The organism is Bacillus sp. XT-2, assembly GCF_025696525.1.
In the GTDB taxonomy this organism is placed as follows: Bacteria; Bacillota; Bacilli; order Bacillales; family Bacillaceae; genus Bacillus; species Bacillus halotolerans.
On sequence record NZ_JAHVOC010000011.1, the window covers coordinates 1 to 89192 of the forward strand.

At 44.3% G+C, this 89192-nt stretch carries 88 protein-coding genes, 1 rRNA gene and 3 pseudogenes; 69 read left to right on the forward strand and 23 right to left on the reverse strand.

What is annotated here, in order from left to right; all coding sequences use genetic code 11:
* On the forward strand, positions 1-138 hold a 138-nt coding region (locus tag KXD37_RS21865), incomplete at its 5' end, for an IS3 family transposase (protein ID WP_142396760.1).
* A 59-nt stretch (positions 139-197) separates the two neighbouring features.
* Here KXD37_RS21865 and KXD37_RS21870 read toward each other — a convergent pair.
* Complete coding sequence (locus tag KXD37_RS21870; protein WP_254518114.1) at positions 198-1061, reverse strand: NAD(P)-dependent oxidoreductase; 864 nt, start codon at positions 1059-1061, stop codon at positions 198-200.
* 99 nt (positions 1062-1160) lie between these two features.
* On the reverse strand, positions 1161-2120 hold the full coding sequence (corA, locus tag KXD37_RS21875; protein ID WP_059291643.1) for a magnesium/cobalt transporter CorA: 960 nt from the start codon (positions 2118-2120) through the stop codon (positions 1161-1163).
* 118 nt (positions 2121-2238) lie between these two features.
* Between corA and KXD37_RS21880 the strand changes: the two genes are divergently transcribed.
* Positions 2239-3102, forward strand: coding sequence for a DNA-3-methyladenine glycosylase family protein (locus tag KXD37_RS21880; protein WP_106021626.1), 864 nt, complete (start codon positions 2239-2241; stop codon positions 3100-3102).
* 113 nt (positions 3103-3215) lie between these two features.
* Entirely contained in the window at positions 3216-4616 is a 1401-nt protein-coding gene (gene rlmD / locus KXD37_RS21885; RefSeq protein ID WP_106022409.1) for a 23S rRNA (uracil(1939)-C(5))-methyltransferase RlmD, read from the forward strand.
* 914 nt (positions 4617-5530) lie between these two features.
* Here the strand turns inward: rlmD and KXD37_RS21890 are convergent.
* Positions 5531-6928 carry a S8 family serine peptidase gene (locus KXD37_RS21890; protein ID WP_106022408.1) on the reverse strand — a complete coding sequence of 466 codons (1398 nt, stop codon included), beginning with the start codon at positions 6926-6928 and terminating at the stop codon, positions 5531-5533.
* 421 nt (positions 6929-7349) lie between these two features.
* Between KXD37_RS21890 and KXD37_RS21895 the strand changes: the two genes are divergently transcribed.
* The 23 genes and pseudogenes from KXD37_RS21895 to KXD37_RS22000 all read left to right on the forward strand — a co-directional run bounded on the left by KXD37_RS21895 (position 7350) and on the right by KXD37_RS22000 (position 28766).
* Positions 7350-9119, forward strand: coding sequence for an ABC transporter ATP-binding protein (locus KXD37_RS21895; RefSeq protein ID WP_223255281.1), 1770 nt, complete (start codon positions 7350-7352; stop codon positions 9117-9119).
* Between the two features lie 29 nt (positions 9120-9148).
* Complete coding sequence (lanKC, locus tag KXD37_RS21900; protein ID WP_106022407.1) at positions 9149-11746, forward strand: class III lanthionine synthetase LanKC; 2598 nt, start codon at positions 9149-9151, stop codon at positions 11744-11746.
* 89 nt (positions 11747-11835) lie between these two features.
* Complete coding sequence (locus tag KXD37_RS21905) at positions 11836-11955, forward strand: class III lanthipeptide (RefSeq protein WP_188323619.1); 120 nt, start codon at positions 11836-11838, stop codon at positions 11953-11955.
* A gap of 46 nt (positions 11956-12001) precedes the next feature.
* Positions 12002-12130 (forward strand): class III lanthipeptide, encoded by a 129-nt coding sequence (locus KXD37_RS21910; protein WP_188323620.1) that lies wholly within the window; start codon positions 12002-12004, stop codon positions 12128-12130.
* A 27-nt stretch (positions 12131-12157) separates the two neighbouring features.
* A complete protein-coding gene (locus tag KXD37_RS21915) occupies positions 12158-12277 on the forward strand; it encodes a class III lanthipeptide (protein WP_187265387.1) in 120 nt (39 codons plus the stop codon).
* A 20-nt stretch (positions 12278-12297) separates the two neighbouring features.
* The gene (locus tag KXD37_RS21920) at positions 12298-12429 is read left to right on the forward strand and encodes a class III lanthipeptide (protein WP_188323623.1); all 132 of its coding nucleotides are present in this window, start codon (positions 12298-12300) and stop codon (positions 12427-12429) included.
* Between the two features lie 139 nt (positions 12430-12568).
* Positions 12569-12700 carry a class III lanthipeptide gene (locus KXD37_RS21925; RefSeq protein ID WP_188323623.1) on the forward strand — a complete coding sequence of 44 codons (132 nt, stop codon included), beginning with the start codon at positions 12569-12571 and terminating at the stop codon, positions 12698-12700.
* Between the two features lie 139 nt (positions 12701-12839).
* Positions 12840-12971 carry a class III lanthipeptide gene (locus KXD37_RS21930; RefSeq protein ID WP_188323623.1) on the forward strand — a complete coding sequence of 44 codons (132 nt, stop codon included), beginning with the start codon at positions 12840-12842 and terminating at the stop codon, positions 12969-12971.
* A gap of 253 nt (positions 12972-13224) precedes the next feature.
* The gene (locus KXD37_RS24190) at positions 13225-13368 is read left to right on the forward strand and encodes a class III lanthipeptide (protein WP_181185673.1); all 144 of its coding nucleotides are present in this window, start codon (positions 13225-13227) and stop codon (positions 13366-13368) included.
* Positions 13369-13430: 62 nt separating this feature from the next.
* Positions 13431-13715, forward strand: coding sequence for a YfzA family protein (locus KXD37_RS21935; protein WP_021481197.1), 285 nt, complete (start codon positions 13431-13433; stop codon positions 13713-13715).
* A 752-nt stretch (positions 13716-14467) separates the two neighbouring features.
* Complete coding sequence (locus tag KXD37_RS21940) at positions 14468-15451, forward strand: tRNA dihydrouridine synthase (RefSeq protein ID WP_263463735.1); 984 nt, start codon at positions 14468-14470, stop codon at positions 15449-15451.
* 238 nt (positions 15452-15689) lie between these two features.
* The gene (locus KXD37_RS21945; RefSeq protein ID WP_101860289.1) at positions 15690-16874 is read left to right on the forward strand and encodes a M20 family metallopeptidase; all 1185 of its coding nucleotides are present in this window, start codon (positions 15690-15692) and stop codon (positions 16872-16874) included.
* 21 nt (positions 16875-16895) lie between these two features.
* A complete protein-coding gene (locus KXD37_RS21950; RefSeq protein ID WP_174754409.1) occupies positions 16896-18431 on the forward strand; it encodes an AbgT family transporter in 1536 nt (511 codons plus the stop codon).
* A 23-nt stretch (positions 18432-18454) separates the two neighbouring features.
* Positions 18455-19711, forward strand: a complete 1257-nt coding sequence (locus KXD37_RS21955) for an amidohydrolase (RefSeq protein WP_263463736.1) — start codon at positions 18455-18457, stop codon at positions 19709-19711.
* Positions 19712-19819: 108 nt separating this feature from the next.
* On the forward strand, positions 19820-20575 hold the full coding sequence (locus KXD37_RS21960) for a hypothetical protein (protein WP_127695668.1): 756 nt from the start codon (positions 19820-19822) through the stop codon (positions 20573-20575).
* Positions 20572-21024, forward strand: coding sequence for a DUF6884 domain-containing protein (locus KXD37_RS21965; RefSeq protein ID WP_106021618.1), 453 nt, complete (start codon positions 20572-20574; stop codon positions 21022-21024). Before KXD37_RS21960 ends, KXD37_RS21965 begins: the two co-directional genes overlap by 4 nt.
* 29 nt (positions 21025-21053) lie before the next feature.
* Positions 21054-21743: pseudogene (locus KXD37_RS21970) on the forward strand (hypothetical protein).
* Positions 21744-21977: 234 nt separating this feature from the next.
* Positions 21978-22979 (forward strand): acetoin:2,6-dichlorophenolindophenol oxidoreductase subunit alpha, encoded by a 1002-nt coding sequence (acoA, locus tag KXD37_RS21975; protein ID WP_106021617.1) that lies wholly within the window; start codon positions 21978-21980, stop codon positions 22977-22979.
* Position 22980: 1 nt separating this feature from the next.
* Positions 22981-24009, forward strand: a complete 1029-nt coding sequence (gene acoB, locus KXD37_RS21980) for an acetoin:2,6-dichlorophenolindophenol oxidoreductase subunit beta (RefSeq protein WP_095714613.1) — start codon at positions 22981-22983, stop codon at positions 24007-24009.
* 14 nt (positions 24010-24023) lie between these two features.
* Positions 24024-25220, forward strand: a complete 1197-nt coding sequence (locus KXD37_RS21985; RefSeq protein WP_106021615.1) for a dihydrolipoamide acetyltransferase family protein — start codon at positions 24024-24026, stop codon at positions 25218-25220.
* Positions 25221-25238: 18 nt separating this feature from the next.
* Positions 25239-26615 (forward strand): dihydrolipoyl dehydrogenase, encoded by a 1377-nt coding sequence (gene lpdA, locus KXD37_RS21990; protein WP_127695666.1) that lies wholly within the window; start codon positions 25239-25241, stop codon positions 26613-26615.
* Between the two features lie 101 nt (positions 26616-26716).
* Positions 26717-28534, forward strand: coding sequence for a sigma-54-dependent Fis family transcriptional regulator (locus KXD37_RS21995; protein WP_263463737.1), 1818 nt, complete (start codon positions 26717-26719; stop codon positions 28532-28534).
* Positions 28535-28586: 52 nt separating this feature from the next.
* Positions 28587-28766 (forward strand): small acid-soluble spore protein H, encoded by a 180-nt coding sequence (locus tag KXD37_RS22000; protein ID WP_106021612.1) that lies wholly within the window; start codon positions 28587-28589, stop codon positions 28764-28766.
* A 35-nt stretch (positions 28767-28801) separates the two neighbouring features.
* Here KXD37_RS22000 and KXD37_RS22005 read toward each other — a convergent pair whose 3' ends face one another.
* From KXD37_RS22005 to KXD37_RS22030, 6 genes and pseudogenes are all read right to left on the reverse strand, one after another.
* Positions 28802-29131, reverse strand: coding sequence for a YnfA family protein (locus tag KXD37_RS22005; RefSeq protein WP_081638253.1), 330 nt, complete (start codon positions 29129-29131; stop codon positions 28802-28804).
* A gap of 50 nt (positions 29132-29181) precedes the next feature.
* A pseudogene (locus KXD37_RS22010) lies at positions 29182-29701 on the reverse strand (YfjD family protein).
* A gap of 43 nt (positions 29702-29744) precedes the next feature.
* Positions 29745-30299 carry a YfjD family protein gene (locus KXD37_RS22015; RefSeq protein WP_106021611.1) on the reverse strand — a complete coding sequence of 185 codons (555 nt, stop codon included), beginning with the start codon at positions 30297-30299 and terminating at the stop codon, positions 29745-29747.
* 16 nt (positions 30300-30315) lie between these two features.
* On the reverse strand, positions 30316-31101 hold the full coding sequence (locus tag KXD37_RS22020; RefSeq protein ID WP_106021610.1) for a hypothetical protein: 786 nt from the start codon (positions 31099-31101) through the stop codon (positions 30316-30318).
* Positions 31102-31112: 11 nt separating this feature from the next.
* Entirely contained in the window at positions 31113-32315 is a 1203-nt protein-coding gene (locus KXD37_RS22025; RefSeq protein WP_101863596.1) for a hypothetical protein, read from the reverse strand.
* Between the two features lie 5 nt (positions 32316-32320).
* A complete protein-coding gene (locus tag KXD37_RS22030) occupies positions 32321-32635 on the reverse strand; it encodes a WXG100 family type VII secretion target (protein WP_024120614.1) in 315 nt (104 codons plus the stop codon).
* A 334-nt stretch (positions 32636-32969) separates the two neighbouring features.
* On the opposite strand from KXD37_RS22030, the gene glvA reads away from it, so the two are divergent.
* The 16 genes from glvA to KXD37_RS22110 all read left to right on the forward strand — a co-directional run bounded on the left by glvA (position 32970) and on the right by KXD37_RS22110 (position 52082).
* Complete coding sequence (glvA, locus tag KXD37_RS22035) at positions 32970-34319, forward strand: maltose-6'-phosphate glucosidase (RefSeq protein ID WP_106021609.1); 1350 nt, start codon at positions 32970-32972, stop codon at positions 34317-34319.
* A gap of 65 nt (positions 34320-34384) precedes the next feature.
* Complete coding sequence (locus KXD37_RS22040) at positions 34385-35149, forward strand: MurR/RpiR family transcriptional regulator (protein WP_024120616.1); 765 nt, start codon at positions 34385-34387, stop codon at positions 35147-35149.
* Positions 35150-35163: 14 nt separating this feature from the next.
* Positions 35164-36750, forward strand: a complete 1587-nt coding sequence (gene malP / locus KXD37_RS22045) for a PTS maltose transporter subunit IIBC (RefSeq protein WP_024120617.1) — start codon at positions 35164-35166, stop codon at positions 36748-36750.
* 104 nt (positions 36751-36854) lie between these two features.
* On the forward strand, positions 36855-38576 hold the full coding sequence (locus KXD37_RS22050; RefSeq protein ID WP_106021608.1) for an ABC transporter ATP-binding protein: 1722 nt from the start codon (positions 36855-36857) through the stop codon (positions 38574-38576).
* On the forward strand, positions 38570-40384 hold the full coding sequence (locus KXD37_RS22055) for an ABC transporter ATP-binding protein (RefSeq protein ID WP_106021607.1): 1815 nt from the start codon (positions 38570-38572) through the stop codon (positions 40382-40384). The genes KXD37_RS22050 and KXD37_RS22055 overlap by 7 nt, the downstream gene beginning before the upstream one ends.
* Before the next feature lie 162 nt (positions 40385-40546).
* The gene (gene catD, locus KXD37_RS22060) at positions 40547-40951 is read left to right on the forward strand and encodes a DoxX family oxidoreductase CatD (RefSeq protein WP_024120620.1); all 405 of its coding nucleotides are present in this window, start codon (positions 40547-40549) and stop codon (positions 40949-40951) included.
* A 17-nt stretch (positions 40952-40968) separates the two neighbouring features.
* Positions 40969-41826 carry a VOC family protein gene (locus tag KXD37_RS22065; RefSeq protein ID WP_106021606.1) on the forward strand — a complete coding sequence of 286 codons (858 nt, stop codon included), beginning with the start codon at positions 40969-40971 and terminating at the stop codon, positions 41824-41826.
* A gap of 93 nt (positions 41827-41919) precedes the next feature.
* Positions 41920-42864, forward strand: a complete 945-nt coding sequence (locus KXD37_RS22070) for an AraC family transcriptional regulator (protein ID WP_127695664.1) — start codon at positions 41920-41922, stop codon at positions 42862-42864.
* A 173-nt stretch (positions 42865-43037) separates the two neighbouring features.
* Positions 43038-44486: a sugar porter family MFS transporter gene (locus KXD37_RS22075; RefSeq protein WP_254518122.1), complete on the forward strand. Its 1449-nt coding sequence runs from the start codon at positions 43038-43040 to the stop codon at positions 44484-44486.
* Between the two features lie 27 nt (positions 44487-44513).
* Positions 44514-45455, forward strand: a complete 942-nt coding sequence (locus KXD37_RS22080) for a sugar phosphate isomerase/epimerase family protein (protein ID WP_106022395.1) — start codon at positions 44514-44516, stop codon at positions 45453-45455.
* Positions 45456-45464: 9 nt separating this feature from the next.
* The gene (locus KXD37_RS22085) at positions 45465-46646 is read left to right on the forward strand and encodes a Gfo/Idh/MocA family protein (protein ID WP_106021602.1); all 1182 of its coding nucleotides are present in this window, start codon (positions 45465-45467) and stop codon (positions 46644-46646) included.
* Between the two features lie 122 nt (positions 46647-46768).
* Positions 46769-47971 (forward strand): sensor histidine kinase, encoded by a 1203-nt coding sequence (locus KXD37_RS22090; RefSeq protein WP_038954171.1) that lies wholly within the window; start codon positions 46769-46771, stop codon positions 47969-47971.
* Positions 47968-48630, forward strand: coding sequence for a two-component system response regulator LnrK (gene lnrK / locus KXD37_RS22095; RefSeq protein ID WP_263463738.1), 663 nt, complete (start codon positions 47968-47970; stop codon positions 48628-48630). Before KXD37_RS22090 ends, lnrK begins: the two co-directional genes overlap by 4 nt.
* A gap of 142 nt (positions 48631-48772) precedes the next feature.
* Positions 48773-49708, forward strand: a complete 936-nt coding sequence (locus tag KXD37_RS22100; RefSeq protein WP_127695660.1) for an ABC transporter ATP-binding protein — start codon at positions 48773-48775, stop codon at positions 49706-49708.
* An 11-nt stretch (positions 49709-49719) separates the two neighbouring features.
* Entirely contained in the window at positions 49720-50910 is a 1191-nt protein-coding gene (locus KXD37_RS22105) for an ABC transporter permease (RefSeq protein WP_151174852.1), read from the forward strand.
* A gap of 14 nt (positions 50911-50924) precedes the next feature.
* On the forward strand, positions 50925-52082 hold the full coding sequence (locus KXD37_RS22110; RefSeq protein WP_263463739.1) for an ABC transporter permease: 1158 nt from the start codon (positions 50925-50927) through the stop codon (positions 52080-52082).
* Positions 52083-52185: 103 nt separating this feature from the next.
* On the opposite strand, the gene KXD37_RS22115 is transcribed toward KXD37_RS22110, so the two are convergent.
* Positions 52186-52749 carry a PadR family transcriptional regulator gene (locus KXD37_RS22115; RefSeq protein WP_095714600.1) on the reverse strand — a complete coding sequence of 188 codons (564 nt, stop codon included), beginning with the start codon at positions 52747-52749 and terminating at the stop codon, positions 52186-52188.
* A 389-nt stretch (positions 52750-53138) separates the two neighbouring features.
* Here KXD37_RS22115 and KXD37_RS22120 point away from each other — a divergent pair, with 389 nt between their 5' ends.
* The 3 genes from KXD37_RS22120 (at position 53139) to bstA (ending at position 56106) form a co-directional block, all read left to right on the forward strand.
* On the forward strand, positions 53139-53771 hold the full coding sequence (locus tag KXD37_RS22120) for an esterase/lipase family protein (RefSeq protein WP_127695654.1): 633 nt from the start codon (positions 53139-53141) through the stop codon (positions 53769-53771).
* A 559-nt stretch (positions 53772-54330) separates the two neighbouring features.
* A complete protein-coding gene (locus tag KXD37_RS22125) occupies positions 54331-55419 on the forward strand; it encodes an acyltransferase family protein (RefSeq protein ID WP_188323627.1) in 1089 nt (362 codons plus the stop codon).
* A gap of 156 nt (positions 55420-55575) precedes the next feature.
* The gene (bstA, locus tag KXD37_RS22130; protein ID WP_188323628.1) at positions 55576-56106 is read left to right on the forward strand and encodes a bacillithiol transferase BstA; all 531 of its coding nucleotides are present in this window, start codon (positions 55576-55578) and stop codon (positions 56104-56106) included.
* On the opposite strand, the gene KXD37_RS22135 is transcribed toward bstA, so the two are convergent.
* Complete coding sequence (locus KXD37_RS22135; protein ID WP_106021594.1) at positions 56103-57659, reverse strand: MFS transporter; 1557 nt, start codon at positions 57657-57659, stop codon at positions 56103-56105. The genes bstA and KXD37_RS22135 overlap by 4 nt on opposite strands.
* A gap of 112 nt (positions 57660-57771) precedes the next feature.
* Complete coding sequence (locus KXD37_RS22140) at positions 57772-58254, reverse strand: MarR family transcriptional regulator (protein WP_106021593.1); 483 nt, start codon at positions 58252-58254, stop codon at positions 57772-57774.
* Positions 58255-58426: 172 nt separating this feature from the next.
* Here KXD37_RS22140 and mprF point away from each other — a divergent pair, with 172 nt between their 5' ends.
* Positions 58427-60997: a bifunctional lysylphosphatidylglycerol flippase/synthetase MprF gene (gene mprF, locus KXD37_RS22145; RefSeq protein ID WP_106021592.1), complete on the forward strand. Its 2571-nt coding sequence runs from the start codon at positions 58427-58429 to the stop codon at positions 60995-60997.
* Positions 60998-61015: 18 nt separating this feature from the next.
* Here the strand turns inward: mprF and KXD37_RS22150 are convergent, their stop codons facing one another.
* Positions 61016-61993 (reverse strand): ABC transporter substrate-binding protein, encoded by a 978-nt coding sequence (locus KXD37_RS22150; protein WP_024120640.1) that lies wholly within the window; start codon positions 61991-61993, stop codon positions 61016-61018.
* A gap of 156 nt (positions 61994-62149) precedes the next feature.
* Between KXD37_RS22150 and KXD37_RS22155 the strand changes: the two genes are divergently transcribed.
* The 4 genes from KXD37_RS22155 (at position 62150) to KXD37_RS22170 (ending at position 65844) form a co-directional block, all read left to right on the forward strand.
* Entirely contained in the window at positions 62150-63151 is a 1002-nt protein-coding gene (locus KXD37_RS22155; protein WP_095714809.1) for a FecCD family ABC transporter permease, read from the forward strand.
* A complete protein-coding gene (locus KXD37_RS22160) occupies positions 63148-64179 on the forward strand; it encodes a FecCD family ABC transporter permease (protein WP_024120642.1) in 1032 nt (343 codons plus the stop codon). Before KXD37_RS22155 ends, KXD37_RS22160 begins: the two co-directional genes overlap by 4 nt.
* 114 nt (positions 64180-64293) lie before the next feature.
* Positions 64294-65172, forward strand: a complete 879-nt coding sequence (locus KXD37_RS22165) for a PhzF family phenazine biosynthesis isomerase (RefSeq protein WP_106021590.1) — start codon at positions 64294-64296, stop codon at positions 65170-65172.
* An 87-nt stretch (positions 65173-65259) separates the two neighbouring features.
* On the forward strand, positions 65260-65844 hold the full coding sequence (locus KXD37_RS22170) for a nitroreductase (RefSeq protein ID WP_263463740.1): 585 nt from the start codon (positions 65260-65262) through the stop codon (positions 65842-65844).
* 38 nt (positions 65845-65882) lie between these two features.
* Here KXD37_RS22170 and KXD37_RS22175 read toward each other — a convergent pair whose 3' ends face one another.
* From KXD37_RS22175 to KXD37_RS22185, 3 genes are all read right to left on the reverse strand, one after another.
* The gene (locus KXD37_RS22175) at positions 65883-66074 is read right to left on the reverse strand and encodes a YfhD family protein (protein WP_106021588.1); all 192 of its coding nucleotides are present in this window, start codon (positions 66072-66074) and stop codon (positions 65883-65885) included.
* Positions 66075-66139: 65 nt separating this feature from the next.
* Positions 66140-66250, reverse strand: coding sequence for a YfhE family protein (locus KXD37_RS22180; protein WP_010333447.1), 111 nt, complete (start codon positions 66248-66250; stop codon positions 66140-66142).
* Between the two features lie 53 nt (positions 66251-66303).
* Positions 66304-67215: a TIGR01777 family oxidoreductase gene (locus KXD37_RS22185; protein WP_106021587.1), complete on the reverse strand. Its 912-nt coding sequence runs from the start codon at positions 67213-67215 to the stop codon at positions 66304-66306.
* Between the two features lie 88 nt (positions 67216-67303).
* Here KXD37_RS22185 and recX point away from each other — a divergent pair, with 88 nt between their 5' ends.
* The 3 genes from recX to KXD37_RS22200 all read left to right on the forward strand — a co-directional run bounded on the left by recX (position 67304) and on the right by KXD37_RS22200 (position 69752).
* Positions 67304-68095: a recombination regulator RecX gene (recX, locus tag KXD37_RS22190; protein WP_106021586.1), complete on the forward strand. Its 792-nt coding sequence runs from the start codon at positions 67304-67306 to the stop codon at positions 68093-68095.
* 6 nt (positions 68096-68101) lie between these two features.
* On the forward strand, positions 68102-68422 hold the full coding sequence (locus KXD37_RS22195) for a YfhH family protein (protein ID WP_106021585.1): 321 nt from the start codon (positions 68102-68104) through the stop codon (positions 68420-68422).
* A 136-nt stretch (positions 68423-68558) separates the two neighbouring features.
* Positions 68559-69752, forward strand: coding sequence for an MFS transporter (locus KXD37_RS22200; RefSeq protein WP_101860265.1), 1194 nt, complete (start codon positions 68559-68561; stop codon positions 69750-69752).
* 32 nt (positions 69753-69784) lie between these two features.
* Here the strand turns inward: KXD37_RS22200 and KXD37_RS22205 are convergent, their stop codons facing one another.
* A complete protein-coding gene (locus KXD37_RS22205) occupies positions 69785-69937 on the reverse strand; it encodes a small, acid-soluble spore protein K (RefSeq protein WP_010333452.1) in 153 nt (50 codons plus the stop codon).
* Between the two features lie 124 nt (positions 69938-70061).
* On the opposite strand from KXD37_RS22205, the gene KXD37_RS22210 reads away from it, so the two are divergent.
* On the forward strand, positions 70062-70331 hold the full coding sequence (locus KXD37_RS22210) for a YfhJ family protein (RefSeq protein WP_024120650.1): 270 nt from the start codon (positions 70062-70064) through the stop codon (positions 70329-70331).
* A 414-nt stretch (positions 70332-70745) separates the two neighbouring features.
* Here KXD37_RS22210 and KXD37_RS22215 read toward each other — a convergent pair whose 3' ends face one another.
* Positions 70746-70958 (reverse strand): helix-turn-helix transcriptional regulator, encoded by a 213-nt coding sequence (locus KXD37_RS22215; RefSeq protein WP_010333455.1) that lies wholly within the window; start codon positions 70956-70958, stop codon positions 70746-70748.
* A gap of 192 nt (positions 70959-71150) precedes the next feature.
* Between KXD37_RS22215 and KXD37_RS22220 the strand changes: the two are divergent.
* From KXD37_RS22220 to KXD37_RS22240, 5 genes and pseudogenes are all read left to right on the forward strand, one after another.
* Positions 71151-71668: pseudogene (locus tag KXD37_RS22220) on the forward strand (SH3 domain-containing protein).
* 85 nt (positions 71669-71753) lie between these two features.
* On the forward strand, positions 71754-72086 hold the full coding sequence (locus KXD37_RS22225) for an SdpI family protein (protein ID WP_127695650.1): 333 nt from the start codon (positions 71754-71756) through the stop codon (positions 72084-72086).
* Positions 72073-72936, forward strand: coding sequence for an alpha/beta fold hydrolase (locus KXD37_RS22230; RefSeq protein ID WP_127695648.1), 864 nt, complete (start codon positions 72073-72075; stop codon positions 72934-72936). The genes KXD37_RS22225 and KXD37_RS22230 overlap by 14 nt, the downstream gene beginning before the upstream one ends.
* Before the next feature lie 231 nt (positions 72937-73167).
* On the forward strand, positions 73168-74157 hold the full coding sequence (locus KXD37_RS22235) for a glycosyltransferase family 2 protein (protein WP_188323634.1): 990 nt from the start codon (positions 73168-73170) through the stop codon (positions 74155-74157).
* A gap of 69 nt (positions 74158-74226) precedes the next feature.
* Complete coding sequence (locus tag KXD37_RS22240) at positions 74227-76812, forward strand: YfhO family protein (RefSeq protein ID WP_263463741.1); 2586 nt, start codon at positions 74227-74229, stop codon at positions 76810-76812.
* Here KXD37_RS22240 and KXD37_RS22245 read toward each other — a convergent pair.
* Complete coding sequence (locus KXD37_RS22245) at positions 76809-77792, reverse strand: metal-dependent hydrolase (protein WP_024120657.1); 984 nt, start codon at positions 77790-77792, stop codon at positions 76809-76811. The genes KXD37_RS22240 and KXD37_RS22245 overlap by 4 nt on opposite strands.
* Before the next feature lie 216 nt (positions 77793-78008).
* On the opposite strand from KXD37_RS22245, the gene mutY reads away from it, so the two are divergent.
* Positions 78009-79109, forward strand: a complete 1101-nt coding sequence (gene mutY, locus KXD37_RS22250; protein WP_101863567.1) for an A/G-specific adenine glycosylase — start codon at positions 78009-78011, stop codon at positions 79107-79109.
* 22 nt (positions 79110-79131) lie between these two features.
* Here mutY and KXD37_RS22255 read toward each other — a convergent pair whose 3' ends face one another.
* Positions 79132-79356 (reverse strand): hypothetical protein, encoded by a 225-nt coding sequence (locus KXD37_RS22255; RefSeq protein WP_024120659.1) that lies wholly within the window; start codon positions 79354-79356, stop codon positions 79132-79134.
* Between the two features lie 82 nt (positions 79357-79438).
* On the opposite strand from KXD37_RS22255, the gene fabL reads away from it, so the two are divergent.
* The 5 genes from fabL to KXD37_RS22280 all read left to right on the forward strand — a co-directional run bounded on the left by fabL (position 79439) and on the right by KXD37_RS22280 (position 83454).
* Positions 79439-80191 (forward strand): enoyl-[acyl-carrier-protein] reductase FabL, encoded by a 753-nt coding sequence (gene fabL / locus KXD37_RS22260; protein ID WP_044163745.1) that lies wholly within the window; start codon positions 79439-79441, stop codon positions 80189-80191.
* 70 nt (positions 80192-80261) lie between these two features.
* A complete protein-coding gene (gene sspE / locus KXD37_RS22265; RefSeq protein WP_024120660.1) occupies positions 80262-80519 on the forward strand; it encodes a gamma type acid-soluble spore protein SspE in 258 nt (85 codons plus the stop codon).
* 173 nt (positions 80520-80692) lie between these two features.
* Positions 80693-80953 carry a YgaB family protein gene (locus KXD37_RS22270; RefSeq protein WP_024120661.1) on the forward strand — a complete coding sequence of 87 codons (261 nt, stop codon included), beginning with the start codon at positions 80693-80695 and terminating at the stop codon, positions 80951-80953.
* Positions 80954-81096: 143 nt separating this feature from the next.
* The gene (locus KXD37_RS22275; RefSeq protein ID WP_003239685.1) at positions 81097-81627 is read left to right on the forward strand and encodes a DUF402 domain-containing protein; all 531 of its coding nucleotides are present in this window, start codon (positions 81097-81099) and stop codon (positions 81625-81627) included.
* Positions 81628-81711: 84 nt separating this feature from the next.
* A complete protein-coding gene (locus tag KXD37_RS22280; protein ID WP_127695642.1) occupies positions 81712-83454 on the forward strand; it encodes an ABC transporter ATP-binding protein in 1743 nt (580 codons plus the stop codon).
* Between the two features lie 74 nt (positions 83455-83528).
* On the opposite strand, the gene KXD37_RS22285 is transcribed toward KXD37_RS22280, so the two are convergent.
* Complete coding sequence (locus KXD37_RS22285; protein WP_101860259.1) at positions 83529-84590, reverse strand: aromatic acid exporter family protein; 1062 nt, start codon at positions 84588-84590, stop codon at positions 83529-83531.
* 219 nt (positions 84591-84809) lie between these two features.
* Entirely contained in the window at positions 84810-86099 is a 1290-nt protein-coding gene (locus KXD37_RS22290) for a glutamate-1-semialdehyde 2,1-aminomutase (RefSeq protein WP_106021581.1), read from the reverse strand.
* A 151-nt stretch (positions 86100-86250) separates the two neighbouring features.
* Between KXD37_RS22290 and bcp the strand changes: the two genes are divergently transcribed.
* Both bcp and perR read left to right on the forward strand, forming a co-directional pair.
* On the forward strand, positions 86251-86724 hold the full coding sequence (gene bcp, locus KXD37_RS22295) for a thioredoxin-dependent thiol peroxidase (RefSeq protein ID WP_024120665.1): 474 nt from the start codon (positions 86251-86253) through the stop codon (positions 86722-86724).
* A gap of 134 nt (positions 86725-86858) precedes the next feature.
* Positions 86859-87296, forward strand: a complete 438-nt coding sequence (perR, locus tag KXD37_RS22300; RefSeq protein ID WP_010333472.1) for a peroxide-responsive transcriptional repressor PerR — start codon at positions 86859-86861, stop codon at positions 87294-87296.
* Between the two features lie 30 nt (positions 87297-87326).
* On the opposite strand, the gene KXD37_RS22305 is transcribed toward perR, so the two are convergent.
* Positions 87327-87680 (reverse strand): YgzB family protein, encoded by a 354-nt coding sequence (locus KXD37_RS22305; RefSeq protein WP_010333473.1) that lies wholly within the window; start codon positions 87678-87680, stop codon positions 87327-87329.
* A gap of 206 nt (positions 87681-87886) precedes the next feature.
* On the opposite strand from KXD37_RS22305, the gene KXD37_RS22310 reads away from it, so the two are divergent.
* Both KXD37_RS22310 and KXD37_RS22315 read left to right on the forward strand, forming a co-directional pair.
* Positions 87887-88771 carry a nucleotidyltransferase-like protein gene (locus tag KXD37_RS22310; RefSeq protein WP_024120667.1) on the forward strand — a complete coding sequence of 295 codons (885 nt, stop codon included), beginning with the start codon at positions 87887-87889 and terminating at the stop codon, positions 88769-88771.
* Positions 88772-89066: 295 nt separating this feature from the next.
* A 16S ribosomal RNA gene (locus KXD37_RS22315) occupies positions 89067-89192 on the forward strand; the annotation flags it as partial.

Here is an 89192-nt window from a genome sequence, read left to right on the forward strand (position 1 = left end):
CTTAACAGCATTAATCGAACCACGACCGCCATCGTAGAACGCACTGTCAAAGAATACATTTATTATTATAACAACATTCGTATTCAAACGAAACTAAACAGCCAATCACCGATAAGCTATCGGCAATCGGCTGTATAAAAGGTGTTTTGATCCCTGTCTCAAAAACAGGGGTCAGTCCCGCAATGGAGAGGCTTTTTCTATTTTTCTATGCATTTTATTAAAGCGGCCCAATCTAGGTTTCCAAGCCCTTTTTCAATACCGCTTTCAAAATGGCCTTTCGCCAGCTCGGCAAGAGGGAGGTTTGCAGAAACCTGCCCCGCGGCGGCGAGCGCCAGATTGGTGTCCTTCAACCCTAATGACATTTTAAAGCCCGCCGGCTCAAATGTTTGCTCGGCCATGATCGTTCCGTAATTTTGATATACAGGGGAGCCGAAAAGCGCGTTGGCGATCTCTAAAAATTGTTTTTGCTCTAATCCGTATTTCTCCATCATCAGGAATGATTCAGATAACGCCTCCAGCATAGATACGAGCAGGAAATTGATGCTGATTTTCGCTGCGTTTGCTGTTTTGCTTTCTTCGCCGACGTCAAACACTTGCTGACTCAAGCTTTCGAGCAGAGGTTTTGCTGTTTTTTTTGCTTCCGCGGGTCCTGCCGCTATAATGCGAAGCGCGGCTTTTGCGGCGGCATCCGGTCTTCCCAGCACAGGAGCCGCAAGGAAGGATTGTCCTTTTTCTGCATGGGCGGCCGCAAGTTTTTCTGAGAACTCCACACTGATCGTGCTCATCGAAATGTGAATGCCATTCTCTGATAACCCTTCAATCAATCCGTCTTTGCCGAACGTCACGTTGCTGACAGAATTGTCATCGGAAAGCATTGTCACGACAATATCAGCGGTCTCGGCCGCCTGGCGCGGCGTTTCTGCCACTTGGGCGCCCTGGGATGCGAATTCTTCCGTCTTTTCTTTCGTCCGATTGTATACTGTCAAACGATGACCTGCTTGTAGCACGTTTCGGGCAATGGGCTGTCCCATATTGCCGAGTCCGATCACAGCGATTTTCAATCTGATCACTCCCTGAACATTTTTTTCATTATATACAAAATGAACAGGATATGCTGGAAATCGGCTTACCAAAATAAAAAGAACAGCTTCACGCTGTCCTCATTTAAAGATGTTGAACCATCCTTTATGTACAAACCATATCAGCATGCCGGCCACAAGAGCGGCCATCAGGCCAAGCACGGCAAAATATCCGTATTTCCAGTGAAGCTCCGGCATGTTGTCGAAGTTCATGCCGTAAACGCCGGCGATAAACGTGAGCGGGATAAAAATCGTAGACACGATGGTCAATGTCATCATAATCGCATTCATCCGGTTCGAATTCAGTGTCACGTAGCTGTCACGCAAATCGGACGTCATGTCGCGGTTAGATTCCACAATTTCTGAAAGCTTTAATAAATGATCATAAATATCGCTGAAGTATGCCTTTGTTTCCCGCTGCTCCTTCACATGGTCAAGACTTAAAATCCGATACAGCAAATCACGCATCGGAATAATGGTCCGCCTGAGATGCAATAGGTCAGTTCTGAGCTCAAACACCTCGCTCATCAGCGTCCCGTACGTTTTGTGGCTGCGGCTGTCTTCAATCTCATTCAGCCGGTCTTCTATTTTGTACACCAGAGGAAAATATTCATCAACAAGCTGATCCATGATCATGTAAGAAATATGCCCCGGCCCTTTTTTAAACATGTCCGGTGAAGCATATAATCGCTCCCGGACTTTGGCGATACCGGGCGTTTCGTGTAAATGAAAGGTGACGACAAATGTTTCGCCTTGAAAGATATCGACTTCCTCGGTCTCAAGTGTTTCCTGATTCAGCGCATGAAGCACGTAAAAGCGATAGCCATCGTAATGGTCAAGCTTCGGGCGCTGCATATGCTGAAAGCAATCTTCAATCGCAAGCGGATGAAAATGAAAAAAATCTCTCAATAACGCGGTTTCCGTTTCCTCCGGGCCGTAAAAATCAACCCAGTACCACGCAATATCCGGCTGTTCAACCCGTTCGATCGGTATATTTTTCAAAAGCTGATGCTGTGTTGTGATAGCGGTAATGTTGATCATAAACAACCCTCCACGTGCCATTATATCATGCGGCCTTTTTCAGAAAAGTATACAGTGTTTTCTACAGGTTTCCAGCCGCGTGGTATACTGAACAAAAAACGGAAAAAGGGCTGATCATATGTGGAAAGAAAAAGTATCGGTCACACCGCCGTACCATTTTGACCGTGTGCTCGACAGGCTGGCGTTAGACCCTCTGAATGCAGTTGATTTGAAAGCGCGGGACATAAGAGTGCCGATCAGAAATAAGGCCGGTGACGTATGTATTGTGAAGGTGCAGGCTTTAGGCCATGCGGACGAGCCCGAGTTTCTCGTCAGCGGGGAAACAGAGCAGGAAGACATGATGAAGGAAATCAAACGGATTTTTCAATGGGAACATGATTTGCAGCATGTCCTTGATCATTTCTCAAAAACGAATCTTTCCGCGATTTTTGAAGAGCATGCAGGCACGCCGCTGGTATTAGACTACAGCGTGTACAACTGTATCATGAAATGCATTGTGCATCAGCAGCTGAATTTATCTTTTGCGTACACCTTGACAGAACGGTTTGTCCAAACCTTCGGCGAGCAGAAGGACGGCGTGTGGTGCTATCCGAAGCCGGAAACGATTGCGGCGCTGGATTATCAAGATCTCCGCGAGCTCCAGTTCAGCATGAGAAAAGCGGAATACGCCATTGATACGTCAAGGATGATTGCAGAAGGCACACTCGATTTGTCAGAGCTGCCCCAACTGACAGATGAAGACATCATGAAGAAACTGATCAAAATCAGAGGCATCGGCCCATGGACAGTACAAAACGTGCTGATGTTTGGGCTCGGACGGCCCAATTTATTCCCGCTGGCCGATATCGGACTGCAAAACGCGATCAAACGCCATTTCAATTTGGACGACAAACCGGCAAAGGATGTTATGCTCGCGATGAGCAAGGAGTGGGAGCCTTATTTGAGCTATGCGTCGTTGTATTTGTGGAGGAGTATAGAATAATTCGTCTGACAATGAAGGAAATCGTGCAAACGTGTTATACTAGAAAGATGTGAAAAAAACATTTCACTTTCTGCCATCTGCAGAAAGCTTCATATAGAAACGGAGAGAACAACGTGAACCAACAAAACAAAAAGGCGCTCGTCGAACTGAAAGTCGGACAGACCTTTCCGCTGACGATTAAACGTCTCGGAATTAACGGGGAAGGCGTCGGCTATTTCAAGAAAAAAGTCGTGTTCGTGCCCGGCGCGCTTCCTGGTGAAGAGGTTGTCGTCCAAGCGACGAAAGTGCAGCCGAAGTTTTCGGAGGGACGGATCAAGAAGATTCGCAAGGCTTCGGAGCATCGGGTGGCACCGCCTTGCCCTGTCTACGAGCAGTGCGGCGGCTGTCAGCTTCAGCATCTTGCATACAGCCAGCAGCTTCGGGAAAAGCGCGACATCGTCATCCAGTCTCTGGAGCGCCATACGAAGTTTAAAGTCGAAAACATGGATATCAGAGAAACGGTCGGCATGGACAATCCATGGAATTACCGCAACAAAAGCCAATTCCAGATCGGACGCTCACAAAGCGGCAGCATCATCGCCGGCTTATACGGCCTTGATTCTCATGATATCGTGCCGATCAAAGACTGTGTCGTCCAGCATCCGGCAACAAATAAAACAACAGGCATCGTCCGCCGCATTTTAGAGGATTTCAATGTGTCTGTTTATAATGAACGGAAAAGAAAAGGCGACGTTCGCACGATAGTGACGAGAGTCGGCTTTGAAACAGGCGAAGTGCAGGTCGTGCTTGTGACAGCAAAAGAAACGCTTCCGCATAAGGAAGAAATCGTCAAAGCGATCCAAAAGCGGCTGCCTGAGGTGAAATCCATTATTCAAAATGTAAACGGAGCGAAAACCTCTGTTATTTTCGGTGAGAAATCAAAACCCCTCGCCGGACATACCGTGATTCAAGAAGTGCTCGGCGACGTATCTTTTGAATTGAGCGCCCGCGCCTTCTTCCAGCTCAATCCGGAGCAAACCGTCAAGCTGTATGACGAAGTGAAGAAAGCGGCGCAGTTGACCGGGAAAGAAAAAGTCGTTGACGCGTATTGCGGCGTCGGCACCATCGGCATGTGGGTGGCGGACGGAGCGAAGGAAGTCCGCGGCATGGATGTCATCAAGGAATCTATTGATGATGCCAAGAAAAACGCCAAAAAACACGGCATGACAAATGCCACGTACGTAACAGGAACAGCCGAGCACTGGCTCCCGAAATGGACGAAAGAAGGTTTCCGCCCGGACGTCGTCATCGTAGATCCGCCAAGAACCGGCTGCGACGGAACATTCTTAGACACGATCAAAAAAGTAAAACCGAAACGCTTTGTATACGTATCCTGCAATCCATCCACGCTTGCGAAAGACTTGCAGGCGCTGTCGAAGGACTATCGCGTGGAATATATTCAGCCTGTCGATATGTTTCCGCAGACGGCTCACGTTGAAGCGGTGGCGAAGCTTGTATTGAAATCGTCTCATTAAGTCCTAATCAGATCTGGATTTCGGTAGAATGAACATTGCCGATTTCCGGGTCTTTTTCATGCGCAAACCTTGACCTGACTGTCTTTTCTGAATTTTATCTTCCTTCATTTCTTGGAGATCTTTATTTTAACTGACGAAAAGAGTTGAAAAAGCGTGTTGAAAAGCGGGTGAAAAACAGCCAATTTTGAACAGAAAAAGTATGAAAATGGGGGTTCGGTAGGAAAAGTCTATTTTAACTCGAACGGTGGAATGCGGGTTGGAAGGGTCTGATTTAGAAATGTATATTATTTTTGTACATAGTAAGAGGGAAGAGATTTGTTTCGTCTGTAATATTTAAAACATAAATTTACAATTGGAGATATAAGAGAAGGGAGTTCATGTCTGTCCTTTTGAGTGGAATTGATGAAAGCAGCATTACTTAACGTATTTTTAAAAAATAATAAAGAAGCTAGAACACAACTAAAAGAGTATATTCTTTGGTCAAATAACAGCTATTTCTTAGTAAATTCTAGCTTTCTACAGTCTTTAATTCGAATGTTATAGAAAAAATGAACTGCCTAAACGTTAACCAAGGTATACAAAGACGACTTACTTTCTAATGATAGGTTCTAAAGGAGAGTGGATTAATTTCCTATTTTTATTATTTGGTTGGCTAATCTTTGAATACCGGCTTAGGTGCTGTTACATGCTGGGTTTAGTGCGGATAAAGAAATCAACAAGCTTGTAGCTAAAGAATTGAATACTCAGGCTGTAATAAAATATGACACAAGCAACTTAGTAATAGTAAGTTGCTTGTGAAATATCTCATAAATACGGTTTATTTCATCTCTAGCTTCATCATCATTATCGTCTAGTAATCTTTTTTTATTTATCAAAGTATTTTTAGTGAAAGTTCGATAACTGCTTAATATCTTCTATCTCTCAATATTAAGCAATGATTCGTAAGCATTTACGATACCGCTACCAACTTCATTCTTATCTAAGTTTTCAACGTGGTCTGTGTTCTGATATAAGTTTTCTTCAACCTTACGAATTGGCATCTCCTCTCCGTATTTTTCGTAGTATTCTGTCTTTAATAGGGCTGCTGTAGCAGTTACTATTGGAGCTGCTACACTTGTCCCTAAAGTAGGTTCATATCCCTCTTGAAAGCCTAGTGACTTACTTAGCGGAGTTTGCGGGATATTTACAGGGGAAGTAGTCCATACCAAGCTATATAGATCAATCTTATTTGTATCCAGAAAACTTGGGTCAAGATCACCACCTGGAGCTGCAATTGAGATGTTTTTTCCATAATTTGAGTAAGAAGCTTTTGTATTTTGCGCTGTGGTGGCAGATACAGTAATTACATCGTTATCACCACCAGGAAGATGTAGGATATTGTCCTTTGGTTTACCTAATTGTTGTGCAAGTTTTTTTGAATTTGAGATATCATATCCATGGTTTCCAGCTGCTGCAACAATTAAAGTATTGTGTTTTCTAGCGAATTTAAAAGCTTTTTCAAAAAGTTTTATAGTCTCTCTATCTTCTTTATCTTTTTTTGATAAGAAAGTAGATAAACTTAAATTAATTACGTCCATATCATCTTCCGTAGCTTTAACAATTGCGCTTATAACCCAACTTGTTTTAGATTTACCGTTTTTATCAAATACTTTATACGGCACTAAACCAAGATTTGGTCCAACTCCTTTTACACCCCCATTAGCAGCAATTATCCCAGCCACAGAAGTTCCATGCCCATAAAAGTCTTGTGTATTATCTTCAACTGGAACAAAAGACTCTCCAGTATCTACAATATTATTTTTGAGGTCTGGATGATTGAAATCTATGCCTGAATCGATTACTCCTACTTTTGTATTATGAGATCCTTTATTTATATGATAACTTCGATAATCATTTGTAACTTGCTTAATATTCCATAACCAACTGTCATAAAGAGTTTCATTATCTTCCGTGAATTGTGATGAAAATGCCACTTTATCAGGAATCTGTTTACTTTTATCAGGAAGAGAAATATCTTTATCCTCAATAATTTCTTTTGCGTCTAATTTTTCTTTAGCAATATCTTTGATTGCTGAAAATTGGCTTGGTTTTATATTATCTATTACCAATAAATCTAGTTCTTTAATATAATTTGTTTCTATATTTGAATACTTTTCCTGAACCTTGTTTATTGTCGATTCACTTACTTTTGAGTCGAGGTTAATTATGATAGATTCATCATAATTTGATTCTTCAGCATGAGAGCTTATAGGCTGTAAACTGGATACAATTACAAATATGAAAACCATCGAAATTCTTCTTAAATTCTTCATTTTTTATACTCCTTTTCCTTAATACAGTTCATTAAATAATAAGATTGTATATAATTTACCCCCTTTCCAAAAATAAGTATATTAAATTCAAGTTTATAAAATATAAGTAAATCAGTCAATACATATTTTTCTAATTATCAGTAATTATCCCGAGAAATTCACCTTTAGTATGATTAAATTAAACTTCTTTTTATTCTTTTATACTACACCTGTGGTTTTGCGGGTCAAAATTACTATGGGTAAATATACATGAGTAGAATAATGCAAAACCAAAGACCTGTTTTTTCATAATTTGTAAAATTATATATTGACTTGCAGTTATTATGTGTGAAATATTGTTTATAGGAATATTAGGAAAGGTATCATGAGTCATTCGATTTAAAAAGTCGAAACATTGGAATAAATGGAAGAGGTGAAAATGATGACCAACCCCAATTTTAACTCGAAAGAGTTTTTCTTCTTACTGAGAAAAACCAGACCGAATATAAGATTATTTATATTGGCAATATTTTTAAGTGGATTAAGCGCAATAGCTTCTACTTTAGTGCCTCATTATTTAAAAAGTCTAATAGACTATTATAATATTCTTGAAAAGATCAATTTGTGGGATCTTTTAGGTCTTCTGGCAATATTTTTAATCAGCGGAGTAATCGGGGCAGTTGGTAGTTATATGTTAAGTGTAGTAGGATATAACGTTGTTGCAAATCTCAGAAATTTATTATGGGAAAAGATAGTAATACTACCTATAGAATTTTACGATAAGAATCGTTCTGCAGATATAGCAAGTAGATTTGTTAATGATACTACGGTGATTTACAACTTAGTAAGTAACTCTTTTTCGCAATTTATTAATGCTATATTAATAGTGCTTTTTTGTGGATTTTGGTTGTTTTACTATGATTGGCAATTGACATTGGTGATTATCGTAGCAATTCCAGTTTATTTGTTGATTTTTATACCTTTAGGAAGAATTTTATCAAAATTATCTAAAATGACACAAAGCTTAACAGGAGAATTAAATGTAAGAGCTGTTGAAACAATATCCTCAATAAGACTGATTAAATCTTCAACTGCAGAAAAATTACAAGTAGAAAGAGGAAAAGAAGATATTGAAGCTTTAAGAAATATAGGCCTAAAGCAAACAAAATGGATGGTTATTTTAAACCCTATCATTAATTTAATGATGATGCTTATCATTATTAGCATAATTGGATTCGGAGGGGTTAAATTAGCCAATGGAAGTTTATCGCCAGGAACCTTTATTGCATTTCTGACACTTATGTTCTATATCATAGGTCCACTTAATAACTTTGGGTTATTCTTTACTCAAATACAAAAGACGATAGGTGCAACAGAAAGAATTTCTCAATTGATATATGAGCAAGGAGAAGATCAGCATAAAGGGAAAGAATTAGCGGAAACCTATAAAGATTTAGTGATTGAAAATTTATCATTTTGCTATGGTAAAGAGGATAAGGCATTTTCCTTGAATAATATTAATTTAATAATAAAAGGGGGAAGTGTAAATGCCTTAGTAGGTCCTAGTGGTAGTGGTAAAACCACAATCATCTCTATTCTGGAAAGATATTATAATCCTAATAGCGGAAATATTTATTTTGGTGAAGAGAATATTGAGTTATTTTCATTAAAATCATGGCGTAGCCAAATAGGATATGTAGCACAGAATCACGATTTAATAAGCGGTACTATTAGAGACAATCTCATCTTTGGTTTAGAAAATCCCCCAGATGAAAAAAAAATAGTAGAAGCATGTAAGAAGGCATATGCATGGCAATTTATAAGTGAATTGCCTAACGAGTTAGAAACTAATATTGGAGAAAAAGGTCTAAACTTATCAGGAGGACAACGACAAAGAATTGCTATTGCGAGAATGTTTCTGAAGGATCCAAATATAATCTTTTTGGATGAAGCAACTGCAAGTCTTGACAGTCATTCTGAACAAATTGTGAACGAAGCAATGAAGAAGCTCATGAAGGATAGAACCGCTATTATAATAGCACATAGGTTATCCACCATTATAAACGCTGACAATATCATTTTTATGGAAAATGGTGAGGTGACAGGTCAAGGGAATCATTGGGAGTTAAAGCGTAGTCATAAATTGTATCGTCAATTCTGTGAGCAGCAGTTTAAAGAAGATAGTACCGATCCATTAGTATTAACCAATTAAAAAGAGCGCTTAAGAGAGGCGAGAACAAAATGGACAAAAAATTAGTTTATTTCCAACACATGAGTGAAAATTCAAAGTACTATATAGAGAAAAGCCCAAATGCAGAGACTGATCCATACGAAGTACATAATATGCCAAATTACTATACTGTTAGTACAGAATATAAATCACCGTGGAAGTTTTATAATAATCCCAATCATACCCTCAAAGAACAAGGCTGGAAAATACACATAAGTGCGACAATGAATAATGCTCAGGATATATTAAAAGTTGTGAGTCAAATTATATTTAAACATCAGATACCATTTAAGCATATTAAAGATAAACAATCTCTTTTTAATATGAATTCAAAGCATGGTAATCGAACTTCATCTGGAAAATTTATCGCTATCTATCCTTCTTCTGATAACATGTTCTTCGGGTTATTAAATGAACTTTATGAAGAATTAAAACACTACGAGAATGGCCCATACATACTAAATGACAAATCATGGAAGGGCAGCAATATATATTACCGATACGGTGCATTTAAGAATATTTACAATGAAAGAGGAGAACTGTGCATTAAAGATGAAAATGGAAATTTAATCCCAGACAATAGGCAGCCATATTATAAAATACCTGAATTCGTAAGTGATTTTGATCAATATTTAGATACCAAGAATAACTTATTAGATACTCAAGATGTAAGTAATTTTAATGATTATGAGTTCCAAGGAGTCCTTAGGTTTAACAATGGTGGCGGTATATATACAGGAATAAGAAAATCAGATGGAAAGAAAGTGGTGATCAAAGAAGGGAGACCTAAAGTAGGATTAGATGGTCAATTAAATGATGCGATTGATAGATTGAATATAGAATACGAAGCATTAAATACACTTACAGAAGTTGAAGGTGTTGTTAATGTGCTCGATTACTTTAAAGCATGGAAACATGTATTTTTAGTTGAAGAATTTGTAGAAGGTGTAACCCTTCAATCATGGTGTGCAATCAATTATCCTTTCAACATTGAGAATGATAAAAATGAATACATTAGTAAGGTGAAAAAAATAATTAATAGCTTGATAGAAACAATTAAACTAGTACATAGTAAAGATGTTGGTATGGGAGATTTGCAACCCCAAAATATAATGATTACCCCCGAATCAAATGTTAAGATTATTGATTTTGAGGCTGCTAGCGCTCTCTCTGAAGAAAATGGAGCGTTGCAAACAATTGGATATACAAATAAGAAAAATAAGAATCATAAGGAGCGAGATTGGTATGCACTAAAGAAAGTTTTAAGATTTTGTATTCTGCCAATAGGTCCAGTTATTGATATAGAAGAAAGCATTAAAAAGAAACATGATATGTGGATAGAGAATGAATTTGGTAAAGATGTTTATCAATATGTTGTAAATACAGAAAATCTATGTGACAGATACTTATCTGACACCAAAGAAAAGATATTCAAGAATAATTATGACAGTGAAATCAAAAAAGAAATGGACATGTCAAAAGTTATAAATGGATTGAGAAACAGCATAGAGAGTAATATGTTGCCCAACAGCTCGCTAATTCATGGCGATGTGCGGCAATTTGTAATGCCATCTGGAAAGTTAAATGTACTAACTGGAGGAACTGGAGCTGCATTGGCATTGTACAGATCTGGAAACGTCAACAAGCAAGTTCGGGATTGGATTGAAAATGTTTTACTGAAAAAATTGCATGTACTTAATGATGATATTGGGTTATTTACAGGACGAGCTGGTATCGCAGCAACATTGTATGAATTGGGGTACATAGAGGAAGCTATGAACTTATTCAATAATCTGTCATATGAAGATATGAAAGATATTTCATTAAGGTCAGGATTATCGGGAATAGGTCTTTCATTAATTAGCTTATACTTGGAGGAAGATAATGATGACTTTTTGGTTACTTCTGAAAAAATTGCTGATCAGATAGAAAATAGGATTATTGAAGATGATAAATTATCAGCAACTGATTTTGCAGCAGTCCCTATAGGTTTGATTGATGGTTGGTCAGGAATATCTTTATTCTATGCGGCATTATATTCAGTTACTAAGAAAGAAAAATATTATGTAAAGTCAAAAGAATACATTGAGTGGGATTTAAAACATTGTAAGGTAGATGAAGAGACGAATACTTTGCAAACGTATGATGATCAAAACCCTCGATTACTACCCTATTTATCAGGAGGATCAATCGGAATAGGGGTTGCTATTTGGTATTTAAATTATGTAGGAAATAATAATTTATTTAGAGAAGAATTAGAGCAAATAATCAATTTAAATAAAGTAAGAATTGCATATAGCGGTGGATTGTTTGATGGGGTCGGTAGTTTCTTGTTAATCCCGTCAATGACTAAGGAAAATAATGAAATCAGTCAGCAGATTGAGCTGGCATTGAAAAAACTAGAATTGTTTCTTATCCGCAAAGATGATCAAGTATTATTCCCTGGAAACTTCAGTTTTCGTTTAGCAGATGATTACTACTCCGGAAGTGCTGGCATAATATTGGGCATAAACTCTATCCAGTTCTCAAATCCGTTATATTGGTTGCCAATAATAAAAATTGATAGTTTCTTAAATAAGACTAAAAAAGAATTGTTGTTAAACAATTAAACTCTAACACTTATAGTTGATGATAATCATTGAAGATTGGAATTAAAGCAGTTAATATACAGAACTTACGAAGGAGGTGAGAAAAGAAAATGAAAGAGGTGTTAGAACTTCAACAATTTAATGAAAAATCTGAAGTAGAGCCTGCGGCATGGACTGTTACTCTAACAACTATTTCTGTTACATTATCTACTATTAGCAATCATTGCTAATTGAAGCATAATCAAAGAAAGAGTACTTGAAAGGAGGTGAAACCAAATGAAAGATGTATTGGAACTTCAACAACTCAGTGAAGGATCTGACGTAGAAGCTTCAAAAGGCAAAGGTGGCTTGCTTACGCTAATCACAACGATAGTTGGCACATCTACTATTAGCAATAACTGTTAAGGGTAATTAAGAGGGGTGGATGAACAAATGAATGAAGTACTAGAGTTACAACAATTGAGTAAAGGTTCTGAAGTAGAAACAGCTGGGTGGACACTTCTGACAACACTCATCGGTACATCTACTATTAGCAATAGTTGTAATAAATGATAAAAAGGAGATGAAACCAAATGAAAGATGTATTGGAACTTCAACAACTCAATGAAGGATCTGACGTAGAAGCTTCAAAAGGCAAAGGTGGCTTGCTTACACTAATCACAACGATAGTAGGCACATCTACTATTAGCAACAACTGTGGATAAAAGGCCACACATAACAAAAAAGATTTTCTACGTACATCAAGTGCTGAAGTAGGAACAATGGGTAGGCACTTCTAACAACACTCATTGACATTTACTATTAGCAAAGTTGTAATAAATGATAAAAAGGAGGTCAAACCAAATGAAAGATGTATTGGAACTTCAACAACTCAATGAAGGATCTGACGTAGAAGCTTCAAAAGGCAAAGGTGGCTTGCTTACACTAATCACAACGATAGTAGGCACATCTACTATTAGCAACAACTGTGGATAAAAGGCCACACATAACAAAAAAGATTTTCTACGTACATCAAGTGCTGAAGTAGGAACAATGGGTAGGCACTTCTAACAACACTCATTGACATTTACTATTAGCAAAGTTGTAATAAATGATAAAAAGGAGGTCAAACCAAATGAAAGATGTATTGGAACTTCAACAACTCAATGAAGGATCTGACGTAGAAGCTTCAAAAGGCAAAGGTGGCTTGCTTACACTAATCACAACGATAGTAGGCACATCTACTATTAGCAACAACTGTGGATAAAAGACCAAACACACTAAAAAAGTATGCTTGGTCGTTATACATTATATGAAAGCCTGAACAGGAAAAGGACCCCAATCCTTTTCCTGTTTCCAAAAAAAGGAACAAATTTAGCTTTCGTATAAATTCTTTTCACTATCCCATACTTCTTTTTTATTGTCAATGGAAAATGAATGAAGGGACTTAGTTCTTCATTTATATGTAGAACTAAAATCAAAAATGCTAAATTTATAAAATGAAGAATGGAGGAATATTAATGAATAATGTTTTAGCATTACAACAATTAAATAATAGTGCCGAGGTGGAACCGCAAGTGGGACCAACCATAACAACTATTACAGTAATACCTACAATGGTTATATCCTTAATAAGTAATTATTGCGACAATCATGCTTCATAATATAATGATTTTAGATTGACACTTGGCTAAAAAGTATTGCAGAGAAGGAAATGGATAACTAAATGGATAAAGTATATAAAAAACGACCGTTATATAAAAGAAGTTGGTTTCAAACATTTTTGGCATTTTTAGTATCTCAGCTTTATTTTAATTTTGTAGAATTAACGGGATGGGGTCCTAAGTATAGAGAAATGAATGGATTCCCAGCAAACATAGTTGAACTAGATTTCTTTCAAACATATCTTTCATTCTATGATAATCCATGGTTTAATATTATTACTGTTTTCTTGGGAGTTTTCACTATTATACAAATAATTACAGGGATAACAAAGGATATTCGAAATTAAAGCAATAACTTCTGATGCCTTATTTAATGATGAAAGAAAATGAACACTTTCTTAATTATCTTATGAGTGAAGACTGCGACACTTAGTCAGCAGTCTATTTTATTGGTTCTGGATCAGGATTACCGAATTATAACCCTATACAAATATATAGTAGGTTGCCACTTGCTGCGTTGGTTATTTTCTAAATCATGAGCAAATCCCAAATGGTTCAGATTAAAGTTCTTGCATTTTTTTAAGTAGGAGTTTATTTTCTCTTCTCATCCTCTTTACTCCATGTGATTCATAAGTGGTAGCAAGCTTAAGTAGAGGTTTTTTCATTCTCTTGAGTACTCAGTTATACCACCCCCAACTCAATTTGCTTAATCAAAGTTTATCTCTTGAATTAGTTTTTCCGCAAATATGATATTGAGATACGGATATGGTGTAGCGTTAAATATCTTATTTTCAATAACAGGACAATTATTTTGCGTTGGTAATATGGAGAACTCATATGATATTCTATTTAGGTTGGAATACTATTTATCCAAAAAGTTCAAAAGTAAGGCCACTAAGAAAGACGAAGGTCGGCGCCAGTGTTAGCCACAATATAAAAAATAGGTATAGATAATCATCCCACGTGAAATGTTCAAAATTTACTATAGATTGATAAGAAATGCTTTCGCATGCGATAGTGTAAAAAAAGCATGGTCAGTTTTTTTATATTGAGATAAAGGTATAGCCGTATCCCCTAATGAAAGGATTTGATTTTTGTTATGACAGATAATTTCTGGCGTGAATTACCACGGCCATTTTTTGTACTGGCACCAATGGAAGATGTGACAGATGTTGTTTTCCGTCATGTAGTAAGTGAAGCAGGCAGGCCGGATGTGTTTTTTACAGAGTTTACAAACTCGGAGAGCTATTGTCACCCGGATGGGAAGGATAGTGTGCGCGGCCGTTTGACCTTCACGGAGGATGAACAGCCAATGGTAGCTCATATATGGGGAGACAAGCCTGAGAACTTTCGCCAAATGAGTATTGGTATGGCGGAACTAGGGTTTAAGGGTCTAGATATCAATATGGGCTGTCCTGTACCTAATGTTGCGGGAAATGGAAAGGGAAGCGGCCTTATTTGTCGTCCAGAGGTTGCAGCAGAACTAATACAAGCAGCAAAAGCAGGCGGATTGCCAGTAAGCGTGAAAACTAGACTTGGTTACACGGATATAGATGAATGGCGCGACTGGCTGACACACGTATTGAAACAGGACATTGCTAATCTTTCCATTCATTTGCGCACAAGAGCGGAAATGAGCAAAGTGGATGCGCATTGGGAACTCATCCCGGAGATTAAGAAACTTCGTGATGAGGTAGCGCCAGATACACTGTTGACGATCAATGGGGATATTCCTGACCGCCAAACTGGATTAAAACTTGCTGAACAATACGGTGTCGATGGAATAATGATAGGGCGCGGTATTTTTACAAATCCATTTGCCTTTGAAAAGGAGCCGAAAGAGCATAGCAGCAAGGAATTGCTTGATCTCTTACGGCTGCATCTGGATCTTCATGATAAATATTCAGCATTAGAAGCGCGTCCATACAAGCCTCTTCCTCGCTTTTTCAAAATTTACCTCCGCGGATTCCGCGGAGCAAGTGAATTAAGAAACCAATGCATGAACACTAAGTCAACAGATGAAGTGCGTGCATTGCTCGATGACTTTGAGAGTAAGTATCTTGATGGGGTGGAGCAACAGTAGATGTTTCCTAATTCAAGGTAAAAGCGAAGCGGGACGCTCTTTTTGCTTTATAAGTTAGTTATTTAGGAAATGTTTATTTTCACTGTGCAAAAAATACAACAGACGAAGAGGAATCTGTCAGATTTCCTCTTCTTTTTTGATTCAATAAGTCAGATTGTCTGACATTCCAATTGAACCAGCTCCATATAATCAATAAAGTAAATGCAAGAGTTTCTAAAACAGAATGGGGGCTGGAAGCATGATGGATGAATACGCCAGTATATATAAGAACGTGATTGAATGGAGGAGACATCTTCATCAATACCCGGAGCTGTCCTTTCAAGAAGAAAAAACAGCTCAATTTGTATATGATACGCTCTCTTCTTTTGAAAATCTTGAGATCAGCCGCCCGACAAGGACAAGTGTCGTTGCCCGGCTGAGCGGTGCGCGGCCGGGCAAGCGAATTGGGCTGCGCGCTGATATGGATGCGCTGCCGATTCAAGAAGAGCATGACAGTCATTTTCGCTCCCGCCATCCAGGTGTAATGCATGCGTGCGGGCATGATGGGCATACCGCCATGCTGCTTGGGGCGGCTGAGATTTTGTCTCAGAAAAAGGATGAGCTTAGCGGCGAAGTCTACTTTATTTTTCAGCATGCCGAGGAGGTTCATCCTGGCGGAGCGCAGGAAATGGTGAAGGCTGGTGTTGCGGACCATCTTGATCTATGCATAGCCATCCATCTGTTTTCTGCCATGCCTTTAGGAAAAATCGGACTGGCATCAGGCCCGGTCACAGCTAACTCTGATCGCTTTGATATCACGATTAAAGGAAAAGGCGGGCATGCCTCTCAGCCTGAACAGTGTATTGACCCGCTTGTGATTGCCTCACAAGTCATTACTCATTTGCAAAGCATTGCCTCAAGACATACAGATCCTGCCGAAAGACTGGTGCTCTCTGTTACCATGTGTCATGCGGGCTCCGCCTACAATGTGATCCCCGATACTGTGACGCTTGGAGGGACGGTAAGGACGTTTCGAAAGGAAGTCCGGGCAAATACGGAAGCGCTCATGGAAACCATTATAAAAGGCGTAACTGAAGCCCATGGCGCGTCGTATGATTTTGATTACCGCCATGGATACAAGTCTGTGGTAAACGATCCGAACGTAACCGAACTGGTCAGACAAGCAGCAGAGAATCTGTGGGGGAAGGATCAGGTATTTCCGTTAGCGCCAATGATGGGCGGAGAGGATTTCTCCGCGTTTTCTGAACGAGTGCCTAGCTGTTATATCGCTTTGGGAGCGGGAACCGGGGAGATGATCTATCCGCATCACCATCCTAAATTCACGTTCGATGAAAAAGCGTTATCAGCAGGTGTTAAATTATTTGTAAATTCAGTCTATTTCATTCTGCATTCCCGTGAATCGATTTCAATGAAGATCAACTAAAACCGATTATAGGAGGGCGCTATGGCTAAACATCTGCCGGAAGTCATGACCGCTGATTCTTTACAAAAAATCGAGCATAAAGGAATATTAAAGTGGATCGAAAAGGCCGGAAACAAATTGCCTGATCCTTTTATGTTATTTATCTACTTATCGATGATCATCATTGCCATGTCTGTTTTGCTGGCAGGAAACGCAGTGACACATCCGGGAGACGGGAAAGAGGTAGCCGTTAAGAGTTTGCTCAGCACCGAGGGCATTCACTGGATGCTGACGGAAGCGGTGAACAACTTTGTTCAATTTCCGCCTCTCGGACTTGTGCTCACGATGGTGCTCGGCATCGGGCTGGCGGAACGCGTCGGTTTGATCGAGGCTGTGCTGCAAAAGATGATGGCGCATGTTCCGAAAGCGATCATCAGCTATTCCGTCGTATTTGTCGGGATTTTAGGGAATCTGGCGTCTGATGCGGCATGGGTCATTATCCCGCCGGTTGGCGCCCTGATCTTCATGGCAGCCGGGCGTCATCCGCTTGCCGGCTTTGCGGCCGCTGCGGCAGGTGTAGGGTCAGGATTCACGGCCAATCTGATGATCGCCGGGACAGACGCGCTTCTTTCCGGCATTACCACACAGGTCGCGCAAACCGTCGATAAAAATGCTCAGGTATCGGCTGTCGATAACTGGTTTTTCATGGCGGCCTCCGTATTTGTTTTAGCCTTTATCGGTGCATGGGTTACTGATAAAATCGTTGAACCCCGGCTTGGCAGCTACCGCGGAGAATACAAGCCTGAAATGGCGGCGTTAACGGGAAAAGAGATCAAAGCACTGAAGGCGGCGGGGGCAGCGGCCCTTTTATATGCTGGAGTCATTGCGTTATTAGTTGTTCCAGAGGGAGCGCTCCTGCGTGATCCTGAAAACGGATCGATTCTTTCCTCGCCTTTTTTGAAAGGCATCATCCCCATCATTCTGCTGTTCTTTATTACTGTATCGGTTGTTTATGGCATCGTGGCCGGGCGCATTAAGAATCAGACAGACGTCCCGAGGCTGATGGGAGATTCCATTAAAGGCATGTCAGGCTTTATTGTGCTCGTCTTTGTTATTTCGCAGTTTATCGCCTTTTTCACGTGGAGCAATATGGGGATTTTTATGGCAGTAAAAGGAGCGGACTTTCTGGAATCCATCCATTTAACAGGTTTTCCTGTATTAATCGGATTTTCGTTGCTGACTTGTGTCGTCAGTCTGTTTATTACGAGCGGCTCTGCTTTATGGGCGCTGCTGGCCCCTGTGTTTATCCCGATGCTGATGCTGCTGGATTTTCATCCCGCGTTTATTCAAATTGCCTATCGGATTGCGGATTCCGCGACAAACACCATTACGCCGATGAATCCGTATTTGCCGATGCTGATGGCTTACTATAAGCGCTACAAATCAGATGCGGGCTTCGGAACTGTGATCTCAACCATGATTCCGTATACGGTTCTGTTCTTCTTGGCGTGGCTTCTCATGATGTTCATTTGGTACGCTTTCGGCTGGCCGATCGGACCGGGCGTTTATGCAAAATAAAAACGGCAAAGGGTGGGAGACATATGGATATGATTCAAATAAGACGAGATTTTCACCGGCATCCCGAACTGGGCTTCACAGAATTTCGCACAGCCGGAAAGGTTGTGGAAACTCTTCAAGCCCTGGGATATCACGTGACATATGGCAAGGACGCAATGGATGGCGAGGCCCGCAGAGGCGTTCCTTCAGAAAAAGAACTGAAGCGCGCTTTTGACCGTGCAATTGAAAATGGAGCCGATCCTGATATCATTGCGCCGATGAAAGGCGGATATACCGCTGTCATCGGAAGACTTGAAGGGAATACGCCGGGACCCGTCGTTGCGCTTCGTTTTGATATGGATGCACTTCCGATTACAGAAAGCGCAGATGCTGACCATGGTCCTCACGCCAAGGGCTTCCGTTCTGCATTTGAAGGAAATATGCACGCATGCGCCCATGACGGACATACCGCGATCGGGCTAGGCGTTGCTGAAGCGCTGGCACATCGAAACTTTGCAGGTACTCTGAAGCTGATTTTCCAGCCCGCTGAGGAGGGTGTCCGCGGAGCGTATGCCGTTACTGAGAAAGGCATGCTGGACGATGTTGATTATCTCCTCTGCCATCATCTGGGGACTAATGTGCCGCTTGGGGAAGTATACGGCGGTGCAGAAGGATTTCTGGCCACTACGAAAATGGCTGCTCATTTCCGGGGCGTCTCCTCACATGCAGGAGCGGCTCCTGAGCATGGCAGAAATGCTTTGCTAGGGGCGGCGACGGCGCTTTTAAATATACATGCCATTCCGCGTTTCAGCTCGGGCGATACCCGGATCAATGTCGGCGTGCTTGAAGGCGGAACAGCGGCCAATATCATCCCGCAGCACGCGAAAATGATCATTGAAACGCGGTCTGATTCAGAAGAGGTCAACCGCGATCTGGAAGAGCGGGTGAGAAAGATCAACGCCCACAGCGCAGCCATGCATGAGCTTGAACATGAGGTCGAAATCATCGGCGGAGCGATTCCGATCAAATGTGACGAGGAAATGGTTTCGACCGTGCTAGAAGCTGCTGGAGAGGTTGGCGGATTTTCCTCACTGCAAGGCATCCAGACCGGCTCAAGAGGAAGTGAAGACGCAAGCTATATGATCAAAAGAGTTCAGGAGCGGGGAGGAAAAGGGACATATATGATCATTGGCACCGACATCGCTGCCCCGCATCATCATGAAAAGTTCGATATCCAGGAAGATATTCTTCCGCGAAGCGTTCAGCTTCTGAAGCAAGCGGCATTGAAGCTGTTGAAGTAGAGGGAGAATCCCCTCTTTTTTTATGTCATTCGAAGCGATTTCCAAATAAAGGAGACGATTTGTTGGATTTATGGTACATTGATAGGTATGAAAAAAGAGGAGAATCAAATGAAGAGAATGCATTTTTGTACAGGTATAGGCCTGCTGCTGATCGTGATTTCAGCCTATCCTATCTTTGTACTATTGAGAGAAAATATAATAGATCACAACGTAACAAATCGTTATGACATTCATTATGCATATCAAGACAAGCAAGGTTATGAACCTGCGATAGATACTCAAAATATCAACATATTTAATCATCATATTAGGATTATTGAGACCAAAACAGGAAAACATGCGCCCCTGACAAGCTGGGATAAAGACGAAAACGTCCCTGCCGGAGAGATTGTTAACATACAGTATCAATTAGACGGCCGAGATCTCTCATCACCTTCTGAAGTATGGCTTTCTAATCGAGAAAGAGGAGGAAGATACTTTTCATGGCTTGAAATATTAACGGTAAAGGATCGAAAGACTGATCAAAATCTGGTTTACATTGTTCAGAGAATAACTGACGATCAAATAAGTCTTGAAAAAAGCAAATGGAAAATAATCAGGATTCATCAGGATGGGACTGTAAAGGAGAAGCTTCTAAGCTATTCTGATAGAAGCAAGGATCCATTGAGTGTAAAACTGCTCAATTTTTCATACGTTGGAGGAAATTCAATGGGGTATCATTCTGATATGTATGAAGTGATTCCCAATGTCATATTTCCTCTTTTGTATCCGTTGATTACGGTCGCTGTTGGTTGTGCGATCATGATCGGGATTTTAATCATTGTGATAGTCCAGAAGATAAAAGGAGTTCGAAAATCAATATGAAACGACTATGCATCATCCCCTGCGGCGCGAAAAAAATCTGGGATGTTCAGCCTGATGCGGGGCCGACGAGGGCGGAAGACGCTTACCTGAGCCCGTTTCATCAGGCGTGCGAGCGGTATGCAAAAGCTTTTTTTGACGAGTGGGTCATTTTGTCGGCGAAGCACGGGTTCCTGCGTCCTGATGACATCGTGCCGGAAAACTACGATGTGGCATTCGGGAGCGGTCATCCAGAGATTATGACAGAGGAGAAGTTAAGCCGTCAATATCGTGAAAAGGGTTTTCTTGAAAAAGAAGAGCTCGTCATGCTCGGCGGGAAAAAATATCGTAAAGTCCTGAGCACGGTCGTCGGAGATCATCAGCATATCAGCTGGCCGCTGGCACCGTACAAAGGCATTGGTTACATGCTTCAGGCACTGAACAGGGCGGTTGAAGAAAAACAAGAACTGTAATACGTACATAACCCGAAAAGGGTGTGAAAATGAAAAGAATGGTGTTTGGCTTCCTTGCCATTGCGGTATGTGGAAGCGGCTTTTATATCTATCATATTTTATTCGGTGATCCATTTTCAAAAAATGCCGCAGAGCAAAAGCTCACATCATATGTGAAACAGACCTATCCTCAAAAAGAAATCAAGATCACGAATGGAGTTTATAACGCGAAAACCTCGGAATATGTGTTTCAAGCAAACACCCAATCTCAAAGCTACTAAATGTGCGCGATAGGGTTTCTCCATCCTAAGGTAACCTGCGATGGGATTGAAGAAGCCTATACCGAGTCTGTTGCAAAACATCTAAATCAAGAAGCATCAAAGGAAATCGAAGCGGATTTGAAAAAAGCCGTTCCGCAACTTATAAAAGCCGAAGCAGATATCAGCGTTGAACACGCTCAGTTTACATTAGATACAAGCTGGAGCAAGCAATTGGCTGAAAGAGCGCCGCTGAGTTTGACGATTCAGTTAGATGCAAGCGGAAAAACAAAAACAGATGCCGTGGCGATGGCGGAAACCGTCAGAAAAACGCTAAATCAAAAAGGGTATACATATTTCAGAGGCACGATAGACTGCATGCAGAAGGATGGGGACGGCGGCTTTGGTTATGTAAAATATTCAATTGATTTTACTCCTGAAATCGCCATTCAGACAAACGATGCAGAGGCATTAGGAAGTTGATAAGATTTCCGAGGAAATAAATATGTCGATCGACGTCAAAAGACCGGGCAGGTGCCCGGTCTATTTTTATTTGGAATAAAACGAGACACATGGTTTCATATCGAGACAGTTTGAGACACCTGTCTCAAACTGTCTCATGGTATCAACATAGAAGACTGATTTTACAGGCATCCAATAGCTGGCACACTTCTTGCATTCATTAATGCGAACCCTAAATAGAAGGAGGCACACACAATGGAACTGTTAAAACGAGAAGGCTTGTCATTAACTGAGGAAAAAGCGCTGTGGATGTACCAAAAGATGCTGGAAATCAGGGGCTTTGAGGACAAAGTGCATGAACTGTTCGCAGAGGGAGTGCTTCCCGGATTCGTCCATTTGTATGCCGGTGAAGAAGCTGTAGCTGTAGGCGTGTGCGCTCACTTAGATGATGGCGACAGCATTACAAGCACACATAGAGGGCATGGCCATTGTATTGCCAAGGGCTGTGACCTGAACGGCATGATGGCGGAAATTTTCGGGAAAGCGACAGGGCTTTGTAAAGGCAAAGGCGGGTCGATGCACATTGCCGATCTCAATAAAGGTATGTTAGGGGCAAATGGAATCGTCGGGGGCGGATTTACGCTCGCATGCGGGTCAGCGCTCACGGCTAAATATAAACAGACCAATAATGTAAGCGTTTGCTTTTTTGGAGACGGAGCAAATAATCAAGGAACCTTCCATGAAGGCCTCAACTTAGCGGCTGTATGGAATCTTCCAGTTGTGTTTATCGCTGAAAACAACGGCTACGGCGAAGCCACGCCATTTGAGTACGCGTCAGCCTGTGATTCAATCGCTGATCGGGCAGCTGCCTATAACATGCCGGGAGTAACCGTGGACGGAAAAGATATTTTAGCAGTTTATCAGGCAGCAGAGGAAGCGATTGAACGAGCAAGAAACGGCGGAGGCCCATCCTTGATTGAATGCATGACTTACCGAAACTACGGCCATTTCGAAGGAGATGCCCAAACCTATAAAACAAAGGATGAAAGAGCTGAGCACCTTGAAGAAAAGGATGCCATACAAGGTTTTAAAAACTATCTGTTAAAAGAGGCGGATGAAAAAAAACTGGCAGATATTGAACAAAGCGTCAAAGAATCGATTGAAAAAGCAGTCTCCTTCAGCGAAGACAGCCCATATCCGAAAGAATCAGAGCTGCTGGCAGATGTATATGTCTCATATGAAAAAGGAGGAATGTAAGATGGCAAGAGTCATAAGCATGTCAGACGCGATCAACGAGGCGATGAAACTTGCGATGAGAAGGGACGAAAATGTGCTGTTGATCGGTGAGGATGTAGCCGGAGGAGCGGCAGTCGATCATTTGCAGGACGATGAAGCATGGGGCGGCGTATTAGGCGTCACAAAAGGGCTCGTTCAGGAATTTGGACGGAGCAGAGTGCTGGATACGCCTATTTCTGAAGCGGGCTATATGGGCGCCGCTATGGCTGCGGCATCAACAGGGCTGAGACCGATTGCGGAGCTGATGTTTAACGATTTCATCGGCACGTGCTTTGACCAGGTCATCAACCAAGGGGCAAAATTCCGCTATATGTTCGGCGGAAAAGCGCAAGTGCCGATTACCGTCCGCACCACATACGGAGCGGGTTTCCGGGCTGCGGCACAGCACTCCCAGACGCTGTACGGCCTTTTCACAAGCATTCCGGGGCTGAAGACGGTTGTTCCGTCGAATCCGTATGACGCCAAAGGTCTGCTGCTTGCGGCGATCGAAGACAACGATCCGGTGTTCTTTTTTGAAGACAAAACGTCCTACAACATGAAAGGCGAAGTGCCGGAAGAGTATTATACAATTCCGCTCGGAAAAGCGGACATCAAACGCGAGGGCAGCGACATTACGCTGTTTGCGATCGGCAAGCAGGTCAATACCGCACTCGAAGCGGCAGCACAATTATCAGAAAAAGGCATTGAAGCCGAGGTGCTTGATCCGCGCAGTCTGTCTCCTCTGGATGAGGAAGCGATTTTCACATCGCTAGAAAAAACAAACCGGCTGATCATCATTGACGAAGCCAATCCGCGATGCAGCATAGCCACAGATATAGCCGCGATTGTGGCCGACAAAGGCTTTGATCTGCTAGATGCGCCGATTAAGCGGATTACAGCGCCGCACACACCTGTGCCGTTTTCGCCAGTGCTTGAAGACCAATATTTGCCGACACCAGATAAAATCGTCAGCGTCACGCTTGAATTGCTTGGCGAGCCGGCAGTGAATTAAAGGGGGGGACACATATGGCGGTCAAAGTAGTGATGCCAAAGTTGGGAATGGCCATGAAACAAGGAGAAGTATCGATTTGGAACAAAAAAGTGGGAGATCCGGTTGAAAAGGGAGAAAGCATCGCCAGCATTCAGTCGGAGAAAATTGAAATGGAAATCGAAGCGCCTGAAAAGGGCACGCTGATTGATATTAAGGTGAAAGAAGGGGAAGAGGTTCCGCCCGGTACAGCCATCTGCTATATCGGGAACGCCAATGAATCGGTGCAGGAAGAGGCGAAAGAGCCTGCTGCAGAAGATAGTGAGCCGCCAGCTGTCCAGCCTTCAAAACAAGAAAACAAACCCGCAGCCGGTAAAAAAGAACGAATCAAAATATCTCCAGTCGCCAGGAAAATCGCGGAAAAAGCGGGATTAGACGTGAAACAGCTGAAAGGCACAGGACCAGGCGGACGAATCGTGAAGGATGATGTCACAAAGGCGCTTTCTGAACAAAAAAGAGAACAGGCTGAGCCAGTTTCTGATCAAAAGGCGCAGGAAACGCCGGTTACAGGCATGAGAAAAGTGATCGCGTCCAGAATGCAGGAAAGCTTGGCAAACAGCGCACAGCTGACGATTACAATGAAGGCTGATATCACTAAGCTGGCAGCTCTTCAAAAACAGCTTTCGCCGACAGCAGAGGAACGGCACGGCACGAAATTAACGATGACTCATTTTGTCTCAAGAGCTGCGGTGCTCGCTCTCCAATCACATCCTATGCTGAACAGCTTCTACAAAAATGAGCGCATTATCACACTTCCTCATGTTCATCTTGGAATGGCTGTTGCTCTTGAAAAAGGGTTGGTTGTGCCTGTCATTCGTCATGCTGAAAAACTGCCGCTGATTGAGCTGGCCAAAACCATTTCAGAAAACGCCAAAAAAGCACGCGAGGGACGTGCGGGGAGCGAAGAATTGCAAGGCTCGACCTTCTCAATCACAAACCTTGGCGCATCCGGCGTGGAGCATTTTACGCCGATATTAAATCCGCCCGAAACAGGCATTCTCGGCATCGGAGCAAGCTATGACACGCCGGTTTTTCAAGGGGAGGAGATTGTCAGAGGTACGATACTGCCGCTCAGCCTGACGTTTGATCATAGAACCTGTGACGGCGCTCCGGCAGCTGAATTTCTGAAGACGATCAAAACTTATTTGGAGGAACCGGCAGCGTTAATTTTATAGAAAAGCAGGTGAAAGAACATGACATTAGCCATTATCGGAGGGGGACCAGCGGGCTATGCGGCAGCAGTCTCAGCGGCACAGCAGGGAAAAAAGGTGTTGCTCATTGACAAAGGCTCACTTGGAGGAACCTGTCTGAATGAAGGCTGCATTCCGACGAAGTCTTTGTTAGAAAGCGCAAATGTGCTCGATAAAATCAAACATGCCGGGCGCTTCGGCATTGAACTTCCGCCCGGTGCAATATCGGTTGATTGGGACAAAATGCAGAGCCGAAAACAGCAGGTTGTCAGCCAGCTTGTCCAAGGCGTACAGTACTTAATGAAAAAAAATCAAATACAAGTCGTGAAGGGAGAGGCCTCCTTTCTTTCTGACAAGAAGCTCTTGATCGAAGGGGAGAACGGCAAAGAAATCAGAGAGGCTGAACAAATATTGATTGCTTCCGGGTCAGAGCCAATCCAGCTGCCCTTTGCCCCGTTTGACGGCAAATGGGTGATCGACAGCAAAGATGCACTCGGCCTTTCTGAAATTCCCGGTTCGCTTGTGATTGTCGGCGGCGGTGTGATCGGCTGCGAGTATGCCGGATTGTTCGCCAGACTTGGATCGAAGGTGACGATCATTGAAACGGCCGGCCAGCTGATCCCGGCAGAGGACGAGGATATCGCCCGTCTCTTTCAGGAAAAGCTTGAGGAAGACGGAGTTGAAGTTCACACTTCTTCCCGGTTAGAGCGTGTTGATCAAGCAGCCAAAACGGCGATATGGAAAAGCGGACAGCGTGAGTTTAAGACGAAGGCCGATTATGTGCTGGTGGCGATCGGCAGAAAACCTCATCTGGATGGATTACAGCTTGACCAGGCGGGAATTGATTTTTCCCAAAAAGGTATTCCCGTAAATGAGCAGATGCAGACCAATGTGCCTCATATCTACGCATGCGGGGACGCGATCGGTGGCATTCAGCTGGCCCATGCTGCTTTCCATGAAGGAATCATCGCCGCTTCACACGCTTCAGGACGCGACATCAAAATGAACGAAAAAAACGTGCCTCGATGTATTTACACATCGCCGGAAATCGCATGTATCGGATTGACTGAAAAACAGGCAAGACACGTTTACGGAGAAGTACAGATTGGTGAATTTCCTTTTGCCGCAAACGGGAAGGCGCTCATCAAACACCAAGCGGAAGGAAAGGTCAAGATCGTGGCGGAACCGGAGTTCGGCGAAATCGTCGGAGTCTCAATGATCGGACCGGATGTGACCGAGCTTATCGGCCAGGCGGCTGCCATCATGAACGGAGAAATGACGGCGGATATGGCAGAGCATTTTATCGCGGCTCATCCGACACTGTCGGAAACGCTGCACGAAGCATTGTTAAGCACAATTGGGCTTGCGGTGCATGCATAAAAAGAAAAGCTGGCGAATGCGCCGGCTTTTTTGTGTTGAAAGCGCTTTATTTTTCCCCTACAATAGATGAAAACGGCGTGTAAGGGAGGAACGATCAAGGAATGAATTCGATCCCGAACGATTTGCAAACCTGGAAACGTTTTGTGAAAGACGGCGTGCTGGACGAAGCCCGAATAAGAAAAAGGATAGCCGAGTCCTGGCACCGCTGCAGAAAGGCTGAGGTTAACCCCTATTTAGAAAAAGGCCCGAAGGTTTTGCAGCAAACGGAACTGGATCAGCAGTCAAACAAGCATTCATTCTTTCTGTCGACCGCAATGCCTTACCTGGAAAAACTGCTGCCCGCAATAAAAGAAATGGAAATGATGGCGCTATTAATTGATGCGGACGGCATGGTGCTGGCGCTTGACGGCCATCGCCGCGCGCTGCATGAAGCCAAACGCATTAACTTTGTCGAAGGAGCGTGCTGGACAGAAACGGCGGTTGGCACCAATGCAATTGGCACGGCGCTTCACATTAGCGAGCCGGTTGTCATTCAAGGATCAGAGCATTATTCTGTCGCCTCCCATCACTGGAATTGCTCAGCAGCACCGATTCATTATGAGGACGGCAGTCTTGCGGGGGTGATTGATATCTCTTGCCCGGCAGCGCACGCACAGCCAAATATGCTCGGCATTTCCGCGGCCATCGCCTTTGCCGCGGAAAGGGAATTGGCAGCCAAAAGCAGGGAGAAAGAGCTTGAACTGCTCAGCCGCTTTGCCGATAGGGCAGCGTCCCGTGTGCCGATCGTGCTTTGCAATGCCAAACAGCACATCATCGGCGCAAGCCTGCCGATACGAACGTCAGTACCGGATTGGCAAGGCCGTCATCTTTATGAGTTGAAGGAAAGGGGTTTTACGATCGAAAAAGCGGTCACCATGGGGGACAGCGGCACTTGTTTTTATTTATCAGAACAAAAGAAAAAGCCGGCCTTTCGATTCAATGGAGTCCTCGGACAAAGCAGGCAATCGCAAGTGATGCTCAAAAGCCTCGAACGAGCGGCCGCGGCTGATGCGACAGTTTGTCTGTCGGGCGAAACCGGCACGGGCAAGGAAGTCGCGGCCCGCGCGCTTCATGAAAACAGCGACCGTAAGCACGGCCCGTTTGTAGCCGTGAATTGCGGAGCGATTCCGGCGGATTTAATCGAAAGCGAGCTGTTCGGCTATGCAGAAGGCGCTTTTACAGGAGCAAAACGAGATGGCTACAAAGGCGCCTTCCAAAAAGCGCATCATGGCACCTTATTTCTAGATGAAATCGGAGAAATTTCCCACTCGATGCAGGTGGCGCTTTTACGGGTGCTTCAGGAACGCAAGATTACGCCGGTCGGCGGGACAAAAGAAATTCCGGTTGATATCAGAGTGATTGCTGCCACACATTGTGATTTGCGTGAACTCGCAGAAAGCGGAAAAATCAGAGAGGACCTGTTTTACCGCCTTCATGTCTACCCGATTCAGCTTCCTCCGCTGCGGAACCGTCTCGAAGATATAGAGGCCCTCTTTGCGTACTACACACAGAAAAATGGATGGCCGGGAGAGCTTCCGCCTGCCTTTTTGGACGTACTGAAGCAATGGAAGTGGCCGGGGAATATCCGCGAGCTGTTTAATGTCTTTGAACGTCTTTCCATCAGGTTTCCGGACGGACGGCTGAGTGACGAGCCGCTTTCCTTATTGCTCGAAGCGTCGGGCTTGCCGATCGGCCCCGTAAAAGAAAAGGGGGCTGAAACAAAGGCGCTTACTCTCCGTGAGCAAATTCAAAAAGATATCCTCATCAATGCGCTTGAAACGGCAAAAGGAAACGTCTCCCAAGCCGCGAAAATCAGCGGCATTCCGCGCAGCACTTTCTATAAACGATTGAAAAAATTTAACATGACCGCTGGATCATAAAGCATACTTCTTTCAAGAAATGGAAACGTTATGGGTGAAGGAGGATGTTGAGATGAATATACAGAGAGCGAAAGAAATCGTGGAATCACCGGATATGAAGAAAGTAACTTATAACGGAGTTCCGATTTACATTCAGCATGTGAATGAAGAAACCGGAACAGCAAGAATTTATCCGCTGGATGAACCGCAGCAGGAGCATGAAGTGCTGCTGAACAACTTAAAAGAGAATTAAACAAAATGGCCCGCTTTCATAAGCAGGCCATTTTGTTATGCTCGCGGCGCGAATAAGATCACACAAACGCCTATCAGACAAATCAGTGCGCCGATCCAGTCATACAGATCAGGAGTTTTCCGATCGACAAGCCACCCCCAAAAGACAGCTAGTACGATGAACACTCCTCCATAAGCGGCGTATACACGGCCGAAGGAAGGGAAGGATTGAAACGTCGGGAGAATGCCGTACACAATCAATATCAGCGCCCCGGCTGCCCCGTATCCGACGGGCTTCGCTTCTCTCAGCCACAGCCAAATCAAATAGCCTCCGCCAATTTCAGCAAGTCCCGCCGCGAGAAATAAAAGAATGGTCATCAGCATCACGCGCACCCCTCAAACTTCAATTACATTTCATTATAAAGGAGAGAGAGGCGTTAAAGCTTTGGATTCTCTTCAAATTCCTTTATATACACACTGCGCTGAATCTCCGTAAACTGGCTGATCCAATTGTTTTTCGCCTCTTCCGTCATATGGGGCAGCATATAACGTTCAACCGCTTCAAAAATAATGGATTAGCTATGATGTTCCAAGTCGGAATACGAACGATCTTGCCGTCATTCTTCTCAATATAATATCCTCAAAGAAAATCCCTTTCAAACTGTATTGATGGCGTCCCATATAAATGCGCTTGATTTCAGTAAAAGGCACGCTGCGTTTTTTTGTGAAGATTTCCCCGTCAGGCCCTTGTTTAATACGAAAAATAACATGTCCTCGGCTTGTGAACGCCGGTAAAACCATAGAAAATGTGATCAAGCCATAGACAATTGCCATCAATCCGCCGCCCAAATAAAGCAGAGAGTACTTGGATTCGAACGTAATGGCTTCTGACACCAGCCACACGCCTGCAATCACGGCGCCGCCTGTTGCGAGAAACAGCCAGATTCTGAAAAACATTCTGCTTTTGACTTCGATATCATGTGATTCCAATGTGCTGCTCCTAAAGCTTCGGATGATTCTCAAATTCCTTTAAATACACATTGCGCTGAATCTCTGTAAACTGACCGATCCAATTCGTTTTCGCTTCATCATTCATATGTGGGACAATATAACGTTCAACCGCTTCAAAAAACAAAGGGTTTGGAATGATGTTCCAAGTCGGAATGCGAATTGTCTTGTGGTTAGTTGTTTGAATTATGACATCTTCCTGGAAAATCCCTTTTAAGCGGTATTTATTGCGATTCATTTCAATTTTCTTGATATCGGCAAATTTTACAGCCGCTTTGTCAGTGAATATCTCACCATCTTTTCCGGTTTTAATACGGAAGATGATATTTCCCCTAGAGGTAAAGGCAGGAAAAAAGATGATAAATAAATATAAACAAAACAAGGTGAATAGAAAACCTGCTGGAATGGCTAGGAGATAATATTTCGTTTGAAAGGTAATCCCCATATAAAACAGCCATAAACAAGCAAGCCCCATACCGGCAGATCCGACAAAAGCCCATATTCTCAGGAACATTCTGCTTTTGACTTCGACTACTTGATTTTCCAATGCTCTTCTCCTTTTATCAATTCAGATTCTCGTTCGGTTTTGAAATGATTTGATTTACAACATCCTTATGAGCAGCCATGACAGTAAATTCATTCTGGGTGATACCCGTTACAAGCCAAGTATGGCGGGTGCCGGGCAAGATAAAAGCCATGTCATCCACTTCCGGTGCGTTATCTTTATCGTAAGACAGGCGCATCAGCGTATCCATCTTTCCTTTACGTAATGACAAATCATTTATAAACCGGGTAATGTCCTCCTGGTAGTCGTGCTTTCCAAGGAATTCCTTCAGGTATGAGGGAGTCTCGGAAGCACCTTCCAGAAGTGCTTCAAATTCTTTTGATGTCAAAGTCAGGATAAATTCACTTTTATCCTCGGTATCTATTATATTTAAAAACTCAGCTGTTTTTGTAAGTAATCCGTCGCTTGATTCCATTTTTTTTATACTATGTACTTGCTCATCAAAAAGAAGCTCATGGGAGTAGGTGCCGAATTTTGAAACATGGCAGGAAACATTCCGTTCGCTGCCTTGCTCGTCAAACTTGGAAAGCTTCACTGTATAGTCCGCGTCATTTAATACGTGGATAAACGGGCAATACTCGTCCTTTAATCTGTATTGATGATTCCGATATTCAGCAGCATCCTTCGCCAAAAGCGAACGGCAGGCCGCTTCAAATAAAAATCCGAGCTGCTCATCTTCTACTTCAGGAAAATAGGCTTGCTTCAGTGACATGCCCTGTTCAAAAAAGCCTTCGCTGTAAAAACAAAATATGAGCTCTTCTAAGCTGATCGTAAACTGATTCATGATTTATTCTCCTATCCGAATGAAAGTTTGCCTTTAAGGAAATGAGTTGCGCCGTGTATGAGCGAGTCCGCCGTTTTCTTTGCTTTGGCCATTCCTTTATGAATTGTTTTATTAGCCGCATCTATGCCGTCATTCACCGTTTTTACGACTTTGCCGGCCGCTTCCAGCCCCTTTTTGGCAGTATTTACAACAGCATGAATCGGTTCTTTCAGCTTTAAGGCTGCCTTTTCGGCGAAACCTGCCGTAAATTTGGCAATTTGTTCTCCTACCACTCCGCCAACATAAGAGCCAGCTGCGCCAAGGAGGACAGTACCAACAGGGCCAGCAAAACTTCCGATCGCCCCGCCTATTACAGCGCCTGCCGTTGCGCCGCCAGCGACAAAAATAGTGTTATTCACTGCATTGCCAACAGCTTTTGCATTTTCCCGTTTGAGCACTTCGGGTTTGTCTTCGTATTTCGCGTAATTTTCTGCGATCTTTAAGCCTGCTCCAAACGTTTCTGTCGCTCCGGTTATCAGTGTCGCTGTAATGGCATTTCCTTTTGCGAATTTCAAGCCTGTTTTTCCGACATCCTTCAATGTTGAGCGTACGCCGGCTTCATTAACAAATCCTCTTGTATAGCTCCTTACGCTGTTTGAAAAATCCACCGTGTCCTGCGGAAAGTATTTTGTAAACTTTTTATGTACCAAATCAGAAAATGGCCGGTTTGTCTTTTTAAACAGATATTTTGGGTTCAAAAGCACTCTGGCTGCTTTTTGATAACGGGAGCTGTCTACTGCTCTGGAAATGTCCAATAGAAGCTTTGAATGCCGTGCAGTATGTAAGCCGCTTGGCTGTTTCACAAACTTTGTAAGCCCTAATCCGTAGTATTTTCCCTGGGTCAGCATCAGGGCGGTTAAGCTTGTCATCGTTCCGTATTTGTCGTAAGCGTTATAAAGCTTTCGTAAAATATTGTCTTGCTCAACAAATTTGTCGCTCGTTTTTCTGATGAATATCTCATTGTCACTCAGCTTGCTGACGAGTGCTTTTCCTGAGCTCCAAGCATCCCCAACACCCGAAAAACAGCTGCTGTAGCGGGGATCGCATTGTAAAATCAGCTGTCCCAGCTCCATATGCAAATCCTTATATTTGTTTTCCATATCAGTTAATTCTGTGACCACATCATTCGCCAGCTGTTCAAGCTTATCCGGATCAACTGCAATGTTTCCTGACACGCTATTCACCTCTCGAGTTTATGTCTTTCCTCTCTTGCTTTTCTTTCTAATTCTTCCATTCTGGCAATCTCAGCTTTTCGTTCTTCTATTTTTACGGCAGCTGCCTTAAGTTCCTGGCTTGTTTCAAGCAGCTCCTGTTCGAACTGATCGTAGGCGGCTTTTGTTTCCTCGAAATCCTGGTCGAATGTGTCTCTTGCTTTTCCCTGCCACGCATCGCCCAATGCAGATAACCGGGAGTCAAGGAGCATTTTTGAGCTTCTGACCTCTTCTGCGGCTGCACTGTACTGATTTGCAAGCTCGATGACTTTATGTGAGTCCAACTTTTGTCCCCTGCCTTTCCTAAATTAACGCACAAATGGATGTTTTATATAAATGATTATAAATAATTCGGCATGTATCCGAATCGTACAAAAGAACCTTTTCATAAGAATTGGAAGGGCGTATATTCACTCAAATTTCACAGATGATGAGACTTTGAGATTACAAAAAAGGTAAAAAAATCAAATTGTTGAACTGATAGATAAGTGAGAAATTTCCCGCTCGATGGGAAAAAAAACTAAAACTGATCAAATGACCTAAGTGCGCCAAAAGTATTACGAGACAAGCTGTCACATGATATAAATAAAATGTAAACGTTATCAAGGAGGTCGTCATATGAAGAAAAAATCATTCTCAATCGTAATAGCGGGCGGAGGGAGCACATTTACTCCCGGGATTGTTCTGATGCTCTTAGACCATTTGGATGAGTTTCCGATCAGAAAGCTGAAGCTGTATGACAATGATAAGGAAAGACAGGAGCGGATCGCGGGGGCCTGTGACGTTTTTATCAGAGAAAAAGCACCCGAAATTGAATTTACAGCGACGACTGACCCGGAAGAAGCTTTTACAGACGTTGATTTTGTCATGGCACACATCAGGGTAGGGAAATACGCGATGCGTGCGCTTGATGAGCAAATTCCGCTGAAGTACGGAGTTGTGGGCCAGGAGACGTGCGGACCGGGCGGTATCGCATACGGTATGCGTTCAATTGGCGGCGTGCTTGAAATATTAGATTACATGGAAACATACTCGCCAGATGCGTGGATGCTGAATTACTCCAACCCGGCGGCGATTGTGGCGGAAGCAACGAGACGCCTCAGACCGAACTCGAAAATCCTCAACATTTGTGATATGCCGGTCGGTATCGAAGACCGTATGGCGCAAATTCTCGGCCTGTCCTCAAGAAAAGAAATGAAGGTCCGGTATTATGGATTAAATCATTTCGGCTGGTGGACATCCATTCAGGATCAAGAGGGCAATAATTTAATGCCGAAGCTGAAGGAACATGTGTCTCAGTACGGGTATATTCCGAACGCAGAGTCCGAGGCGGTGGAGGCGAGCTGGAATGACACGTTCGCAAAAGCGCGTGACGTGCAGGCCGCCGATCCGGACACATTGCCGAATACGTATTTACAATATTATCTGTTCCCGGATGACATGGTGAAAAAATCAAATCCGAACCATACGCGGGCAAACGAAGTCATGGAAGGGCGCGAAGCCTTTATTTTCAGCCAATGCGACATGATTGCACGCGAGCAGTCCTCTAAAAACAGCGAAATCAAAATAGACGATCACGCGTCATATATCGTCGATCTTGCCCGCGCCATTGCCTACAATACAGGTGAAAGAATGCTTTTAATCGTTGAAAATAACGGCGCAATCGCAAACTTTGACCCGACAGCGATGGTAGAGGTGCCGTGTATCGTCGGCTCAAACGGGCCTGAACCGATCACAGTCGGAAACATTCCGCAGTTCCAAAAAGGACTGATGGAACAGCAGGTATCAGTTGAAAAATTGACAGTTGAGGCGTGGACGGAAAAATCCTTCCAAAAGCTATGGCAGGCGCTCATTCTCTCAAAAACAGTGCCGAACGCCCGTGTGGCAAGGCTTATTCTCGAAGATTTATTGGAGGCCAACAAAGATTTCTGGCCTGAGCTTGATCAAAGCCCGAGCCGTATCTCATAACTGAAAAATCCCCCATTTTCGAAATCTATATTGTATATAATAGAAAGAAAATGGGGGGATCTGATATGCAGCTCGAAGAACTGATTAATCAGCATTACAGTAAATTAAATGACAATGATTTTCATATTTTGAAATATATATTGAATCACAAGAACACGTGCTATCGTCTTGGAATCGATGCCCTTGCGAAAGCATGCAGCGTATCGCGTTCCTCGATTTTGCGTCTTGCCCAAAAGCTCGGTTTCAGCGGCTACAGTGAATTTCGCGTTTTTTTGAAGTGGGAAGATCAGCCGGAAGAAGGCGAGAGTATGAGTTTTCAAAAGCTGCTGGATGATATTGAAGCAAATTTGAAATTTATAAGGACAAAGGACATGACGGACATGTGCCAGCTGATTGATGAAGCGGACCGCATTTTCGTGTACGGGTCCGGAACGGCGCAAAAGATATGCGCCCATGATTTGCAAAGAATGTTTATCCCTCTCAATAAGTATCTGATTTTAATTGAGGGCAGAAATGAATTTGACCAGATGCAGGATGATTTTAAGGTGAATGACCTGTTTATCATCATTTCGCTGTCCGGAGAAACGCCTGAGCTGATTCCGCAGGCAAGAATGCTTTCCGCAAAGGGAGTTCCCTTTATTTCCATTACGAATTTGAAAAACAATGTCCTCGCCCAGCTCACACCGCATAATCTTTATGCGACAAGCAAGCCCGTGACATTGAGTGATAAAAAAGAAATTGTCGCTTTTGCGCCGTTTTTTCTCGTTGGCGAAGCATTGTTCCGCGCATATGTTGATTACAAAGAAGCTGAAAAAAACGACATTGAGTAGCAGGGGGTTTTGGTATGATGCAAAAAGTCCAGCGCTTTGGAAGCGCGATGTTTGTGCCTGTATTATTATTTGCGTTCGCCGGCATTATCGTGGGTGTCAGCACGCTTTTCAAAAACGAAACCCTGATGGGGCCGCTCGCTGATCCTGACGGGTTTTGGTATCAGTGCTGGTATATCATTGAGCAAGGCGGCTGGACGGTATTTAATCAAATGCCGCTTTTATTCGCCATCGGCATTCCAGTCGCTTTGGCGAAAAAAGCTCAGGCGCGCGCTTGTTTGGAAGCGCTTACGGTTTATTTAACGTTTAATTATTTTGTCAGCTCGATCCTGACAGTCTGGGGAGGCGCCTTTGGCGTTGATATGAATCAAGAGGTTGGCGGAACGAGCGGATTAACGATGATTGCCGGCATTAAAACGCTTGATACCAACATTATTGGGGCAATCTTTATTTCTTCCATTGTCGTATTTTTGCATAACCGCTATTTTGATAAAAAACTGCCTGATTTTCTCGGCATCTTTCAAGGCTCCACGTATATCGTCATGATTTCCTTCTTCATTATGATTCCGGTCGCTCTGGCCGTGTCTTTTATCTGGCCGATGGTCCAAACGGGAATCGGGTCGCTTCAAAGCTTTCTTGTCGCTTCCGGGGCGGTGGGCGTTTGGATTTACACATTTTTGGAACGGATTTTGATTCCGACCGGTCTTCATCATTTTATTTACACGCCGTTCATCTACGGCCCGGCTGTGGCGGAAGGCGGGATCGTCACGTATTGGGCGCAGCACCTTGGTGAATATTCACAAAGCGCCAAACCGCTGAAGGAGCTGTTCCCGCAAGGCGGATTCGCGCTTCACGGCAATTCAAAAATCTTCGGCATTCCGGGGATTGCGCTCGCGTTTTATGTCACAGCCAAAAAGGAAAAGAAAAAACTCGTTGCCGGCCTGCTGATTCCTGTCACACTCACGGCGATCGTCGCCGGCATCACAGAGCCGATTGAGTTTACTTTCTTATTCATCTCTCCTTTCCTATTTGCGGTTCACGCCGTACTCGCCGCGACAATGTCGACGGTCATGTATATGGCCGGTGTTGTCGGAAACATGGGGGGCGGGTTAATTGAGGCGGTTACCCTGAACTGGATTCCGCTCTTTGGCAGCCACGGTATGACGTATGTGTATCAAATTCTGATTGGACTCTCATTTACTGCAATTTATTTTTTCGTCTTCCGATTTCTGATCCTCAAATTCAATATTGCCACACCGGGACGGGAAATTGACGATCAGCAGGAAACAAAGCTGTATTCGAAACAAGAATACAGAGAAAGAAAAAACAAAAAGGATGAAACAGCCTCCGCTGCAGAAACGGCAGATGAAACCGCTGCATTGTACATCGAAGCGTTAGGCGGAAAAGACAACATCACCGAGGTCACAAACTGCGCCACCCGCCTCAGAGTCAGCGTCAAGGATGAAAAAAAGGTCGAACCCGACAGCGTCTTCCGCGCGCTTGGAGCTCACGGCGTCGTCAGAAACGGAAAAGCGTTTCAGGTGATTATCGGATTGAGTGTGCCGCAGATGCGGGAGCGTGTGGAAAAACTATTAAATCAATAAAGCAGACCCTCCTTTTTGGGAGGGTTTTCGTTTGCCGTCAAAAAGACCATCATAGTAAAGTAAAGAAAGAGACAATCGAGTATAAGGGATTTGGAGGCTTTTACATGTCAAAGGCTTTATCATATTTAAAACCATACTCACTTCTGGTGGGAATTGCGCTGATTCTCATGCTGACGGAACTCGCGGTTGAACTGGTACAGCCTCTATTGATCGCAAAAATCATCGACGATGGGATTTTGAAGCAAGACATGCGGCACGTTTGGATATGGGGTGCGGTCATGATCGGTCTGACCATTTTATCATTTGCGGCGGGGATGCTGAATTCCTTTTACGCTGCCCATGTCAGCCAAAGCTTTTCCTACGATACGAGAAAAGGGCTTTTTCAAAAAATCCAGTCCTTCTCTTATTCAACATTTGGACAGTTTTCGTCCTCATCCTATATGACAAGGCTGACAAACGATGTAACACAGGTGCAAAACCTGATTTTTATGAGCCTGAGGTTTATGCTGCGTGCGCCGTTAATGATTTTGGGCGGCATTGCGCTGTCACTCGCCGTTAATGTGAAGCTCGGCTTTTTTCTTCTTGTGACGATTCCGATCCTGATTTTGTTTTTGCTTTGGGTACTGAAAAAGGGCGGGGCGCTGTTCCGGTCTGTGCAGAAGCGGCTGGATCAGGTGAATACGATCATGCAGGAGAATTTAACTGCGATCAAGCTGATTAAAGCGCTGCTGCGCGGAAGCCATGAGGTCAAGAGATTTATCAAAGCAAACACGATGCTGATGGAAAAAACGGTCTCGGCATTTCAGCTTGTAGAATTTACGATGCCTGTGCTGATGCTGCTGATGAACCTCTGTATTCTTTTTATTTTATGGGCGGGAGCTCACAGCATCACAAGCGGAGGTTCTCAGGTCGGCGATGTCGTTGCGGTTATTAACTATGCGACACGAATTACGGGTGCGCTTTCTATGTTCCCGTTTTTGATTATGATTTTCACCCGGGCAAAAGCCTCAGGCGACAGAATCGGCGAGGTGCTTGAAACAGAAGGTGACGAGCAGGAGGAAGGATTACTCTCATCTCGCTTGTCAGGCCGAATTGACTTTCAGGATGTGTCCTTCCGATATCCGGATATGGACAGAGAAGCGCTGCGCAATGTCTCATTTTCCGCAAAGCCGAAAGAAACGATCGCGATTCTCGGGGCGACAGGATCAGGGAAATCGACGCTTTTTCAGCTCATTCCGCGGCTTTATAAGCCGGATTCGGGCAGCATTTACATAGATGAAAAGCCTATTGATGACTTTCCGGCGGAGGGCCTTCGCAAGCAAATCGGATTTGTGCCCCAGGAAGTGCTCTTGTTCTCAGGCACGATCAAAGAAAATATTGCTTGGGGCAAAGAAAATGCTTCACTTGATGAAATAATGGAAGCGGCCAAACATGCGCAAATCCATGAAACGACCATGAAGCTTCCGAAGGGATATGATACCGTCCTGGGACAAAGAGGCGTCAATTTGTCCGGCGGTCAAAAGCAGCGGATTTCTATTGCAAGGGCACTGATCAGAAAACCCTCCATCCTTCTTTTGGATGACAGCACAAGCGCGCTTGACCTGCAAACGGAAGCGAATCTGCTTGAGGCCATCAGCACATATGAGTGCACAACCTTAATCATTACACAAAAAATAACAACGGCCATGAAAGCTGATGAAATCTTGCTGCTCGAGGATGGAGAGCTGATAGAAAAAGGCACACACAGCCAGCTGCTTTCCGACTCACATTTATATAAGCGCATTTACGAGTCACAATTCGGAAGGGAGGGGAGCGAGTCGTGCTGAAAGACATCCGCCAGCCTTTCCAATATCCCAAAATCCCAATCGATAAAAAAGAGCGCGCCAAAAAAAGGGCGAAAGCAAAGGATACAAAAGGCACCTTGAGACGAATCTGGTCTTACCTGGCAGAACGAAAAGGGCTGCTTATACTCGTTATGCTGATGGTCGTAATCAGCGCGATATTCGGGCTCCTCGGCCCCTTTGTGATCGGAAAGGCCATCGACCATTTCATCGTCGGCCAGACGGTCAGCGGGCTTATTCCCGTTCTGCTCATTCTGCTTGGCATATATCTCATTCAATCTTTATCACTCTGGTTTCAAAACTACTGGATGATCACGATTTCGCAAGGCACAGTTTTTAGAATGCGAAGCGAGCTGTTCACCCATCTGCATGAGCTGCCGATCCCGTTTTTTGATAAACAGCGGCATGGCGAGCTGATGAGCCGGGTGACCAATGACATCGAAAATGTCAGCTCCACTTTAAATACGTCGGTGATTCAAATTCTGTCGAGCGTCATCACTTTCGTCGGAACGATTGCCGTCATGCTGTATATGAGTCCGCTGCTGACGGTGATCACGCTGACGATCATTCCGGTAATGGCGGTGAGTCTGAAATGGATTACAAACCGTACGGGAAAACTGTTTAAAGAACAGCAAAAAAATCTTGGCGAGCTGAACGGATATATTGAAGAAAGCATTTCAGGCGCAAAGGTCATCAAAGCGTATTCACGGGAAGACCAGATTACAGCTGAATTTCTGGAAAAAAACGCCGCACTCAAGACTTCAGGCTTCTGGGCACAGACGATTTCCGGCTTTATCCCGAAAGTGATGAACTCTTTAAACAATTTAAGCTTTACGATCATTGCTGCAATCGGCGGACTGTTTGCGCTGAAAGGCTGGATATCCATCGGCACCATCGTTGTCTTTGCCGAGTACTCAAGACAGTTTACGCGTCCATTAAATGATCTGGCCAATCAGTTTAATACGATGCTGTCCGCTATTGCCGGCGCTGAACGGGTGTTTGACGTGCTGGATGAAAAAGAGGAGCGTGAGGATGAAAAGAGTGCCCTGCATCAGCCGATACAAACAGGCGGCATTGAATTCCGAAATGTTTCCTTCGGCTACGAGGAAAACAATCAGACACTGAAACACCTCCAATTCACAGTGCCGGCCGGGCAGTCAATCGCCTTTGTCGGCCCGACGGGAGCGGGTAAAACCACTGTTACCAATCTGCTTGCCCGTTTTTATGAGCCCAATGAGGGGAGCATTTTAATTGACGGGATTGATATTAAAAAGCTGACAAGGGCGAGCCTGAGAAAAAATATGGGGTTTGTGCTTCAGGATTCGTTCTTGTTCCAAGGCACGATCAGAGAAAATATCCGCTACGGCAGGCTCGATGCCTCCGATCAGGAAGTCGAGGCCGCAGCAAAAACAGCGAATGCCCACAGCTTTATTGAGCGGATGCCAAAAGGATATGATACAGTGCTGACGCAAAACGGCTCGGGCATCAGTCAAGGACAGAAACAATTGATCTCCATAGCAAGAGCCGTGCTGGCCGATCCGGTTCTGCTCATCTTGGATGAAGCGACAAGCAACATTGATACCGTAACAGAAGTGAAAATCCAAGAAGCGCTTGCCCGTTTAATGGAGGGGAGAACGAGCGTTATCATTGCCCACAGGCTGAATACCATTCAAAGAGCGGATCAGATTGTCGTATTAAAAGACGGCGAAATGATTGAAAAAGGCAGCCATGATGAGCTGGTACGCCAAAAAGGATTTTACAGTGACTTATACGAAAGCCAATTTCAGAAATAAAGAAAAAGACCTTTGTCCTGCACAAAGGTCTTTTTTGTTACAGATTTATAGTACTTTTATTTCAATTTCGTAAAATGTAACAAAATTACTTGACGTAAACAAGTTATGTATATATACTAGCTTACATTAAGTAAGTGATAACATTTATCAAGGAGGATAAAAATGAATAAATCATTTGAAATTGGCACATTACTTTTAAGAGTCATCACAGGTATTATCTTTTTTGTTCACGGTTTATCAAAGTTTCAGGCAATGGAGGGCACCATCCAATTTTTCGGCAGCATAGGCCTTCCAAGCTTTATGGCGTATGTCATCGCAGCGATTGAACTCGTTGGCGGAGTGCTCGTCTTTTTCGGATTGGCTACACGTATTGTAGGTGTTCTGTTTGCTCTCACATTGATCGGAGCCATTATTACAGTGAAGCTGAAAGCGCCATTCATGGGCAATGCAGAATTTGATTACCTTCTGCTTTTGACATCCATTCACCTGGCGCTTACTGGAAGCAGATTCCTGGCACTGGACCCATTTGTGTTTAAAGCAAAAAAGAACGAAAACGTATCAGCATAAGAAAAGAGGCATACAGCATGACCAGCATTCATGAGGATACAACCATTGGCTATGTCAAACTCACAATCCGCAGTCTGGAGCGTTCCCTTCAGTTCTACTGCAACGTGATCGGCTTTCAAGTCTTGAATAAGACGGACCGCCAAGCTGAATTAACGGCTGACGGAAAACGCCCCCTGCTTATTCTTGAAGAAAATCCAAGCGCTGTCGTCTTGCCTGAACGCACGGTAACGGGCCTGTATCACTTTGCGATTCTGCTTCCCAACAGAAAGGAACTTGGTATCGCGCTCGCCCGCTTGATTGAAAACGGGATTGCCCTCGGACAGGGGGACCACGCTGTCAGCGAGGCGCTCTATCTCTCAGATCCTGACGGAAACGGAATTGAAATGTACGCTGACCGCCCCCGCAGCACTTGGCAGCGGGATCGTGAAGGAAACTACGTCATGACAACAACTGCTGTCGACATCGAGGGCCTTTTGGAAGAGGCCGGAGAAGAGCGGAAAACAACACTTCCAAACGGTACGGTCATCGGGCACATTCATCTGCATGTCAGCGATCTGAAAGAAGCAAAAGCGTTTTACACAGATGTGCTGGGCTTTGACATTGTCGGAGACTATGCGGGCATGTCTGCTCTCTTCGTTTCAGCCGGAGGCTACCATCATCATATCGGCTTAAATATTTGGGCGGGAAGAAACGCGCCGCCTAAACCGACAAATGCGAGCGGACTAGACTATTACACGGTTGTCCTGCCTCATCAAGAGGAACTGGATCGAGTGGCAGACCGAGTCAAACGTGCCAGATATTCGATCGAAGAAACGGAAAACAGCTTCCGGGTGAAAGATCCTGTTTCCAGCGCCCATATTAGATTTGTGATTTGACTGTAATCCCTTTGCCGAAAAAACGGCAGGGGGATTTTTTATTTTTGTCCGCCTTGTTATGATGGGAGAACCAACTTGTTAGGAGGCGTTTACATGGAACTCAACCACCTTGTGACGGGCAAAATAGCATTAAATCAATATGTGCATCGCTTAGAGCAAAAGGATGTTTCATTTTACGTCCACTATTGGGGAGCGATGACGAACCACTATAACACACTGCTTCATAAGCATTCCTTTTATGAAATTTGTTACGTCGTAAGAGGTGAAGGATATTACCTTGAAGGCGATCGTACATATCCGCTTCGTGAACAGACGATTTTTTTGTCAAAGCCGGCGCATTTGCACCAAATCAAAAGTGAAACAGGGCTGTTCCTTTTTTACGTCGCTTTCGAGCTGAGCGAGGATCAGTCAAGCACCGAATGGATTAAAGTGATGGAAGAAGTGAAACAAAGCCCCTTTATCACAATGCAATTGAAAGATGGCGAACCGCCGGGCCTGCTTTGGAAAACGTTAATGCTGCAAGCAGCGCAGCCTGTCAATGCTTTTGACAAAGAGATCCTATCTCATTTGTCGCATGCATTGATCCTGTCATTAATCCAAATCTTTCTCCCGTCCGCCCATCGCCCGAAACAAAAGCAGCCCATTCACACATCTTCTGCTTTGCTGACAGAGGTGAAACTGCACATAAAAGACAATCTGTCACAACCGTTAAAGCTGACGGATGTCGCCAGCCACTTTCATATCTCAGGGAGGCACTTATCACGTTTATTTGCAGCAGAACTGGGCGTCAGCTACTCAGAATTTGTCCAAAATGAAAAAATAAACAAAGCTGCCGAGCTGCTGAAATCAACGAATCTATCGATTAAAGAAGTAGCGGAAGAAATCGGTTTCTCAGTACATTATTTCACTCGCATATTTTCCGCCAAAATCGGCAGCTCACCAGGGCTTTTCCGCTCCCTTTATAAAGATTCAAAAATGACCGCATTTCAAATCAATAAACCTTTTCAAAAAATCGAACAGGCCAAGCCGCACGAATAAGATGTCCTGAAATGACAAAACAATGTCTTAATATGATAAAGACGCGAGAAATCTCGTTGTCTTATAATCTCTTTAGAAAGCGGTTACAACAATGAATGTTCTGAAGGAGGGATGCATTGGCTTATGCTTGGTGTCGGGTGCTCTGCCATTCTTGAAAGAAGGGGAAGAAAGCCGTGAGTACAAAAAAGAAAGAGGCTGTAAAAGCAAAAGAAAGCTTAGCTCATAAAGGGCTTTTACGAACGATTACATTGGTATCTACATTCGGCGGCCTGTTGTTCGGTTATGATACGGGTGTCATTAATGGGGCACTTCCTTTTATGGCAACTGCAGGTCAACTCAATCTTACACCTGTTACAGAAGGACTGGTTGCGAGTTCCCTGCTTCTCGGGGCAGCCTTCGGGGCGATGTTTGGAGGACGTCTGTCCGATCGGCACGGCCGCCGAAAAACGATCCTTTATTTAGCCTTACTTTTCATCGCAGCCACACTTGGCTGTACCTTTTCACCAAACGCGTCCGTGATGATTGCTTTTCGTTTTCTGCTCGGACTGGCGGTTGGCTGCGCTTCTGTAACGGTTCCAACCTTTTTAGCGGAAATTTCGCCGGCAGAACGCAGGGGACGAATCGTGACACAAAATGAACTGATGATCGTAATTGGCCAGCTGCTGGCATACACCTTTAACGCCATTATCGGCAGCACAATGGGGGAGAGCGCAAATGTATGGCGGTATATGCTGGTCATCGCGACACTTCCGGCTGTTGTGTTATGGTTCGGAATGCTCATCGTGCCTGAAAGCCCGCGTTGGCTGGCGGCTAAAGGCAGAATGGGTGACGCTCTGCGGGTGCTTCGGCAAATCCGTGAAGACAGCCGGGCACAGCAGGAAATAAAAGAAATCAAACATGCGATTGAGGGCACAGCAAAAAAGACCGGCTTTCATGGTTTTCAAGAGCCGTGGATCAGACGCATTCTATTCATTGGGATCGGAATCGCCATCGTACAGCAAATTACCGGTGTCAATTCGATCATGTACTATGGGACAGAAATTCTGAGAGAAGCCGGTTTTCAAACAGAAGCTGCATTAATCGGCAATATTGCAAACGGTGTTATTTCAGTTATCGCGGTCATTTTTGGGATATGGCTTCTCGGCAAAGTCCGCCGCCGGCCCATGCTGATCATCGGACAGATTGGCACGATGACAGCCCTTCTGCTGATCGGGATTTTATCCATTGTCCTTGAAGGAACACCCGCCCTGCCGTATGTTGTGCTGAGTTTGACCGTTTTGTTTCTTGCGTTTCAGCAGGCTGCCATTTCTACAGTGACGTGGCTGATGCTCTCGGAAATCTTTCCTATGCATGTGCGGGGGCTTGGCATGGGGATCAGCACCTTCTGCTTGTGGACAGCTAACTTTCTCATTGGATTCACCTTTCCCATTTTGCTCAATCATATTGGGATGTCGGCGACATTTTTTATCTTTGTCGCTATGAATATCCTAGCGATTCTATTTGTGAAAAAATATGTGCCTGAGACAAAAGGGCGGTCACTTGAACAGCTTGAGCATTCCTTTCGCCAGTATGGCCGCCGCGCTGATCAGGAAATCCAAAATCAAACAACTCACTTATTGTAATCTGCAGATACCAGGAGGAATCTATCAATGAAACTATCTTATGTAACAGACAGCTTAGGACATTTGCCTTTTGAAGAAATGCTCGATTTTGCCGCGGAGCTTGGCATTGATACGCTTGAAATGACAACCGGAGGCTGGTCGCCTGCGCCTCACTTGAATCTTGATGAACTGCTGCAAAGCAGCCACAAAAGAGAAGAATTTTCAGCAGCGCTGGAAAAGCGGAATATGGCACTTTGCGCTTTAAACTGCTCGGGGAATCCTTTGGATCCAGGCGAACTGGGCAAATTGCACAGAGAAGTAACGGACAAAACGATGGAGCTGGCTGGATTATTAGGCGTCAAAAAAGTGATCATGATGAGCGGCCTGCCAGCCGGCGGCCCGGACGACAAAGTGCCGAACTGGATCACATACACAGTGAGCTGGCCTCCCGTTTTAAAAGATATCCTCAACTATCAATGGGAAGATGTTGCGATTCCTTATTGGAAGGAGCTTGTCCAAAAAGCGGAAGCCTGCGGTGTTGAAAAAATCGCGCTTGAAAATTTCAGCTCTCAATTAGTCTATAATCCTGAGACTCTTTTTCGACTCAGAAATGCAGTCGGCCCGATGGTCGGTTTGAATCTTGATCCGAGCCATTTATTATGGATGGGCGCAGACCCGATCATCGCAGCAAGGGAGCTCGGAGAAGCCATTCACCATGTTCATGGAAAAGATGTCAGAATTGAAAGACATTTAGCTGCGGTTAACGGGCTGTTAGAAACAAAAGAAGTGACAGATCCTGCAAACCGGGCATGGAATTATGTAGCTGTCGGCTGCGGACGGGATTTACAGTGGTGGAAGGAATTTTTTTCAGTCGTAAAAATGATGGGGTATGACGGTGAGGTTTCCTTAGAAATGGAGGACTTAACGATGTCACCGGAGGCGGGCATCCGCACATCGATAGAAGCTTTAAAACAAACCATCAGCCAATAGGAGGTTTTCATAATGCTAAATGGAGAAAGAATCATTTCAAAACCGCTGCGCTGGGCAATGGTAGGCGGCGGGCGGCTCAGCCAGGTTGGATATAAACATCGTATTGGAGCGCTGAGAGACAATACTGCCTTTCAATTAACCGCAGGCGCCTTTGATATCAATGCCGAAAGAGGAAAAGACTTCGGGGTGAACCTCGGAGTGGATGCGGAACGCTGTTATCCCGACTATCAAACAATGTTTGCGGAGGAAGCGAAAAGAGAGGATGGCATAGAGGTTGTATCGATTGCCACTCCGAACGGCACTCATTATGAGATCTGTAAGGCAGCGCTTGAAGCAGATCTGCATGTCATTTGTGAAAAACCGCTGTTCTTCACTTCAGAAGAGGGCTATGAAATCAAAGCGCTCGCAGAGAAAAAAGGGAGAATTGTCGGCGTGACATACGGTTTTTCCGGCAATCAAATGCTCCTTCAAATGCGTGCGATGATTGAGCAGGGCAAGATCGGCGATATTCGTGTGGTTGACTTGCAGTACACACACGGTTTTTGTGCGGCAGATGAAGGCGAAAACATAAGCGCTGCACAGAAATGGCGTGTCGACCCTGCGATCGCCGGGCCAAGTTTTGTACTAGGCGATTTATCTACCCACACGTATTATATGTCACAGCTTATTCTGCCTAAGATGAAAATTAAAGAGCTGCTGTGTGACCGACAGAGCTTCGTCGGCAGCCGCGCACCGCTAGAGGATAATGCCCATGTGCTGATGCATTATGAAAATGGAGCGGTCGGAACGATGTGGGCATCGTCAATCAATGCCGGATGTATGGATGGCCATAGAATCCGGATTGTCGGCTCAAAGGCAAGCATTGAGTGGTGGGACAATATGCCAAATGAACTGACGTATGAAGTGCAGGGAGAGCCGAGCCAGACACTCGTTCGCGGCATGCCGTATTTAGATGATGTTTGCAGCGCCGATGAACGACTGGGCGCCTTACACAGCGAAGGGCTGTCTGAAGCATGGGCCAATATTTATCTTAAATTTGCCATTGCGATAGACGCCAAAAACCGTGAAGATGAAGAAATCTTGAACAACTTGGTGTATCCTGACATTGATGCAGGGATCGAGGGCATTCGCTGGATTGAGAACTGCGTGCGCTCGGCAAACCAAGGGTCAGTTTGGGTTGAATTTAAATAAATGAGGGGATGCGCCGCATATGACATAAAGTTCATATGCGGTTTTTATTTTCCAGAAACACCTGTAAAAAATAACAAGAGGCAGGTATGATAAGAAAGGAATTGCTTATAGGAGTGATGAGCGTGAAGGCTCTTTTATTTACAAGAATTTTCACCTTGATGGTGAGCTGTTCGATGTATCTGTCCCTCGTAAAGGATGATAACTGGTTTGAATATCTATTTATAGCGTTAGGAGCTGCCGTGTATGCAGCCAATCATTTTCTGCTGAAAACAGAGAAGTATGACGTCTGGTTTTGTCTGATTGATCTTACGGTCGGCTTTTCGTTTGGATTCATGTTTCCCGGCAATGGTTTGTTCATTATTATGCTATGCCCGGTAGCTGTCGCATTTTTTCTGCGCGGGTTCAATAGAAAAATGGCATGGTTTTTGTTATGTCTTTGCTCAATTTTGTTTTCAATTGTCCTCATACGTACATATCTGCTAGCCGGCAATGAATACGTCATGGATCATATCACCAGCATGACATTTGTGGTGTTCTGCGGGGTGGTCGGCAAATTAATCCGCAAACTTCTTGAAGCACAAGAAACGGCAAAACAGCAGTTTCAGGAACTGACGGATTCGCATCGGGCGCTGTCAGCAGCACACCAGGAGCTGCATTTATATGCGAAGCAGGTCGAAGAACTCACTGCCATTCACGAGCGGAACAGAATGGCACGGGACATCCATGATACAGTAGGGCACAAAATGACGGCGCTTCTTGTCCAGCTGCAGCTTCTGCGTGAATGGCAAAAAAGAGACAGCCGAAAAGCAGATGAGACAGTCGGCGTCTGTGAAACGCTCGCCCGTGAAGCACTCGGCGATATCCGCTTATCAGTCCGAACCCTGCAAACGGAGAACGATCCCTCATTCATTGAATCGCTGAAACAACTGACAGAAGACTTTTACAAAAATGCGGGCGTCACATCCGAACTGACGGTCAGCGGCGATCCTGCGCTGGTCCCGCTGTCTCTGCATCCGACTGTGATCAGAACGGTGCAGGAGGCGCTGACCAATGCAAAACGTCACGGCGGCGCCACTGCCTGCTCGATTCAGCTCACGTGTTCACCGGAAACAGTCAGTCTTTTAATTAAAGATGACGGAAAAGGAAATCCTGAGGCCGCGCTGGGATTTGGTCTCTTGAATATGAAAAAGCGGGCGGCCGAGCATGGCGGGATGATCCGTTTTGAAAGCGAGCGGGATCAAGGATTTACCGTGATTGCGGAATTTTCTTTGGCTAATAAAAAATGGAGCTTTGGGCCCGCACAGCAAAAGGAGAGTTTATCATGATTAAAATCATCATTACCGACGATCAGGATATCGTCAGAGAAGGGCTGGCGTCTCTGCTTCAGCTCCGGGAAGAGCTCGATGTCATCGCCACGGCGCGAAACGGACAGGAAGCCTTTGAAAAGGCGAAAGAGCTGGAACCGGATATCGTATTAATGGACATCCGCATGCCGGTGTCCAACGGGGTGGAGGGAACAAAATTGATCACCAGCTCGCTGCCGGGCGTAAAGGTGCTGATGCTGACGACCTTTAAAGATTCAGAGCTGATTGCCGAAGCGCTTGAAGAAGGGGCAAGCGGGTACCTGTTAAAGGACATGTCAGCCGATACGATTGTGAAAGCGGTGATGACTGTTCAATCAGGAGGAATGGTGCTCCCGCCGGAACTCACAGCCCAAATGCTGAATGAATGGAAACGAGAAAAACAGCTGAAAGGAACGGAAGAGAAAGAAAAACCGAAGGAACTGTTCGAACTGACCGAGCGTGAAATGGAAGTGCTGGCTGAGCTCGGGTACGGACTGAACAATAAAGAAATTGCCGAAAAGCTGTACATTACAGAAGGAACAGTGAAAAATCACGTGTCAAACATTATCAGCAAACTGTCTGTCAGAGACAGAACCCAAGACGCCATTTATTCCGTCAGACATGGCGTATCTGTCTTTTGATAGATGACGTTTGGCATATGCGTTACCTTGAAAAGGCCTGTCACAGGCCTTTTTTTATGCCCGATGTTCTATCCGGCGCCACATGTTTCACGCCTCAATCTCTTCTACAATGGCAATGGGATAAAAAAAGGAGTGAATCGGCGTGCTTCAAGCAGAAAATATCAAAAAGGCATACGGAAAAAAAACAATTGTCAAAGGAATCTCTTTTTCCTTGAAAAAGGGTGAGTCGTTCGGACTGCTCGGACCGAACGGAGCGGGGAAGTCCACAACCATTTCTATGATTTCCGGACTTGTGCCGCTTGACGGAGGGGAGATTACAGTCGGCGGGTATGTTATCGGCAAAGACACGAACAAAGCCAAGCAAAAAATCGGCATCGTCCCGCAGGAAATCGCCCTGTACCCGACACTGACGGCTCAAGAAAATCTCGTATTCTGGGGGAAAATGTATGGACTCACGCATGGAGAGGCCAAAAAAAGATCAGCAGAAGTCCTTGAATATGTAGGGCTTACTGAGCGGGCTAAAGATAAAATCGAAACATTCTCCGGCGGAATGAAACGGAGAATTAACATAGGCGCCGCCCTTATGCATAAGCCTGAGCTGCTTATCATGGATGAACCGACCGTCGGTATCGACCCTCAATCGAGAAATCATATTTTAGAAACAGTCAAACAGCTCAACGAAACAGGCATGACCGTGATCTATACGAGTCACTACATGGAAGAGGTCGAGTATTTATGTGACCGGATCGGCATTATTGATCAGGGAGAAATGATTGCGATCGGCACAAAAAACGACTTGTGCAGCCGTCTTGGAGGAGACACGATCATCCAGATGACTGTCAGCGGGGCAGATGAAGGATTTCTTTCAGCTATCCGCTCGCTTGCCCATGTGAATGATGTAACAGTGAATGAATCAGAGCTCAAAATTGAGGTTGCTGCGGCGCACCATGAGAAAGTAGTCACCAGCCTGCTCACGGAAGCCGCTGCCCATCAAATGAATCTCCTGTCTCTTCAGGTTCAGGAACCAAATCTGGAACGGCTGTTTCTGAATCTGACAGGCCGCACATTGCGGGATTAGGAGGGGCGGCGATGAAAAAAGCAATATGGATCGCATGGAAAGATGTCAAAATCAGAATCACGGATAAAAAAGGGTTTATGATGCTTATCCTAATGCCGCTGATTTTAACAGCCATATTAGGGGCCGCTCTTGGATCAATCCTTGGCGGAGGCAGCGAGATTGATGAAATCAAAGTCGGCTATGTCCAGTCTGATCAGTCAGGCGCGTCGAAGATGTTTAAAACAGATGTACTTGAAAAAATGAAGATGATCAACGTCACAGAAGCAGGCAGTAAAAAGGAAATGAAAAAGCTGCTGGCGGAAAAGAAAATTGATGTCGGAATTGCCGTCCCGGCACATTGGGGATCCGGCAAGAAACCGGCCGCTGTCTATGCTGGCACTGATCAGGAATTAAAAAGCTCTATCATAGAAACGGCTGCAGTGTCTTTTATAGACCAATACAAGGCGGTACGAGAAGCGGCATCCGCCTCGATGGAATATGTCACCAAGACGGAAGCTGTAAAACAAGGAAAGCTCAATCCTTCCCTCATAGCAGAAAATCTTGCTAAGATGCTTGAAAAAGAAGCGGGTGCCAGGCTTGCTGTTACGGAGAAATCAGTCGGCGCAAAAGAAGTTACCAGTTTTCAATACTATTCGGCGGCAATGCTTTGCATGTTTATGCTGTTTCATATGACGGTCGGCGCGAAATCATTTTTGCTGGAAAGGGAAACAGAAACCCTTGCCAGACTGCTGATGACGCCTGCACAAAAATACGCCATTCTCTTCGGGAAGTGGCTCGGAACCTATTTGTTTGCCATTATACAATTTTTCATTTTTATTATTGTGACCATCAATATATTTGATGTGGACTGGGGAGACAATCTCTTGTTTGTGTGCGTGCTGGGGCTTTCCTACGCAGCAGCTGTATCCGGCATTTCAATGCTTCTTGCTTCGTGCATCAGCGATATGAAGTCAGCAGATGTTTTAGGAGGTTTTGGAATTCAGGTGCTTGCTGTTCTCGGCGGTTCTATGCTTCCGATTTATCAATTTCCGGATTTTCTGCAATCTGTTTCAAAGGCGGTGCCAAATCGATGGGCGCTCGAAGGCTTTCTTTCCTTAATGGAGGGGGGAGGCTGGGCTGAACTTCAAACGCCGGTCCTTCTTTTTGCGGCAATCGGTCTTTGTTCACTGGCTGTTGGCATCAGAAGGCTTCACACAAGATAAGGAGGTAAAACACGGTGAAAAAAATCATAGCCATTTGCGGCGTTGAGCTTTCTCTCATTTTTAAGAAGCCGCAGAACTATTTAATGATGTTCGCTGCCCCGCTGCTGCTGACTTTTGTGTTCGGCGGTCTGCTCGGCGGAAATGATGATAAGATGCGGCTTGCGATCGTCGATCAGGATGATACGCTTCTTTCACAGCATTATATCCGGGAGCTCAAGCAACATGATGATATGTATACATTTCAAACGATGACTAAAAGCAAAGCTTCAGAAAAACTGAAACAAAAGAAAATTGCCGGAGTCATCACCATTTCCCGCTCTTTCCAAGAGAAGCTGGAAAAAGGAGAGAAGCCGGGACTGGTCTTCAGTCACGGTCCAGAGCTGACAGAAGCGCCAGTCGCTAAACAGTATGCCGAAAGCAAGCTGGCAAAGCTCAACATTCAGGTAACCGCGGCAAAAACAGCGGCCGAGGCGGCGGGGGAGAGCTGGAAATCGGCTTATAAAACGGTAATCGCCAAAGATCGTGGAGATAGCGCCCCAGCTGTAAAACGGGAATCTCTCAATGATAAAAAAGAAGGCGAGGGCGTAAGTGACACAGCTTCACGAGCTGCAGGCTTTTCCATTCTGTTTGTGATGCTGACAATGATGGGAGCAGCGGGCACGATATTAGAAGCGCGAAAAAGCGGCGTCTGGCCGAGACTGCTCACCGCGTCTGTCAGCCGCGCGGAAATCGGAGCGGGGTATGTGCTGTCGTTCTTTGTGATTGGCTGGATTCAATTTGGAATGCTGCTTCTCGCATCCCATTGGCTGTTCGGAATCAGCTGGGGCAATCCGGCTGCACTGATCGTGTTAGTATCCTTTTTTCTGTTAGCAGTCGTGGGCATCGGCTTGATGATTGCTGCCAATGTCAGAACGCCAGAACAGCAGCTTGCTTTCGGCAACTTGTTCGTTATTGCGACGTGTATGGTGAGCGGAATGTATTGGCCGATAGAAATTGAGCCGAAGCTGATGCAGTCCGTTGCTGACTTTCTCCCGCAAAAGTGGGCGATGAACGGACTGACAGAAATTATCGCTAACGGGGCAACCATCACGGATATACTCGGCATTTGCGGCATCTTGCTTGCTTTTGCCGCCATCACCTTCACAGCGGGGCTGAAAGCGCTCCGAACGTAAAAGCATCCGCCTCTGGGCAGATGCTTTTATCATTATATCGTGTGTTCTGTCAGGTTCAGTCTTTGTTCCAAGTGTTGTTTGCCGGACGGCCAGTCACCTTCGATTAAGGCCGCTCCTGGGTATTCTCTTGTATCATGGCTAAAATATGCTCCAGCCAGGATACGTAATTCTTTTCCCGTTCCAGCGCTTTTGTCAGTACCAGATAGTGGCCGAAATCCGGTGAAGAAAACGACATTGGCTCCGCTGAGGCCATTAGCTTTTCATAACTGCCTTGCAGATCAGCGAGCTTCTCCTTGCGCTTCAGCAGCTGGTCTGTAAACAAGTCGGCTGCCTCCTGGCGTGACAGAGAAGAAATGAAATAAGCCTTCAGCATAAATTCATCCTTCACTGTTTCCGGAATAGGGTGGTGGCGGGTCAGCCACACGTGAAGCTCCTGTTTTCCGCTGTCTGTCAGGGTATACATTTTTTTCTCAAGTTTTGTGCCCTGAATCGTTGTCCGGAATGTGATAAAGCCTTCATCTGTCAGCTTTTTGAGCTCCGGATAAATCTGGCTGTGCTTGGCGCTCCAAAACTGGCCGAGCTCCGCTTTGAAATAACTTGTAATATCATATCCGCTCAATTCGCCTTTTCGTAAAAGCCCTAATATGGCGTATTTTAATACTCTCATGCTGTCCTCCGTGTCTATGGCTGTTTTTGCAAAAAAGAAACTTTTTAAATTCCCTGCCGCCGCAAAATCGTATCGTTCTTTTCTCTTATACCGGCAAAACAAATGTGAATTCTTATATAAAATAGTGAATGCCATCTATTCTCATGCCTAGCTTTCATCTGTTCCCTATATTATAGGAAAGGGAGACTGGGAACACAACCGCATGTCTCCTTACGCTTATAGTCCTTTCAAGTTTCTTTCGAGTGTATGGAAGACAACTTCCAATAGACAAATTTATGCTTTCAACAAAATAATAATGAAATTGAAGATTCTGATAAGTTTATATTTACCAAGTTTAAATTTAACTGTATAATCATTTTGGTAAATACATGATTGAGGAGAAACGGAAAATGAAAAGATTACTTATTGCATCAACTATTTGTCTATCAATGTTTTTGTCTATTCTAGCAGCTCCGCCTTCAAGTGCAAAGGCGGAAACAGCACATAACCCTGTTGTTCTTGTTCATGGGATTAGCGGTGCATCATACAATTTTTTTGCTATTAAAAATTACTTAATCTCTCAGGGCTGGCAAAGCAATAAACTGTATGCGATTGATTTTTATGATAAAACAGGGAATAACCTAAATAACGGCCCGCAGCTTGCAGCATATATTGATCGCGTTTTAAAAGAAACAGGAGCTAAAAAAGTAGATATTGTGGCTCATAGTATGGGAGGAGCCAACACGCTGTATGCTATAAAATATTTAGGCGGGGGCAATAAGATTCAAAATGTTGTCACGCTCGGAGGGGCTAATGGTTTAGTGTCATCTGTTGCGCTGCCGGGTACAGATCCTAATCAAAAGATCCTCTATACATCGATCTACAGTCTGAATGATGAAATTGTCATCAATAGCTTGTCTCGATTACAAGGAGCCAGAAACATCCAACTGTATGGCATTGGACATATTGGATTGCTTTCTAATAGCCAAGTCAACGCCTATATTAAAGAAGGATTGAATGGCGGAGGATTAAATACGAACTGATGCTTCAAAGATATGCGGCTATGTTAAAACCTGCTGTTTGGTTACAGCAGGTTTTTTGTTTTCTGACAGGTTGAAAAGAGCAGAAAGTCAGAATGAAAACTGGCCTTTTTTGTAAGTTCTAATACAGTTATTCAGCACTTCCCGAATGAATACTTCATATAACGGATAATCCTGCTCAAACACTTCTGCTGAAGCTTTTCGCAAATGCGGGAGCCGCCACCTTCATGACAAATGGTCCCTTCCGCAACGCCGGCTTTTTTGGTAATTTCACTAATGGATGCCGAGGCAAATCGCGGATTAGATTACTATCAAAAAGGCATTTTGTAATTTTGCGGAATCAAAAAAGAGAACAGGACACTGTTCCCGCGCCTCAAGCATAGCAGCCCGGCTGTACGGGTCAAATGGCTGAGGGCGGTATGCCAAAAAGTTATGGGTTTTTATGGGTCTTAGTCGTTCATGCATACTGAAAGATAAGAAATCAGGCACTTTTTTCAATTGAAGCAGGTGTGTTATGGTACAACCATCGATTTCTAAAAATTTGAAATAAAGGAGCGCTGTTATGCAAATCAAAGAAATTTTTGTGATCCGCTGCATTTCGTGCTTAAGTGTCGTTCTGCTCCATATCATTTCAATGGTTCTGATGCTTCAGGCGGAAGCACTTGCTGATATTTCTCACACGGTTGATTCTTTGCGCACACTCCTGATGTTCAGCACGCCTGCTTTCATTTTCATCTCTGAGTTTTTGCTGGCGCGTTCTTATCCTGACGGGGTGCCGGAGGGGTTTTTGAAGAAGAGAGGAAAAGTGATTTTTATTCCCTTTTTGTTTATCGCAGCCATTGATGCCTTGCTGATGGCCAGTGCAATGGGGGGAAAGCTGACTTTTCTGGCGTTTGTGCAGAAATATCTGGAAAACGTATTTTTAGGAAACTTTATCGGATATTTCATTCTTGTCATCTTCCAATTTTATATCCTGCACATGCTCTTTCATGAGTATTTGAAAAAAGCATCGCCAAAATGGGTGCTGTCTGTTTCGTTTGTGGTGACAGCCGCTTATTTGGGCTATTTCTCAGCAGTCAGTCCGGCACCCGCTTCTGAACAAGGCGGTTCATTTCCGTTCTTCTGGGTTCCATTTGCAGGCTGGCTTTTCTACTTTTGTCTCGCTTATTACTGCGGAAAAGAGTACAAGCGGTTTTTAGCGCTGCTGAATCAATACCGCTGGGCGGTATACGGCGCTGCGGTCGGGTCCGCCGCGTTGGTTGTGGCTGTTTCTTATTTCGGAGAGGTCGGCATGATCAGCTCAAAGCGGCCTGACATCATGCTTTATTCAACAAGTATGATTTTCCTGTGCTTTCACCTGTTTTCTAACATAAAGCAGGTGCCGAAAATCATTATGTTTATCAGTAACTATTCCTTTTCGATTTATCTGCTGCACGCTTATTTTATGATCATTGGCTATGTTTTGCTGTTAAATATGCCAGACATTCCCGCCGTGCCGGCCGTTTTCTTGCTGTTTGCCGTCTGCACAGCGGGCCCGATACTGACATCCTGGGCACTGAACAAGTTTAAATATGGATATTTGTTTGTAGGGAAAATCTATCAGCCGAAGAGGCGAAAAGTAAAAATGGAAGTGCGAGACCACGCAGGCTGAAAAATCACGGCAGGAGAAATGTTCCTGCCTTTTTTTACGCAAATTTATACATGAAAGAACAACTATTACACCATTTCCTTTAAAATAAAAGTGAATTTTCATATATGCCAATGAGCAGGATCAGCAGATGCCTGTTTATTGAAAGGAGAGCAAACCATGTCAACAGCCAATCTAAGCTATCCGATAGGAGAGTACAAACCTAGGAAATTCATATCAAACGAGCAGAAAGAAGAATGGATTCAAGTGCTGGAGGAAGTGCCGGTTAAGCTGAAGCAAGCCGTTGAGGGAATGACGGACAGCCAGCTTGATACACCATACCGAGACGGCGGATGGACCGTCCAGCAAGTTGTTCATCATCTGGCTGACAGTCATATGAACAGCTATATCCGTTTTAAATTAAGCTTGACAGAAGAGACGCCGGCCATCCGTCCGTATGATGAAAAAGCATGGTCGGAGCTTGAAGACTCCAAAACAGCGGAGCCGAGCGGTTCACTCGCGCTTTTGCAGGAGCTTCACGGAAGATGGACGGCTCTTCTCCGCACTCTGACGGATCAGCAATTTCAGCGCAGATTTTACCATCCCGATACAAAAGAGATCATTACCCTAGAGAACGCGCTGTATGTCTGGCACTCACATCACCATATCGCTCATATTACGGAGCTTTCCAAACGGATGGGGTGGTCTTAACGCTTTTGCCGGCGGAAAGCCGGGAGACTGATTGCTGCAATCACCAGCAGAGAAATCACAGCAGCCGCCGCATATAAATGATCATAGCCGCTGGCAACACTGGCATGAATGGCATCGCTTATCGCAGTTTTGACTTCAGGCACAGGAATGCGTTCGATCTGTTCTTGTAAAGAAGAAACATCTGAACTGTCGATCTCGGGAATCATCTGCATAGCCTTCCCTGACTGTCCGCTGTCCGATAAGCGGCTGCTGATTTCATCGCCGATTTGGTCAAACCCTGCTGTGATAAAACCTGCATAAAGAGTAGGCGCCAATGTCAGTCCGATTTGCCTTACTAATGAAAGCGTGCCGAGCGCCGTGCCCTTATTCGCTTTAGCTGCTTCTGATACAAGAACATTCAGCGGAGCGCCTAGCAGAAAGCCAAAACCGATGCCAGCCGCCACGCTTGCAATGACAAACTCCCATTTTTCCGTCACCCAAAGCGGAAATAAAGCAAATCCCGCACATGAAATAATTCCTGAAAGCACAACAGTTTTCACCGGTCCTTTTTTGTCGGTGAGCGCTCCGCCAAGCCAAGCGCCGATTCCGGAAGCTAAGGCAAGAGGTGTCATCCAATAGCCCGCTTTTGCGGCAGGAACGCCTAAATATTGCTCAACATATGACGGAATAAAAATAACCGCCGCCAAGAGGCCCCCGGATAATAAACCGATGATAAGCGTTCGCTGAAACATGTGATTCCGAAGTAAAGAATACGCCAGAATGGGATCGCCCCCGCGCATTTCCATCCGCTTCTCAAACCATACGAGCGCCGCAAAACAAAAAATACCGAAAACAATACATCCATAAACCTCAGGGTCTCCCAGGCTTTTTAAGAGATTTGCCCCGTCAAGGTTTGTCATGCCGTACATTACAGCCAAAATTGACAAGGACAGAAGAAAAATTCCGGCCGTGTCGAGACGTTTGGCCTCCGGCGCTTTGGTTTCCACAATAAAAAATGCACCGAAAACAACCAGCAGCACTGCAATCGGCAGGTTAATCAAAAACAGCCAATGCCATGACCCGGTCCAATCAAGCAGAAAGCTTCCAATATTGGGTCCGAGCACAGCAGCCATCCCGTTCATCGCCCCTAGCAAACCAAGGGCCTTCCCTTGCTTTTCCTTTGGAAGTGTAGCAAGGACGTGAGAACTTCCGATGATGAAAATCCCGCCGCCTCCAAGCGCCTGAATCAGCCGTGAGATAAGAAAAAGCGGAAAGCTTTGGCTTAAAGCGACAAGCAAAGAACCAAGCCCGAAAAGGCCGACTTCAATAAGAAACAGCTTTTTTCTGCCGTAGCGGTCGGAAAGCTTTCCGACGATCGGCACACTGACGCTGAGACCGAGCGTATAAAGCGTAATGCCCCATGAACCCCAAGACGGAGAAACGGCAAACGATTCGTTTATCGTGGTCAGCGCAGCGGAGATGATCCCGTTATCCAGCGCAGCCATAAACACACCGATGGTAAACAGGCTGATCGCCCACTTTTGGCTTTTTTGATCTGCCAATGCCTTATGCATATTCATCACTCCCTTTACTTCACTTGGAATATATTATTCATTTAAAATGAACTAAATGTCAAATAAAAAAAGTCTGCCTCCGCAGTTTGCGTGAGGACAGACTTCGCTGACATTATTCTTTTTTAGCCTGCTCCAGCGCTCTGGAAAGAATAGAAAGCCCTTTGGAAACAGCTTGCTTTTCATCAGGAGACAGTATCTCCAAGGAACGCTTCAATTTCATATGGCCCTTTTGATAAAGTCCGCGAAAAATATTTTTCGCATTCTCCGTTAAATGAACAACCACTGAACGGCGGTCCTCTTCAGAGTGTGATCGTTTAACAAAGCCGGACTTCTCAAGGCGGTCAAGCAGCCCGGTAGTATTTGACAGGGAAGCCCCCATTTTCTCTGCAATTTCACTGACCTTCAGCGTTCCGTGATTGTTTAAAAGCATGAGCACTTTCATTTGCGGCATGCTCATATCCAGCTTCATCCACTCAGATACATCACCGAGCCCGGCAGATGTTAAGACTTTCATATAAAGCACCCAGATTTCCCGTTCCTCAGATGAAAGAATATTTTCGTTTAATACTGTTGTATCATGTAAGTTATATTCCATTTGATCACTTCCTCGTCATTCGCTCCTCTTACCATATTACTCGATTTTAACCGCTGAAAGAAAGTCAGCATAAACCGCAGATGAGACTTTGTCCGAAAAATAGCGGTAGTGTATAATGAGTTGGAGATTATTGGGGAAAGAAATATCGAATTGTATATGATTGGAGAGACCATTGCTGATTAAAAAGAATGCTTTATCAATTTTAAAAATCGTTTTTCCTGTTGCTGTTTTACTATTTGTGTTTTATCAGTCGAAAAAAGAATTGACAAACCTGTCATTCAAACGAACGCTTATGGTAATCAACGGGCTGGAGCGGACCGACTTATTCATTCTTGTGCTCATCGGCCTGCTTGCTGTTGCGGCCATGTCACTATATGATTACGTTCTTAAATATTCGCTGCGCCTTTCGATCACAAACGGAAAGGTGTTCAGAGTATCCTGGATTGCCAATTCATTTAATAATGTCCTTGGCTTCGGCGGTTTAGCCGGTGTCGGGTTAAGAATGATGTTCTATAAGGAGCATACGAAAGACCATAAGGCGCTCGTGAAAGGAATCGCCTGGCTTACGTCATCTATGCTGCTCGGGCTATCTGTTTTCAGCATTTTCGTCGCAGCGCGGGTGCTGCCAGTGGATGAAGTGATCCATGAAAAGCCCTGGCTGTGGGCAGTCGTTATCGGTTTCGCGCTGATTTTGCCGTTATCCTTGGCGGTGGCCAAAATAAAAGGCCGCAAAGCCGGAGACGAAGAAAATGAGGATAAAGTGAAAAATCCGATTTTTGCTTATATCGGCGCTTCCGTTGCCGAATGGCTCATGGCTGGAGTCGTCATCTATTTTGCTTTGTTCGCCATGGGCATTCATGCTGATATCCGGTATGTGTTCGGAGTGTTCGTCATTGCGGCGATCGGCGGGATGATCAGCCTCGTGCCGGGCGGTTTCGGCTCGTTCGACCTTTTGTTTTTGCTCGGTATGGAGCAGCTTGGCTATCATCAGGAAGCCATTGTTACGTCAATCGTTTTGTACAGGCTCGCCTATTCATTTATTCCATTTGTTTTGGGGCTGTTCTTTGCTGCCGGCGACCTGACCGAAAATACAATGAAACGGCTCGAAACGAACCCGCGAATTGCACCGGCTATCGAAACGACAAACGTGCTGCTTGTCGTACAGCGGGCCATGTTAGTGAGGATTTTGCAGGGATCGCTTTCACTTATTGTGTTCGTAGCCGGTCTCATTGTCCTTGCGTCGGTGTCACTGCCGATTGATAGGCTGACAGTCATTCCGCACATTCCCCGTCCGGTCCTTTTGCTGTTCAACGGGCTGTCCTTAAGCTCAGCGCTCATTTTGCTGATATTGCCGATCGAGCTTTATAAACGGACAAAACGGTCCTATACAATGGCGATTACAGCGCTTGTCGGCGGATTTGTTTTCAGCTTTTTAAAAGGGCTCAATATCAGTGCAATATTCATATTGCCGATTATAATCGTCTTGCTTGTGCTGCTGAAAAAACAATTTGTCAGAGAACAGGCTTCCTATACGCTAGGGCAAATGATTTTCGCTGCTGCCCTGTTTACTGTGGCGCTGTTTAACTATAACCTTATCGCAAGCTTCATCTGGGATCGGATGAAAAAGGTGCTGCGCCACGAATATTTCGTCCACAGCACTTCCCATATTACACATGCGACCATCATGGCAGTCATCGCCGTTCCGCTGTTCTTCTTTATTTTTACAGTGGTGTACCATAAGAAAACCAAACCAATTGGGGAAAAAGCTGATCCAGAACGTCTTGCTGCGTTTCTCAATGAAAAAGGCGGCAACGCGCTGAGCCATCTCGGCTTTCTCGAAGATAAGCGGTTTTATTTTTCAAGTGACGGAAATGCCCTGCTTCTGTTTGGAAAAATCGCCAGACGGCTGGTCGTGCTCGGCGATCCGTCAGGCCAAAGAGAATCGTTCCCGCTCGTGCTGGAAGAATTTCTGAACGAAGCGCATCAAAAGGGTTTCAGCGTTTTGTTTTATCAAATTGAACGAGAGGACATGGCGCTGTACCACGATTTTGGGTATAACTTTTTTAAACTTGGCGAGGAAGCCTATGTGGACTTAAACACGTTTACCATATCAGGGAAGAAAAAAGCCGGCCTGCGGGCAATCAATAACCGGTTTGAACGGGAGGAATATACTTTCCATGTAGATCATCCTCCATTTTCAGAAGCGTTTTTAGAAGAGCTTAAACAAATCTCCGATGAATGGCTCGGCTCGAAAAAGGAGAAGGGCTTTTCGCTCGGGTTCTTTGACCCGTCATATTTACAGAAAGCGCCGATCGCCTATATGAAAAATGCCGAAGGGGACATTGTCGCTTTCGCCAATATCATGCCGATGTATCAGGAAGGCGAAATCTCGGTCGATCTGATGCGCTATCGCAGCGACGCCCCGAACGGTATTATGGATGCCTTGTTCATCCGCATGTTTTTATGGGCGAAGGAGGAGGGGTGCACGTCATTTAACATGGGCATGGCGCCCTTGGCCAATGTCGGCACGGCCTTTACATCCTTCTGGTCAGAGCGCTTCGCGGCTGTCATTTTTAATAATGTTCGGTACATGTACAGCTTCAGCGGGCTCCGAGCATTTAAAGAAAAATACAAACCCGAATGGCGCGGAAAATACTTGGCGTATCGGAAAAACAGATCTCTTTCTGTCACCATGTTCCTCGTCACGCGTCTGATCGGCAAAAGCAAAAAAGACTCCGTCTAAACAGACGGAGTTCTTTTTTTATTTAGACTTTAAGAAATACGTTTCAATATCGTCAAGCAGATAGTTTGCGGCTTTTATTCCGCCTGCGGTTGTCCACACGACATCATCGACCTCATGGGCGTTCCCTGATTTCACAGCCTTGAGGTTTTTCCATAGTGAACTGCTCGTCCACTGATTGGCCCATTTCTCATTATCTTTTGCATTATCGGCTTTATAAGTGAAATAAAAAAGCACATCGCCATCCATATCAGGAATGGATTCTTTGCTGTCTGTTGAGAACGTGAATTGGTCCTTTTGTTTCTTGAATAGCTCAACTTGCTTTTCAGGACGTTTAAAACCAAGCTGGTCTAAAATAATGCCAGAGAATGAATCCTTATAATAGATTCTTGACTCGCCGGACAGAAAGCGTACAACAGACACGGTTTTGTTTGTCTGATCGCCAAGCTTATCTTTCATATCGGCAACGCGCTTATCAAAATCGGCAATGACTTCTTTGCCTTTGTCCGCCTTATTCACCGCGTCGGCATAAAGAGTCAGGTTATCCTTCCAGTTCCCGGCTAAAGATTCAGCAAAAACCGTCGGCGCAATCGCATTTAACTGATCATAAATCTTTTCTTGGCGCACTTTATTTCCAATAATCAAATCAGGCTTTAATTCCGCGATGGCTTCCACATTCGGTTCAGTTTCTAGCCCGACGTTTTTAACACCTTTCATATCGTCTTTCAGGTAGTCATACCACGGGTCGCCCTTCCATGACTTCACGGCCCCGACAGGTTTAATGCCAAGCGCTAAAAGCGCCTCTGTTCCTTCATTTGTTAAGACGACAATCCGTTTTGGATGGGCTGGAATGTTGTCTGATGTACCCATCGCATGTTTAACCGTTCTTGTTTTGCTGCTTGACCCCTCGCTGTTACTTGAACTTTCTGAACTATTACAGGCAGAAAGCACCATAACGGCCATAAGTAATACAAATAGCATGCTGATATGCTTTTTCATCTTTTTCCTCCCAATATTGAAATTCATTATCATTTAGATCATAATAAGCAGTGGTGAGAGTGTCAATCATTAATTGAGGATGATTCTCAAAAACAACCAATTTACTGCAGTCATGATCAAGAATGTTACATAGTAAATCACTAGGAGAATTGGATGATGATCTTCAAAAAGGCTTATTCGAAATGGATTTTGTTATTATGTCTGCTTTTCGTTTTGCTGGCGGCTGTCTGCGCAAGTGTCATATACGGCTATACCGGTACGTCATGGGGACAGGTCTATCAAGCGTTTACATCTTTTAACGGATCAAATGAGCAAGTCATCATTAAAGACGTCAGGCTCCCGCGCGCCTTGGTTGCCACGGTCGTCGGCGCTTCCCTTGCGGCTGCCGGCGCTCTGATGCAGGCGCTGACAAAAAACCCGCTAGCATCACCAGGGATTTTCGGAATCAACGCAGGGGCCGGCTTTTTTATTGTTGCCGGATCATTTTTTCTGCATATTCAATCACCCCAAGCGCTTGTATGGAGCTCGTTTCTCGGTGCTTCCTTTACCGCCGCGATTGTCTATGCCGCAGGTTCGCTTGGAAGGGAAGGGCTCACGCCGATCAAATTGACGCTGGCTGGAGCAGCCATGGCGGCAATGTTTTCTTCGCTGACACAAGGCATGCTTTCCGTCAATGAACTCGAGCTGGCTCAGGTGCTATTTTGGCTGACGGGCTCTGTGCAGGGCAGGAGTCTCGATTTGCTGATGACAATGCTTCCATATGCCGCGGCGGCGCTTTTAATCAGCTGTTTCCTCGGCCGAAAAATTAATCTTCTTGTCATGGGAGAAGATGTTGCCAAAGGACTTGGTCAAAAAACGGGACTGCTGAAATTCGCTATGGCACTATGCATTGTCCTGCTTGCCGGTTCGGCTGTCGCCATTGCCGGGCCGATTTCCTTTATCGGCATCATCATCCCGCACTTTGCCCGCTTTATCATCGGCAATGATTATCGCTGGGTTCTGCCGTTTTCCGCTGTGTTGGGTGCGATTTTACTTGTTGCCGCGGACATCGGGGCACGATATATCATTATGCCTCAGGAAGTTCCTGTCGGGGTTATGACGGCGATTATCGGCATGCCAGTGTTTGTTTACATCGCAAGAAGGGGGGCGAATCTATGAAACTTCGTTTTGGCATTACAGCGGCTGAAAAGAAAGCATGGATTGTCTTTTTTGTTTTACTCGGTTTAACAGCGGCTGTGTTCATCATAAGCGCCGGTCTCGGACAGCGGTTCATTCCTCCTTGGGATGTGGCCAAAACATTTTTCGGTGCAGGTTCAAAGCTCGATGAAATGATGGTGATGTCGTTCCGCATGCCAAGAATTTTGACAGCTGTATGCGCCGGCGTTTGCTTGGCTGCAGCAGGCGCAATTTTGCAGGGGCTGGTCAGAAACCCTCTCGCATCCCCGGATATTATCGGAATCACGGGCGGAGCGGCTGTGGCTGTGGTGCTTGTCATGATGTTCTTCTCAGACCGAAGCGATTCACTGACGATCAGTCTGTCATGGCTTCCGGCTGCCGCATTTATCGGGGCATCAGTTGTTGGACTTATCGTTTATTTACTCGCATACAAAAATGGCGCCTCCACGTTTCGGCTGGTGCTGATCGGAATCGGATTTTCAATGTCTGCACAAGCGATGACCACATTGCTCATGATCAAAGGACCGATCTACAGGGCGTCCCAAGCCAATGTATATATAACAGGTTCGGTCTACGGATCTAACTGGCAGCATGTAAAAATAGCCGTGTTGCTGTCTGTCATTCTCTTATTCATTTGTTTTATCTGTCTTAAAAATATGAATATACAGATGCTCGGTGAAGATATTGCGGCAGGCGCGGGAAGCTCCGTGCAAAGAAACCGGTTCTTCCTCCTTCTGCTGAGTACGGCTCTTACGGGCTGTGCGGTTTCGGTTGCCGGAACGATTGGTTTTGTCGGTCTGATGGCGCCGCACATCGCAAGGCGTCTCGTCGGCTCGTCTTACGGTGCGCTGCTCCCGGCATCTGCACTGATCGGGGCTCTGCTCGTATTAGGGGCAGACATCATCGGCAGAACCTTATTTGCCCCGGTCGAAGTTCCGGCAGGCGTTTTTACAGCGGCGATCGGCGCCCCCTATTTTATTTATTTGCTCTATAAAACAAGAAATTCCTGATTGTAAGAACCCATTTTCTCTGCAAAGAAAATGGGTTCTTGATATTGACTGAAAATTCCCTCTAATATTTTGTTATACTGACAGAGACATTGATGTAGAAAGGATGGCAGGCGAATGAAAGCAGAGGTATTAAAATATGAAGCATTTACGGAAAATCCCGGCAAAGGAAACCCCGCGGGAGTGGTATTGCACGGGGACCATTATACAGAAGAAGAAATGCAGAGAATAGCTGAAATCGCAGGATATTCAGAAACCTCCTTTATTCGGAACAGCGAGGCGGCTGATCTTGAACTCCGTTACTTCACTCCTGGACACGAAATGAATTTATGCGGACATGCGACGGTCGCTTCCCTATACGCATTATGTGAAAAAGGAAGGCTGGAGATTGGTAAAACGTACAGCATCCAGACAAAAGCCGGTATCTTGCCAGCAAACATTTCTGAAAAAGAGGGGCGCATCCATATCACACTTGAACAGGCTGCTCCGAAATTCAAACCATTTACGGGCGACCGGGAAAGGCTCGCGGACGCATTGGGAATTACGGCGGAGGACTTTCATGAGGACCTTCCAATTGTTTTTGGCAGTACAGGCATATGGACTGCAATCGTTCCGCTCAAATCATTAGAAGCCTCTAAAAAAATGGTGCCGAATAACAAACAATTTCCGGATGTTCTAGTTGATCTGCCAAAAGCCTCAGTGCATCCGTTTACCTTTGAAACGATTCACTCTGACAGCGACCTGCACGGGCGCCACTTTTCGTCGCCGTATTCAGGAACAATAGAAGATCCCGTGACTGGCACAGCATCCGGTGTGATGGGAGCTTACATGCAGCAATACGGCCGGTCAGGGCAGCGTACATTCATCATTGAACAAGGACAGGAGATGGGGAAAGACGGAAGAGTGGAAATTGAAATAAATGGAGATAACGATCACATCAAAGTGAACATGACAGGGACTGCCGTTTACTCAGAAACTCGGATTCTTGAAATCTAATATGGCTGACGGTTTACAAAAAGCTGCACTTTCCGTTATGATTATGATTGATAATCATTTTCAATTGGATAGAAAGGGTGAAGCGGTATGCCTCAAGCCGAACAGATAAATCAAGATTCAGCACTGCGGGATATCATACGCAGCAGAAGATCAATCCGTAAATTTAAACAAGATCCCGTACCTCCGGCTGTCATCCTTGACATGCTAGAAACGGCAAAATATGCGCCAAATCACAGAGTGACGGAACCTTGGAGATTTATTTACGTTTCCAGTGAAACAGGAAAAGCAAGCTTGATTAAAACCTTTGCTTCATTTTCTAAAAAATCAGAGCCGGACATGACGGAAGAAAAACTCCAAAATTTCAAAAAGACACTCAGCCGTGTGCCGGGATTTCTGCTCGTTGTATTTCAGGAAGATGAGAACGAAAGAGCAAGAGATGATGATTTTGCGGCAACCAGCTCATTGATTCAAAACCTCCAGCTTCTTGCCTGGGAAAAAGGAATCGGCATGGTTTGGAAAAGCGGAAAGATCCTCTATGATAAAGACGTGCATCAAGCCTTCGGTTTACAGGATAACGAGCGCTTCGCCGCGATCATACAAACAGGCTATCCTGATGAAATGCCGGAAGTGAAAAAACGCACACCGATAAAGGAACGGTTCACCGAGCTGTAAAAAACCCCCTGTCTCAAGCAGAGACAAGGGGTTTTTCATTAACGTTTTTTGCTTTTCGCTCTGCTGTCGGCCGCTTTCGCGCGCTCCTGCGCTTTGCGGTCATCCGCATCAGCGAGTTCGCTTGAATATTCCTCGTAAACGCCGTCAGTTTCCCGTTTTAACGCATCGGGAACCTGAGGAAGTTTTTGTTTGTTTTTATCACGGTTTTTGTGGATATGATTTCTGCCCATATCAAATTCCCCCTAAAAAGTGATATCAAACAAACATAGTATCTGCTTTCTGGCGCTATGTATCCCTACTTCCGCTTAGCAGCTTTTTCCGCCTTTTTAAATTCACTCGAATAAAGAACTTCCTGCATTTTCTTCAGGTTGGCTCCTTGCTGGTGCTTCTCCCTCTTCTTTTCCATAAAAGGACCTCCTTCAACCATGTTATTCTTAAGGTTGACGCTTCCTTCCGTTTTTATACAGCCTTTTGGTCCGTCAGCAGCTGCGAGAGGGCGAATTCAAGGTCTGAATATGTAAAACGGAATCCGGACGTAATTGCTTTTTTAGGCAGAGCGCGCTGTCCTTTCACAATAAGCAGGCTCATTTCTCCCAATGCTTTTGATAAAAAGAATGCTGGAACGGGGAGCCAGTGGGGACGGTGTTTCACCCGTGCAATCGTTTTTCCGAACTGCTTCATTTCAACCGGATTAGGCGCTGTCACATTAACAGGACCTGAGATGCTGTCGTTTTCGATTGCATATGCAATCAGCTGGGCGGCGTCCTCCACGTGAATCCAGGACAGCCACTGATTGCCCGTCCCGATCGTTCCGCCGGCCAGCAGTTTATATGGCAGAACCATCAGCGGGAGAGCGCCTTTTTCTCCGAGCATCACGCCAAATCTCGCGTAAACCGTTCGAATGCCCATCATTTCTATATTTTGCCCTTCCCGTTCCCACATATGTGCAGTGTGGCTGAGAAAATCCTCGTCCGACGTGGGAGAGTCTTCTGTAAAGGTTTTTTCAAGGCTAGTGCCGTAAATGCCCACTGCACTGGCTTGAATAAGCGCCTTCGGTTTTTCCGCCTGTTTATGAATAAGCCGCCGTACTTCCCGGGTTGCATCGATCCGGCTGGAGAGAATTTGCTGCTTCGTTTTTTCATTCCAGCGGCCAAAAATCGATTTTCCCGCAAGATTTACCCAAACATCAATATGAGGAAGTTCTTGTTCAGGCGCAGCTTCTTCAGTCAGCCATTGGACATAACTGATATTTTTTTGTTCAGTTTTTGGCGCGTTTCTTGATAAAATATAAACATGATGTCCCTGGCGGGTGAGGACGCCAGTCAGATGCGTACCGAGAAAACCCGTTCCGCCCGTCATTGCAATATTCATAAACATCTCTCCTCATCGTTCTGATAACTATACTTTACCTCATTTTGATCATAGAAAACGCGTTTGAGACCGGAGAAGGGAGATTAAGATGCCATTTATTACAAAGATTTCAGCGCAAAAAAAGAATACGGAACGCTTTAATATTTTTCTGGATGAAAAATATGCTTTCAGTGTTGACGCAGATGTGCTCGTGAAATTTGAGCTTAAAAAGGGAAAAGAGCTTGATGACCTCGAGATCATTGAGATTCAATACGGAGATGAAGTGAAAAAAGGCTTCAACCGTGCGATTGATTTTTTATCCTATCGAATGCGGTCAATGAAAGAGGTAGAAGACCATTTAAAGAAAAAAGATACCTCGGCGCCCGTCATTGCGGAAGTGATTCATAAGCTGAACGATTACAACTATTTAAATGACCAAGAGTTTGCGGCGGCCTATGTGAGCACCCACAAAAAAACAAACGGAAAAGGGCCTGACGTTTTGTTCAGAGAGCTGAAAGCGAAGGGGATTGATGACGACACCATCAAAGATACGCTGAGTTCTTTCTCCTTTGAAGAACAGACGGAAAAAGCAGTTAAGCATATCGAAAAGCTTCTGAAGAAAGACAAGAAACTCTCTTCAAAAGAAATCAAACAGCGAGCACAGATGCAGCTGCAGCGCAAAGGCTTCTCATTTGATGTCATCTCTGCGGCGCTGGAGCAGATTGAATACGAAAATGATGAAGACACTGAAAAAGAAGCGCTGCGTCTTCATGCGGAAAAAGCGTTTAGAAAATACCGTTATGACGGCTCCTATGAAAGTGCCATGAAGGTCAAACAATTTTTATTCAGAAAAGGATTCTCACTCGATTTAATCGAGCAATTTCTGCAGGAAGAGGAGTAGCTGAAAATGGAGAAACGATACAGTCAAATGACAACGCACGAACTCAATACAGAAATCGCAGGACTCTCTGAAAAAGCAAGAAAAGCGGAACAGCTTGGAATCATAAATGAACTGGCAGTGCTCGAACGGAAAATTGCCATGGCAAAGGCATACTTGCTGAACCCGGAGGACTTCACGCCGGGAGAAACGTATGTTGTGGACGGCTCTGAGGACGAGTTTCGCATTAACTATTTAAATGGCGTTTTCGCTTGGGGATACAGAACATCGGCTCCCGATCAAGAAGAAGCGCTTCCAATCTCAGTATTACAGCAAAAGAAGCAGGGATAACCGAGAGGCTGAATATCAGCCTCTTTTTTATTTGAGCACACTCAAGGCGATTTTTAGAGAAAAAATGATTGAATTCACCCTGGATTTCTTTTAAGATGGAACTCGTTGTTTTTTCACATTAAAGGAGGCGATGACGTTGAGTATGAAAAATCCATCAGTAAAATTAATTATTTTTGTTCTAATGATCTGCACGTTTTCAATTGGATACACAGAATATGCGGTGATGGGTATTTTGACGTCGATTGCCGATGACTTTCATATACATGTTTCCTCTGCGGGACTCCTTGTCACCGCTTATGCGGCAAGCGTCTGTGTGACAGGCCCGCTCGTCACGATTGTTTCTGTTAAGCTCCCGAGAAAGCCGGTGCTTCTTGGATTGATGGGGATTTTCATCCTTTCCAACCTGATGAGCGCACTGGCACCGAATTTTGCGGTATTGGCGGTCTCAAGAATTTTATCTGCTTCCATTCACGGCGCTTTCTTTGCGATTGCGATGGTATTCGCTAGTGAAATGGTGCCGCCGGAAAAACGCGCCGCAGCCGCTGCGTCTATGAACGGCGGTTTAACAGTGGCTTTGATGCTGGGTGTTCCATTCGGTTCCTACTTGGGTGATGTCCTAAACTGGAGAGTCGTGTTTTCCATCATTACGGTGCTTGGAGTGATCGGATTTGTAGGCCTGATGGCTACCGTGCCGAACAGAAAACCAAAAGTCATCCCGATGCTCATGAATGAGTGGGGAGTATTTAAACACAAACAGGTGCTGTATTCCTTTGCGATTACAATTTTAGGCTATTCAGGCGTATTTATCGCGTATACGTTTATCGAACCGATTTTAAGAAATTCAGCAGGTTTCAGCACAGTCGGCATTACAGGTGCCCTCTTCGCCTATGGGTTGGGAGGGGTTGCGGGAAATTTCTTTGCGGGAAAAGTGCCGCTTCCTCTGCTGACCCGGACCATGATTGGCGTCATGATCGGTTTGATCGGCGTACTTGCGGTATTTCCGTACATCGCCGTTTATCCGGCCGCAGCCATTGTCGCGACTTTCTTATTTGGAGCTTGCGCATTCGGCACACCGCCTCTTTTGCAAACAAAGGTGCTTTCTTCATCTGAGAACGGCACAACGATCGCCGCAGCTGTGAGCGTGTCTGCATTTAACCTGGCTAATGCGCTCGGTGCTTGGATCGGCGGCATCATTTTAAGCGGAACCGGCTCTTATTCCTGGCTGTTTGCGGGAGGAGCGCTGATGACCGCGTGCGGACTGGTGCTCTCAACATTTGCGCATCTGTCTGAAAAGAAAAGCGTCTATGAGTATCAAGTCAATAAAGGCTAAAAAACAGCTGCACATGTGCAGCTGTTCTTCTTTTATCGTTTGCCGGAGGCTCTCATTTTTTCCTGAGGATGCTGGTTGATTGACCCGTCAGGACGCTTTGAAGCATAGTCGTCCTTTGCTCTCGGTTCACCTTGAAACTTGTTTTCGTTTTCGTAAGGAAATCCTTTTTCTTTATTGCGGACCATGTCATATCCCCCTAGGTTCGAGATCAAAAAGTTGCGTCTTGCCAGATGAAGACGTAAGGTTAGTATATGGAGAACATGAAGTTTTAAAGCGTAATTTTTTTCCTGAAGGAAAGGAGACCACCAAATGAATACGTATATTGAGAAACTGACAAATCTGCTTCTGGAAAAAAACGATATGATCAGCTACATTCAGGCGAAAACATGGGTGGAATTGTTATGGAGCGACTTTGAAGCAACCTATGCAAAAGCCGGACACGCCTACCAAGGCGAAAAAATGACCGAAAAAATCGTCACACAGTGGATTGAGAACTATGGCGGCCAGCTCCACCTTTTCCAAAGCGGCCGTGAAGACGTGAATGATTACTTAAACCAAAGCAGAGGGCTTTTACATTAACACAGCCTGCCGGCAAAGTACGGCAGGCTGTTTTTTACACATTTGTATTAAGTACATCACTAATCACCATTCTAAGCATAAAACCAAGAAAAGCAGTATATGCAATCAGCTGCAGATAGGACAGAGGAAGCATGGATTGATGAATAAGAACAACACCTATAAGCAAAATAACAATCATCACCCAATGTGATATATAGCCTGCGAAATGAGCATTTGAGCGGGTGCGTTGGTCATTCTGAAAGTGTACGTTTCCCCAGAGTTTATTTCTATGAATATGTGCGGCAGAATAAAGAACTCGTGCAGTTCCGATGACTGCTAACAGAAGTGTTAAAGTTGAAGGTGAATGCCAATAAAGGACACACAATAAAATGGGAAGCAAAGTTTGCAAAAACAGTACGATACGTCATGTTCATATTATTTGTCTCCTTCTATCCAGAATAATTGATCTAATGAGCACTCTAATACTGAAGATAATTTAATTGCAGTGCCTATCGAGGGTTCATATCTTTGTTTTTCAATTGCAATGACCGTCTGTCTTGTCACTTGAATGTTTTCTGCCAGCTGATCCTGTGTCCATCCTTTAGCTTTTCTGTATTCTTTTACACAATTACGAACCCCGTGCTTCATCTTATTTGATCCTCTCTCATTATGTAACGTATACCTTACATAATGTATCATACAAAGATTAGAATGTAATGTACACCTTACAAACCTTAAAATTTCCTTAACTGTTAGAAAAAATAAACAAAAAGTGTTTCATCCTCCAGGCAATCAGGGAATACCTCTTATATCTTGTCAAAATCCGAGGAGGAGCTATGTATGAAAAAGAAACAAGTATTGCTCGCTTTAACTGCCGCCGCAGGACTGAGTTTCACAGCATGTAGCACTGCTCCCGCAGCAAAAGCTGCAACCCTTCAGACCATAAATGTCACCATGCCATCATCAGATTCTTATATGATTAAAGCAGGAAAACTGAATGTCCGGGCTGAGCCAAAACAAAAAAGCGCGATTCTCGGCACAGTATCATCTGAACAGAAAGTCACTGTAAAGAGATTTGCTAATGCTGATTGGGCTCAAATCGAATTCAAAGGAAAAAAGGATATATTTCAACACACTTCTTAATGAAAACCGCAAGTCAAGCAAAAACAGCAAAACAGACTGCCTTCTATTCTCCAACACCGGAAAATGGAAAAGCCAAGCAGCTTTCCTCGGGGACAGAAGTCACTTTGCTCGGCTGGGGATTCAGTGAAAACGGAGGATTTGATTTCAGCTGGGCATTCGTTGATCACGGCGGGATAAAAGGCTATATTCCGACAAAGGATTTACAAATACGCTAAATAGACAGGCTCATGCTTGTCTTTTTGTCAGGATATTGAAACATTTCTTCTTTCTGAACGTAACAATGAGAGAGGAGATGATCAGATGGCATGTTTAGTCGGCGGAGGGCTCATGATGATTGCAGGTCTTTTTATCAAATTGTTCCCTCCAAAGTCCATTAACAGTATATATGGATTCAGAACGAGACGCTCAATGTCAGATCAAAAGTTATGGAATGAAGCCAACCGTTACAGTGCGGCGCTCATGATCCTGTCAGGTTTGATTGTCTTGGGGGCCGGGGTGCTCCTGAGATCAAGCTTTATCATCCTTCAGCTGATCTTGCTTGTTGCTGCTTGTATCATCACTTTTATACTGACAGAGAAAAGGCTGAAACATATGACGCAAAGTCAAGGAGGAGATTTAAGTGGAAGGAGTTAACAGCCAGTTTGTCAAAACAAATGGAGTCACACTCCACGTTGCTTCTGCAGGACCGGAGGACGGCCCGCTTATCGTCCTGCTCCATGGATTTCCTGAGTTTTGGTATGGCTGGAAAAACCAAATCAAACCGCTTGCGGACGCGGGGTACCGGGTGATTGCTCCTGATCAGCGAGGTTACAATCTCAGTGACAAACCGGAAGGAATTGAGGCATATCGGATTGATACATTAAGAGATGATATCATTGGGCTTATTTCGCAATTCACTGATCAAAAAGCAATCGTGATCGGTCATGACTGGGGAGGAGCAGTAGCCTGGCACTTGGCATCAACACGTCCGGAATATCTTGAAAAGCTTATCGCCATTAACATACCGCATCCGCACGTCATGAAAACCGTAACGCCAGTCTACCCTCCGCAATGGCTGAAAAGCTCATACATTGCCTTCTTCCAGCTGCCGGACAAACCGGAGGCCGCGTTAACAGAAAACGACTATGAGAAATTAGATAAAGCCATCGGGCTATCTGGTCGGCCGGAGCTTTTTTCTTCTGAGGATATCAATAAGTACAAAGAAGCGTGGAAGCAGCCTGGCGCCCTGACGTCAATGCTGAACTGGTACAGGGCCCTCAGAAAAGGCAGCCTTGCAGAAAATTCCCGCGAATGCCATACAGCCCCTTACCGGATGATCTGGGGAATGGAAGACCGCTTTTTAAGCAGAAAGCTTGCAAAAGAAACAGCAAGACGCTGTCCAAACGGGCATTTAATATTTGTGGATGAAGCGTCCCATTGGATCAGCCACGAAAAGCCGGCCATCGTGAATCAGCTTATTTTAGAATATCTTGAAAACCAATAAGTCAGATTTTCTTTGCACCGTCTGTCGAAATGGCAGACTTTTTCTATGCTTTTTTTTCATACTCTATTTTAAACCTGACAAAATAACATTACATATACTCAAATGTCATACCAAAAATGTAACAAAAAACAGGTTTAAACGACTTTAAAAAAAGGAATAGCCTTATTGAAGATTTGTGTACAATTCCCCTAAGGCAATACTTAAAAAGAATAAAAAAAAGAAGGTGCCTTAATGAAGCAAGGATTAATCTCGATTATTATCCCGTCTTACAATGAAGGTTATAATGTCAAACTCATTCATGAATCTTTAAAAAAGGAATTCAAAAACATTCATTATGATTATGAAATATTCTTCATTAACGACGGAAGTATTGATGACACGCTTCAGCAGATCAAAGACCTGGCATCCAAATGCAGCCGAGTGAAATACATATCATTTTCGCGAAACTTTGGAAAAGAAGCCGCGATCTTGGCCGGATTTGAACATGTTCAAGGCGAGGCAGTTGTCGTGATGGACGCCGATTTGCAGCATCCGACCTATTTGCTGAAGGACTTTATCAAAGGCTACGAGGAAGGCTATGATCAAGTCATTGCCCAGAGGAACAGAAAAGGGGATAACCCCGTGCGTTCGCTTCTTTCGTCCCTTTACTACAAGTTCATTAATAAAGCGGTGGAAGTTGATTTGCGTGACGGTGTCGGAGACTTTCGTCTGTTAAGCCGCCAAGCTGTGGATGCACTTTTGAAATTGAGCGAAGGCAACCGCTTTTCAAAAGGCCTGTTTTGCTGGATCGGCTTCGAACAGAAAATTGTTTTTTACGAAAATGTCGAAAGAAAAAACGGCACATCCAAATGGTCATTCAGCAGCCTTTTTAATTACGGAATGGACGGCGTTGTCTCCTTTAACCATAAACCGCTGAGAATATGCTTTTACACCGGCATTTTTGTATTGCTGCTCTCTCTTATTTATATCATAGCCACGTTCGTCAAAATTCTTACAAACGGTATTTCTGTACCCGGATATTTCACAATTATATCTGCGGTCTTATTCCTTGGCGGGATTCAGCTGTTAAGCCTTGGCATCATAGGAGAATACATCGGCAGAATCTATTACGAAACAAAAAAACGTCCGCATTATTTGATCAAAGAAGCAAATATCCCGAGCAAAGATCTGCCTGAAACGAACGAATTGAAAAACATGCGGCGCCTGACCAAACTGCACTGAAATGAATCAATTGCCATTGGCAGTGCTTTTTTGCATGCTTACAGTTAACGGCAAGACTGGAGAATCCTTATGAAAAAAAGAAAACATGTCATGATTTATGCGGCCAGTCTGTTCATAGCCGTTCTTGCGCACGCTTTTTTTGTGAAAGAATGGGCGGAAGGCAGATATATGACCGGTCCCGGTGACGGACTGGCGCAAATGATCGTATTTAAGAAATTATTATATGAACAATACACGCAAGGAAACTTTTTCTATCATTATTCATTCGGACTCGGCGGCGGCACATTCAGTCAGCTTGGCTATTATTTTTCTGCTTCTTTCCTTTTTCTTGTGACATCCGCCGCAGTTTGGCTGCTGCAATCGGTTCATCTCATCGGTGAGGCGGATACGCTTTTTTGGGCACAGTCAGCCGTTTTTATCAGCATTTTTAAGCTGAGTCTGATTATTTTTACAGCAGCTTCTGTTTTCAGCTATTTGCTCAAACGCAGAGCAGCGGCGTTTACGGGTGCTGTACTATACGGAGTATCGATTATTTACTTTCGCCATGAAGCGTATTGGGAATTTTTCACCGATACAATGATTTGGCTCCCGCTTCTCGTGCTCGGAGCGGAAAAAATCATCAGGGAGCGGCGTCCGGCATGGTTTATCATTGCTTGCTCACTGAGCTTAATCAACAATTTTTACTTTGCATACATAAATCTGATTTTCATTGGAATTTATATTTTGTTCAGATGGCTGATCAAGCTGGAAGATCATGAAGTGAAAAAATGGGTTCAATGCAGAATGTTTTTAGTCTCGGGACTCATTTCTTTCGGTATCAGTGCGGCGGTATTTGTGCCGGTGGTTTACGGGTATTTAAATAACCTGCGCCCTCCGTATAATGAAAAAATAGAGTGGCTGAATTTCGATGATAATATTTTATTTTCAAGCAGGATTATCGTGGTGCCAGCCATCTTTTTGCTGTTTTTGTTTGTCATTTCTTTTTATAAACACCGGGTGTTTCGCCTTTTTGCCGGATTGAGCCTTCTGTTTATCCTCTTTCATTTCAGTCCGTACGCTGCAAGCGCCTTTAACGGCTTTTCCGCACCGCAAAACCGGTTTGAATATATTTTGGCCTTTACAATCGCCGGAGCAGCCGCCGCAGGTTTATCACAGCTGCAGGAGCTGAGGCGGAAAGAACTGCTTCCTGCAGCAGCGATTGTTCTGCTTCTTTATTGGTATCATGTCCAAAGGTATGAGCTTGATATATGGAAGCCAGCGAATGAAAGCATCCTACTGCTTTTGTTCCTGACAATCGCTGCTTTGTTTACCGCAGTTTTTGTGAAAAAACGGGCAAAGCTGGCTGTATACGTTGTGGTGATTCTGTCTTCGCTGCTTGTCGCTAACACCTATCAGAAATATGCGCTCTCAGAAGGAGGCGGGCTGGACAGTGTCTCAAAATCCTATATTACAAGCGAGGAATACAAAGGAGACGAACAATCTCAGCTCATCAGACGTGTGCAAAAGGAAGACAATGATCCGCTCTTGAGAATCGACTGGATGAATGGCGTCCGCAATAACACTCCGATTATTTACGGGTTTAATGGATTCAGCGCCTACTCGAGCATTTTAAACAGCCATTTGCTCTCCTTCTATTGGAATGATCTTCGCATCGATATGGGAAGAGAAAGCGTCAGCCGCTACGCTTCATTGGGGGACAGAGCGAATTTGTACAGCCTGCTTTACGGCAGATATTATATGACGGAAAAAGTAAACGAAGCGAATGTTCCATACGGCTTTACAAAACATATGGAATCAGAGCACTACACCGTTTATGAAAATCAATACATGCTTCCTTTCGTCAAATCAGTCGATAAAGTTTACTCAGAAAGGGATTTGGAAAAATTGCCGGCTCTTGCGAAAGAGCAAGCGATGCTGAAAGGAATTGTGTTAGCAGATCCAACTGAAAAAACAGAGCAGCCGCCTGATCTGGCGAATCTGATCTCCAAATCGGACATCACTGCAAAACAAGCTCAATATCAAAACGGACTCCTCACTGTAACTGGAGAAAACGGCGGAGAATTGATCATCACTCCGAAAAAGGCGTCAGCCGGTCCGGGCGATTACTATGTCAGTTTTTATTTAAAAAGCAAAGCAAAAGACAAAGGATTTACGCTAAAGGTAAATGATTATGTCACAACAAGAAAATCCAATCAATCGATCTATAAAACGGGTGTAAATGATTTAACCATCAGAGTGCCTAAATCAGACCATATCTCGATCAGGCTTCCGAAAGGAACGTACGAGCTTTCACACATAGCGCTTTATGCAGAAAATTATCAAACATTAAAAAACGCTGTGTCGCAAAACAAAACAGAGAGAACAGACAGCCTGGAATGGAATAAAAACAAGCTGACATTCACATATCACAATTCCAAACCCCAGTACATCATGCTCCCGATTCCGTATGAGAAAGGCTGGGAGCTGAAAATTAACGGAAAACAGCAGAAAATTGAAAAAGCCGATTACACTTTTATCGGTTTTAAGGCGCAAAAGGGAGACAATCAAATTGAACTTACCTACTATCCGCCATATTTTAAAATATCCGCAGTGATGTCTTTCATCAGTCTGCTCTTAGCTGTTTTTTATATAAGACGCAAAAAAGCCCGGCTCTAAATAGAGCCGAGCTTTAATTTTTTCTGAAGCTTTTCTTCGCTGAATATCCAGCCGGTATAAGATGAGCGTATCTCAAGATCATGACTGATATGAACAATTGCGACAAACGGATAGTGCCCTTTACTCCGATAACGCAGGTCAATAAACCGTACCTCGTAATGATCCTTATACGTATCCACTTCCCACCTGTAAACCGGGGAGAACGAAAGAAACGCCGCAATGTTATCATCCTGCTTCGCCGCTTGCATAACGTCGGTTTCAGGCACAGGCACCCGATTAAACGTATCAAGTATCACCACGTGCCCGTCCATGCTCCTTCCTACATAAAAAGCATGCGCAGTTGTAACCGCAATCCGCCATTGCCTGAATTTCATTGTCGGCGAAATGATAATGCTTTCGATCTCTTCATGAATCATCTCACGGAGCTGCCGTTTGATTCGCAGCTGCATCATCAGGCGCAAAATATAATAGCCTGCCAGTATTACGTATAAGGTGAGAAATGTGATACCGGGGCTGCCGCCGACATACCAAACCGCGATGGCCGCCAGATGGCTGATAAATATAAACGGATCAAATGTGTTAATCAGCCCGAGTGCCACCCATTTTTTCGAAAACGGCCGGATGGCTTGTGTTCCGTACGCGTTGAAAATGTCAACAAATACATGTAGCACAACTGCCAGCAATGTCCACAGCCACAGATGCAGAAAATCAGCCTGCGGATAAAATAAATACAAAATCGCCGGAATGATGACAGACCAAAACAAAACGGCGGGAATAGAATGGGTAAAGCCTCTGTGATTTCTTATATAAACAGCATTGTTTTTAAGTTTTAACACAGTATCAATATCAGGAGCCTGTGAGCCCGCAAGCGTAGCGATCATGACTGCGTGAGCCATTGCCGGATCTGTTCCGACAACCGGATCCAGTGTCGCGATTCCGCCGAGGGCTATGCCCATGACAACATGTGTGCCCGTATCCATAGGTGACCTCCTTGCAGGTGTATCCTGCACATTCACTTTTGTAAGACATTACCTATTTTTATATACCCAATCTTTTAACCTGTTTAATCGTTCTCATATGTTTCCGCTTTTTCTTTACTTCTATTTAATGTAACATATTATCGTACTGTGCCCTTAGTGTACAACAAAAAACAGTCTAAAGAAAAGCGGGGCGCGAGAGACTGGGGAGAAACACATATGAACGTACTTGAAGATAAGATAAAACAAAAAGATATACAGCAATTTCAAAATGATTTAATTAACTGGTTCGAAAGAGAACAGCGCATTCTGCCGTGGAGAGAGGACCAGGATCCGTATAAAGTATGGGTATCTGAAGTGATGCTTCAGCAAACGAGGGTAGAGACGGTCATTCCTTACTTTTTACGGTTTGTGGAGCAATTCCCGACAGTAGAAACGCTCGCTGATGCCGATGAAGAAAAAGTGCTCAAAGCATGGGAAGGCCTCGGTTATTATTCGCGGGTCAGAAACCTGCAAAGCGCGGTTAAAGAAGTGAAGCAGCAATACGGGGGAGTTGTTCCGTCAGAAGAAAAAGAGTTCGGCGGCTTAAAAGGCGTAGGCCCTTACACAAAAGGAGCGGTGCTAAGCATCGCATACAATAAACCGATTCCTGCGGTTGACGGAAATGTGATGCGTGTCATGTCGAGAATTTTGTCCATCTGGGATGATATTGCCAAGCCAAAAACAAGAACGATTTTTGAAGAAGCAGTCCGTGCGTTTATTTCAAAAGAAAAACCCTCTGAATTCAATCAGGGTTTAATGGAGCTGGGAGCCATCATCTGTACGCCGAAATCACCTTCTTGCCTGCTTTGTCCTGTTCAGCAGCATTGCTCAGCGTTTGCAGAAGGCACTGAACGAGAACTCCCGGTGAAAAGCAAAAAGAAAAAACCGGGAATCAAAACAATGGCTGCAATTGTACTGACAGATGATGACGGACAAGTCTATATTCATAAACGCCCGTCTAAGGGACTGCTTGCCAATCTGTGGGAATTCCCGAATCTTGAAACGCAAAAAGGAATCAAAACAGAGCGCGAGCAGCTCACTGCATTTTTAGAAAGTGATTTTGGCATAAAAGCTGAAATCAGTGACCTCCAAGGTGTAGTGGAGCATGTTTTCACCCACCTGGTATGGAATATTTCTGTGTTTTTCGGTAAAGTAAAACAAGTGTCGGATACTGCAGACCTAAAAAAAGTAACGAAGGAAGAGCTTGAAGAATTCGCGTTTCCAGTGTCACACCAGAAAATTTGGAAGATGGCAGTGGAAGCAGCCGGAGTCATTTAATTCGGCTGCTCGGTAAGAGTCCTTAATCATAACTGACGCGCGTGCCGTGGCTGTAGTCTGCTTCATTGCGCTTCATTCCGCCGCGCGCTTCAATCTCTTGCGTTAATTCACGGTATTTTGATTGGCCTTCTTCGTTCAAATAAGGCATAATTTGCTGAAAGGCATGATGAAAAAAGGCGAGTTCACTGTTTTTCCAGTCCTTTTTGGAAATCATGGTCAATTCGCTCATATCTCGTCCGACATACATAACAGAAGACCCCCTTTAAAGTTCTTGCCATTATTGTTTGTGGAATGAAGAGAACTATACGCTATAAGGAGCTGAGGAAAAAATGGAACAAAATAAATGCGCACTCGTAACAGGAAGCAGCCGCGGCGTCGGAAAAGCAGCGGCGATCAGACTTGCGGAAAACGGCTATAATATTGTCATTAACTATGCACGCAGCAAAAAAGCCGCTCTGGAAACAGCGGAAGAAATCGAAAAACTTGGCGTGAAAGTGCTTACCGTAAAAGCAAACGTAGGCCAGCCCGCAAAAATTAAAGAAATGTTTCAGCAAATTGATGAAACCTTTGGAAGACTGGATGTTTTTGTTAACAACGCTGCATCAGGCGTACTGAGACCGGTTATGGAATTAGAGGAGACACATTGGGACTGGACGATGAACATCAATGCAAAAGCCTTGCTTTTCTGCGCTCAGGAAGCGGCAAAGCTGATGGAGAAAAACGGCGGCGGTCATATCGTCAGCATCAGCTCATTAGGTTCAATCCGCTACCTTGAAAACTATACGACAGTTGGTGTGTCAAAAGCTGCGTTAGAGGCTTTAACCCGTTATCTCGCAGTAGAGCTTTCACCAAAACAGATTATCGTAAATGCGGTATCAGGCGGAGCGATTGACACAGATGCGCTCAAACACTTCCCGAACAGAGAAGACCTTTTGGAGGATGCGCGTCAAAATACCCCGGCGGGACGTATGGTAGAGATTAAAGATATGGTCGATACGGTTGAATTTTTAGTGTCATCAAAAGCTGACATGATCCGAGGGCAGACCATTATTGTTGACGGCGGGCGCTCACTGCTCGTTTAAAAAATTTTTTTGAAAAAAGGAATAGCCACTCGATTACCTGCACATTCTAATGACCGTGGAGGTGATAACAATGGCTAACTCAAATAACTTCAGCAAAACAAACGCTCAACAAGTCAGAAAACAAAACCAACAATCAGCTGCTGGTCAAGGTCAATTCGGCACTGAATTTGCTAGCGAAACAAACGCTCAGCAAGTCAGAAAACAAAACCAACAATCAGCTGCTGGCCAACAAGGTCAATTCGGCACTGAATTCGCAAGCGAAACTAACACACAGCAGGTAAGACAGCAAAACCAATCTGCTGAACAAAACAAACAACAAAACAGCTAATCACTGAAACAGAAAAAAGCACTTCATCTTCGGGTGGAAGTGCTTTTTTCTGTTTGAAAAACGACAAAACTTGTGAAAGCTCAACAGAATGAGTCAAAGGGTTTGCTTAGATCAGAATCGAAATGATTAATGGTGGAAACGTTTAGACTTTGACCAGGCTGAAGGAGGAACCGATGACGGAATTTGAAAAGCTGGTAATAGAACAGATGAAAACGATGGACAAGCTTCTCGATCTCCAATCAGAGCTCGACCGCTGCAAAGAAATCGAAGCAGAACTCCGGCACTTGGAAAGGGATGCAAGGCTGCGCGGTATTCAGGATGAAATTGCGGTAAAACGAAAGCATCTTGCTGATATACAGGATACGTTTCAGAAACAGACAGAGCAGGTGATTCGTTCATATCGCAGCTCAGAAAAGCCGTCTTCCTATGTGTAGAGCAGGAATGTGCCATTCCCAAGCCGGAATGGCTCTTTTATTTTCATTTTTCAATTTGTAACGTTATAATAGGTAAAAGACGTTGTCGGTAAGCAAATTTGGACATACTAACTGTAGGGCTTTATAGAAAGTAGGGGAGAAATATGGGTTATCCCAAGGAAGGAGAAACCATTCAAATTCACAGCTATAAGCATAATGGGCTGATTCATAGAATTTGGAATGAGACAACAATCTTAAAAAGTACAGAAATGTGTGTCATCGGAGCCAATGACCGGACGATGGTAACCGAATCAGACGGCCGGACATGGATAACCAGAGAGCCCGCAATCTGTTATTTTCACGCAAGACAATGGTTTAATGTCATCGGGATGCTGAGGGAAGACGGGGTTCATTATTATTGCAACATCAGTTCTCCGTTTGCCTATGATGGCGAAGCAATTAAATATATTGATTATGACTTAGATGTTAAGGTTTTTCCTGACATGACTTACAATATTCTCGATGAAGACGAATATGATGATCATCGGAAATCCATGAATTATCCAAAAGAAATTGACAGTATTTTAAGAGACTACTTAAACACACTGCTCCATTGGATTCATCAGCGGCAGGGCCCGTTTGCACCCGAGTTTGTCGATATGTGGTATGAACGGTATTTGCGCTATACAAAATAATGGTTACGTAAAAACCTGTTGCGGGGTACAACAGGTTTTTCACATGGGCTCACACACATCATGATAAAGAGAGGGGGAATCAACGTGGGGGTTATGAAACGCTATATGCAATTCGTCAAACCTTATAAGAAGCAAATTTTCATTACAGTATTAATCGGGATCGTAAAATTCTCCATTCCGCTTGCTCTCCCATTGCTTCTGAAGTACGTAGTTGACGACATTATTCAAGGAGGCGGCACGGCCAGTGACAAAACAACGTCATTGTTCACCATTATGGCGATCATGTTCGCCTTATTTTTAATTTTGCGCCCGCCTGTTGAATATTATCGGCAATATTTTGCCCAGTGGACAGCCAGCAAGGTACTCTATGATATAAGAGCCAAGCTGTTTGATCATATACAGAAGCTGAGCCTTCGTTTCTATGCGAATACTAGAACAGGGGAAGTCATTTCCCGAGTCATCAATGACGTGGAACAAACAAAGGATTTTGTGATCACAGGTCTGATGAATATATGGCTCGATATGCTGACAATTTTGATCGTGATCTCTATCATGCTGACACTGGACGTTAAATTAACGCTTATTTCCATCATTTTGTTTCCGTTATACGGTATATCAGTGAAGTATTTTTACGGCCGTTTAAGAAAGCTGACAAGAGAGCGGTCACAGGCGCTTGCTCAGGTACAGGGGCATTTGCATGAACGGATTCAAGGCATGCCGGTGATCAGAAGCTTTGCGATAGAAGACCATGAGCAGGCCAACTTTAATGAAAAAAACAGCCATTTCTTAGATAAAGCAATCCGTCATACGAATTGGAATGCCAAAACCTTTGCGGTTGTCAACACTATTACAGATCTGGCACCGCTCATCGTGATTGCATTTGCCGGCTATTTTGTCATCAACGGACCGCTGACAGTCGGAACGATGGTTGCATTTGTCGGGTATATCGACAGAATGTATAACCCTGTCAGAAGGCTGATTAATTCTTCTACAACCTTGACGCAGTCAATCGCTTCAATGGACAGGGTATTTGAATTTATTGACGAGCCGTATGAACTGACTGACAAACCAAATGCCATCAAAGCTGACCATATCCGCGGAGAAGTCGAATTTCGAAATGTGTCGTTTCAATATGAAAAGGGAAAAGAAAACATCCTTCACGATGTGTCTTTAAAAGTAACCAGAGGAGAAACCGTAGCCCTCGTTGGAATGAGCGGCGGAGGGAAATCCACGCTCGTCAGCCTGATTCCAAGGTTTTATGATGTATCAAGCGGCAAACTATTGATTGACGGGACAGATATTCGGGATTATGAAGCAAGAAGCCTGCGCAATCAGGTTGGCATGGTGCTTCAGGATACCTTTTTATTCAGTGAAACGATTAGAGAAAATATTGCGATCGGAAAACCTGATGCCACGCTTGAAGACATTATGGAAGCCGCAAAAGCAGCCAATGCACATGATTTTATTATGAGTTTTCCGGAAGGGTATGAGACCCGTGTGGGAGAAAGAGGCGTTAAGCTCTCAGGGGGACAAAAACAGCGGATTTCCATAGCGCGTGTATTTCTGAAAAATCCGCCGCTGCTGATCTTGGATGAAGCTACTTCAGCTTTGGATCTTGAAAGTGAGCACTACATTCAAGAAGCGATGGACAAGCTGGCGAAGGACAGAACAACTTTTGTTGTGGCCCACCGCTTATCAACCATCACACATGCGGATAAAATTGTCGTCATGGAAAACGGAACAATCATCGAAACCGGAACCCATGATGAACTGATGGATTATGACAGTCAATACAAGCACTTATTCACAATCCAAAACTTGAACTAAACATCGATCTTATATCCTTTGATTAAGGATATAAGATTTTTTTGTATGAAAAAAACCCGGTGATGTGAACCGGGTTACTCTTCTATTTCCAATTCGCAGTCTTTCGGATGGTACGTTTGAAAGCTTGTAATAAGTGTTTCTAAATGTTCAAGCTGCTCGCGGTATTCCACAGCGCTTGCCATAATATTAAGCATATTATAATCAAGAAGCTCATCATCTGAGTTGCGCTGGTTTCTAAGGAATGACTTTGTCAGCAGCTGTTTGTATTGGATGCCTTCTTCATCTGTATCATCATGCGGTTTAATTTTGCCGACAAACCTCATCAAAATCCGCTCGTGCCAATGAAGCAGGTAATCAAGTTCTTCAGTCAGCGTTTCCTGAAACTCTTCAGGCATATGATAAATCTCGTTTTCCAGGCGATGCAGCTTCTTCAGCGTGTCGAGCGCCCGGTTTGCGGTTATTATCGCCTGTCTGAACAGGACAAGTTTTCTTGATTTCACGTAAGTCGTTTTCTTAAAGTAGCTTCTTTCTTCTTTATATAGAAGATATGTCTGATCAAGCTTGATCATTTTCTCTTTCAGTTTTTCAATATCCTCTTTCAAAATCGAATGCTCTGTTGACTGGCGCATAATCAGCCTGATCCATTTCATAATTTCTTCAGTGTTTTCGACTGTGTTATGAATCAGCTTTGTTTCGTACTTAGGCGGCAGGAACACCAGGTTGACGATAAAGGAAGAAAGTACCCCTAAAATGACTGTGCTTGTTCTGATCAGCGCAAACATTAAGAAGTCGTCACCGGCAGATTCTAAAATCGCAATAACTGTAACAAGAGCAATCGAAATCGTATGTTCAATTTTAAGCTTCAGCATTATGGTAATAACAATAACTGCTGTCAATCCGATCATAATCGGACTGGGTCCGAAAATAAGACCGAACACTGTGGCGATAACAGCTCCGATAATATTTGCCTGAACCTGATCAATAATAATAAGAAAAGAGCGGTAAATTGACGGCTGGATCGCAAATATCGCTGCAATCCCAGCAAAAATCGGTGCGGGAAGTCCGATCCACGAAGCTAAATAAAGAGCCAGCGTAATCGCGATCCCTGTTTTGAAAATGCGGGCACCAAGTTTCATTGGTTTGTGCGTGCATTCCTTTCTATAGTAAATTGTTTGACCTAGCAAATGGCTAATCCTTAAAATTCCCTGTGAGTTTATTTGCTAAACAATTAAGTAATATACAGGGATCAATACAATTATTCAAGCTATTTTTCAAGAAAATGACCAAAATCTTACACGCTTTTTAAAAGTACAAAAAAACAGGAGCTTTAAGCTCCTGTCCGGGGATGTGCAATATTACTTTTTAAGATGTTTAAAAGCATCCTCAACAGCAGCAAGCGTATCTTTAATATCCTGCTCTGTATGCGCTGTTGTAATAAACCACGCTTCATATTTAGAAGGTGCGAGATTAATGCCGCGCTCCAGCATCAGCTTGAAAAACGTAGCGAATGTTTCACCGTCACTGCGTTCTGCCTGATCGTAATTTTCTACTTTCTCATCAGAGAAGTATACCGTCAGCGCACCCTTTAACCGATTGACTGTTATTGTGATGCCGTAGGTTTCTGCGTGTGCCAAAATGCCTTCCTCAAGCATAGCGCCAAGATGGTCAAGCTTTTCATACACGCCTTCCTCTTTCAGCACTTCCAGGCAAGCAATGCCAGATAAAATAGAAGCGGGGTTTCCGGCCATTGTTCCTGCCTGATATGCAGGGCCGAGCGGTGCGACTTGCTCCATAATTTCTTGTTTGCCGCCATAGGCTCCAATTGGAAGTCCGCCGCCAATAATTTTTCCGAGTGCAGTTAAATCCGGTTTCACCTGTAAAAGATCCTGTGCACCGCCATACATAAAGCGGAAAGCAGTAATGACTTCATCATAAATAACGAGGGCGCCCGCATTGTGTGTCAGTTCGTTTACTTGTTCTAAGAAACCTTCTTTTGGCTCAACAATACCGAAGTTGCCGACAATCGGTTCAACGAGAACCGCTGCGATTTCACTGCCCCATTTCTCTAAGGCCGCTTTGTAGCTGTCAATATCATTAAATGGAACTGTAATGACCTCGTTTGCAATGCTTTTCGGTACACCGGCTGAGTCAGGTGTGCCCAGAGTAGACGGACCGGAGCCGGCCGCTACGAGCACAAGATCTGAATGGCCGTGATAACAGCCTGCAAATTTAATAATTTTGGTGCGGCCTGTGTAAGCACGAGCCACACGGATGGTCGTCATCACAGCTTCTGTCCCTGAATTGACGAATCTTACTTTATCCATAGCAGGGATGGCTTCCTTCAGCATCTTTGCAAAAGTAACCTCATGTTTTGTCGGTGTTCCATATAATACACCGTTTTCCGCGGCTTTTTTAATCGCCTCTGTAATATGCGGGTGGGCATGTCCGGTGATGATTGGCCCGTAAGCCGCCAAATAATCAATGTATTTGTTTCCGTCGACGTCCCAAAAATAAGCGCCATTTGCTTTCTCCATTGCAACAGGAGAACCCCCGCCAACTGCTTTATATGATCTTGAAGGGCTGTTTACACCGCCGACAATATGCTCTAATGCTTCACGGTGAAGTTCAACTGATTTTGTATACAAAAATAATAACCTCCTATATCTCCTTGCGTCCCCTCTATTGTAGCATGCTTCCAGACAAGAACAACGGATTCAGGCTCAAGATACAGGGTCATAGTTGTAATCTGGACAAGAATTGGATACGCTTAATACAAAAACATCCGGAGGTAAAGAAATGACTATTGAAATCGGACAAAAAGCGCCTGATATTGAGTTGAAAGGCGATCATGGGGAGATAGTAAAATTATCGGATTATGAAGGGAAGTATATCGTCCTTTACTTTTATCCAAAAGACATGACACCGGGATGCACAACTGAAGCGTGCGATTTTCGTGACAGCCACGAAAACTTCGCTGAGCTGGATGCTGTGATTATCGGCGTCAGCCCGGACAGCGAGGAAAAACACGGGAAATTTAAAGAGAAGCATAATCTGCCGTTTTTGCTGCTTGTCGATGACGAGCACAAGCTGGCGGAGGCGTTTGATGTATGGAAACTGAAGAAAAACTTCGGAAAAGAATATATGGGGATTGAACGCTCCACTTTTTTAATTGACAAAGAAGGCCGGCTCATTAAAGAATGGAGAAAGGTAAAAGTGAAAGACCATGTAGCCGAAGCGCTCCAGACGCTGAAAGATATGTCGGGAAAGTAAAATCGTCAATCAGCCTCATAGCATATGCTGCAACTTTCACCCTAATATCAATTGACAAATTATCGTAAAAAGAGTTACACTAATTATAAACATTATAATGTAAGAATCTTTTTTAGAAGAGAGGTGCATGACGGATGGCTGCACATGAACTAAAAGAAGCCTTAGAAACGTTGAAGGAAACCGGAGTTCGCATTACTCCTCAACGTCATGCGATTCTGGAATATCTCGTTAACTCTATGGCTCATCCAACAGCGGACGATATATATAAAGCTCTGGAAGGGAAATTTCCTAACATGAGCGTAGCGACGGTATATAACAACTTGCGTGTGTTCCGGGAATCCGGCCTGGTAAAAGAGCTCACATATGGTGATGCTTCCAGCAGATTTGATTTTGTTACATCCGATCACTATCACGCCATTTGTGAAAGCTGCGGTAAAATTGTGGACTTCCACTATCCCGGCCTTGATGAAGTAGAGCAGCTTGCTGCACATGTGACCGGCTTTAAAGTAAGCCACCACCGTTTAGAAATTTACGGCGTCTGCCAAGAGTGTTCAAAAAAAGAAAACCATTAAAATAAGCTGACCGCGAAACGGTCAGCTTATTTATTTCGACATTTTCTTCTTATTATAAGACTCATCAAATTCTTTTCCTTCTAAGCTTTGATCTAAAGTCAGCGGCTCTCTGCAATGCATACACATATCTACTCTGCCTAAAACCTTGGTCTCTTTTTCACAGCCCGGACAAATGACCCGAACCGCTTTGGTCGAGAGCATGCCGATCCAAAAATAAACAACCGTGCTGAGCCCGATAGATAAAAGCCCAAGTATCATAAACAAACTCGAAAGCAAAACGGATTCCTTAAAAAAGATCCCGATGTACATAATGATAAACCCAACGAAAACCAAACTTAACGCAAACGTTCTGATTTTATTAATTTTGCTGGAGTATTTCGCCATGTCCATCCCCCTCTGAATTAAATATAGCACAAACCCGATGGTATTTTCTTCATGTTTTCGTTTGAAATGGAATTTAAATATGGAGACTTGCTTTGAAATTGTTTATAATAGTTCAATGTGTTTAGAAAAAAGGAATTTCGATTTAACCATAGAATTGAATCAAATAGAGAATAAAAAAATTGAACAATTGCATTGGAGGAATAGTGATGGAAAATCTTCTCCGTCCAATTTACCAAGAAAGAGCAAGTCATCCCAATACATTGGCTGTTATTATGATTGAGAGAAGAAACAAAACGTCTTCCATAACAGACAACTTTGATGCCGCTTTGCTTGTCATTGTAAAGCAGTCTGATAAGCCTGTTTTTATAAAGCATTATGAATTTGATCACAAAACAGCCTCTTTGCATGTGATAACTGATGCTCAGGTTCAAGAATGGATTTTGCTCGGCACAAATAGGAGAATCATAGATTGGATTGTAAACGGAAGAGTCATGTTTGACCGCAATGAGTATATTGCTGAGCTTATCGACAGGCTTAATACTTTTCCGTTTGCAGAACGTAAACTGAAGATCGGCCTTGAATACGGCAAGTTAATTAGAAGATACGTTGAAGGAAAAGCTTTCTTTGAAGCCAATCAATTTTTAGATGCCTACAATGCAGTAGTCCATGCATTGCATCATCTAGCACGTATTGAAGTAATCGACAGAGGATTCCATCCGGAAACCACTGTGTGGAGTCAAGTGCGTCAGATGGAGCCTCAAGTGTACAAATTATATTCCGAGCTGATTGAAAGTCACGAAAGCTTGGAAAAAAGACTTGAATTATTATTCTTAGCAAATGATTTTCTTATTCATTCTAAAGCTGAGATTGGTTCAGCACATCTTTTCGAAGTGATGAAAGAAAAGGACATATGGCAATTTAGCGAGCTTCTTCAGCATCCTGACTTAAAACATTTTACTCAAGACCTTGGCGTCATGCTTGATTACCTGACAGAAAAAGGTCTTATCAGCGTGTGCCGAATTGAAACCAAAGGACAGGCTGTCTTTCATCGAGGATATTCTTTTAAAAAAGATGTTGACTCTGATTCCTGAGCATGGTATATTATTAAACGTCGCTGATGCGCTTCTGAAAAAATAAGCTCACAGCGGCGGAGAAATAAAATAAAAAACATTTGACAAAACAAAGACGAAATGTTATACTGAAAAAGTCGCTTCTTAAAGAAGTGGCGGATGATCTTTGAAAACTAAACAAGACAAAACGTACCTGTTAATTCAAGTTTTATTATAAATCGCACAGCGATGTGCGTAGTCAGTCAAACTGAGGTCTGCACGATGCAGATCACGCAGATGTTGCCACAGGATGTGGTGAACTTAATCTGCGATCCATTTATCGGAGAGTTTGATCCTGGCTCAGGACGAACGCTGGCGGCGTGCCTAATACATGCAAGTCGAGCGGACAGATGGGAGCTTGCTCCCTGATGTTAGCGGCGGACGGGTGAGTAACACGTGGGTA

Coding starts and splice junctions, on each gene's coding strand:
- corA (WP_059291643.1), bottom strand. CDS start 2,120: ATGATCAACATTACCGCTATCACAACACAGCATCAGCTTTTGAAAAAT.
- KXD37_RS21880 (WP_106021626.1), top strand. CDS start 2,239: ATGTGGAAAGAAAAAGTATCGGTCACACCGCCGTACCATTTTGACCGT.
- KXD37_RS21890 (WP_106022408.1), bottom strand. CDS start 6,928: ATGAAGAATTTAAGAAGAATTTCGATGGTTTTCATATTTGTAATTGTA.
- KXD37_RS21895 (WP_223255281.1), top strand. CDS start 7,350: ATGACCAACCCCAATTTTAACTCGAAAGAGTTTTTCTTCTTACTGAGA.
- lanKC (WP_106022407.1), top strand. CDS start 9,149: ATGGACAAAAAATTAGTTTATTTCCAACACATGAGTGAAAATTCAAAG.
- KXD37_RS21905 (WP_188323619.1), top strand. CDS start 11,836: ATGAAAGAGGTGTTAGAACTTCAACAATTTAATGAAAAATCTGAAGTA.
- KXD37_RS21910 (WP_188323620.1), top strand. CDS start 12,002: ATGAAAGATGTATTGGAACTTCAACAACTCAGTGAAGGATCTGACGTA.
- KXD37_RS21915 (WP_187265387.1), top strand. CDS start 12,158: ATGAATGAAGTACTAGAGTTACAACAATTGAGTAAAGGTTCTGAAGTA.
- KXD37_RS21920 (WP_188323623.1), top strand. CDS start 12,298: ATGAAAGATGTATTGGAACTTCAACAACTCAATGAAGGATCTGACGTA.
- KXD37_RS21925 (WP_188323623.1), top strand. CDS start 12,569: ATGAAAGATGTATTGGAACTTCAACAACTCAATGAAGGATCTGACGTA.
- KXD37_RS21930 (WP_188323623.1), top strand. CDS start 12,840: ATGAAAGATGTATTGGAACTTCAACAACTCAATGAAGGATCTGACGTA.
- KXD37_RS24190 (WP_181185673.1), top strand. CDS start 13,225: ATGAATAATGTTTTAGCATTACAACAATTAAATAATAGTGCCGAGGTG.
- KXD37_RS21935 (WP_021481197.1), top strand. CDS start 13,431: ATGGATAAAGTATATAAAAAACGACCGTTATATAAAAGAAGTTGGTTT.
- KXD37_RS21940 (WP_263463735.1), top strand. CDS start 14,468: ATGACAGATAATTTCTGGCGTGAATTACCACGGCCATTTTTTGTACTG.
- KXD37_RS21945 (WP_101860289.1), top strand. CDS start 15,690: ATGATGGATGAATACGCCAGTATATATAAGAACGTGATTGAATGGAGG.
- KXD37_RS21950 (WP_174754409.1), top strand. CDS start 16,896: ATGGCTAAACATCTGCCGGAAGTCATGACCGCTGATTCTTTACAAAAA.
- KXD37_RS21955 (WP_263463736.1), top strand. CDS start 18,455: ATGGATATGATTCAAATAAGACGAGATTTTCACCGGCATCCCGAACTG.
- KXD37_RS21960 (WP_127695668.1), top strand. CDS start 19,820: ATGAAGAGAATGCATTTTTGTACAGGTATAGGCCTGCTGCTGATCGTG.
- KXD37_RS21965 (WP_106021618.1), top strand. CDS start 20,572: ATGAAACGACTATGCATCATCCCCTGCGGCGCGAAAAAAATCTGGGAT.
- acoA (WP_106021617.1), top strand. CDS start 21,978: ATGGAACTGTTAAAACGAGAAGGCTTGTCATTAACTGAGGAAAAAGCG.
- acoB (WP_095714613.1), top strand. CDS start 22,981: ATGGCAAGAGTCATAAGCATGTCAGACGCGATCAACGAGGCGATGAAA.
- KXD37_RS21985 (WP_106021615.1), top strand. CDS start 24,024: ATGGCGGTCAAAGTAGTGATGCCAAAGTTGGGAATGGCCATGAAACAA.
- lpdA (WP_127695666.1), top strand. CDS start 25,239: ATGACATTAGCCATTATCGGAGGGGGACCAGCGGGCTATGCGGCAGCA.
- KXD37_RS21995 (WP_263463737.1), top strand. CDS start 26,717: ATGAATTCGATCCCGAACGATTTGCAAACCTGGAAACGTTTTGTGAAA.
- KXD37_RS22000 (WP_106021612.1), top strand. CDS start 28,587: ATGAATATACAGAGAGCGAAAGAAATCGTGGAATCACCGGATATGAAG.
- KXD37_RS22020 (WP_106021610.1), bottom strand. CDS start 31,101: ATGAATCAGTTTACGATCAGCTTAGAAGAGCTCATATTTTGTTTTTAC.
- glvA (WP_106021609.1), top strand. CDS start 32,970: ATGAAGAAAAAATCATTCTCAATCGTAATAGCGGGCGGAGGGAGCACA.
- KXD37_RS22040 (WP_024120616.1), top strand. CDS start 34,385: ATGCAGCTCGAAGAACTGATTAATCAGCATTACAGTAAATTAAATGAC.
- malP (WP_024120617.1), top strand. CDS start 35,164: ATGATGCAAAAAGTCCAGCGCTTTGGAAGCGCGATGTTTGTGCCTGTA.
- KXD37_RS22050 (WP_106021608.1), top strand. CDS start 36,855: ATGTCAAAGGCTTTATCATATTTAAAACCATACTCACTTCTGGTGGGA.
- catD (WP_024120620.1), top strand. CDS start 40,547: ATGAATAAATCATTTGAAATTGGCACATTACTTTTAAGAGTCATCACA.
- KXD37_RS22065 (WP_106021606.1), top strand. CDS start 40,969: ATGACCAGCATTCATGAGGATACAACCATTGGCTATGTCAAACTCACA.
- KXD37_RS22070 (WP_127695664.1), top strand. CDS start 41,920: ATGGAACTCAACCACCTTGTGACGGGCAAAATAGCATTAAATCAATAT.
- KXD37_RS22080 (WP_106022395.1), top strand. CDS start 44,514: ATGAAACTATCTTATGTAACAGACAGCTTAGGACATTTGCCTTTTGAA.
- lnrK (WP_263463738.1), top strand. CDS start 47,968: ATGATTAAAATCATCATTACCGACGATCAGGATATCGTCAGAGAAGGG.
- KXD37_RS22105 (WP_151174852.1), top strand. CDS start 49,720: ATGAAAAAAGCAATATGGATCGCATGGAAAGATGTCAAAATCAGAATC.
- KXD37_RS22115 (WP_095714600.1), bottom strand. CDS start 52,749: ATGAGAGTATTAAAATACGCCATATTAGGGCTTTTACGAAAAGGCGAA.
- KXD37_RS22120 (WP_127695654.1), top strand. CDS start 53,139: ATGAAAAGATTACTTATTGCATCAACTATTTGTCTATCAATGTTTTTG.
- KXD37_RS22125 (WP_188323627.1), top strand. CDS start 54,331: ATGCAAATCAAAGAAATTTTTGTGATCCGCTGCATTTCGTGCTTAAGT.
- bstA (WP_188323628.1), top strand. CDS start 55,576: ATGTCAACAGCCAATCTAAGCTATCCGATAGGAGAGTACAAACCTAGG.
- KXD37_RS22135 (WP_106021594.1), bottom strand. CDS start 57,659: ATGCATAAGGCATTGGCAGATCAAAAAAGCCAAAAGTGGGCGATCAGC.
- KXD37_RS22140 (WP_106021593.1), bottom strand. CDS start 58,254: ATGGAATATAACTTACATGATACAACAGTATTAAACGAAAATATTCTT.
- KXD37_RS22150 (WP_024120640.1), bottom strand. CDS start 61,993: ATGAAAAAGCATATCAGCATGCTATTTGTATTACTTATGGCCGTTATG.
- KXD37_RS22155 (WP_095714809.1), top strand. CDS start 62,150: ATGATCTTCAAAAAGGCTTATTCGAAATGGATTTTGTTATTATGTCTG.
- KXD37_RS22160 (WP_024120642.1), top strand. CDS start 63,148: ATGAAACTTCGTTTTGGCATTACAGCGGCTGAAAAGAAAGCATGGATT.
- KXD37_RS22165 (WP_106021590.1), top strand. CDS start 64,294: ATGAAAGCAGAGGTATTAAAATATGAAGCATTTACGGAAAATCCCGGC.
- KXD37_RS22170 (WP_263463740.1), top strand. CDS start 65,260: ATGCCTCAAGCCGAACAGATAAATCAAGATTCAGCACTGCGGGATATC.
- KXD37_RS22175 (WP_106021588.1), bottom strand. CDS start 66,074: ATGGGCAGAAATCATATCCACAAAAACCGTGATAAAAACAAACAAAAA.
- KXD37_RS22180 (WP_010333447.1), bottom strand. CDS start 66,250: ATGGAAAAGAAGAGGGAGAAGCACCAGCAAGGAGCCAACCTGAAGAAA.
- KXD37_RS22185 (WP_106021587.1), bottom strand. CDS start 67,215: ATGAATATTGCAATGACGGGCGGAACGGGTTTTCTCGGTACGCATCTG.
- recX (WP_106021586.1), top strand. CDS start 67,304: ATGCCATTTATTACAAAGATTTCAGCGCAAAAAAAGAATACGGAACGC.
- KXD37_RS22195 (WP_106021585.1), top strand. CDS start 68,102: ATGGAGAAACGATACAGTCAAATGACAACGCACGAACTCAATACAGAA.
- KXD37_RS22205 (WP_010333452.1), bottom strand. CDS start 69,937: ATGGTCCGCAATAAAGAAAAAGGATTTCCTTACGAAAACGAAAACAAG.
- KXD37_RS22210 (WP_024120650.1), top strand. CDS start 70,062: ATGAATACGTATATTGAGAAACTGACAAATCTGCTTCTGGAAAAAAAC.
- KXD37_RS22215 (WP_010333455.1), bottom strand. CDS start 70,958: ATGAAGCACGGGGTTCGTAATTGTGTAAAAGAATACAGAAAAGCTAAA.
- KXD37_RS22225 (WP_127695650.1), top strand. CDS start 71,754: ATGGCATGTTTAGTCGGCGGAGGGCTCATGATGATTGCAGGTCTTTTT.
- KXD37_RS22235 (WP_188323634.1), top strand. CDS start 73,168: ATGAAGCAAGGATTAATCTCGATTATTATCCCGTCTTACAATGAAGGT.
- KXD37_RS22240 (WP_263463741.1), top strand. CDS start 74,227: ATGAAAAAAAGAAAACATGTCATGATTTATGCGGCCAGTCTGTTCATA.
- KXD37_RS22245 (WP_024120657.1), bottom strand. CDS start 77,792: ATGGATACGGGCACACATGTTGTCATGGGCATAGCCCTCGGCGGAATC.
- mutY (WP_101863567.1), top strand. CDS start 78,009: ATGAACGTACTTGAAGATAAGATAAAACAAAAAGATATACAGCAATTT.
- KXD37_RS22255 (WP_024120659.1), bottom strand. CDS start 79,356: ATGTATGTCGGACGAGATATGAGCGAATTGACCATGATTTCCAAAAAG.
- fabL (WP_044163745.1), top strand. CDS start 79,439: ATGGAACAAAATAAATGCGCACTCGTAACAGGAAGCAGCCGCGGCGTC.
- sspE (WP_024120660.1), top strand. CDS start 80,262: ATGGCTAACTCAAATAACTTCAGCAAAACAAACGCTCAACAAGTCAGA.
- KXD37_RS22270 (WP_024120661.1), top strand. CDS start 80,693: ATGACGGAATTTGAAAAGCTGGTAATAGAACAGATGAAAACGATGGAC.
- KXD37_RS22275 (WP_003239685.1), top strand. CDS start 81,097: ATGGGTTATCCCAAGGAAGGAGAAACCATTCAAATTCACAGCTATAAG.
- KXD37_RS22285 (WP_101860259.1), bottom strand. CDS start 84,590: ATGAAACTTGGTGCCCGCATTTTCAAAACAGGGATCGCGATTACGCTG.
- bcp (WP_024120665.1), top strand. CDS start 86,251: ATGACTATTGAAATCGGACAAAAAGCGCCTGATATTGAGTTGAAAGGC.
- perR (WP_010333472.1), top strand. CDS start 86,859: ATGGCTGCACATGAACTAAAAGAAGCCTTAGAAACGTTGAAGGAAACC.
- KXD37_RS22305 (WP_010333473.1), bottom strand. CDS start 87,680: ATGGCGAAATACTCCAGCAAAATTAATAAAATCAGAACGTTTGCGTTA.
- KXD37_RS22310 (WP_024120667.1), top strand. CDS start 87,887: ATGGAAAATCTTCTCCGTCCAATTTACCAAGAAAGAGCAAGTCATCCC.